A 112,489-nucleotide genomic window follows, 5' to 3' on the forward strand; every position below is an offset into this window, starting at 1 on the left:
GCCAGAACGCCCGGAGACCGGGCCCGGGGTGGGCCGGACGGCAGCCGAGCAGCACGCTGATGAACCAGAGCAGGATCAGGTCGCCGTACCGTTTCGGCGGGGTCGCCTCGGCCACGTCGGCGCCCCTGCGCAGAGCCGTCACCAGGCGCGGTACGTCGTCGGGGTCGTAGGAGGCGGGCAGTGTGACGACGATGTCGCCGGTCGCGGCGGCGATGCCGCAGGCGAGCGCGTTCCCCGCCCCGGTCCGGGTCTGCCGGACCACCCGGGCCGGTCCCGGCGGGATGTCGTCGCCCGGCCCGGCCACGATGATCACCTCGTCGGCCCGGAGGGTTGCCGGCGGGACCGCCCCGACGCTCACCACGCTTACGGACGGTGACTGCGGGCGTCGTCCGGGTCGATTCGGAACTGGCATCAGGAACGGCTCCCCGGTTCGGCGGCGTGCTGCGCCCGAAGCTACCTGCCAGCAACCGTCCGGCACCCTGGCCTATCGGCTGATGCTGATCACCTGCCCGGACCGAACCGGTGGCGCGATCACGCTGCGTATCGAACGAGGAAGGGTAGGGTGATCGCTGTGAAGCACATTGAGGCGATCGTCTTCGATCTGGACGGCGTGATCATCGACACCGAGGAGGTCTGGGAGGAGGTGCGGCGGGAGTACGTGGCCGAGCACGGCCGCGCGTTCCTGCCGGACAGCCAGGACCGGATGATGGGGATGAGCACCGGCGAGTGGTCGGCGCACCTGGCCGACGAGGTGGGTGTCCCGCGGACCGCCGAGCAGGTCGCCGCCGACGTGCTCGGCCGGATGGCCGAGCGATACCGGAAGGATCTGCCGCTGATCGAGGGCTCGGTGGCGACGGTCCGGGCGCTCGGCGAGCGGTACCGGCTGGCCCTGGCCAGCTCGTCGGCGCGGATCCTGATCGACCAGGTGCTCGCCACGGCGGGCCTGACCGGCGCCTTCGAGGTGACCCTGTCCACCGAGGAGGTGCCGCGGGGCAAGCCGGCGCCGGACGTCTATCTGACCGCTGTCGCGAAGCTGGGCCTGACGCCGGAGGTCTGCGCCGCCGTGGAGGACTCCAGCAACGGCCTGCGGTCGGCTGCCGCGGCCGGCCTGACCGTGGTCGCGGTGCCGCACGGCGTCTACCCGCCGGCCCCGGACGCGCTGGCCGGCGCCACGCTGGTGGTGGGTGCGATCACCGAGGTGACACCGGAGGCGATGGCTAACCTGTGAATCAGGTGTGAAAATTCTTCGTTACGGGTAGGACGCGGGCCACATCTGCGGGAGGTGGTCCGTGTCCGGACTCCGGCTCGACGTGCAGTTCGTCGACTATCTGATTCTGGCGATCTATTTCGTCACCGTGCTCGGGGTCGGTTTCGCGGCCCGGCGAGCCATCAAGAGCAGCGCGGACTTCTTTCTGTCCGGGCGCTCGATGCCGGCCTGGGTGACCGGGCTGGCCTTCATCTCCGCCAACCTGGGCGCTCTCGAGATCGTCGGCATGGCCGCGAACGGGGCCCAGTACGGCCTGATGACCCTGCACTACTACTGGATCGGCGCGGTCCCGGCCATGGTGTTCCTCGGCATCGTGATGATGCCGTTCTACTACGGCTCCAAGGTCCGCAGCGTCCCCGAGTTCCTCCGGCTGCGGTTCAACCGGCCGACCCACCTGTTCAACGCGGTCAGTTTCGCGGTGGCGCAGGTGCTGATCGCCGGCGTCAACCTGTACGCCCTCGCCCTCATCCTGCAGGCCCTGCTCGGCTGGCAGCTCTGGACGTCCATCGTGGTCGGCGCGGTGATCGTGCTCTCCTACATCGTCCTGGGCGGCCTGTCCGCGGCGATCTACAACGAGGTGCTGCAGTTCTTCGTGATCGTGGCCGGCCTGCTGCCGATCACGATCATCGGCCTGGTGAAGGTCGGCGGCATCGACGGCCTGTTCGAGAAGGTGCGGCAGAGCCCGCTCGGCGAGGCCGGCCTGCACACCTGGGCGGACACCGGCGGCACCGACAACCCGCTCGGCGCGAGCTGGATCGGCATCGTCTTCGGCCTCGGTTTCGTGCTGTCGTTCGGTTACTGGACGACGAACTTCGCCGAGGTGCAGCGGGCGCTGAGCGCCAAGGACATGAGCGCGGCCCGGCGTACCCCGATCATCGGCGCCTTCCCGAAGCTGCTGATCCCGGCCGTCACGGTGATCCCGGGCCTGATCGCCCTGGTCACCGTGCAGGGGCTGGGTGCTCCGGACGGCGACATGACGTACAACAACGCGATTCCGCTGCTGATGCGCGACCTGCTGCCGAACGGCGTGCTCGGGGTGGCGGTGACCGGTCTGGTGGCGTCGTTCATGGCCGGCATGGCGGCGAACGTCAGCGGTTTCAACACGGTCTTCACCTACGACATCTGGCAGGCGTACGTCCGCAAGGACCGGGACGACGCCTACTACGTGCGGGTGGGCCGGATCGCCACCGTCGCCGGGATCATCGTCGGCATCGGCACCGCGTTCATCGCGGCCGGTTTCGACAACATCATGAATTACATCCAGGCTCTGTTCTCGCTGTTCAACGCGCCGCTGTTCGCCACGTTCATCGTCGGCATGTTCTGGAAGCGGATGTCGGCGTGGGCCGGGTTCTGGTCGCTGTTCCTCGGCTTCCTGGCCGCGTTCGCGCTCTACATCGCCCACCTGACCGAGGTGATCAAGTTCAACTCGGACCTGGAGCAGAGCTTCTGGGGCGCCGGCCTGGCCTTCGTGACGGCGGTCGTGGTGGCCGCGATCATCACCCCGTTCACTCCGGGCAAGAGCGAGGACGAGCTGCGCGGCCTGGTGTACGGCTCGGGCGACGCGCTGGTCGCGGACCGGGTGTGGTGGCGCAACCCGGTGCTGCTCGGCGTGATCGCGGTGGTCCTGGCCTTCCTCCTGTATATCCCCGTCTGGTGAGGAGCTGACTGATGGCGCAGCGCAAACTCGCGCGGCTGTTCGACGTGCGGCGGGTGATCGGCGGGCTGTTCCTGGTGTACGGCCTGATCGTCACCGTGATCGGCTTCTTCGACGACGCGAGCGAACTGGAGAAGGCGCAAGGCGTACGCATCAATCTCTGGATGGGTCTGGGGATGCTCGCCCTCGGCCTGTTGATGCTGCTCTGGCTGCGGTTGAACCCGCCGTCCGAGCCGCCGGAGGAGGACGCTGAGGTCCGGCCGGGTGCGCCTGAGTAGCGATGGTGGTGCCGGGGCCCGGTGAATCGTCAACTCGGGCCCCGGCGCGACCGATGGAGCGGGCATGAACCCCCTTACCGCTCTCAGCGGACTCACCGGCGAGTCCTCCCGCCGCCCGGTCGGCTGGCAGGTGCAACTACGTGTCGACTACGTCGTCAACCAGGTGATGCAGACCCATCGCGGCCGCCCGGAGGACGACATCAAGACGGAGATCCAGGACCAGCTGCGGGTGTACGGCGTGGTGCCGAACAAACGCCAGATCGCGCAGTACGCGTCCGCCATCTCCGCGTTGCCCCCGGGCCGCTGACGGTCCGGAGCGGGGTCGCTGTGGCACCGGCGCCACGGCGACCCTCGCACGCCGTCATGTGACCTAAATGCGTAAAATGCCACCGTTCACCTGATTCGCTCGGTGAATCCGGCCCAAGATGAGGCCGATGCGAGCTCTGGCACGGCCGGTCATGGCCGCGATCTTCACCTGCACAACCCTTCTCGGGTACGCGCCACAACCGGCCCTGGCCGACCGGGCCCTGGGCACGCCGCCCCGGGTCCTGCGCCACGAGGCCGGCACCGGCCCGATCCGCTGGAAGCCCTGCCCCGAGGACGAGAAGGTCCAGTGCGGCACGATGAGCGTCCCGGTCGACTGGACCGTCCCGCTCGGCGAGCACTTCGACCTCTACCTGGCCCGCAGCCCCGCCACCGACCCGAAGGCCCGCATCGGCGCCCTGATGGTGAATCCCGGCGGCCCCGGCGTCTCGGCCCTCAACATGGCCCTCGACCACGAGTTCTTCCACCCCGAGGTGCGCCGCCGGTTCGACATCGTCGGGATCGACCCGCGCGGTGTCGGCCGCAGCGCCCCGATCCTGTGCGATCAGGACCTGGTCGACGCGAAACCGGAACCGCTGATCACCACCGAGGACCAGTTCCGCCGCGCCGGGGAGCACAACCGGCGCCTGGCGAGCGACTGCGCCGGCCGCAGCGGCCCGATCTACGACCACGCGGACACGCTCAGCGTGGTCCGGGACATGGAGGCGGTCCGGATCGCGCTCGGCGAGCCGAGGATCAGTTTCTACGGCGCGTCGTACGGCACCCTGATCGGCCAGCTCTACGCCGAACGCCATCCGGACCGGCTGCGCGCCCTGGTGCTGGACAGCGTGATGGACCACAGCGCCGGGGTGGACGCGTTCCTGACCCAGACCGCGGAGGCGGTGCAGAGCGCGTTCGACCAGTTCGTGGCGTGGTGCGGGCGGGACGCCAGGTGTGTGCTGCGCGGGCGTGACATCAAGGCGATGTGGGCCGAGCTGATGCGGCGGGCGGCGGCCGGGACGCTGATCAGCCCGTACGACCCGCCGGACAAGCTGACCGCCTGGGACCTGATCTCGGCGGCGTTCAGCGCCTTCTACGACCCGCAGTGGTACTCGTTCGCGTACTACCTCAAGGAGGCGTACGACCCGGCCGCCCCGCTGGCCCGGTCGGCCCGGAGACGGGCCGAGGACCTGACCCCGCACAGTTTTCCTGCCGTCATCTGCCAGGACTGGTCGCTGCCGGTCGGCGGCTTCGGCGGGTTCCGCGACAAGCTGCGCGCGATGGCCGCCCGAGCCCCGCAGATGCGCGCCTCCCCGCTCGCGCTGACCGCCGTCTCCGGCTGCCTCGGCCGTCGCGAGGCCCCGGTCAACCCGCAGCGCCCGATCCCGCCCGCGACCGGCCCGGTGCTGCTGGTCAACGCCCGGTACGACCCGGCCACCGCCTACCCCTGGGCGCAGCAGGTGGCCCGCCGGCTCGGGCCGTCCGCCCGGTTGCTGACCTACCAGGGCTGGGGGCACGTCGCCTACACCCACAGCGACTGCGTGAGCGCCGCCGTGGACCGCTACCTCACCGACCTGACCCTGCCCGCGACGGACGCGACCTGCCCGGCGATCGAACCGAAGCCGTTCGGCGTCGGTTGAGAGGTTGTGTCCCTGTCCGATCACCGGTAGGCAGGGATGGACGACCGACTCTGTCCAACCTGGAGGACCGATGCGGCTTCTGCCCGCACTGACAGCGTTGTCCCTCACCGCCCTGGGTGTCGCGGTCGCGTCGCCACCGGCCCAGGCCGGTGGTCACCAGGCCGCGCCCAAGGTGCCGACCGCCACCGGGTACGGCGGCGCCGTCTCCACCGTCGACGCCGACGCCACCGCGATCGGCCTGGAGGTCCTGAAGCGGGGTGGCAACGCGGTGGACGCCGCGGTCGCCGCCGCCGCCGCGATCGGGGTCACCGAGCCGTTCTCGGCCGGGATCGGCGGTGGTGGCTTCTTCGTCTACTACGACGCCCGGTCCCGGACGGTCTCCACCATCGACGGACGGGAGACGGCGCCGGCCGCGGCCACCGAGAAGTACTTCATCGACCCGGCCGACGGGCTGCCGTACGAGTTCAACGAGGCCCGCGTCAGCGGCCTCTCCGCCGGCGTCCCCGGCACGCCCGCCACCTGGGAGAGCGCCCTCAAGCGGTGGGGCACCCGGTCGCTGGGCGCGTCCCTCGAGCCGGCCGCCCGGCTCGCCGAGCGCGGGTTCGTCGTCGACGCCACGTTCCGCCAGCAGATCGCCGACATCGCCGGGGCGTTCGGGCAGTTCGAGTCGACCAAGAAGCTGTACCTGCCGGGCGGGCAGCCGCCGGCGGTCGGGTCGATCCAGCGCAACCCGGACCTCGCGGCCACCTACCGGCTGCTCGGGAGGAAGGGCGCCGGGGCGCTCTACCGCGGGCCGCTCGCCCGGGACATCGTGCGGACGGTGCAGCACCCGCCGCTGGCCGCCGAACCGGCCGGCACGTGGGCGTACCCGATCCGCCCCGGTGTCCTGACCGAGGCCGACCTGGCGGCGTACCGCCTGCGGTTCCCGGCGCCGACCCGCTCCGACTACCGCGGGCTCACCCTCTACGGCATGTCCGCGCCGTCCAGCGGCGGCACCGCGGTCGGCGAGGCGCTGAACATCATCGAGGCCGGGCTGCCGACGTCCGCGACCACCACCGACAAGCTGCACCACTACCTGGAGTCGTCGGCCCTGGCCTTCGCCGACCGGAACCGGTACGTGGGGGCGTACACCGATCAGAAGGTCCTCCAGAAGTTGATCTCGGACCGGTGGGCCGCCCAGCGGGCCTGCCAGATCAGCCGCACCACCGCCCTCACCAAGCCGGTCGCCCCGGGTGACCTCAACGGCTCCGGATGCGCCACCGCCCCCGTCGGCGCGAAGGTCGAGGAGGGCCAGAGCACCAGCAACCTGACCGTCGCCGACCGCTGGGGCAACATCGTCGAGTACACCTTCACCATCGAGGCGACCGGCGGCAACGCGATGGTCGTGCCGGGCCGTGGCTTCCTGCTCAACAACGAGCTGACCGACTTCAACTTCGCGCCGACCCAGGGCGCCGCGCCCGACCCGAACCTGCCCGGCCCGGGCAAGCGGCCGCGCAGCTCGATGTCGCCGACCATCGTTCTCAAGGACGGCAAGCCGTTCCTGGCGCTCGGCTCGCCCGGCGGCGCCAGCATCATCACCACCGTCCTGCAGGTGCTGGTCAACCGGATCGACCTGGGCATGACCCTGCCGCAGGCGATGGCCGCGCCGCGCGCCTCGCAGCGCAACAGCGCCGGCATCCAGGCGGAACCGGCGTTCCGGGCGCTGTACGGGCCGCAGCTCACCGCGCTCGGCCACACCTTCGGCCCCGACGTGGCGGAACTCGGGGCGGCCACCGCCATCGAGTTCACCAGGGGCGGCGGCTTCATCGCCTCCGCCGAGCCGTCCCGCCGGGGCGGCGGCGCGGCAGGCGTGGTGCGCCCGGCCCGCTGAGTACGCGACTCCCCGGTCGATCGGCGACAATGGCCGGATCGACCGGGGAGGACCCATGAGCTATGAGAACCTGCCCCCGCACGAGGGCAACCTGGAGCAGTTCGCGCTGGCCACCCGCCGGGTGATCCGGTTCAGCATCGGCTTCCTGCTGGTCTCGCTGGCAGCGGCGCTGTTCGTGGTGGCCGTGCTGGGCAGCGGCGCCGACCCGGCCACGCCCGGCACCCAGAGCGGTGTCCTGATCGGCATGATGGCGCTCGGCCTGGTCACCTGGGTCTGTGTCATCGGCCTGCTGATCTCCACGATCGTCTGGATCATCAGCGCGCACCGGGTCTCCCCGAGCGGCCCCGGCCTCGCCGGTTACGGCGGCCTCTTCGTCACCCTGCTGCTGATCAGCCTGAGCTACCTCCTGGCGCTGCCCGGGGTGGTCCTGGCCGGGCTGCGCCTGGCCGGCTGGCTGACCCTGATCGCCGGGGTGGTCGCCACCCGCAACCGGGTGCGCCGCGAGACCGGCCGGGCCGACCTCGGCGGCAGCCGCCGGTCGATCATCAACAGCGACGACTGGGACGCCGCCAAGTGGGACCCCGAGGTGCAGCGCGACATCGACCGCCGCGGCCGCCCGACTCCTTAACGCATCTCGAGCGGCAACCGGACCAGCACGGTCGTCCCGGTGTCACCGCCGGTCAGCTCGATGCTGCCGTGATGCCGCTCGACCACCGCCCGGCTCAGCGTCAGGCCCAGGCCGCTGCCCGGCAGGGTCCGGTCGTGACCGCGGGACGTCCGGAAGTGCCCGGTGAACATCTGCTCCCGCTCGGCCCGCGGCACATCGGCGGCCGCGTCCGAGACGGCCAGTTCGGCGGCCCGGCCGGTGCTGCGCAACGACACCCCGACATGCCCGCCGTCCGGGCTGAACCGGACCGCGCTGCCCAGCAGGTTCTCCACGATGTGCCGCAGCCGGTCCCGGTCGCCGGGCACGATCAGCTCGCCCGGCAGGTCGGCGTCGATCACCACCGGGGCGCCGTCGATGGCGGCCCGGGTGCGGTCCACCACGTCCCGGACGACGGCGGCGAGATCCATCGGGGTACGCCGTACGTCCGCGTGCCCCGCGTCCAGCGCCGACAGCTCCAGCAACTCGTTGATGATCTCCCGGAGCTGGTTGGTGTTCCGCTCGATCACCTTGATCAGTCGCGGCCCGTCCCGGACCAGGGTCGCCTCGTCCGCCTCCCGCAACAGCTCGGTGTACGCGCTGATCGACGTGAGCGGGGTCCGCAGCTCGTGCCCGATCAGCGCCAGGTACTCGTTCTTGCTCCGGGTCAGCTGCCGCTGCAGGTCCTCCACCCGGCGGCGCTCCACGAACTGGCCCAGATGCGCGGCGATCCCCGACATCAGCGCGACCAGCTCGTCCTCCGGGTCCTCGATCGAGTCCGCGAAGACGGTCAGCACCCCGATCGTGCCCGTCCCGTCGTGCACCGGGATCGCCAGGGCGGTGTGCAGCCGGTCCGCGGAGGTGCCCGGCGAGATCAGGCTCTGCGGGCGGCCCACGTCCCGGATCCACAGCGGCTTGTCCACCTGCCAGGCCCGGCCGGCCAGGCCCTGCCCGTACGCCAGCCGCTCCGGCACCGGGATCCCGGACGGCCAGCCCGGGGCGCTCCAGCGGGCCGCCGCCCGGATCGTCCCGTCGTCGACCTTCCACAGCTCGGCGTGCACCCAGTCCAGGGTCGCGACCACCGCCTCCAGGACCCGCGGCCCGGCCGCCTCGATGCTCCGCGCCTCGGCGAGGGCCGTCGTCACCGCCAGCTCACAACTGCGGAACCGTTCCGCCCGCCGCTGCCGGGTCACGTCCTGCACCGCCTGCACCGCGCCGACGACCCGGCCGTCCGGCCCGTGGATCGGCTGCGCGTCCATCAGGAAGAACCGGGTCCGCCTGCCGTGATGCGCCGCGATCGGGGTGTCGCGTACCGGCTCGCCCCGCAACGCCCGGAACAGCCCCAGCTCCTGCTCCGGCAACGGCAGCCCGGTCACGTCGGTCAGCCCCGTCACGTCCTGCACCGGCAGGTCGCCCCAGAGCCGGCGCATCCGCTCGTTGACGAACACCACCCGCCCGTCGGCGTCGCACGCGCTCACCCCGTCGTGCAGGCTGTCCAGCACCGCGTCCAGGAACCGGTGCTGCTGCTCCAGCTCGTGCCGGGCCAGCTGCTCGCCGATCAGCAGCGTCGCCACGTCGGCCGCCTCGGCCGCCGCCGCGACCTGGTCCGGCGTCCACTCCCGGGGCCGGTGGTCGTAGGCGCAGCACACCCCGAGCACCAGGCCCATCCGGTCGTGCACCGGCAGCCCCAGATAGGCGCCGCCGTCGCGGCGCAGCACCCCGTCCGGCACCCGGTCGTCGCCGCTCGCGTCGCTGATCAGCAGGGGCAGGCCGGTCCGCATCACGATGCCGCCGAGCGAGTTCTCCAGGCCGGTCTCGGTCACCTCGTCCCAGTCGGCGGCGACACCCCAGCTGCCGTACAGCCGCAGCCGGTCACCCTCGGCGAACTGGATGCAGGCGCTCGGCGCCCCGGTCGCCCGGGCGGTCAGCGCGGCGAGCTGGTCGGCGGAGCCGCTGGTCAGCACCCCGCGGTGCAGGGCCGGCTCGAACAGCTCGGTGGCGGCCGCCGGCAAGCGCGGGTGCTCGTCGACGGCCGTCCCCCCGTAAGGCGCGGCCGCGCGTGCGAATGCCGCGTGTGTCCGTCCGGACCGCCCGGCATCGCCGGGGACATCTCGCCGCATGGCCGACCTCCACCCCTAGCCTAGAGGTGCGAATCGGCTCAAAACGGCAAATCGCCGTGGCTTCAGTCCCGGGCGTACCGCAGATCGGTGATCGGCCGCCCCGCCGCCGCCCCGCGCCGCTCGAACTTCGTCTCCGGCCGCCCGTGCGGCCCGTCCGGCAGCCGCCGCAGCCCCGGGTCCGCATCGAGGGTCTCGGCCATCGCCACCGCGTACTCCGGCCAGTCGGTGGCACAGTGCAGCACCCCGCCGGGCCGCAGCCGCTCGCGCAGCACCGCCACGTTCCCCGGCTGGATCAGCCGCCGCTTGTGATGCCGCGCCTTCGGCCACGGATCCGGGAAGAACACGTGCACCGCGTCCAGGCTCCCCGGCCCGATCCGCTGCACCAGCTGCATGGCGTCCCCGCAGGCCACCCGCACATTGGTGAGCCCCTGCTCGCCGACCAGTGCCAGGAGGTTCCCGATGCCGGGCGTGTGCACCTCGACACCGAGATAGCCCCGGTCCGGGTCCGCCGCCGCCATCGCGGCCGTCGCGTCCCCCATCCCGAACCCGATCTCCAGCACCACCGGCGCGGTCCGCCCGAACAGCGCGTCCAGATCCAGCGGGGTCCGGTCGCCGTCGGTCACGGTCAGCCCGTACCGCGGCCACAGCAGCGCGTGCGCGTCGGCATGGCGGCTGCTCATCCGGCCGCGTCGCGGATGAAAGGTGCGAATGGGCCTGGCGGCGGCGGTCTCGGTCTCAGTCATGGCGGCCCCACGATAGAACCGGAACCCCGCAACAGCGAAATCTTGCGGTACGCCGTCCTTCGAGCGTGTTGAGTACGGGCGCGCATAGCGGCCGAACTCCACACGCTCGCCCTTGCCGGCGTCAGCGGGGAAGAGGCTGCACGCTGGGCTGGGACCCGGACCGGAACGGTGTCCGCTTGCCCGTCGCCAGGCACAGCACCGTCACCCACGAGCCGCCGGCGTTCTGCCCGGTGACGACCGCCCGGTCCGTGCCGGCGTAGGACAGCTCCCGGTCCAGCGCCGTGCCGACGGTCCGCTTCTTCCCGGACGCGACGTCGTACTCGACGAGATGCACCGGCTCGTTCTCCGCCGCCGTCTCACCCTCCTGATAGGCCGTCCAGGACAGCTTCGCCCCGTCCGGCCGCCAGCTCGGCACCACCGCGAACCCGCTGTTCTGCAGGCTTCCGCCCCCGTACGCGGCGACGGTCTTCTCCGCCCCGTCCCGGAGCGTCCCGATGCTCAGACAGGCGTCGTACGTGGACTCGCAGTCCCCACCCCGGAACGCGATCCGGGTGCCGTCCGGCGACCAGGCCACCGCGTCGTCGTACCGGAGCCGTTCGTTCAGCGAGGCCTCGGACCCACCGGCCGGCGCCTCCTCCTCCGGCAGATCCTCACCCCGGCAGTCCCGTGGGAACAGCACCTCGGGCTTCGCCCCGGCCCCCGTCGCCGCGATCCGGTAGACGCCCGGCCCGCCCGTGCACGAGAGGGACGCGAACGCGATCCACTTCCCGTCCGGCGACCACGAGGGCCCCGCCGCGTACCGGGTCCCCAGCTGCCGCCGCCCACTGCCGTCCGCCCCCATGACCCAGAGCCGCCGGTCCTTCAGGAACGCGATCCGCCTGCCGTCCGGCGCCCAGCGCGGCCGGCTGTGCCCACCGCCGCTGGTCAGCTTCTTCTCGCCGGTGCCCTGGTCGACGTACAGCTCCCCGCGCCGCACGTACGCCACCCTGCTCCGCAGCCCCACCGACGCCCCGTCGACCCCACCCGTGGTCGCTCTCTCCACGGCGGCGGCGGGCCCCGCCGCCGGAAGGACCGAACCCCCGGCAGCCAGCGCCACCGCCAGTGCCACGTTTCCCACAACCCGACCGATCGTCATGGCCGAACGCCCCCCGAGGTCCCGCCCCCATCACCTACACCTGGAGTCATCGTCGCAACCGGTTGGCACCTAAGCCGTTCCCACGCCGAGACCCACGGAACTTCCCCTCCCGCTCCGCTCGCTGCCGGCAGGTGAACGTGCGGCCCACGGTGGTTCTCGTCCGGCTGGTCCTCATGGCTGTCTCCCGCCCCCCGAGACAGCCATGAGAGCCAGCCGAGGTCCTCCGCCCGGCTGCCGCCGGCGCCGAGGCCGGCCGGGCCGGTGCTCGGGAAAGCCGCTGCGGCCCCCGGTACCCGGACCTCGCTGCGCTTCCGGGGTTCCGTCAGCGCTGGCCGGACGTCACCGCCGGAGTGGTGGGCTGCCCTGTTGCGGGGCCGGCATTCAGGTACAGCGTGGCGACCGCTCCGAGCAACAGCAGGCCGCCGGCGATCGTCAGGGCGCCGAGCGGTTCGTCGATCAGCAGCACCGCCAGGACGGCCGCGGTCAACGGTTCGAGCAGGGTGACCACCACGGCGACACTGCCGGAGATGCGGCGCAGGCCGGTGTAGAACAGGGCGTACGCCAGCGCGGTGGTGATCGCGCCCGCATAGAACAGCAGGGCGATCGGCGTGAGCCGCGGTGTGAACGCCAGGCCCTCGACCGCGGCGAGCGGCAGGATCGCCACCGCCCCGACCGTGCAGGACAGCGTGGTCAGGATCAGCGGCTCCATGCCCTGGGTGGTGTGCCGGCTCAGCCCGGTGGACGCCGCGTAGACCACGCCCGATCCGATCGCGGCCAGCAGCCCCAGGCCGGCGGCGGTGGTGGCGCCCGGTTCGGCGGTGGCGCCGGCGATCAGCGCCAGACCGGCGATCGCAGCCGCCGAGGCGACGAGCGACGGGGTGCTCGGCCGCCGCCGGGTGTGCAGGGTCTCCCAGGCGCTCAGCAGTACGGGCGCGATCCCGAGACTGACCACGGTGGCGATGCTGACCCCGCCGAGCCGGACCGCCACGAAGTAGAGAGCCTGATAGGCCGCGAGCCCGGCACCCGCCGCGATCACCGCCACCGGCGCGGCCCGGAAGGCCGCAGCGATCCGCCGGCGTGCCGGCAACCCGATGAGCAGCAGAACCACGGCCGCCACCGCGAGCCGGTAGAACCCGATCGCCAGCGCGCCGAGCCCGGTGCGCTCGGCGACGACCTGAACGACGACGCCGGTGGTGCCCCAGAGGACCCCGGTGACGGAAACCTGCAGCAGGCTCAGCCGGGCACCGGCCGACGCCGAGGAGAAGAAGGAGGAAAGGTACGAGGTGAACACGTGCGCTCCGAGTGGAAGTGAGTCGTCGACGACCGGCGACGGAGCGCACGACACGGCCGCCGACCGAACGTCGCTCGATCAGCGCGGCAGCGCTCCGCTCAGGAGCGCGGCGGTGGCAGGACGCCAGGGAACGGACTCACGCCAGGCAGCCTAACGCCAACCCGCCCCAGGACCACGCCGCACCCGGCCCGAAGCGCAGCGGAAAGACGCCCGCCGCCAGTGCCTGCCGCCCGATGGAACGGCGGGTCCCGCAGGAGGGCGAAGCTGTGTGCCTTCGCGGGTAGGGCGGCGTGCAGGGATGGGAGGGCAGAAGACCCTGCGCGGGACAGCGCCGCGCGCCGTGCCCGGGTGAGGGCACGGCGCGCGGTGGGTCAGGCGGCTGGCCTGGCGGTGGCGGCCCACATCGCGGTGAAGGCGGCTGCCTCACCGGCCAGCCAGCTCTCGATGTCGGCGGGGCGGGCGGCCTGGTCGATGCGGTGGGCGACGCCGCGGCGCAGGTCGACCAGGACCGGCTCGGCGTTGGGCAGGATCTGGTCCATGTGGCGGGCCATCAGGTAGAGCATCGCGGTGGTGGCCTCCGGGCTCGGCGGCTCCTCGTCGAAGTGCAGGCGGACGGCCTCCCGGCGCCCGTCGGCGAAGCGCAGGCCGAAGTGCGGGTTGATCTTCACAGCCAGGGGGCCGACCGTGGCGATCGCGTCCCGGGTCTGTGCGAGGTCGACCTGCTCGGGGTCGCCGAGCGAGGCCAGATAGGTGCGGGCGCCGGAACGCAGCGCCTCGTAGAGCGGCTTCCAGCGGTCCTTCACCACGTCGACGACACCGCCGAGGTAGCTGCCGCCGGTGCGGAACGCGATGTCCGCCTTGAGTGCTTTCACCAGCTGGCCGTGCGGGTTGAAGCCGCTCCGCCGCTCCCGCTGCCGCCGGAGCCCGCCGACGAACGTGGCCTTGGCAGGACCGGTGCGGGAGACATACCGGGTGAAGCCCAGCATCGTCGCGTAGGGAGGGATCACGGGCACGGGGGTGGTGGTCGAGATCGTCACGTCGTCTCCTCACTCGCACTGCGGAAATCCGGGCAGGACCGGACCTCCAGGGCCCGAAGATCCGCAGCTCAGGTCCCCTGTTTCGTACATACATTCTAATCGACGGGTACGACATTCCCAACGCGAAAGAGCCCCCGCTCGTCGATGAATGACGACGCCGGGGCGGGCGGCGCGCGGCGGTGGCCAACCTCGTCGGCATGCGTCACACGTACTTCGCCGCTCGTTCCGATGCGGTCGCCGTCGTGGTCCTCGCCTGGCCCGGAGGCCTGCGCCGGCCGCCGACCGAGGCCGATGCCGCCGGACTGCTCTCCGAGCCGATCGAGGGGGTGCGGTTCTCCCAGGAGCTCGGCCACTTCGCCGACCTCCTCCTGGACGCCGGCGCCGATGTCGATCTGGAGGACTGGGAGCACCGCATCGCCGCCACCGCCGATGAGCGGGACGTCATCATCCGGGTGCCGCCGGTCCTGGTCCGGGCCATCGCGGACGCCGGCGTCGGCCACCTGCACAGCCTTGTCCCGGCGTGGGCGGAATTCCGGGACATCGCGGACCCGGACCCGATCCGGCTCCGCGCCTTCGCCACCGGCCTGCATCGCCTCTGCCGGACGGCGACCGAGGCCGAGGGTGGCGTCTACGTGCACGGATGGGCCTGACCCGGCCCGAACGCAGCCGCCACGACGCGAGGCGTGTCACCGGGCCGTCGCGTCGTGGCGGGTGGATCGATCGTGGTGGGGCTAGCTGTCGTCGCGGCTCTGCTCGGCGAGGAAGCGCTCCAGCTCCGCGCCCAGCTCCTCCGCCGTCGGCAGCGGGGTGTCGCTGTCGGCGAGGAGGTTGCCCTGCCGGCCGCGGAGGAACGCGTCGTACTGCGCCTCCAGCGACGTCACCAGCCGAGCCGCCTGCTCGTCGTCGGCGATCTGCTTGTCGACCTCGTCGCGGACCAGTTTCGCCGACTCCCGCAGCGTCCCGGTCGGCAGCGCCAGCCCGGTGATCGTCGACACCGAGTCGAGCAGCACCTCGGCCGCGGACGGGTACCCGGTCTGGGCGAGGTAGTGCGGCACGTGGGCGGCGTACCCCAGCGCGTCCCGCCCGGACTGGCCGAGCCGGAACTCCAGCAGGTTCCCGACGCTGGCCGGCACCTGCACCCGCTGCAGCCAGGACTCGTGCTCGCCGAGCAGCCGCTTGTCGGTGGCGTGTGCGGTGACCCCGACCGGCCGGGTGTGCGGCACGGCCATCGGGATCGCGTTGAGACCGACCGTGACGCTGACGCCGAGTTCGTCGATCAGCGCGGTCACGGCTTTGATGAACCGCTCCCACTGCAGGTCCGGCTCGGGCCCGGCGAGCAGCAGGAACGGGGTGCCGAGCTGGTCCTTGACCAGGTGCAGGGCGAGGACCGGCTCCTCGTAGCTCTCGAAGTGGTCGGCCACGAAGATCATCGGGGGGCGGCGGGAGCGGTAGTCCAGCAGTTGATCGAGGTCGAACGTGGCGATGACCTCGCTCTCCAGGTTGTCCAGCAGATTCTCTCTGGCCAGCTGGATCGCGCTGCCCGCGTCCACGAAACCGGTCAGCGCCTGGATGAGCACCGGGCCGTCCAGAGCCGGCAGGTCACCGGTCACCTCGTAGAGCCCGTGTGGGTCGAGCACGCTGCGAACCTCCCTGTGAAGCGGCGGCCCGCTGACGCGGGCCTCTCCGGCGGTAACAGCCGTCAGGCGGCCTTCATTCCGGCACATTCCCATTTTCCCGTACGGCAGGGGCCTGTGATGCTGCCCACCCCGTACTGCTGAGGGGGGTGCGCGCACCCCGCACAATGGCGTCCAGATCCTTCCCCCGCCCCCCTCGGAGTGATCTTTGACCAAGGAACTCGCAGTAGAGACCTCGACCCCGCCCGGCACGCTGTGGGCCCGGATGAAAGCCGACCCGCAGTACGCCCCCGAGCACCTGGCCCTGGAAGCGGTCCGCCGGCTCGGCCCGGAAGCCGCGGAATGGCACACCCGGATGCGCGCGGAACGCCCCGGCAGCACCCCGGACGAGCTGGCCACGCTCGCCGTCCGGCACTTCACCACGCTGGCCCGGGTCTCCGGCGCGGCAGCCGGCGCGGCGGGACTGCCCGGCGCGGTCCTCGACGTCGGCGTGCTCGCCTGGACCCAGGCCCGGATGGTGCTGCACGTGGCGGCCGCCCACGGCGCCGACCCGGCGGCCGGCGAGCGGGCCACCGACCTGCTGGTGCTGCAGCGGGTGCACCGGGTGGCCGAGACCGCCCGGACCGCGCTCGGCGTCGCCGCCGGGCGGGAACGCGCCAGCCGCATCTTCACCGGCGACTCCGGGCGGCCGCTCGGCGGCGTGCTGTTCCGGCTGAGCTTCAAGCTGGCGCAGATGGCCGGGGTCCGGGCCGCCAAGAAGGTGTTCGCCAAGATGGTGCCGGGCGCCGGCATCGTCCTCGGCACCTGGGCCAACTCGGCGGCCACCAAGGAGCTCGCCAGGCGGGCCCGGGAGCACTACGGGCCGGCGGGGTCCTAAGGTTCGGCGGCGGCGGCCCGAAACACCAGACGTGCTGGGATATCGGAAGGCCGCCGCCCTGACCCTGATCGCGCTGCCGATGCTGCTGGGCGCGTGCTCGTCCTCGTCGGGGCGCACCGGCGAGGACGACGACCGGTCCGGCACGAAGTGGATCGTGGTGTCCGAGGGCAACCCGACCCCGTCACCGTCGGAGACGATGGGCAAGCCCTCGCCGACACCGTCGACCACCTGGCCGCCGCTGCCGACCGGGAACGCCACACCGACGGCGGCGCCCGACCCGACCTGCACCCCGCGCCAGGCTCTGACCGGGATCAACGGCCTGGGTGTGGTGCCGTCCAGCACCAGCGCGGTGGTGACCTGGTACCACCCGGGAGGCGCGGACATCGTCGACTACCGGATCACGGCGATCAGTCAGGACCTGCGGGTCGGCGCGCAGGAGGAGGTCGGCTGGACCCGCAGCGCCCCGGAGAAGTGCGGGGAGGTCAGCGCCACCATCTCCGGGTTGTCGGCCGGGACCCCGTACGTCTTCGTGGTCGACGTCGTGCGGACCCGCAAGGGGATGGACGGCGTCTACGCCACGACGGTCGCCCGGTCCGGCGTGGTCAGCACCACGTAGGGGCCTGCCGGGGACAGTCTCTAAGCTTCCCGGCATGGAGACCATCGTCGACACGGTTGTTCTCGTCGGGATCTCCGTGGTCGGAGCGGCACTCGCCCGGCGGCTCGGGTTCGTGGCGCCTCTCGTGCTGCTCATCGCCGGGCTCGGTCTGTCGTACGTTCCCGGCTTCCCGGAGGCGCACCTCGAGCCCGAGCTCGTGCTGATCGGGATCCTGCCGCCGCTGCTGTACGTGGCCGCCCTGCAGACCTCGGTGCCCGCGTTCCGCCTGGCCCTCCGGCCGATCCTGCTGCTCGCGGTGGGCCTGGTGGTGCTGACCGCGATGGTCGTCGGCCTCCTCGTGCACTGGATGCTGCCCGCGGTGCCGCTGTCGGCGTGTGTGGCGCTCGGCGCGATCGTCGCCCCGCCCGACGCGGTGTCCGCGACCGCGATCGCCCGCCGGGTGGGGCTGCCCCGCCGGGTGGTCACCATCCTGGAGGGCGAGAGCCTGCTGAACGACGCGACCGCCCTGGTCATGGTGCGGGTCGCGGTCGGTGCGCTGGCCGGGAGCGCGATCGGGTTCTGGGACATCAGCGTCCGGGTGGTCACGACGGCGGGCGGTGGGCTGCTGATCGGGCTGGCGTTCGCGGTCGGCGCGGCCTGGCTGCACCGGAAGATCGTGGATCCGCTGCTGGACGACGCGGTGGCGCTGCTCACCCCGTTCGTCGTGGTGGTGGTCGCGGAGAGCCTGCACACCTCCAGCGTGGTGGCCGTGGTCATCGCCGGGCTGTACCTCGGGCACCGCATCCCGTACCTGCTGTCCGCGTCGTCCCGGCTGCAGATGGACGCGGTCTGGCGCCTGGTCAACTTCCTGCTGGAGGGTGTCGTCTTCCTCCTGGTCGGCCTGCAGTTGCGGACGGTGGTCAGCACCATCGAGACCGATCTGGCCACCACCGTGCAGGTCACCGCGGTGGTCTTCGGTGCGTTGCTGCTGATCCGGTTCCTGTGGATGTACCCCGCGACCTACCTGGCCCGGCTCATCCCGCGGATCCGCAACCGGGAGGACCGGCCGCCGGCTGCCGTGCCGACGGTGATCGCCTGGGCCGGCATGCGCGGCGTCGTCACCCTGGCCGCCGCGCAGACCCTGCCGGAGCCCACCGCCGACGGCACCGTCCCGGAGTACCCGCGGGAGCTGTTCGTCTTCGTCGCCTTCGCGGTGATCGTGCTGACCCTGCTGCTGCAGGGCACCACGCTGCCGTGGCTGGCCCGGCGCCTCGGCGTACGGGAGGACACCAGCGCCCAGGACGCCCTGGTCGAGGCCGGGGTGCAGCATCAGGCCGGCCGGGCCGCTCTGGAGGCGCTCGACGCGCACGCCGACGGCGCCCCGCCCGCGGTGGTGGACCGGCTGCGCGGCCTGGTGGAGAGCCGGGGCAACAACGCCTGGGAGCGGCTCGGCAGTCAGGAGCGGGAAACCCCGTCGGCGGCGTACGGTCGTCTCCGCCGGGAGATGATCAAAGCGGAACGGCACGTCTTCAAGATCGCCCGCAACGAGGGGCGGATCCCCGAGGAGGTGCTGACCCGCGCCCAGCGTGAACTCGACCTGGAAGAGTCCCAGCTGCAACGGAGTGAGGACCATTGATCTGCCAGCACCTGAAGGACGCGACCGAGCCGGCGCCGCTGAGCGCCTACGAGGACGGCTGCCGGCAGTGCCACGACATCGGCAACCACAACTGGGTGCACCTGCGCCTCTGCCTGGGCTGCGGGCTGGTCGCCTGCTGTGACTCGTCGCCGGGCCGGCACATGTCGGCCCACCACGCCGCCGAGGGACATCCGGTGATGCGCTCGTTCGAGCCGGGCGAGAGCTGGCGCTGGTGCTACGACGACGAGCAGCTCGGATGAGGACCCTGGTGGTCGGCGCCGGCGCGACCGGCGGCTACTTCGGTGGCCGCCTCGCGCAGGCCGGGCGGGACGTGACCTTCCTGGTCCGGCCCGGCCGCGCCGCGGTGCTCGCCGAACGCGGGCTGCGGATCAAGGCGCCGGACGGCGAGACGGTGCTCGAGCCGCGCACGATCACCGAGGCCGACGGGCCGTACGACGTGGTGCTGATCGCGGTGAAGAGCTATTCGCTGGAGCCGGCGCTGGCCGCCGCGCTGCCCGCGGCCGGCCCGCGGACCGTGGTGATCCCGCTGCTCAACGGCATGCGGCACATCGAGTCGCTGGTCCGGCGGTTCGGCTCGGACCGGGCCTGGGGCGGCGTCTGCATGATCAATGCGACGCTCGACCCGGACGGCGACGTGGTCCAGATGACCGGCCTGCACCGGCTCTCGTTCGGCCCGCTCGGCGGCGACGCCGACGCCGACGCCAGGCTGCTCCCGGTCACCGACACGCTGGCCGGCGCCGGTTTCGACGCCCGGGCCAGCGCCACGATCGTCCAGGAGCTGTGGGACAAGTGGGTGCTGCTGGCAACGCTCGGCGCGGCCACCACACTGATGCGCGCCTCGATCGGGGCGATCAACCGGGCGCCGGGCGGGCCGGACTTCCTGCACGCGCTCGCCGCCGAGGCCACCGCGGTCGCCGAGGCGTCCGGTCACCCGATCCGCGGGAAGGCCGCCGCCATGCTGGAGGCCACCATCGCGACCACCGAGCCGGCCACCTCGTCGATGTACCGCGACCTGATCCAGGGCCTGCCCGTCGAGGCCGACGCGATCGTCGGCGACCTGGTCACCGAGGCGGGGACCCACGGCGTGCCGGTTCCGCTGCTCGCCGCGGCCTACACCGGCCTCTGCGCGTACACCGCCGCCCGCTGAGATCCGGCGGGCGTCAGTCCGTCGGATCGGTGACCGTGACCGAGAACTCGCCCCAGCCGTCGGTCGCCTCGACGCGCAGGTGGACGGGATCGCCCGAGAGATCCTTGCGGGCGTGGAGCACCAGGTGGTCCCAACCGGGCGCCGGGGCGACCGTCTCCACCGCCCACCCGTCGCGCTCGGCGGCCTGCCGGAAGAACGCTGCGGCCTCGGCGGCGTGCTCCTCACCGGCGGTGCTCCGGGTGAAGGCGGGCGGCCGATCGGCCTCGGTGAACCCGTTGACGGTCCGTGAGGCGTTCGCGACCGCCCGGTCCCCGTTGCAGTCGGGACTTGCCTGCTCACCTCGCCAGCCGGCCGGAAGCTGATCGAGCACGGTCTGGGTGACCATCTGTTCGGCCCGATCCCGGCACTTCTCGAGACGATCCTTGAGGCGTTCCTGGTCCCAATAGGCATAACCGAGTCCGCCCGAGACCAGCAGAGTCATCGCGAGCAAGGTGGGAAAGGGCCGGCGCATCCTCGCAAATTAACAAACCGCCGCCATTCCCACCGCCCCGCAACGGGACCGGTCAGGGGCAGGGGCCGCCCGAGTTCGCCGGTTCGGTGATCAAGACCTCGACATGGTCGGCGTCGGAGGTGGAGACGCGCAGGTGGACCGGGTCGCCGTCGAGGTTCTTCGCGGCGCAGAGCAGGGCCGGGTAGCGGGCGGGCGTGGCGTCGACGGTCCAGCCGTCCTGTTCGGCGGCCCGCCGGTAGAAATCGGCTGCCGTGACGGAGGGCTTCTCGGCGCGGTTGACGGTGTACCGGCTCGCCTGGGCCAGCGCGCCCTTGCCGGTGTCCAGGTAGCGGACGGCATGAGCGGAGCCCCGGTCCGCGTCGCATCCGCCGCTGGGCCGGTCGCCCTGCCAGCCGTCCGGTGCGGTGTGGAGCACGGGGAGCGCCGTCAGCTCCGCGGAACGCCGCGTGCAATCCGCCGGGCCCTGCTGTCTCCACCAGGCATAGCCGGATCCGGCCGCGACGATCAGGACGATCGCGAGCAGCGTGGGGTACGGACGGCGCATGCCCCGCAAGCTAACAGCAACGCCGCACCGCCACGACCCCGGTGACGGCGGGACGGTGCTTCCCCCGTACCCCGCAAGGTTGTCACCTGTGGGAGGGGATGCGGGCGAGGACGTGCTCGGCCTCGCGGGAGACGCGGCCGGCGTCGTGGGCGCGGGCGCCGGCGTAGACGGCGGCGGTCCCGGCGGCGATGGCCGGCCAGTTGAAGTCGTCGCGGACCCGGTCGCGGGCGCGCAGGGCCAGCGCGCGGGCGTAGTCGCGGTCGGCGAGGACGCTGCCGACCGCCTCGGCCAGCGCGTACGGGTCGCCGGGCGGGAACGTCACGCCGGTCACGCCGTGGTCGACGATCTCGGCGAGACCGCCGGTGGCCGCGACCGCGACCGGGGTGCCGGCCGCCGACGCCTCCAGGGCCACCATGCCGAACGGCTCGTAGATGCTCGGCACCACGTAGCAGTCGGAGGCGCCCATCAGCGCGGTCAGCTCGTGACCGCCGAGGAAACCGGCGAAGCTCACCTCGGGTGAGCCGGCGGCGAGGGCTTCCAGGTCCGCCCGGTACGGGCCGTCGCCGGCGATCACCACGCGCAGCCCCGGGAACCGGTCCCGCAGCGTGGGCAGGGCCTCGAGCAGGAGCTGTACGCCCTTCTCGTAGACGAGCCGGCCGGCGTAGCTGATCAGCGGGCCGTCCCCGGCGTACCGGGTGCGGGCCGCCGCGACCGCCCGCGGCCGGGCCCGCCAGCGCAGCGTGTCGACACCGTTGTAGACCACGTCGACTCGGTCCGCGGGCGTGGCGAACATCCGGGTGATCTCGCGTTTCATGTAGTCCGAGCAGACGATCACGCGATCCGCCTGGTCGGCGAGCCAGCGTTCGATGTCGTCGATGGTGCGGTTGTGGCCGGCCGGCAGGTGGCCCTGGTGCCGGCCGGACTCGGTGGCGTGGATGGTCGCGACCAGCGGCACGTCCAGGTGGTCGCGCACGGTCATCGCGGTGTGCGCGACCAGCCAGTCGTGGGCGTGCACCACGTCGAAACCGCCGGTCCGGCAGGCGCGCAGCGCGGCCCGGGTCAGCGTGTGGTTGAAGGCGACCGCCCAGGCCAGCAGGTTCCCGCCGGTCACCGGGAAGGCGGGCGGGTCGTCCGGGGCACGGACCACCCGGACGCCCTCGCTGTACTCCTCCAGCAGCGCGCCCGGGGTGTGCCGGGTGACCACGGTGACCTCGTGCCCGGCCCGCGCCAGCGTGGTGGCCAGCGCGTGCACGTGCCGGCCCAGGCCACCCACCAGCAGTGGCGGATACTCCCAGCTCAGCATCAAGATCCGGGTCATCGGTCAGTGCCTCCTCGTGCGCCCCGACGGTGTGTGGAGTTCGGGCGGCATGCGCGGCCGAAATCAACACGCTGGTTCACTCGTAGCGCCGTTTCACCCGCAGCACCTCGGCGACGGCGCGGGCCGAGAACGGCGGGCCGGCCGGCGGGTGCGGGGCGTCGCCGCCGGCGGTCTCGCCGATCGAGCCGAGGCCGGCCTCGCTCAGGTGCGCGTCCAGGCCGGTGAGCAGGCCCTCCACCGGCAGGCCGGCGGCGGCGCAGGCGTCGGCGTACGGGCCGATCAGCCAGGTCCAGACGGTGCCCTGGTGGTGGGCGATGTCCAGGCCGGCGGGCTGGCAGGGCTGGTAGCCGTACTCGGCGGTGGCGAGGGTGCGCAGCCCGAGCGGGGTGAGCAGGGCCTCGCCGGCGGCCCGGACGGCGGTCGCCGGGTGGCCGCGCATCGGCGCGTGCGGCAGCGACCAGGCCAGCAGCTGGTGCGGGCGCAGCGACGGGTCGTCGTGGTGCGCCCCGGCGCCGAGCGGATAGATCGCGGCCGGGCCCTCGACGACGTCGTAGAGCCAGCCCTCGGGCGCCGGGAACCGGGACCGGAACGAGGCGTGCGCCAGGGTGTGCCGGGTCCGCGGCTCGGTGTCGTCCCGGCCGGTCTCGGCGAGCAGGTCGCACATCGCGGCCAAGGCGTTCACCCACAGAGCGTTGATCTCCACGGGCTTGCCGGCCCGCGGCACCTCGGGCTCGCCGGGGGCGGCGGGGGACACCCGCAGCAGGCCGTCGGCCGGGTCGATGGCGAGCGGCCCGGTGCCGCCGAGGTGGTGGCGCAGCAGCCGGCCGAGCGGTGCGGCGAGCCGGGCGGCCAGATCCCCGTCACCGGTGCGGGTGACGTGCCGGTCCACCGCGTGCACCAGCCACAGCGAGGCGTCGAGCGCGTCGTGCCGCAGCCACGGCCCGGCCGGGACGGCCATCGCCCGGGTGGCCGCGCGGGTCCGGGCGATCAGCAGCTCACGGCCCTCGTCGGCGCGGCCGGTGTCGAGGAACAGGCCCTCGTACGCGGCCATCGTGTCGGCCAGGTAGCGGCCGTTGCCCGGATAGCCGGAGACCACGTCGGGACCGTCGGCGGCCTGGACGACGAACCGGTCGGCGGCGAGGGCGAGCGTGGCGGCGTACCCCTCCGCCTTGGCCAGGGTGACCAGCCGGTGAGCGCGCTCGCGCTCCGCGGCGATGACCGCGGACGGCGCCGGCGGCTCCTCGGCGAGGTGGCCCGCCCACGCGGAGATCTCGCAGGTCTCGCCGGGGCCGGTCTGCTGGGAGAAGGTCCCGGCGTGCCACAGGTCCTCGACGGAGTCGGTGCGCACGCCGAGGTGCCAGAGCCCGGCGGGCTGCCAGCCGGGACCGTGCAGCCGGTAGGACCGGTCGATCACCACGCCGCCGGCCACCGGCTCGACGCTGAGCGGGGCGTGCGCGGCGCGGCGGGTGGAGTGCGCGGTCCGCCAGGTGCACATCGCGGCGACGGCGAGGCCGACCGGGCCGGGCGCGGCGACGACCCGGTGCACGACGGCGAGCGACGGGTGGCCGTGGCGCATCGCCAGCTCGCGTTCGACGACCACGTCACCGACTCGCCACCGCCAGCGCGGCAGGCCGTCGGCCAGGGTGAACGTCTCCAGGTGCCGGTGCCCGGCCGGATCGGTGGCGCCGGACTCCCAGCGGTGCGTGTACAGCGGGACCTTGGCGCCGGACGGCAGCGTGAGGGTGAGGTCGAGGGACGCCAGCGCGACATGATCGGAAACCGTCAGCAGGGAGTGCTCGCGGCGGGTGCGCACCAGGCTGACCGTGCCGCCGGCATATCCACCGAGACCGTCCGTCACCAGCCACTCCCGGCCGCCTCCGGCATCGGTGGCGAGGGAACCGCAGACCTGCGGCCCGAAGATGATCTGATCATTCCGCGGCACGGTGCCTCAAATGCTCAATTTTTGGGCGCGCTAAACCCCCGGACGGGGAGATATCAGCGGCTAACCGGACAGTCGGGCCGACGTTAGCAAGGAAGTCCGCGAGAATGACCACTGACGCGGCCGGATGGTTAACCCGTCCCTCCGATGGGCAAGCAACCGCCCGCAGGCCGCGATCCTGGACGGCCGAGGGGTAGGAGCACGACATGCAGGTCTGGCCTGGTCACCGGTACCCGCTGGGCGCCACGTACGACGGGACGGGCACGAACTTCGCGATCTTCTCCGAGGTGGCCGAGGCGGTCGAACTGTGTCTGTTCGACCCGTCCGGCAACGAGCGGAAGGTGCTGTTGCACGAGCAGGACGCGTTCGTCTGGCACGCGTACCTGCCGGGGGTGGAGCCGGGACAGCGGTACGGCTACCGGGTCTACGGCCCGTACGAGCCGCACCGGGGACTGCGGTGCAACCCGCACAAGCTGCTGCTCGACCCGTACGCGCGAGCGGTCGACTCGGACATCGACTGGCACCCCTCGCTGTACGCGTACGACTTCAACAACCCGGATCAGATGTCGGAGCTGGACTCGGGGCCGTACATGCCCAAGGGCGTGGTGGTGAACCCGTACTTCGACTGGGGCAACGACCGCCGGCCGGACATCCCGTACCACCACTCGGTGATCTACGAGACCCATGTGAAGGGCCTCACCCAGCGGCACCCGGAGATCCCGCGGGACATGCGCGGCACGTACTCGGCGATCGGCCACCCGGCGATCATCGAGCACCTGAAGAGCCTCGGCGTGACCGCGGTCGAGCTGATGCCGGTGCACTCGTTCGTGCACGACAACCGGCTGCACGACCTGGGCCTGCGCAACTACTGGGGTTACAACACGCTCAGCTTCTTCGCGCCGTACCACGGCTACTCCGCGATGGGCTCGCTCGGCCAGCAGACCCAGGAGTTCCGGGGCATGGTCAAGGCGCTGCACGCGGCCGGCATGGAGGTCATCCTCGACGTGGTCTACAACCACACCGCCGAGGGCAACCACCTGGGGCCGACGCTGTCGCTGAAGGGCATCGACAACCGGACCTACTACCGTCTGGTGGACGATCAGCCGCAGTTCTACATGGACTACACGGGTACGGGTAACAGCCTGAACGTGCGCAGCCCGCAGAGCCTCCAGCTGATCATGGACTCGCTGCGGTACTGGGTGACCGAGATGCACGTCGACGGCTTCCGGTTCGACCTGGCGTCCACCCTGGCCCGCGAGTTCTACGACGTGGACCGGCTCTCGACCTTCTTCGAGGTGGTGCAGCAGGACCCGATCGTCGGCCAGGTGAAGCTGATCGCCGAGCCGTGGGACGTCGGGCCGGGCGGCTACCAGGTCGGCAACTTCCCGCCGAACTGGACCGAGTGGAACGGCAAGTACCGGGACACGGTCCGCGACTTCTGGCGCGGCGAGCCGGCCACCCTGGCCGAGTTCGCGTCCCGGATCACCGGTTCGGCCGACCTCTACCAGGACGACGGGCGCAAGCCGTTCCACTCGATCAACTTCGTGACGGCGCACGACGGGTTCACGCTCAACGACCTGGTCACGTACAACGACAAGCACAACGAGGCCAACGGCGAGGACAACCGGGACGGCGAGAGCCACAACCGGTCCTGGAACTGCGGCATCGAGGGCCCCGCCAAGGACGAGGGGGTCCTGGCGCTGCGGGCCCGGCAGCGGCGCAACTTCCTGGCCACGCTGATGCTCAGCCAGGGCGTGCCGATGATCTCGCACGGCGACGAGATGGGCCGCAGCCAGCAAGGCAACAACAACGCCTACTGCCAGGACAACGAACTCTCCTGGATCGACTGGGAGAACGCCGACGAGCAGCTGCTCGAGTTCACCCGCAAGCTGACCACGTTCCGGCATCGGCACCAGGTGTTCCAGCGCCGCCGGTTCTTCACCGGCCTGCCGGTCACCGCCCGCGGCGGCGGCGACCCGCTGCCGGACCTGGAGTGGTTCACCCCGGACGGCAGGCAGATGGCCGGCGACGACTGGGGCAACGACTTCGGCCGGGCGGTCGCGCTGTTCGTCAACGGCGAGGGCATCCGGGAGCGCGGCCAGTACGGCCAGCGCCACGTGGACAGCTCGTTCCTGCTGTTCTTCAACGCGCACGACGCGCCGCTCGAATTCACCACTCCTCCCGCCGAGTACGGGGAGAAATGGGAGAAGGTCATCGAAACCGCCGACCCGTCGCCCGATAGCCCGTCCGTCGTCGAGGCCGGACACTCGATCTGGGTGCCGGATCGATCCATCATCGTGCTCGACAGGACGGTGTGATGCGACCGAGCAGTACCTACCGAGTCCAGGTCCGCCCCGAATTCCCGCTGAAGGACACCGCCGCGATCGCCGACTATCTCGCCGATCTCGGGGTGAGCCACCTCTACTCGGCGCCGCTGCTGACCGCGGCGCCCGGCTCCCAGCACGGTTACGACGTGGTGGACCACTCGCAGGTCAGCCCGGCTCTCGGTGGCGCCGAGGGGCTGGCGACGCTGCATCAGGCGCTGAAGTCGGCGAACCTGGGCCTGGTCGTCGACATCGTCCCCAACCATGCCGGGGTGGCGGTGCCGCACACCAACCCGACCTGGTGGGACGTCCTGAAGAACGGGCAGGACTCGGAGTTCGCGGGACACTACGACATCGACTGGTCGCGGGGGAGGGTGCTCCTGCCCGTCCTCGCCGACAGCCCGGACGCGCTGGACGATCTGCGGGTCGAGGACGGCGAGCTGCGGTACTTCGACAAGCGGTACCCGATCGCCGACGGCACCGGCGAGGGCAGCCCGCGCGAGGTGCACGATCGGCAGCACTACGAGCTGGTCAACTGGACCCGCGGCGACACCGAGATCAACTACCGGCGGTTCTTCGCCATCACCGACCTGGCCGGGCTGCGGGTCGAGGACCCGGACGTCTTCGCCGCCACCCACGCCGAGATCCTCCGGTGGTACCGCGAGGGCATCGCGCAGGGCATCCGGGTCGACCACCCGGACGGGCTGCGTGACCCCGGCGCCTACTTCGACCGGCTCCGCGACGCCGCCCCGGACGCCTGGCTGGTGGTCGAGAAGATCCTCGAGCCCGGCGAGACGATGCCCGCCTGGCCGGTCGCCGGCACCACCGGGTACGACGCGATGGCCGAGGTCAACGGCGTCTTCGTGGACCCCGGCACGCAAGCCTTCTTCGACACCCTCGACCACTACCTGACCGGCGGCACCACCTCCTGGCAGGACCTGGTGCACCAGGCCAAGCTCGACGTCGCCACCAAGGTGCTGGCGGCCGAACTCGGGCGGCTCACCCGGCTCGTGCCCGAGATCCCCGGCGCGGACAAGGCGCTCGCCGAACTCGCCGCGTGCTTCCCGGTCTACCGCTCGTACCTGCCGGCCGGCAGCCGGCACCTCGCCGTCGCCCGGTCCGAGGCCGGCCGCCGGCGGCCCCAGCTGATCACCGCGCTGGACCAGGTCACCGGCCGGCTGCGCAACCCCGCCGACGAGCTGGCGATCCGGTTCCAGCAGTTCACCGGCGCGGTGATGGCCAAGGGCGTGGAGGACAACGCGTTCTACCGGTGGACCCGGTTCGTGTCCCGCAACGAGGTCGGCAACGACCCGGCGAAGTTCGGCGTCACCGTCGACGAGTTCCACGACTACGCCGGCCGGCGGGCGGCCGAGTGGCCGGACACCATGACGTCGCTGTCCACCCACGACACCAAGCGCGGCGAGGACGTGCGGGCCCGGCTCGCGGTTCTCTCCGAGGTGCCGGGCGACTGGACCGAGGTGGTGCGCCGGTGGGTCCGGTTCGCTCCGCTGCCGGACCCGGCGCTGGCCCATCTGATCTGGCAGGTCGCGGTCGGCGCGTGGCCGGTCTCGCGGGAGCGGCTTCAGGCGTACGCCCAGAAAGCCGCCCGGGAAGCCGGAACCGGAACGTCCTGGATCAAGCCGGACGAGGGTTTCGAGTCGGCGCTGCGGCAGATGATCGACAAGATCTACGACGACCCGGCCCTGCACCGCGAGGTCGCCGACTTCGCCGCGTCGATCACCCCGCCCGGCTGGTCGAACTCGCTCGGCCAGAAACTCGTGCAGCTCACCATGCCCGGCGTCCCCGACGTCTACCAGGGCACCGAGCTGTGGGACGACTCGCTCGTCGACCCGGACAACCGACGCCCGGTCGACTTCGCCGAGCGTCGCGCGCTGCTCAGCCGCATCGACGACGGCTGGCTGCCCCCGGTCGACGCCACCGGCGCGGCCAAACTGCTGGTCACCAGCCGGATCCTGCGGCTGCGCCGGCAGCGCCCGGAGCTGTTCGCCGGGTACCGCCCGGTCTACGCCGAGGGCCGCTCCTCCGAACACGTGACCGCCTTCGACCGGGGCGGGGTGGTCGCGGTCGCCACCCGCCTGCCGGTGGGATTGTCACGGCACGGCGGTTGGGGGGACACCGCGCTGTCACTCGACGGACACAGTTGGACGGAAGTGTTCACGAACACCGGCTACGGTGGGAATCGTCTGACGGTGGCCGAGCTGCTGCACACCTATCCCGTCGCTCTCCTGGTGAAAGAATGACTCTGTTCTCGGTATGGGCGCCGGAAAAGCCCGTCAAGCTCCGTCTGGGCGACCGGGACTTCGCGATGGAGTCCGGCGAGGACGGATGGTGGCACGTCGACGTCCCCGAGCCGGACGTCCTCGACTACGGTTTCGTCCTGCCCGACCAGGCGAAACCGCTGCCCGACCCGCGGTCGGCCTGGCAGCCGGACGGCGTGCACGGCCTGAGCCGGGTCTACGACCACTCCGCGTTCGCCTGGACCGACCAGGGGTGGACCGGCCGGCAGCTGCCCGGCTCGGTGCTCTACGAGCTGCACATCGGCACGTTCACCCCGCAAGGCACCTTCGACTCCGCGATCGAGCGGCTGGACCACCTTGTCGACCTCGGTGTCGACCTGGTCGAGCTGCTGCCGGTCAACGCGTTCAACGGCACCTACAACTGGGGTTACGACGGGGTCTGCTGGTTCGCCCCGCACGAGGCGTACGGCGGCCCCGACGGCCTGAAACGGTTCGTCGACGCGGCCCACGCCAAGGGCCTCGGCGTGGTGCTCGACGTGGTCTACAACCACTTCGGGCCGAGCGGGGCGTACGCGCCGATGTTCGCGCCCTACCTGAGCGCCGGCAGCAACGCCTGGGGCAGCGCCGTCAACCTGGACGGGCCCGGCTCCGACGAGGTCCGCCGCTACATCGTGGACAGCGTGCTGATGTGGCTGCGCGACTACCACATCGACGGCCTGCGGCTGGACGCCGTGCACGCGCTGCACGACGAGGGCGCCGTCCACCTGCTCGAGCAGATGGCGGCCGAGGTCGAGACGCTCTCCACCCGGTTGCGCCGGCCGCTCTCGCTGATCGCCGAGTCCGACCTGAACGACCCGAAACTGATCACCCCGAGAGAAGCCGGGGGGTACGGGCTGCACGCCCAGTGGGACGACGACGTCCACCACGCCCTGCACACCCTGCTCACCGGGGAACGACAGGGCTACTACGGGGACTTCGGGTCGCTGGACTGTCTGCGTACCGTCCTGGAAGGCGCCTTCTTCCACGCCGGCACCTGGTCGTCGTTCCGCAACCGGCGGCACGGCCGCCCGGTCGACCGGCAGCGCACCCCCGGCCACCGGTTCGTCACCTTCCTGCAGAACCACGACCAGATCGGCAACCGGGCGATCGGCGACCGGCTCACCGCCACCCTCTCGCCCGGCCTGCTCAAGGTCGGCGCCACCCTGCTGCTGACCTCGCCGTTCACCCCGATGCTCTTCATGGGCGAGGAGTGGGCCGCCAGCAGCCCCTGGCAATATTTCACCTCCCACCCCGAGCCCGACCTGGCCGCCGCCGTGCAGAACGGGCGGCGCAAGGAGTTCGCCGCGCACGGCTGGGCCGAGGCCGAGGTGCCCGACCCGCAGGACCCGGCGACCTTCGAGCGGTCCAAGCTGGACTGGTCCGAGCTCGGCAAACCGGGTCACGCCGAGATGCTCGACCTGCACCGCAGGCTGATCAGGCTGCGCCGGGACACGCCCGGACTGAGCGACCCGTGGCTGCACAAGGTCGAGGTGTGGCACGGCGACCAGCACGTGGTGATCCGGCGCGGGCCGACCGTCGTCGCGGCGAACCTCGCCGAGACGCCGCAGACGGTCAGCGTGCGGGCGCTGCCCCGGTCGGTGCTGCTGGCCACCTCACCCGGCGTGATCGTCGAACGGGACCGGCTGGTGCTGCCCCCGGAGAGCGCGGCGGTGGTCTCGGTCCGCTGACCCCGACAGCGTGTGGATTTCGGGCGCGCATAGCGGCCGAAATCCACACGCTGACATGGCGGCCTCGCGCCCGTCCGTCATCATGTGATCCGTGAGCGTGTGGAAGTCGCGGAAGCGGAAGAAAAAGAAGAAGTCCAGCTCCTGCGATCCGGGTTGTGACGCCCTCCCGGATTGTGACTGCGACATCCCGGGATGCGACTGCTTCTCGCTGAGCATGATGATGCGGTTCACGGCGCTGTTCGCCGGCGCCCGCGCGCGGGGATCCTTCGGCGAGCGCGCCGTGACGCGCGCCATCCGTGGTTACCGCGTGGTCTCGCCACGTCTGCCCACCCGATGCCGCTACCAGCCCACCTGCAGCGCTTACGCGCTGCAGGCCATCGACCGGCACGGGCTCGCCGCCGGCTTGCGGCTGACCGCCGGGCGCCTGGCACGATGCCGTCCGGGCGTCCCCTACGGTACGGGGGATCCCGTTCCCTGAGATTGTCGTGCACGATGACCTGTCTGGGGACGGAAGGACAGGTGGATGGGCGATCACGACAACGACGACGAGACGGCATGGCGGCCGGCGCCGCAGCCGGCGTCGTGGCGGTTGCCCCGGCAGCTCGCGCCGGAGCTGATCCGGATGCTGCTGCGCACCCCGCCACCGCCGCCGCCCGGCGCGCCCGAGGCGACCGCCGAGGAGATCGCCTCGGCCAACATCGTCCAGCAGGACGTGATCGAGGAGGTCATCTCCGAGGTCGAGCGGGAGATGGTCGCCGACCGGGAGTACCGGTTCAAGGCCTGGCGGCTGGCCGGGCTGGGGCTGCTCATCGTGCTGACCCTCGCGGTGGCGCTGGGGCGGCTGCTGGTCGGTGGGCCGCCGTCGGTGGCCGAGCTGCGCTCGCAGGCGGGTGTCGACTCGTGGCCGGTGCTGCGGATCGGGGTCAAGGACGACCAGTACGGCACCGCCTATTACGACCCGCGCGAGAAGATGTGGTCGGGCTTCGACATCGACATCGCGTACATGATCGCTGAGGATCTCGGGTTCCGCCGTGACGACGTCCGGTTCTACGGCCTGGAGAGCGAGGACCGGGCCCGGATGCAGGCCGCCGACCCGACCACCGGCGAGCGGGTGCCGGTCCAGCTGGTGATCGCCAGTTACAGCATCACGACGGACCGGAAGAACGCGGGCGTACGGTTCTCCCAGCCCTACCTGTACACCGAGCAGTCGGTGCTCACGCTGAAGGGCCATCGCCCCGTCTCCGCACTGCAGGACCTGGAGAACCAGCGGGTCTGCACCCTCTCCACCTCGACCAGCCAGACCGCGCTGGACAAGGCCAAGGCGAAGGTGACCCAGAAGAACCGGGTCCGGGAGTGCTTCGCCGCGCTGGACAAGGGCGACGTGGAGGCGATCAGCACCGACGCGGCGATCCTGGCCGGCTGGAAGCACGAGTTCCCCGACAAGTACGAGCACTGGGACCTGGGCCTGGAGTCCAACGAGCGGTGGGGCGTCAACGTCGGTGAGAACCCGGCCCTGGAGACGCTCGTCAACCTGACCCTGTACCGCTCCTCCGCCGACCCGGAGGACAGCCGGTGGGAGGAGGCGTTCGAGAACAACCTCCAGGTCGAGGTCGCCGACAACGGGAACACCCCGATCGCCGTCGGGGAACAGCCGCGGGTGGAACGGCCCGAGGTGGGCTTCCTGCCGTGGGAGGACCCGCTCGGATGAGCGACTTCGAGATCCACAGCGGGACGGTGTCCAAGGAACGGCTGCCCCGGCAGCGCTACCGGGCCGAACTCAACTGGCTCCTCGCCGTCCTCCCCGGGTTCCCGCTGCTGCTGCTCGTGCTGCGGCTGTGGTACCTGAGCCGGCAGGACCTGCCGACGATGCTGCTGCTGGTGCAGTACATCAACCCGCTCGGCATGCTCGGCGCGCTGTTCATCACGCTGAGCTGGACCATCCCGGCGGCCATCCTGCTGATCCGGGTGCTCGGCGGGATCGCGCTGGTCAGTGCGCCCGGGCGGACCGCCACGTCGTTCCTCGCGGTGGCCGCGCTGCGAATGCCCGGCTGGGTCGTGGTGATCGCCGTCGGGATCGCGGCCTTCACCTGGCAGCTGCGCATGCTGCCGCTGCTGATGATGCTGGTGGTGGCGATCCTCGGGCTGACCGCGGTGCAGGGCGAACAGGCCGAACCGTGGGTGATGCGGTGGATCACGCTGGGCGTGCCGATCCTGACCGCGATCCTGGTGTGGATCTTCGTGTGGCCGGGAGTGGTCGCCGCGGTCCGGGCCGGGGAGTACGCGACAGCCGTACTCCTGGCAGCTCCTCCGCTCTTCGGCGCCGTTCTCACCGGGCCCGTCCCGGAACGCTGGGCCCGGATCGCCACCCAGTGGCCGGCCGTCGCGGTCGCCTTCGCCCTGCCGTTCATGGTCGGCGTCGCCTTCCTGCGCGCGCCCGTCCTGCCGGACAGCGCCATCGAGGTGGCCGCCGAGGGCGAGGCGGTCACGGTGGTCCGCGGCCAGCTCATCGCCGTCGACGACACCTCCACCACGATGCTGAAGCCCACCGGTGAGGTCATCTTCATCCCCAACGGCCAGGTCAGGTCGAAGACGCTGTGCCCGCAGGCGGACAGCACCCCGCACAGTGGCCTGACGGTCCGCGGCTGGCCCGTCGAGGCCCCGGCGCTGGAGTGGATCGCGCCGACCAGGCCGGTGGCCGAAATCGATCCGAGGTGCCTCGGACGGCCGCTTGACCGGCGTTGAGTGTATTTTCAGCAACGACATGTGCGACATGCCGCCCACCACGTGCAGACAGGCTGGCGCCGACCTGGCAGGCTGCACGCCATGACCTTGCACCTCCGGTGGGCGGCCGTCACCGACCAAGGACACGTCCGGAGCAACAACGAGGACTGTCACTTCGCCGGTGACCAGCTCCTCGTCGTCGCCGACGGCATGGGCGGCATGGCCGCCGGTGATCTGGCCAGCCGGATCGCCATCGAAGCCATGGTCTCGCTCAACGCGTTCATCCCCACCGATCACCAGATGGACGCCCTGCACCGGGCCCTCGAGCTCGCCAACGGCCGGATCGCCGAGCAGGTGGCCGCCGACCCGTCCCTGCAGGGCATGGGCACCACGCTGACGGCGGTGGTCTTCAACGGCGAGCGCGCGGCCATGGCCCACGTCGGCGACTCCCGGGCCTACCTGCTGCGCGCCGGCCGGCTCAACCAGCTCACCAAGGACGACACGTACGTCCAGATGCTCGTCGACCAGGGCCTGATCAAGCCCGAGGAGGCGGCCGCCCACCCTCGGCGCGCCGTCGTCACCCGGGTCCTGCAGGGCGAGCCGGTCACCCCCGCCTACGTCATCGTGGAGCCGCAGCGCGGCGACCGCTGGCTGCTGTGCAGCGACGGTCTCACCGGTGTGGTCGCAGACCCTATCCTCGAGGAAGAACTGCGCACCATCCCCGATCCCAAGTCCTGCGCGGAGCGGCTGATCGATCTCGCCCTGCGCGGCGGCGGGCCGGACAACGTCACGGTGATCGTCGCCGACGTGACCTCCGGGGACTGAGCAGGTATTTTACTCCGGCCGCATCCCGCGCGGCCCGGAACTTGGTGGTGATCACGACGGCGCGACTGCTCGGCACGCTGGCGTTCACCCTGGGTGTGGTCGCCTTCGGCGAACTCGTCCTCGGCACGCCCCGCCTCTTCACCGACACGGCGCAGCTGGCAGCCGGCCTCCTCGCCGCCCTCGTCTGCCTCACCGCGGGACGCGGCCGGGCCGGCATGCCCCGCCGCTGGCGGCTGCTCGCCGGCGGGGGACTGCTCGTCTGGTCGGCGAACCGGCTCTGGTGGGTCGTCCAGGGGACGGCCGGCCTCGACCGGGACCGGTTCACCGACGTGGGCCTCTTCGTCCTGCCCGCCTGCATGCTGCTCGGGCTGCTCGGCGCGGTGCACACCCGGCCCCGTACGGTGCCCACCTCCCCGATGCGCGACCAGATCGCCCTCGTCATCGACAGCGTGCTGATCACCGGGTCGGTGCTCGCCCTCGGCTGGTCGGTGCTGCCGGTCGCGCCCGGGCTGCCGTTCTTCCAGCTGGTCTACCTGGTCGCCGACCTGGTCCTGTTCACCATGGTGCTGCTCCTGCTCACCACCCGCCCGGACTCGCCGGCCGGACGGCGGCCGCTGCGGCTCGTCGGGTCGGCGCTGCTCGCTTTCGGGGTGGCCGACACGGTCCGGCTCCTCGGCGCCGGCCCGCTGTGGCTGGAAGGGCTCGGGCACCTGCTCGGGCCGGCGTTCCTGGCGATGGCGGCGCTCAGCCCGGCCCGGCCGGCGCACTCCTACCCCGCGCCGGATCGTCTGGAGCGCGACTGGTTCCGGTTGCTGCTGCCGTACGGTCCGGTGATCGTGGTCGGGATCGTGCTGGTCGCCCGGACCGCCACCGGAGGCTCGCTGACGCCGTTCGAGGCGTACCTCGGCTGGCTTGGCCTCGCCCTCGTGGTGACCCGCCAGATGATCACCATCGTCGACAACACGGTCCTGTTCGACCGGGTCGCCACCGCCCAGCGGCGGCTGCACCACCAGGCCTACCACGACCCGCTGACCGGGCTGGCGAACCGGGCGCTCTTCCGGGAACGTCTCGTCCTCGCGATCGACGCCCACCAGGAACGCGGCGCCCCGGTCGCGGTGCTCTTCGCCGACCTGGACGACTTCAAGCTGATCAACGACACGTTCGGGCACGCCGTCGGCGACCGGGTGCTGCAGGCGATCGGCGAGCGGATGCGGGCCGGGGTCCGCTCGCAGGACCTGGTGGCGCGGCTCGGCGGCGACGAGTTCGCCATCGTGCTGGACCAGAGCGGGCTGGGGGTTCCGGCGCCACGGCGCCGGGTCCCCTGGCGACGGCGCGACGATGCGGGTGTGCGGCAGCGGCGTTATGTGCTTTCCGCTGCGGGGGTACGGGTCTCCGAAGCGGCCTTCGACGACGCGCCCTCGTCGACCGTTCCTTCACCGGTCGCCTCCTCGCTTGCCGCGGCCTCCTCCGGTTCGTCCGTTCCTTCCGTGGCACCCGCCGTATCGTCCGCCGCTGCTTCTTCCGCAGCCGCCGTTGCCACCGCTGGTTCTTCCTCCGCGGACGGGGCCGGGCCGGTGATGGACGCGGAGTCGTGGGCCGCCGAGGCGGAGGCCATCGGGCAGCGGGTCCTCACCACCCTGCGGGAGCCGTACGTGCTCGACGGCCGCGCCATCACCGTCGGCGTCAGCATCGGCCTGGTCACCGCCGAACCCGGCGACCGTCTCTCCGCCGACATCCTGCTGCGCCGCGCCGACGCCGCCATGTACGCGGTGAAACGCCGCGGCAAGGGCGCCCTGATCCGCTACACCGGCCCGCGCGACTCCGGCCCGCATGCCGACCTGCCGCACCTGCTGGCCGGCGCGCTCTCCGGCGGTTCCCCGGCCGCCGCCGGGTTCGACGTCCACTACCAGCCGATCGTGCGGCTCAGCGACGGCGCGACGGTGGCCGTGGAGGCGCTGGCCCGCTGGACCGATCCGGTGGCCGGCCCGGTGCATCCGGACGTGTTCGTGACGATGGCCGAACGTACCGGCCTGGTCGCCGCGATCGACGACTTCGTCCTCGACCGTGCCTGCGCCGACGCGTTCGCCCTGGAGGCGCTGCACGGCCGCCCCATCGACGTGCACGTCAACGTCTCCGCCGGGCGGCTCGCCGGGCAGAGCCTGGAAGCCGCCGTACGTGCCGCGCTGACCCGGCACCGCCTCCCCGCCGATCGCCTGATCATCGAGATCACCGAGACCCTGCGGATCCCGGACCTGCCGTACGCCGCCGCACTCGTCGAACGCCTGCGCTCCCTCGGCGTACGGGTGGCCCTCGACGACTTCGGCAGCGGCTACAACGCCCTGGCCCAGTTGCACGCCATCCCGGTCGACATCGTCAAACTCGACTCCACCCTGACCGACGTGGATGCCTCCCCGGACCGGGCCGGCGCCCTCTGCCGTTCCGTCCTGCAGATCTGCGCCGAACTCGGCATCACCGTCGTCGCCGAGGGCCTGGAGACCGAGGAACGCGCTCGCGCCATGGCCGCCCTGGGCAGCCCGCTGGGCCAGGGCTACCTGTACGGCGCCCCAGCCCCCTTGCCCCGTCCGTCCCCTGAGCCCTGACCCGTCCGGGCTCGGAAGAAGAGTTCCGACCCCTCCAGGCCCGCGCTCCGAACCTTGCCCCGCTTGTCTGTGGACGGCGGCAGCGGTTCAGCGGGAGCGCGGGTTGACGCGGCGGGTCGGCTCGGCGGTGGTCGGGTCCTCGGGCCAGGGGTGCCGGGGGTAGCGGCCACGCATCTCCGCGCGTACCTGTGGATATCCCTGCCGCCAGAACGACGCGAGGTCCCGGGTGACCGCCACCGGCCGCCCGGCTGGGGACAGCAGGTGCAGCAGCACCGGAACCCGGCCCTCGGCCAGGCGTGGCGCCTCCCGCCAGCCGAACGCCTCCTGAACCTTCACCGCCAGTACCGGCGCCGTCGGATCGCTGTAGTCCACCCGCACCTGCGAACCACTCGGCACCGGCAGTCGCTCCGGAACGACCTCGTCCAGCCGGCCCGCCACCGACCAGGGCATCAGCCGCCGCAGCCCGCTCACCACGTCGATTCTGGCCAGATCGGACCGCCGCCGGGCCGTGCCGAGATCCAGCCACCGTTCGGGGTCCGTCAGCAGCGCGGCGTCGGACACGTCGGGCCAGGGTTCGCCGAGGGCCGCGTGCGCGAACGCCAGCCGAGCGCGCAGTTCCCCGGCGTTGCGGCTCCAGGTGAGCAGGCCCAGCCCTTCGGTACGCAGGCCGGTGACCAGCGCCTCGCGCAGCATCGCCGGGTCCGGGTCGGTCAGCCTGACGGTGGCCAGGGTGATCGCGCCGAGCCGCCGTACCTTACGGGCCACCACGTCGCCGTCGATCCATCCGATCTCGGTGTCCTCGGCGACCAGGGACGCGGCGACCTCGCGGGCGGTGTCCTCATCGAGCGGCGCGGCACTGCGGATCCGGGCCATGGGCGCGCCGGGCGGCCGGTCCGCGCTCGCCACCGCCAGCCACGTCGCACCGGTCAGCGAACTCCCGGCGGGCAGTTCAGCGGCGGTGCCACCGGCCATCAGATAGGTGCGGCCGCCGGGTTCCCGAGCTTTCGCAACCCTTTCGGGGTACGCCAGCCCGACCACCAACCCCGCCGCCAAGTCATCGGTCAGCCACCCGCCTCCACCGCCCGCGCCAGCCGATCGGCCGCCGAGCCCTGCGGCCGTTCGCCTGTTGTCGCGATCTGTGCCGGGCGGTGGGGTGTCTCCGTCGGCGCCGGTGGGATCGGTGGAGCGGCCGGCGGCGTTGGTCAGGCGGCGCACCTCTGCCCGCCACGCCGGATCGTCGCTGTTGCGGGCGGTGCGCCATGCCGTGACCACGTCGGTGGCGTTGTCGCGGGTGTCGTCGAGGGCGGCGACGATCTCGGCGGCCCGGCGCACGCCGAGGACGGTGGCGCCGTCCAGCAGCGCGCGGGCCAGCCGTGGGTGCAGCCCGGCGCCGGCGAGGGCGCGGCCGCGGGGGCTGACCCGGCCGTCCGGGCCGAGGGCGCCGAGATCGTGCAGGGTGGCCGTGGCGACCCGCAGCGCGCCGGCCGGGGGTGGGTCGGGCAGGGCGAGACCGGTTCCGTCGGGGTGACCCCACAGCGCCAGGTCCAGGGCGAACCCGGTCAGGTCGGCGGCTGCGATCTCCGGCTCGGGCTGGGCCGGCAGTCGATCGTGCAGCGCCGGTGACCAGCAGCGGTAGACCCGGCCGGGTGCCTCGCGGCCGGCCCGTCCGGCACGTTGCTCGGCGGAGGAGCGGGAGACCGGCACCGTGGCCAGGGCGCCCAGGCCGCGGGCGTGGTCCATCCGCGGGACCCGGCTGAGGCCGGCGTCGACCACGGCGCGCACCCCGGGAACGGTCAAGCTGCTCTCCGCGACAGCGGTGGCCAGCACCACCCGGCGGCGGGGGCCGGCGCGCAGCGCGGCGTCCTGCGCCGCGCCGGACTGGCGGCCGTGCAACGTGACGACGTCAGTGCCGGCGAGATCCCGGAGGCGGCCGGCGACCGTCTCGATCTCCCGCGCGCCGGGCAGGAAGACCAGTACGTCGCCGTCTCCGTCGGCCAGCGCGCGCCGGACCGTCGCCGCGACATGGTCGAGCAGGCGTGGGTCGACCCGTAGGCCGTGCGGCGGGGTGATCGGGCCGGACGGGGGCGCCCAGTTGATCTCCACCGGGTAGGTCCGGGCGTGCGCGGTGAGCACCGGCGCGGGACGGCCCGCCTCGCCCAGCACCGTGGCGAGCCGGTCGGCGTCGGCGGTGGCGGAGGTGGCCAGCAGGCGCAGGTCGGGTCGCAGCGCCGCGCGGATCTCGACCAGGAAGGCGAGCGCCAGGTCGGAGTCGAGGTGCCGCTCGTGGCACTCGTCGAGGATCACCGTGGTGACCCCGGCCATCTCGGGATCGCTCTGCAGCCGCCGGACCAGCAGACCGGTGGTCACCACCTCGACCACCGTCTCCCGGGAGACCTGCCGCTCGCCACGCACCGCGAAACCGACCCGCTGCCCGGCACGCTCGCCGAGCAGCGCGGCCATGCGGCGGGCCGCGGCCCGGGCCGCGACCCGGCGCGGCTCGGCGACGATCACCCGGCCACGTGGCTCTGCCGTGCTGTCTGGTCCCGCCAGGGCGAGCGGGACCAGCGTGGTCTTGCCGGTGCCGGGCGGCGCCACCAGGACCGCCGCGCCGGTCTCGGCGAGTGTGGCGGCGACCTCGGGCAGCACCGGCCGGACCGGGAGGTCGGGCAGTCGGTCGGCAGGGATCAGCACGCGCCAAGTCTGGCCCATGCCTCTGACACTTTCCGCAGCCATCCACAGCCGCCCCGGAAAGCAGCCATACGGCGAGCGGGTACCGGCGAAGGGGACCGCGCTGTGGAGCGGGGCGGAAAGGCGGGTTGCGGCGGAGTGAGTGCGGTGAAGAACGGGTGAGCGGGAAGGGCTGGTCACTTCTTGATCACGAGCGGGTCGCGGGAGGATCGCAGGGCCCGGGCGGCTGTCGTGGCCGCGTCGTGATGGTCTGGGCAGGTGGCTGCGGTTATCCACAGGCGTACGGCTTCGCCGGTGAATTCGTGGCAGGGTTGCGTGACGTTAATTCTTCGGTCCGGTCGTGCGGGGCGCGGTCCCGGGCTGCTTGACTGATCGGCATCGACGAGGGGGTGACCGATGGGTGCGGTGGAGACCTTCAATGCTCTGCCCGAGGACCGTCTGCGGGCTGAGCTGCTCGCCTGTTGTGCGGCCCCCGCCTGGGGCGCCGCGATCGCCGCCGAGCGGCCCTTTCCGGACCGGGCCGCGCTGCTCGCCGCCGCCGGCGCCGCGAGCCGGGGCCTGTCGTGGGACGACGTGCTGGCCGGCCTGTCGGCGCATCCGCGGATCGGTGAGCGTGCCGCCGGCGACTCCACGGAGGCGGCCTGGTCGCGCACCGAGCAGTCGTCTGCCGCGCGGACCGCGGACGAGACGACCCGGGCCGCGCTGGTCGAGGCGAACAGGGCTTATGAGGAGCGGTTCGGCCACGTCTTCCTGATCTTCGCGAGCGGGCGGTCGCAGGCCGAGATCCTGGCCGCCGCGCGGGAGCGGCTGGGCAACGACGAGGCGGCCGAGCGGGCCGTCGTGACGGATGAGCTGCGCAGGATCGCGCTGCTCCGGCTGGAGCGGGTGCTGGATGCCCTCTGACGACGGCACGACCGCCGCGTTCCGCGCGCGGATCTCCACGCACATCCTGGACACGGTGACCGGCGATCCGGCCCGCGATGTCTACGTCCGCCTGGAACGGCGTGACTCGGACGGCTGGCTGACCGTGGGGGAGGGCCGCACCGACGACGACGGCCGCCTGCGCTTCGAGGTGCCGATGCACGACTGGCAGGCGGGTGGCTACCGGCTCTTCTTCTACGTGGAGCCCTATCTGGGTGGCGACTGCTTCTTCCCGGAGATCACGGTCGCGTTCCACGTCCACGACCCGAATCGTCACTATCACGTGCCGCTGCTGCTCAGCCGGTACGGCTACACCACCTACCGAGGGAGCTGAACCGTTGGGGATCGTGCTCGGACCGAACCGCTACGGCAAGGCGGAGACCCGTCTGGTGCAGGTGCACCGGGGCGGCGAGACGCACGGCCTGGTGGACTTCAACGTCAGCATCGCGCTCTCCGGTGACCTGACCGCGACCCATCTGACCGGCGACAACTCCGGTGTGCTGCCGACCGACACGATGAAGAACACGGTGTACGCGCTGGCCCGGGAGCACGGCGCCGGTGAGCCGGAGGCGTTCGCGCTGCTGCTGGCCCGGCACTTCGTCGCGTCGCAGCCGCAGGTGCACGGGGCGAAGGTGTCGATCGAGTCGGTCGCCTGGGACAGGCTGGGCCCGCACTCGTTCCGGAGACGGGGCGATTTCACCCGTACCACCGTGGTGTCGGTGTCGGAGACCGCAACCCAGGTCGTCTCGGGTGTGTCCGGCCTGGTGTTGCTGAATTCGACGGATTCGGAGTTCCACGGTTTCGTCGAGGACGGTTACACCACGCTGAAACCGGCCACCGACCGGATCCTGGCCACCGCCGTGGACGCCCGCTGGCGGCATCGGGGCGACGACAGCGACTGGGCCGGGTCGTTCCAGGGCTCGCTGGACGCGCTGCTCGAGGCGTTCGTGGGGACCTACAGCTATTCGCTGCAGCAGACCCTGTACGCGATGGGCTCGACGCTGCTGGAGAGGCGCCCGGAGGTGGCCGAGGTGCGGCTGGCCCTGCCGAACAAGCATCACTACCTGGCCGACCTGTCGCCGTTCGGGCTGGACAATCCGAACGAGGTGTTCATCGCCGGCGACCGGCCCTACGGCCTGATCGAGGGCAGTGTGGTTCGTGACGACGCGCCTCCGGCGACCGCGGGGTGGTGGCTGTGATCATCATCGAGAATGCCGCGATTGCGACCGTCGATGCGAACGGCACGGAATTCACCGACGGTCATGTAGTGATCGGGGACGACGGCAGGATCGCTGCGGTCGGACCAGGAAAGTCGGATGAAAGAGGGCAAAAGGTCGACGGCGCAGGCTGCCTGGTCACGCCGGGACTGGTCAACACCCATCACCACCTCTATCAGTGGGCCACCCGCGGACTGGCGCTCGACGAGACGCTGTTCGGCTGGCTGACCACGCTCTACCCGATCTGGGGGCGACTGGACGCCGAGATCGTCGGGGCCGCCGCCGGCGCCGGCCTGGGCTGGCTCGCCCTGTCCGGCTGCACTTTGTCGATGGACCACCACTACGTCTTCCCCCGCGACGGCGGGGATGTCCTGGAGGCCGAGATCGAGGCGGCCCGCCGGCTCGGGCTGCGGTTCCACCCGACCCGCGGCTCGATGGACCTGAGCCGCAAGGACGGTGGCCTGCCGCCGGACAACGTGGTCGAGGAGACCGACGAGGCTCTCGCCGCGACCGAGGCCGCCATCGATCGCTGGCACGACCCGTCGCCGGACGCGATGCTGCAGATCGCGGTGGCGCCGTGCTCGCCGTTCTCGGTCACCACCCGGCTGATGGAGGAGGCGGCGGTCCTGGCCCGGCGCAAGGGCGTGCGGCTGCACACCCACCTGGCCGAGACCGACGACGAGGAGGAGTTCTGCCTCAAGCGGTTCGGGTGCACCCCGGTGGAATACGCGGAACGCGTCGGCTGGCTCGGTGACGACGTCTGGCTGGCCCACGGCGTGCACCTGGACGACGCGGCGATCGCCAGGCTCGGCGCGACCGGGACGGGAGTGGCCCACTGCCCGAGCTCGAACGCCCGCCTCGGCACCGGGCCGGCCCGGGTCCGGGAACTGGTCGACCACGGCGTACCGGTCGGGCTGGGTGTGGACGGGGCCGCGTCGCAGGAGGTGTCGCAGTTGAACGCCGAGCTGCGGCAGGCGCTCTACACCGCGCGTCAGCGCGGCGGCCCGAAGGCGATGGACGCCCGGGAGGCGCTGCGGCTGGGCACCATCGGCGGGGCCCGCTGCCTGGGCCGGCAGGACGACCTCGGCTCGATCGAGGTGGGCAAGCTGGCCGACCTGGTGCTGTGGCGGCTCGACGGGCTGGGTCACGACGGGATCGACGACAAGGTGGCGGCGCTGGTCTTCGGCCCGCCGGCGCCGGTGGAGCTGTCGCTGGTCGGCGGCCGTCCGGTGGTCGAGCGGGGGGAGCTGGTCAACGCCGACGCCGAGACCCTCGCCGCGGAGGCCCGCCGGGCGCACCGGCGATTGTTGGATAACCCATAGCAAGACCACGTGACAGGCGACCATGAGGACCGTGAATAATGCTCGATTACGGTACGGGGGAGTAACCACACTGAGAGGAATCGTCAACGATGACCGAGATCCTGTCCGACGAGGCCGTGGCGTTCGTCGCCGACCTGAACCGGCGATTCCGGCCTCGCCGTAACGAGCTCCTCCAGGCGCGTGCCGCGCGCCGTGCGGAGATCGCCGCCGGCGCCACGCTGGGCTTCCTGGCGGAGACGGCGGACATTCGCGCGGCCGAGTGGTCGGCCCCGCCGGCGCCCGCCGATCTGCGGGACCGGCGGGTGGAGATCACCGGGCCGACCGAGCGGAAGATGACGATCAACGCGCTGAACTCGGGCGCCAAGGTGTGGCTGGCCGACCTCGAGGACGCGAACACCCCGCACTGGTCGAACGTGGTCGACGGGCAGCAGAACCTCTACGACGCGATCCGGCGGACGATCACGCTGGAGACGCCGAAGAAGACGTACGAGCTGAACGGCGGCCCGTACCCGACGATCGTGATGCGCCCGCGTGGCTGGCACCTCGACGAGCGGCACCTGCCGGTGGACGGGGCGCCGGCCGTCGGCGCGCTGGTCGACTTCGGGCTCTACTTCTTCCACAACGCCGTCGAATTGATCAACAGGGGGAGCGGCCCCTACTTCTACCTGCCCAAGATGGAGTCGCACAAAGAGGCGGCCCTCTGGAACGACGTCTTCACGTACGCGCAGGAGGCTCTCGGCATCCCGGTCGGGACCATCCGCGCGACCGTGCTCATCGAGACGATCCCGGCCGCGTTCGAGATGGAGGAGATCTTGCACGCGCTGCGCCCGCACATCTCGGGGCTCAACGCGGGACGCTGGGACTACCTGTTCAGTATCATCAAGTACTTCCGGGACAACCCGAACATGATCCTCCCGGACCGGGCGGCGGTGACGATGACCGCGCCGTTCATGCGGGCCTACACCGAGCTGCTGGTCTCCACCTGCCACAAGCGGGGCGCGTTCGCGATGGGCGGCATGGCCGCGTTCATCCCGAGCCGGCGCGACCCGGCGGTCAACGAGGTCGCCCTGGCCAAGGTCCGCGAGGACAAGGAGCGGGAGGCCGGCGACGGTTTCGACGGTTCCTGGGTGGCCCACCCCGACCTGGTGCCGGTCTGCAAGGAGATCTTCGACCGGGTGCTCGGCGACAAGCCGAACCAGCTCGCCAAGAAGCGGCCGGACGTCGCGGTGGACGCCGCCGACCTGCTGCACGTGGCCGGCACCGGCGGGGCGGTGACCCGGGCGGGGCTGCACAACAACGTCAACGTCGCCCTGCAGTACCTGGAAGCGTGGCTGCGCGGGAACGGCGCGGTCGCCATCCACAACCTGATGGAGGACGCCGCCACCGCGGAGATCTCCCGGTCCCAGGTGTGGCAGTGGATCCACAACGGCGTGAAGCTGGAGGACGGCACCCCGATCACCGCCGAGCTGGTCGGGCGGATTCTGGACGAGGAGCTCGCCACCATCCGGGCGGCGGTCGGTGACGAGGCGTGGACGGCGGGCCGGTACGACGACGCGCGCAAGCTGTTCGAGCGGGTGGCGCTCGCCGACGACTTCGCGGACTTCCTGACCAGCGCGGCGTACGACTCGATCGACTGATCGGCAGGGAGCAGGACGGGCGCGGTCGACGCGCTCGTGGGTAGCCCCGGGGAGATGCCGCCCGCTCGGCATCTCCCCGGGGTGGCTTTCCTACAGAGAAGAGGCAGGATGCGGCTGAGCGAGCAGGACTACCACGAGATCGACGCGAGCCTCGCCGCGCACGACGCCTTCCTGGCGGCCCGCTACCCCGGGGACCGTCCCGGCCGGCAGCCCGTGCACACCGTCTACATCCCCGCCGACCGGCTCGACGGCTTCCGGGACTGGGGCACGATCGCCCTCACCGCGATGGACCGGCACGACTTCCCCTGGCCCGACCCGGCGGTGCGGGCCAAGCTCGCGGCCGAGCCGATCGAGGACCTGCGCGTCGACTTCGAGGACGGCTACGGGGTCCGCGACGACGACCAGGAGGACGCCGCCGTCCGCAAGGCCGTGGCGGTCCTGGCCGGCGGCCCGCGCCCGCCGTTCCTCGGCATCCGGGTCAAGTCTCTCGAGGCCGCCACCCGGCGCCGCTGCCTGCGCACCCTCGATCTGTTCCTGGACACCTACCAGGACCTCGTCACGATCACCCTGCCCAAGGTCAGCGGCCCGGACCAGGTCCGGACGATGGTCACCCTCTGCGAGAAGCTGGAGCTGGCGTACGGGCTGAGCACCGGCGCCCTGACCTTCGAGATCCAGGTCGAGCTGCCGTCCGCCGTGCTCGCCGCCGACGGCTCCGCCACCGTGGCGCGCCTGATCACCGCCGCCGACGGCAGGTGCACCGGGCTGCACTACGGCACCTACGACTACAGCGCGGCCGCCGGTGTCGCCGCCGCGTACCAGTCGATGGAGCACCCGGCCGCCGACCACGCCAAGGCCGTCATGCAGGCCGCCGCCGCCCAGACCGGGGTGCGCCTGTCCGACGGCTCCACCAACATCCTCCCGGTCGGTGACACCGCCGCGGTGCACGCCGCCTGGAAGCTGCACCACCGCCTGGTCCGGCGGTCCCTGGAGCGCGGCTTCTACCAGGGCTGGGACCTGCACCCGGCGCAGTTGCCCACCCGGTACGCGGCGACGTTCGCGTTCTTCCGGGACGGCCGCGACGCCGCGGTGGGGCGGCTCCGGCGGTACCTCGACCGGCAGGACAGCGGGATCGCCGACGAGCCGGCCACCGCCCGGGCGCTGGCCGGTTATCTGCTGCGCGGGCTGGACTGCGGCGCGCTCGGCGACGCGGGGTTCCCGCGCGATCAGCTCACCGCGCTGGCCTGAGCGGGCGGCGGCGATGGGCTATCACACCGAGTTCACCGGGCAGGTGGCGATCGTGCCGCCGCTGAACCCGTACGAGGTCGAATACCTCGACCGGTTCGCCGAGACCCGGCACCTGCACCGTGGGCACGGCCCCTATGTCGTGGACGGGCCCGGGGTCCGGGCGGACGACGTCGTCTCCCCGGAGCGGCCGCCACCGGAGCTGCCCGGCCACTGGTGCCACTGGACGCCGTCGGCGGCCGGTGACGCGGTGCTGTGGAACGGGTGGGAGAAGTTCCGGCATGCCGAGATCTGGCTCGCCCATCTCATCGACACCTTCCTGAAGCCGGGCGCCGCGGTCGCCGCCGAACTGGCCGATCCGGTGCCGGGCCGGTGCTATCCGCCGGTTCTCGAGCACTTCACGTTCGACCACGTGCTGAACGGGGTGATCCACGCGGAGGGGGAGGAGCCCGACGACCTGTGGCGGATCGACGTACGCGACAACGTCGTGCACGTCGTCCATGCCGTCGAGTTCCCCGGCTACGACGAGATCGACCCGCGGGATCCGGCGGAGTGGACGCCGGTGCAGTGGGCGGAGTACGAGGCCCGCGCCCTGCGGAACCACCTCTACGTCGTCGACGGCGGCGAACTCCGCGCGCTCGGACCGGCGCGGGAGCGGGGCTTCGACCCGGTCGGCTAGGGGGTTGCGCGGGTGTGCCTGATTCCATTGACGTCGAACTTTTCCGGGTCGCCGCGAGTACTACCGGGCACATCGCTACCACCTGGGAGGACCTTGTGCGGGACCGATCAGCGGAGCCGATCGCGGCCACCCGTGTCACCACATCGGACGACTCCGGGACGCACCCGGAACACACCTGTGAGCGACCGTCGTGGTCGTGCCGGGCGTGCGGACTGCCATGGCCATGCGTGACGGCGCGGGGCTCGCTGGCGGCCGGCGCCGACCTCGTCATGTTGACCATGTACATGTGGGGGCACCTGGACCGGGCGGTGGCCGACCTGCCGCACGTGGAGCCCGCGGACCTGTTCGAGCGGTTCCTCGGCTGGGCCGGGTCGCTGCCGGTCAGGGCCGGGGCGTTGCCCGGGTGAGCTGCTCGCGGAGCCAGGACGGGTCCGGGTTGACGTGGCCGCGGCCGTTGATCACGACGGTCGGCACGGTCTCGTCACCGCCGGTGATGCCGCGGACGGTGGCGGCGGCGGCCGGGTCGGCCCAGATGTCGACCCAGCGCAGCCGGGCCGCGTCCGATCCGAGGCGGGCCCGCATCTGCAGGCAGAACCGGCAGCCGGGGCGCCAGTAGACGACCGGCCGGCCGTCGTCGGCGGAGGCGCGGGGGAAGATCAGCGGGGACAGCACGTACGCGTACCCCAGGAAGAGGGCCAGCAGCAGCGCGGCGGTGCCGGGCGCGCCGTCGGTGAACCGGACGGCGGCGACGAGCAGACCGCACAGGGCCGCCAGGACAGCGAGACGCCACCGTCGCAACATGGAACCGGAGGCTACTACCCGGCCGCTCGCGTCGATGTGCCGGAGGGCCGGAGAGGACCCGGGGTGAAACAAGCCACGGATAGGGTCGGACCATGGTCGATCTTGTGGTGCGGTCCCGCCGGGTGGTGACGCCGGACGGCGAGCGCCCGGCGGCGGTGCTGGTCGTGGACGGGAAGATCACGGCGGTGCTGCCCTACGGCGCCGAGGCGGCCGCGGGCGAGGACGTCGACCTCGGGGACACGGCGTTGCTGCCGGGGCTGGTGGACACGCATGTGCACGTCAACGAGCCGGGCCGGACCGAGTGGGAGGGTTTCGCCACGGCGACCCGGGCGGCCGCGGCCGGTGGCGTCACCACGATCGTCGACATGCCGCTGAACAGCCTCCCGCCAACCGTGGACACCGCCGCGCTGGCGATCAAGCAGGCGGCAGCGGCCGGGCAGTGTCACGTCGACGTCGGGTTCTGGGGCGGGGCGATCCCCGGCAACGCCGGTGACCTGCCGGGGCTGCACGCGGCCGGCGTCTTCGGTTTCAAGGCGTTCCTGGCCGACTCCGGGGTGCCCGAGTTCCCGCCGGTCGACGCCGGTCAGCTGGCCGAGGCGATGCGCGCGGCGGACGCCCTGTTCGTGATCCACGCCGAGGACCCGGAGCATCTTGCGGAGGCGGCCGGCTCGGCGGCGTACGCCGACTTCCTGGCCTCCCGCCCGCAGGACGCCGAGCACGCCGCGGTCGCCACCGCGATCGCCGTGGCCCGCGCGGCCGGCCGGCGCGTGCACATCCTGCACCTGTCCGCGGCCTCCGCGCTGCCGCTGATCGCCCAGGCCAGGGCGGACGGGGTACGGGTGACCGCCGAGACCTGCCCGCACTATCTGACCCTGTCCGCGGCCGACATCCCGGACGGCGCCACCGAGTTCAAATGCTGCCCGCCGATCCGGGACACGGCGAACGCCGACCGGCTGTGGGAGGCGCTCGCCGACGGCCTGATCACCTGCGTGGTCAGCGACCACTCGCCGTGCACGCCCGACCTGAAACGGCAGGACACCGGTGACTTCGCGGCGGCCTGGGGCGGGATCGCGTCGGTGCAGCTCGGCCTTCCGGTGATCTGGACCGCGGCGGCACGGCGCGGGCATACCCTCGCGGACGTGGTGAAATGGATGGCGCGCCGCCCGGCCGATCTGGTGGGATTGCGGAACAAGGGCCGGATCACGGTGGGCGCCGACGCCGACCTGGTGGCCTTCCAGCCGGACGAGGAGTTCGTCGTCGACGCGCATGCCCTGCACCACCGGAACCCGGTCACGCCGTACGCCGGAAAGCGGTTGCGCGGTGTGGTCGAGCGGACCTGGCTGCGCGGGCGGACCGTGACCGGTGACGACGCCGGCGGCATCTTTCTGTCGAGGGAGAACTGATGGAGTTCAGCGCGCTGCCGGATCTGGCGTCGCGGGCGTTCGGCGGCGGTGTCGTGCACTGCAACGACGAGTTCTTCGCCGCCGCGGACCACCTGGTCCTGCCGGATCCGCCGGGGCACGCGCCGAGGACGTTCGACCACAAGGGACAGGTCTACGACGGCTGGGAGACCCGCCGTCGCCGGTCGCCCGGTCACGACTTCGCGGTGATCCGGCTCGGCGCGCCCGGCATCGTCCACGGCGTCGACATCGACACGGCGTTCTTCACCGGCAACTACCCGCCGTTCGCCTCGGTGGAGGCGGTGGAGCTGCCCGGCTATCCCGGCCCGGACGAGCTGGCCGAGGCGGACTGGGTGGAGATCCTGCCGAGGTCCGAGCTCAAGGGCGACGGCCGCAACCTGTACCCGGTGGAGGACCGCCGCCGGTTCACCCACGTGCGGCTCAACATCTTCCCGGACGGCGGCGTCGCCCGGCTGCGGGTGCACGGCGCGGCGGTGCCCGACCCGGATCTGCTGCCGAAGGTGTTCGACGTGGCCGCCGCCGAGTACGGCGCCACCGTCGTGGACTGCAGCGACATGTTCTACGGCAACCCGGCGCGGATGCTGATGCCCGGCCTGGCCCGCAACATGGGCGACGGCTGGGAGACGTCCCGGCGCCGCGACGACGGCAACGACTGGGTGCTGGTCCGGCTGGCCGCCCCGGCCGTGCTGAGGTTCGCCGACCTGGACACCAGCCACTTCAAGGGCAACGCCCCTGGCTGGGCGACCCTCACCGGCTTCGACGAGCAGGGCGCGTCGTTCGAGCTGCTGCCGCGGGTGGCGCTGCGGCCGGACACCCCGCACCGGTTCCGTCTCGACGACGCGCCGGAGGTGACGCAGGTCCGGCTGGACGTCTTCCCGGACGGCGGCATGGCCCGGCTGCGGCTGCTCGGCAAGGCCGACCGGGCGTTCCTGCGGGCGAGGCTCGGCCGGTGAACCGGACCGTCTCGCTGGTCCTCGTCGACCCGGCGGGGGAGCTGCTCGGCATGCTGCCGCCGTTCACCGTCGCGATGCCGTACTGGCAGGAGGCCACCGACGTGGTGGCCGGGGCCGGGATCGACGTCACCGTGCTGCGGCTGCTGCACGCCGGCCAGGCCGCCCCGCCCGGCGGTCACGTCACCTACCTGGCGATGACCCGGGACCGCCCGGACGGACTGCTCCCGGCCTCGGTGGACCTGGCCGGGCATCCGCTGCGGGCCGCGTACGCCGAACCCGCCGGCGTGGCGGCGTCCCTGGCCTGGGCCGCGGGCGCCCTGGACCGGCTCGGGCTGACCGGGGCCGTCCCCCGGCAGCAGCGCACCTGGAACTTGTCGGCCATCTGGCGGTTCGACGGCCCGGACGGCGCCCCGGTGGCCTGGCTCAAGCAGGTGCCGTCGTTCTTCCGGCACGAGCCGGCCGTGCTGCAGGCCGTCGACAAGGTGTCGCCGGGGCTGGTGCCGTACGTGCTCGCCGCCGGTGACGAGGGCCGGACGCTGCTCGCGCACGTGCCCGGCGAGGACCGGTACGGCGCCGGCCCGGACCTCTGCGCCGCTGTCGTGCACGCGTTGCATCCGGTGCAGCGGCACTTCGCCGGGGAGGTGGGCCGGCTGCGGTCGCTGGGGGTGCCCGGTGACGGGCTGGAACGGCTGCCGGAGATCGCGCGGCCGTTCCTGGACGAGATCGACGGCCTGCCGGAGCTGCTCGCGGACCTGCCGCGCCGTCTCGCCGAGGTGGCCGGCTGCGGCCTGCCGGACACCCTGGTGCACGGCGACCTGCACTCCGGCAACGTCCGTACCGGCGACCAGGGTCTGACCATCGTGGACTGGGGCGACGCGCTGATCGGCAACCCGGCGTACGACATCCTGCGGCTCACCGACGACCCCGCGGTCGTGCGCGCCTGGGCGGACCTGTGGCCGGGCTGCGACGCGCTGCGGGCGGCCGAGCTGCTCCGGCCGGTGGCGCGGTTGCGGTCCGCGGTCTCCTACGCGACCTTCCTGGCGAACATCGAGCCCAGTGAGTGGCCGTACCACGAGAAGGACGTCCCGGAGCGGTTGGCGGCCGCGGTCCGGGCCGCCCGCCGATGACATCGACGGATCGCACCGTAAGGGCCGGGTGTTCCGTACCGTGTCGACTATGGAAGATGCCCGCCGGCGCTACCTCGACCTGATCCGGTCCGACGGCGCCCCGCTGTCCCCGGCGCTGGCCGAGGCGTTCGCCACGGTGCCCCGCGAGGTGTTCGTGGCCGACGGCTTCCATCGCCGCGACGGCCGCCGGGTCCTGCCCGCGGACCCGGAGTACCTGCCCACGGTCTACAGCGACGACGTGCTCGTCACGAAGATGGACGGCGCCGTCCCGGTCAGCTCGTCCAGCCAGCCGTCGCTGATGGCCGCCATGATCGAGGCGCTCGGCGTGCGGCCCGGCATGCGGGTGCTGGAGATCGGCGCGGGCACCGGCTACAACGCCGCGCTTCTCGCCTCGCTCGGCGCGGTGGTGACCACGGTGGACGTTCAGCCGGACGTCGCGGCACGCGCCCGGTCCGCGCTGGCCAGGGCGGGCATTGCGGGGGTACGGGTGGAAGCCGCCGACGGATACACCGGCGGCCCGGCCGAGCGTTACGACCGGATCATCGTGACCGTCGGCGTCGCCGGTGTCTCCCCGCACTGGCTGGACCGGCTCGAACCGGACGGCCGCGCCATCGTCCCCGTCGAGCACGCCGGCGTGCATCCGGTCCTCGACGTGCGCCCGAACCCGCTCGCCGCCCGGGTCGTCTGTTCCGCCGGTTTCATGAGCGCCGCCGGCCCGCTCACCGCCCGGCACCCGCGTAGCCATCCGGAGCCGGCCGCCGCTCTCGGGGACCTCGCCGAGACGTCGCCGGCCCGCTGGCGGCCCCCGCTGAACGCCCAGGCGTACCGCGATCTCTGGTACGCCGCCGGGGTCTGGCACCACCGGGTCAGCCACGCCTCGATCGCCGGCCGGGACCTGAGTTACCTGGCGGTCCTCGACGAGTCGGGCACGTCCGGCGCGGTCGTCCTGGCCGACGGCGCGATCCTCGCCTCCGGCCTGTCCGCCGACCGTTACACGGCGGTCGGCACGGCCCTCGCGGACCGGTGGTGGTCGCTGGGCCGCCCGCCGATGACCGCCTGGCACGTCTCCCTGTCCCTCACCGGCGACCCCGCCACCCCGATCTGGGCCCCCTCCTCCTGGACCCTGGATTGACCCTCTTCCTCCGGCTGGTCGTCAGGGCTGTCTCCGCGCCGCTGCCGGGGGTCGCCCTCAGCCGGCGCGGAGGTAGGTGAGGACGGCGAGGACCCGGCGGTTGGTGTCGTCGGTCGGGGGCAGGCCCAGTTTGGCCAGGATGTTGCCGACGTGCTTGCCGACGGCCGGCTCGCTGATGAACAGGTCCGCCGCGATCGCCGAGTTGGACCGGCCCTCGGCGATCAGGGCGAGCACCTCCCGCTCCCGCCCGGAGAGCCCGGCCAGTGGGTCCTGCGGCCGGCTGATCAGGCGGCGGACCACGTCCGGGTCGACGACGGTGCCGCCGCCGATCACGCTGCGCAGCGCGGCCACGAACTCCGTGATGTCGGCGACCCGGTCCTTGAGCAGATAGCCGACGCCGTCGCCGGTGGCGATCAGATCGGCGGCGTAGTCCTGCTGCACGTACTGGCTGAGCACGACGACGGGCAGGCCGGGGTGGTCGTGGCGCAGGCGGACCGCCGCCCGGAGCCCTTCGTCCTGGAAGGACGGCGGCATCTTGATGTCGGTGATCACCAGCTCCGGCCGGTGCTCCTTCACCGCGGTCATCAGCTCGGCCGCGTCCCCGACCGCGTCCACCACCTCGAACCCGAACCGGACCAGCACCCCCACCAGCCCCTCCCGGAGCAGCACGCCGTCCTCGGCGAGCACCACCCGGGTCACAGCTCGACCCGCAGCAGGGTCGGGCCGCCGGCCGGGCTGGCCAGCAGCAGCCGGCCGCCGGCGGCGCCGATGCGGTCGGCGAGGCCGGTCAGGCCGGTGCCGTGGGCCGGGTCGGCGCCGCCACGGCCGTCGTCCTGGATCTCCAGGACGACGCCGTCGCCGGTGGGGGCCAGCCGGATCGAGGCCGAGCTGGCGCGGGCGTGCTTGGCGACGTTCGTCAACGCCTCGGCGGCCACGAAGTAGGCGGTCGTCTCGATCCGCTCGGGCAGCCGGTCGTGGACGGCGGACGCGTCGACCGACACCGGGACCGGCGAGGTCGCCGCCAGGTCCCGCAGCGCGGCGGGCAGGCCGAGATCGGTCAGGGTCTGCGGGCGGATGCCGTGCACCAGGTCGCGCAGCACCACCATCAGCTCCTTGGCCTGCTGGTGCGCCTGCTTCAGCGGGCCGGCGGCCGGCGAGTCCTCCGGCACGTCCAGCCGGGCCATCCCGAGCTGCAGGGTCAGGCTGGTCAGCCGGTGCTGGGCGCCGTCGTGCAGGTCACGCTCGATCCGGCGGCGTTCGGCCTCGAACGCGTCGGCCAGCCGGGCCCGGGACTGCGCCACCTCGGTGAACCGGTCCCGCAGGCCGTCGCTGTCGCCGAGCAGCCGCCGGGCCAGCGCGTCGTGCGCCGCGGCGATCAGGCCGGCCAGGTAGAGGAAGGCGGGAATCAGGACGATGCCGAGCAGGCAGAGCGGAATCGAGCCGGGCCCGCCGTTGATCACGATGTCGCCCAGCGACCACTGGGAGAGCCCGGGGCTCAGCAGCAGCATCAGTTCCAGGAGGACCAGCAGGCCGCCGGCGAGGTACAGCGGCGGCACCAGCACGGCCAGCAGGAACGCGTAGAGGACGGCCCGCCAGGTGGACTCCTCCCGGTAGCGGGCGGCGACCCGGGCGGCAGTGCCGGTGGCCGTGGCGTGCCGGGGCGCCGCGAGCGGGCGGAGGTCGATCAACCGGAGCCGTTGCCGTTCCAGCGCGGCCAGCGGGAGCGCCACCACCGGCCCGCCGGCGATCAGCAGGACCGTCGTGAGCGCCATCACGACGAAGACGGCGAGGGACGGTTGCCGCCCGTCGCCGATGCTCTGGGCGGCCACCACCCACGGGATGATCAGCAACCAGAAGCAGAACGCGATCGGCGCGGCTATCAGCGCCGTGGCGGTCAGGAACAGGGCCGACCGGTAGGGCCAGGACGACAGCAGATAGCGGCGGTCTCGGAGGGTCTTTCCAACGTGGTCGGTCACCGGGACACGGTAACCAGCGGCGGCGGCCCGTTCCCAGCCATTCAGCTACCGCTTCACAGGTATACCCAGCCATACCTCCGGCGCGCCGGTGATCACCAGGTGCCGGCCCGGCGCTCCCGCCAGGGACGGCCGTCCGGGTCGTAGACCAGGCGATACGCGGGGATCGCCCAGAGTCGCTGGTACCAGGGGAGACGCTCGGTCTCGTGCGGGACCAGGCGGCCCGGCGGCCGGGGCCTACGACGCCCGCCGTCGACCCAGGCTTTCAGCCGATCGGCTGACGAGGTCACCGCCTCGATCGCGGACGCCGGATCGATCAGGTCCGCGTCGTCGCCGTCGGCGCGGTCCAGGTGCTCACGCATCAGCGCCAGCCGCAGTTCGCGGGCGAACCTGCGGGCGCCGTCACCGAGCCCGGCCGGGTCGGCGGGCTCACGCTCGTCCCGGGTCTCGTCGAGGACCGCGCAGGACAGCTCGCTGTCGTGGGTCCACGAGCGACGGTTGAAGTTGTCGCTGCCCACACTGCACCACACGTCGTCGGCCACACACACCTTGGCGTGCACGTAGATCGGCGTGCCCGCGTGGTTCTCCAGGTCGAAGACGTGCACCCGGTCGCCCGCGGCCTGCCGGCACAGCTCGACGGCCTGTTCCCGGCCGACCAGGTTGGGTGGCAGCGCGAACCCGCCGTCCACGTCCGGGCACCGGGGGACGACGGCGATCAGGTGCAGCTCCGGGTTGTCGTGCAGCGTCTCGGCGAACAGCTGGGCGACCTCCTTCGACCACAGGTACTGGTCCTCCAGGTAGATCAGCCGCCGGGCCCGCTTGATCGCCTTGGTGTAGCCGCGGGCCACGCTGCGCTCGCCGAGCTTCGCGAACCCGTACGCCGGGCGCATCGCCGGATAGGTCCGCAGCACCTGGACGGTCTGCGAGCCGCACTCCGGCGGGTCCGGCGGCTGCGGCGGGAGACGGTCCGGCCGCATGTCCTCGTGGCGCAGCATGTCGGTGACGGTCGAGACGGGTCCGTGCTGGTCGAGCGGAGCGGGGTCGGTCCACCGCTCCCGGAACGACAGGTCGAGCGCGCCGACGACCGGGCCGCGCAGAGCCAGCTGGATGTCGTGCCAGGGCGGGTTCGGCCCGTACGCCGAGGACATCCGCACCGCCTGCGGATCGCCGTGGTGATCCGCGTCGTCGCGGCGGCTGTGGCACAGGTCGATGCCACCGGCGAAGGCGATGTCGCGTTCCGGGTGGTTCGGATGCCGCAGCACGACCAGCTTCTGATGGTGTGATCCGCCGCGACGGACCCGCTGGTCGAGCAGCACCTCACCGCCCGATGCCTCGATGTCGTCGCTGAGGGTGCGGTTCTCCTCCTCGCTGTAGGCGAGCTTGTCCATATGGGACCGCCAGAGCAGGCCCTTCACCACGACCCCGCGTTTGGCCGCGTCGGCGAACAGCTCGGCCACCGTCTGCCCGCCGTCGCTGGTCCGCTCGTCCGGGTCGCCGCGCCAGTCGGTGAAGAAGAGGTGGTCGCCGGCCTCCAGCGACTCGACCTCGGCCACCAACCGATCGAAGTAATTCTGCCCGTGAATAAGTGGTTCGACCGTGTTTCCGGTGTTCCATGTGGGTATGGAGGTGTCCGGGTTGCCGCGTTCGGCACTGGTGAGAAGCCATTCCTGCGGCGGCACTGCAGCCCCTTCGAGGTCGACGACGCCCTCACCGTAAGCCTCCTGACCGTCGCCCGCATCCGGAGCGGTCATCCTCGACCCCACGGAGGAACGCACAGATGAGCAGTGAGCCCTTCACCACGACGCCGGTCACCGAATCCGCCGACACTGCTGAGAAGGGCCTGCTCATCGCGGTCCTGATGCTCGTCCTGCTGGGTACCGCCGCGATGCTGATGATGTCCTGACCGACCGCGCGGGGTGGCTCAGCGCTGCGGCGCCGGGCCACCCTCGTTGATCCGATCGAGGAAGGCGAGCCACCGGTCCGCCGGCGGAGCAACAAGCGGACCCGATTGAGGTACGGGCGGAGGCGGCGGAACCTCGGCGAGGGCCGGGCCCGGGGCCATCAGAGTCGCCCAGAGCGCCGCTATCTCCTGTTGGTCGAGGCTCGGGTTGAGCGCGGACGCCATCTGCGCGAAGAACGGGTCGACAGCCCGCGGCGCCTCCGGAGCCGGCGGCGGCGCGAGCACCTGCCCGACCTCAGCCAGTTCCGGCGCTCGATCCTCTGGCGCGGGTGCCGGACCCTCCGTCACGGGCGCCGCCACCTGGGGTGCTTCCGGCGTCGGAATGTCCGGCATCGTCCGTTCCCGCGCCGGTGGAGCGAGCGGCTCCGGGTCCTTCGCCCGAACCGGCGACACGCCTCCGCCCGAGTGCGCCCCACCGCCTCCGCCCGAGTGCGAACCGCCGCCGCCTCCCACATGCGAACCCCCACCTCCGGAGGGCGGCGGGGAGGCGGGCTTGGGCGCCGGCTTCGGTTCGCCGCCACCCGCCGGCTTCTTCGCCGCCGACGGCAGACAGGAGCTGATCACGGTACGGGTCTCGTCGTCCAGCTGCTGCGCCTTCACCCGCAGGTCGCGCAGCTGCGCGGAGTAGTCCCTCGCCCACCCCTTGACCCGCTCCGCCAGCATCGGGTCCGGAAGGCCGGGGCCGGTGTACCGCGCGGTCCCGCTCTGCAGATCGACCGAGATGTTCCGCCCGGCGCACTCGTCGATGATCGCCCCGAGCATCCCCTGCAGCCGCACCACCGAGTCGGCGTGGGTCCGCAGCGCCCCGCTGATCTTCCGGCACGGCTCGTACGCGGCGTTCATCTCGCCGCGCAGCGCCACCGCCTGTTTCTCGGCGTTCGTCCCGGTCGGCCACACCGTCGGCAGGGGCCGCGACTCGGCGGTGAACTCGTCGAGCCGCGCGTCCACCGCCGACGCGATGTTCCCCCAGGCGTCGGCGGCTCTCGTGAACGCACCCGCGTCGGTGTCCCGCAGCACGCGGAGGGTGATGCTCACGATCCGGCCGGCCCGGGCGCCGGCGACGGGGTGGACGACGGCGCCGGGGCGGGCGGGGCGGTTCGCGGGGCATCGGGCGACGGCGTGGGCGTGCCCGCCGGGGACGGGGACATCACCGGGCGCGACCCGGCCGACGGCACCTGGTTGTGGTGCTGCGACGCCAGATCCGCCGCCTGGAAGTCGTTCGCCGAGGCGACCAGGTCGTCACCGAACGCCCGGACCCGCTGGGACACCCCGTTCAGGTGCGCCGACCAGCCGGCCGAGGCCTCGACGAGCGCCGCCCCGGCACCCCAGGTCGCGGCCGTCCCGGCCACCGTGAGACGGCCGAGTTCCTGCTTGACCGAGTCGTCGACGCAGGTCACCGGTGTCGCGATGGCGGTGCCGGTCGTGCGTAGCCCCTCGATGTCGACGTGCAGATGCGGTTGCAACGCCCGGCTCCCCCCGTACGTGGACTGCTGCCCGGAGAGACTAGAGCACCCACGCATCGTCGCGGATGATGTCGACGGCGCCCTTCGGGCCGGTGCCGGTCACCGTGATGCCCTCGCCGCCGATCACCACGTCGGTGTGCACCGCCGACTGGTTGAGGCCGATCGCCTCCCGCTCGGCGGCGGTCTTCTCGAGCCCGCCGGGCACCACGAACGGGAAACTGGCGCCCCACGCGACGTGACAGGCGGCGTTCTCGTCGAAGAGCATGTTGTGGAAGACGATCCCGGCCTTGGCGATCCGGCTCTCCTTGTCCACCAGGGACACCTCGCCGAGGTAACGCGCGCCGGGGTCGGTCGCCAGCTGCGCCTCGACGATGTCGGCGCCGGACTCGGCGGACACCGCGACGATCCGCCCGCCGGAGAACTCCAGCCGCAGGCCGAGGACCAGCCTGCCGTTGAGCACCAGCGGTTTCGTCACCTGGATCACGCCTTCGGCGGTCCGCCGGTCGGGGCTGGTGAAGACCTCCTCGGTCGGGATGTTCGGCAGGTACGCCACACCGGCGGCGTCGACGGTCCCGCCTCCGGTCCAGCGGGAACCGGGGATCAAGCCGACGGTCAGATCGGTGCCACTTCCCACGTACCGCAGCGAAGTGAGCTCCAGCGCGTCGAGCGCGGCCCCGCGCTCCGCAAGCGTCGCCGAACGCCGCCGCCACTCGTCCGCCGGATCGGCGGAGTCCAGGCGCATCGCCGTGCCGACCGCCTCCCACAGCCGCTCGGTGTCCGGCTCGCCGAACACCTGCCGGGCCCAGCCGGGATTGGGCGCGCCCGCCACGGTCCACCGCAACCGGCCCAGCGTCGTCTCGCGCATCAGCCGGGTCTCCTCGGCCGGGAAGGCCGCCGCCTTCACCGGGTCGGCGCCGTCGAGCACGTGCGGATCCGGGTCGCCGAGCAGGGTGATCGTGGCGATGCCCTGCTCGGACCACTCGCGGATGCGCTGCAGCGCCCAGCCCCGGCTGGCGGTCAGCGTCTCCAGGGCGGCGTGGTCGACGGCGGAGCGGCGGATCCGCCCGTCCGACCAGAGCGGCTCCACCCAGGCGGCGCCGGCGGCATAGGCGGCCTCGACCACCGCGCGGGCGATCTCCAGGTGGGCGGTGTCGGTACGCAGGACGACGCCCTGGCCGGGCTGGACGTTGACGCCCGCCCGGACCACGACGTCGGCGAATTCCCGGATCCGATCCATACCGGCCAGGGTAGTCAATCGGTGTGCGGCACGCGGGACGCCGGAATCACCCCGAGGCGGCCCTTCTGGTAGTCCTCGAAGGCCTGCTTCAGCTCGTCGCGGGTGTTCATCACGAACGGGCCGTAGTGCGCGATCGGCTCCCGGATCGGCTGCCCACCCATGATGAACAGGTCCAGCTCGGTCTTCGCCTCCACCCGGATCGCCTCGCCGGGACCGTGGGTGGCGAGCTGGCCCAGCGTGATCGGGCGCATCCCGGTGCCGACCCAGCCGTCGCCGGAGAGCGCGTAGACCAGCGCGTTGTAGTCGGTCTGCCAGGGCAGGTCGAGCCGCGCGCCGGGCTGCAGGGTGACGTGCGCCAGGTTGATCGGGGTGAACGTCGAGCCGGGCCCGCTGTGCCCGGCGACGGTGCCGGCGATCACCCGGATCAGCGCGCCACCGTCCGGAGTGGTCAGCAGGGCCGCCGCCTTGCCCCGGATGTCCTGGTACTTCGGGTCGATCATCTTGGCGGCCCGGGGCAGGTTGACCCACAGCTGCAGCCCGTGGAACAGGCCACCGCTCATCACCAGGTGCTCCGGCGGGGCCTCCAGGTGCAGGATGCCGGAGCCGGCCGTCATCCACTGGGTGTCGCTGTTGCTGATCGAGCCGCCGCCGCCCAGCGAGTCCTGGTGGTCCATGATCCCGTCGATCATGTAGGTCACGGTCTCGAACCCGCGGTGCGGATGCCACGGGGTGCCCTTGGGCTCGCCCGGCCCGTAGTCGACCGAGCCCATCTGGTCCAGGTGGATGAACGGGTCGAGCTCGGTCAGCGGGACCCCGGCGAAGGCCCGGCGCACCGGGAACCCCTCGCCCTCGTATCCCTTCGGCGCGGTGGTGAGCCGCTTGACGTCCCGGAACTCGGTCATGACCGGGTCCAGCTCGGGGAGACGGGGGAGAACGAGGACGTCATCAACGGTGATCGCAGGCATTTCGAGCCCTCCTGACTTCGTTGGCTCGACTCTAGCTACTTCAAATCTGAAATACTAGGGTCGAGCTTCAAATCTGAAGAATGTGATCGGGGTCATCGAGCGTGGGTCACGCTCTCCTGATCTTGGCGAAGACGCGGCCGATGACGGCCAGCTCCTCGTCGTCGAGATGATCGATGAAGCTCCGGCGAACGGTCTCCAGATGGGCCGGCGCCGCGTCCCGCAGCGCGGCCAGGCCGTCCGGGGTGAGCACGGCCTCCTGCCCGCGGCCGTCGTCGGAGCAGCTCTCCTTGCGCACCAGCCCTCGCTTGGTCATGGAGGAGATCTGGTAGGTGATCCGGCTCGGCGACAGCACCAGGCGGCTGGCCAGCTCGCCCATCCGGATCCGCTGCCCCGGCGCCTCGGTGAGCGCGATCAGGACGTGATAGTCGTTCATGCTCAGGCCGGTGGCGGCGCGCAACTCGTCCTCGAGGCGGGTGTGCAGGGCCCACGAGCTCTCGATGAAGGTGCGCCAGTGCGCCAGTTGCGTCGCGGTCAGCGGTTCGGCCATGCCCCGAACCATACTCATTCAAATCTTAAAGACCAATGACTTGCTTAGGGTACGGGTGTGCAGACCCGCCGAGCCGTACCCGCCGACGCCACCGAACTCGTCCGCCTCCGCGCCGTGATGCTGCGGACCGTGGGCGGCAACCAGGACTGGAACGACGACTGGCGTGAACCGGCCCACGCCTCCCTGACCCGCCGCCTCGGCGCCACCGAACCCACCCTCGCCGCGTACGTCGTCGACCGCCCCGGCGAGCCCGGCCTGGCCGCCTGCGCGGCCGGCCTCATCGAGGAACGCCTCGGCAACCCGTTCAACCCCGAGGGCCGCGTCGGTTACCTCTTCAACGTCGTCACCGACGCGGACATGCGCCGCCGCGGGTACTCCCGCGCCTGCGTGGAGGCCCTCCTGCAGTGGTTCCGCGACCAGGGCGTCCGCGCCGCCGACCTGCGGGCCTCGCCCGACGGGGAGCCTCTCTACGCTTCGCTCGGTTTCGTCCGCACCAGCGACCCCGCGATGCGGCTGCGCCTCTGAAACCCCTCCCGGGGTATGCCCGCGTGTGTATTTCGGCCGTCATATGCGCCTGTAATACACACGCGAGTTTCGGCGGCTGGTCGTCAGGGCTGTCTCGCGGACCGTGAGGCAGCCCTGACGACCAGCCGGGGGTGTCAGGTGGTGGGCGCCCTTCAGTCGGCGGGCATCCTTCAGGCGGCGGGCGCCCTTCAGGCGGCGGGCGCCCTTCAGGCGGCGGGCGCCCTTCAGGCGGCGGGGGCCCTTCAGGCGGCGGGCGCCCGGAGGGAGCGGGTGAGGTCGTCGCGGAGCGCGTCGAAGTCGACCCCGCGCTCGGCGAGGATGAGCGCGGCCAGGCCCTGCCCCTCGCGCAGGATGCCCAGAAGGATGTGCTCGGGCGCGATGAAGTTCTGCTTGAGCCGGATGGCCTCCCGCAGCGACAGCTCGAGCGCCTTCTTGTTCCGCGCCGAGAACGGGACGTGCCCGGACGTCGCCGGGGAGAACCGCCCGAGGATGCCCTTCTTCTTCGGCGCCGGGCGGGTCAGCTGAAGGGCGCCGGTGCCGAAGTTCTCCTCGATCGCGGCGCGCACCGCTTCCAGGTCGATGCCGATCGACTTGAGGGCGGCCGCGTCCTCCGCGTCCCGGTCGAGGATCGCCTTCGCCTCGCTCCGGTCCCCGGCGTGCCGGACGATCGCCGCGCGGACGTACTCCCGGTCGACGCCTGCCGCCCGCAGCACCCGGGCGGCCCCGTTGACGACGTGGTGGCCCTCGGACGTGCCCGTCCCGCCCGCCGGCGCGTCGACGGTGACCAGCGCGAGCAGGGTGTGCTCGGTGCCGATCGGCCGGTGGCCGAGCTCGCGGGCCTGCGTCTGGGCCTCGATCACGACGGCGCGGGCAGCCTTGGTGAATCGCTCGAACATCTCAGTCCTCCCGTGGATCCGGCATCGGCAGCAGGCGGGCGTGCTTCTTGTGCACGCCCTGTCGGGTCACCTCGAGCGCGTCGGCGATCTCCTGCCAGGACCAGCCCTTGGCCCGGGCGTTCGCCACCTGCAGCCGCTCCAGCCCTTCGAGCAGTCGTCGCAGCGCCACCACCGCGCGCAACCCGACCCGGGGGTCGGCGCTGCCCGCGGCGGCGGCGAGGTCGGTAGCTTCCGTCATAGCGTCAACCTATGTTGACACATCCAGGCTGTCAACCTCGGTTGACGGAAAGGGTGTGAAAAGGGCCGGCCCTCGGGCCGGCCCTGGAGACTCGGTGCGGTCAGGCGCCGCGGCCGGTCTTCTCCTGCAATTCGTCGATCTTGCGGGAGGCGTCGGCCTTGGTGAGGCCGTCCGGAACCTCTTCGTGCGCCTCGGAGGCGAGGGTGTTCAGGTAGGACTCCTGAGCCCCGGTCGCCGGCTGGTCCCCGGTGGTCCAGTCGTCCGGGTCCTTGATGGTGTTGCCGGCGTTCGTCTGGTCGGCCATGACGGCGTCCTTCCTTCGACATCTCGAACGCCTGTGCCATTACCCGTCCCGGCCCCGTCCATGCCCCCCACCGCGATCATCCCCAGCCGTCGCCCACTCATGTCACCCGCCCGGCGTAACCGTCCGGCGCGACGGCTCACGCCCCGCTCCCACCGCGCCGGCCGTCGCCGAGCCCTGTTTCGCGCACGCCGTAACCGGCGTGCGCGACGGCTCGCGGTCGGCTCGCGGTCGGCTCGCGGTCGTGAGCCGTTGCTGAGGCCTGTTTTGCGGGCGTCTTGACCGGCGTGGGCGACGGCTGGCGATGGGGCCGGAACGCGGAGAGGCCGACCCCGGAGGGTCGGCCTCTTCCACGTACTGAACAGTCTCGGTCAGTCCCAGGCGGGCAGGGTGCCCAGCGAGACGGTCAGCTCGACCGGGTGGTGCACCGGCGCCGCCACCGTGAACCGGGCGCCGAACGGGTCCCGCAGCTCGGCGACGGCGGCCATCCCGAACTCCGACGGCTCGGTGATGACCGCGCCGCCCATCAGCTCGCAGTGGTCCGCTGCCGCCTGGATGTCCTCGACCTGGAACGCGGCACGCCACCAGGCGCCGCGGTATCCGGGGGCGAGACCGGCGACGGCGTCGTGGGCCTGGTTGAGCCACTCGCCCGAGCCGAACTGCTGGTTGAGCAGCCAGCCGAACGCGGAGCCGTAGAAGCGGGCCGCCCCGTCCGGGTCGTCGGTGATCAGTTCCGGCCACGACATCGTGCCCGGTTCGCCGCCGGCCTGTGCGCCGGCGAAGTCGTATCCCTGCCAGAGGCCGATGATCGCGCCGTTCGGGTCGGCGACGATCGCGCGCCGGCCGCCGTGCGCCTCCTCCGGGTGGCTCAGGCAGTGCCCGCCGGAGAGGGCGACCTGTTCGAGCGTCTCCTCGAGGTCGGGTGTGCTCAGGTGGGTGAGCCAGCCGTCCGGCCGGTCGAGCCGGCTGCGGGTGAGTCCGGCCACAGCTCGTCCTCCGAGCTTGAACCGATCACCCGCTGACTCCCAGCCGAACAACTCTCCGTAGAACTGTGCCGCGCGTGCGGGGTCCGCACTCGCCAGTTCCACCCAGCAAGGTGTCAAGGGTGCATAGCCTCTGATCCGCATGAGCCGCTCCATGGTGGACATCCCCAGTTGCCTCGGTACTCTACGGCACTGATAACGCTTCGTCACCACCGACCGGTTCATTGTCCGGTTTAGAACAGAATAAAACTACTCTTTGTAAGCGGCTGAGTGATCCAGGTGACGCATCACCGGCGTCGCCGCTACTCCGTGCAGCACCACGGACACGACGACGACGAACGCCGCCGTCGCCCATACGAGACCCTCGTCGGGGAAATCGGCATGTGTGACTGCATACGCTAGGTAATAGAAGGTGCCGATGCCACGGATACCGAACGTGGCGATCACCCAGTGTTCCGACGTACGTCCCGGAGCCCCGCGCAGCGCCGCGAAGGCCACCAGTGGACGGATCACGAAGATCAGCGTGAGACCGGCCAGGGCGGCCTGCCACGTCAGCGGCGCCAGCAGGCCGCCGACCACCGCGCCGCCGAGGAGCAGCAGCAACAGCACGGTCAGCAGCCGCTCCACCTGCTCGGCGAAATCGTGCAGCACCTGGTGGTACTCATGGGACCGCTCCGCCGCACGGATCGCCCGCGCCGCCACGAACACCGCGAGAAAACCGTAACCCCCGAGGACCTCGACCATGCCGTACGCCAGGAAGGTGGCCGCCAGCGCGAGGAACCCCTCGGAGTGGTGCGCCAGCCGCAACGCGTCCCGTTTGGCCCGGAAGAACAGCTTGCCCAGCAGTTTCCCGATCAGCAGGCCACCGGCGAACCCGATCGCGATCTTGTAGATGACGTCCTCGAGCACCCACGTGCCGAACCATCCGGCGGGGTCGAGCCCGTACGCCGCAATCGCGATCGCCGCGTAGACGAACGGGAACGCCAGCCCGTCGTTCAGCCCCGCCTCGGAGGTGAGCGCGAACCGTACCTCGTCCTCCGAGTCCTCCTCACCGGTCGGCTCGCCCACCTGCACATCCGAGGCCAGCACCGGATCGGTCGGCGCCATCGCCGCGCCCAGCAGCAGCGCCGACGCCGGCACCAGACCGGCCCACCACCAGCCGAGCAGCGCCATCGCCGCGATCGTGACCGGCATCGCGACGATCAGCAGCCGGCCGGTCGAGGCCCAGCGGCGCCGGCCGAACGGACGGTCGATCTTGAGACCGGCGCCCATCAGCGCGACGATCACGCCGACCTCGGTGAGATGCTCGGTCAGTTTCGGGTGGGCCAGCGGATCGGCTTCCGGCAGGCCCAGCGGCAGGCCGAAAACGATCAGGCCCAGCGCCAGGAACGCCATCGGCATCGACAGCGGCCGCCGCTCCAGCACGCGCGGCAGGATGCCGGCCAGCAGCGCGGCGGCGCCGAACAGGGCATACAGCACATCGGACACCGGTATGCCCGCGAGGATCATGCCGGCGCTTTACCCGCCAAGAGCATCTCGAACCACACGGTGGAACCGCGGACCGTCGGGTCGGTGCCCCACGAGTCGCTCAGCTCCTCGATCAGGCCCAGCCCACGGCCCCGGCTGGCCAGGGTGTCCGCGTGCGCCCGGATCACACTGCCCCGGGTGCCGGTGTCGGCGACCGAGACCAGCAGCCGCTCCGCGTTCAGGTCGATCTGCACCTGGGCCGGGGTGCCGGCGTGCAGCAGCGCGTTGGTGGTGAGCTCGCTGGTGCACAGGATCGCCGAACCGATCACCGGCTCCGGCACGCCCCACTCCCGCAGCCGGGTCGTCATCCACTGCCGCACCCGGCTCGGCCCGGTCGGCTCGGCCGCCACCTGCATCGTCGCCGACCGGCTCATCGCCAGGGCGTGCTCGACGGCGAGCACCGCCACGTCGTCGTCGGTGGTGCCCGGCACCGCGGCGGTGGCCAGCGAACACAGGTTGCGCGGGTCGCCGCTGGGCGACGCGGCCGCGGCGGCGACCAGCGCGTCCAGGCCCTCGTTGAGCGACCGGCCGCGCCGCTCCACCACGCCGTCGCTGAACATCAGGATCGTGTCGCCGCGCTCCAGCCGCAGCGTGCCGGTCTGCCAGCGGCCGCCCAGCCCGAGCGGGGCGCCCGGTGGCACCTTGATCAGCTCGGCGGTGGCCGGCTCGCCACTCAGCCCGGACCGGCGCAGCACCGGCGGCGGGTGACCCGCGCTGGCCAGTGTGACCGTGCCGTCGGAGGGGTCGAGGACCCCGTAGACGACGGTCACGAAGATCTCCTCGTTGCGCGACTCCGCGCCCAGCGAGCCGACCAGCCGGTCCAGCCCGGCCAGCACGCTCGGCGGCGACGGGTCGGTCAGCGCCATCGCCCGCAGCGCGGCCCGGACCTGGCCCATCACCGCGGCGGCCCGCACGTCGTGGCCCGCGACGTCGCCGAGGACCATCGCCAGCCGGCCGTCGAGCAGGTGGAACGCGTCGTAGAAGTCGCCGCCGGCCGCGTTGCCGTCGACGCCGACGTCGTAGCGCGCGGCGATGCGGAACGTGTCCAGCTCCGGGAGGTGCTCGGGAAGCATGCTGCGCTGCAGCAACTGCGCGGTGCCGTGCTGGGCCTCGAACCGGCGGGCCCGCTCGGCGGCCTGGGCGACCAGCTCGGCGGCGGCCCGCAGCAGTGCCCGCTCGGCGGGCAGCCAGGTGTGCGCGCGGCGGAACCCCACGGTCAGCGCGCCGCGCAGCGACGGCGTGCGCAGCGGGAGGGCGGCCAGCGCCCGGACCCGGGTCTCGTGCCGGTCGGTGGCGACCGCCCGCAGCGGCTCGCCGTCGGCCACGAACGTCGCCCGCCCGGACTCGGCCGCCGCCACCGCCGGGGCCGCCGGGTCGGCGCTGATCCGCCGCCAGACCGGGGGCAGGCGCTCGTCGGCCTCGTCCAGCATCTCGCCGCGGATCCGGCGGACATAGCGATAGGCCAGCCCTTCGTCCACCAGCAGGACGCAATGATCGAGGTCGAAGGACGCCATCGCGTACGCCAGGACGACGCGCGTGACATCGTCGAGCGTGAGGGCCCCGGCCAGCCGGGCGGTCAGCTCGCCGAGGCTCTGCAGCCGGTGCACCACGTGCGTGGTCTCGGCGGCCACCGTCAGCACGCCCGCCACCGCGCCGCGCGAGGTGCGGATCACCGAATGGCCGCGGGTGTAGAAGGCCGGCTCGGTGCGGCCCGGCGCGAACTGCACCTGGCTCTCCGGCTCGAGGATCGCCCGGCCGCTGCGGAACACCTGCTGGATCACGTCGCCCAGGCCCGGCTGGTCCCACGCCGGTCCGAACGCCCGCGTGGCCGGACGGCCCAGGGCCCCCGGATGCAGCGCGTCCAGCGCCTCGGCGTAGGCGTCGTTGTAGATCACCAGGCAGTCGTCGCCGATGGTGAGCAGCATCGGCACCGGCGAGGCGAGCACCAGCTCGACGGCGGCCCGGACCGCGGGATCCCAGCCGGTGATCGCGCCGAGCGACGTCGCGGACCAGTCGAAGGAGTGCACGAGCGCCGCGCAGCCCATGCTCGGCGGCTGCACCGCGGCCGCCTGCACGGATGGCATGGCGGCCGGGAGCGGAAGCCTCCCCGATCCGAACCCTGCCGACCCGACCATGCGGAAAGCCTATCCCGAGTGGTCCGTTTGTACGATGCCCCACCGGCCGACCGTCCGGTTATTGACCATTCCCTGGTACCGAGGCGCGACGGATGCCGAGAATGTCTCGCGCTTGATATCACTGTGCGTGAGCATGGGGAGTGCTCCCGGTCAGACGGCCGGTCGCCTATAGTCGCCGCCGTGATCGAACCACCGCGCGGCCTCGCAGGAGCCGGACAGATGAGGGAAACGGCCGGTCAGTCGACCTACGGCTGGGCTTTCGGAGAGGTTGCCGCACGGGGGTACGGGTACCCGGATCCGCACCGGCCGGCCCCGCCGTCCGGGCCGTCCCGGCCGCCTCACCACTACCCGGAGTCACCGCATCGGCTGCCCGCGCGACAGCCGTCGATGAATCGCGGTCATATCGAGACAGATCTTCTCGATCATCGGTACGAGGCGCTCGAAGCCTGGTCCGAATCGGCGGAGACGATCACGATGGCGGCGGTCGGGGTGGAGGGGCGTACGGCGTACCTCGCAAGTCCCGGAAGCAGGAGACCGCGACACGCGGCACCACCCGGCGGGCAGCCCTCTCGCGGCATCCGGATCGCGATCCTGATCGCCGCCGGGATCGCGCTGGCAGCCGCCGCCGCGGCAGCGATGGGGGGCGCCGCTGACGAGCCGCCCGGCGTCCGCCCGGTCTCCTTCTCGCTCGCGTTCGATCCGGCGCCGACCGGACGCGCCTGATCGCTTTCCGTCCAATTCGTCTGGTTGTGCACCCGCAGGAACGCGCTTCCGTGACCGCTGTGGCCCAGGAGAATGTCAGGGGCGCGTGGTAGTCCAGAGGTCCGAGCTTCGGCGGGTCCCGCCCGCCGATGCCCCGCGGCATGCAGGAGGACGGATGACCGGAGACGAGCTGAGACAGAGCCTGAGCGAGATGTGGCGGTCGGTGCTGCTGTTCCTGCCATCGGCCCTGGCGTTCCTGGCGATCCTCGTCGCCGGTTACCTGCTGGCCCGCCTGGCCCGCACGGTCACCGCCAAGACCCTGCGCAAGGTCGGCTTCGAGCGGGCGGTCCAGCGCGGCCCCGCCGGCCGGCTGCTCAAACCCGGCGCACCCGGCGCCACCGACGTCTGCGCCCGCCTCGTCTTCTTCGTGGTGCTGCTCTTCACCCTGCAGCTCGCCCTCGGCATCTGGGGGCCGAACCCGGCAGCAGACGTGGTCAACGCCCTCATCGCCTGGCTGCCACAGGTGTTCATCGGCATCGTGATCGTGGTCGTCGCGGCCGCCATCGCCGGCGCCGCCCATGACCTGATCGTGGCCGTGCTGGGCGGCCTCGCCTACGGCAGGGTGCTCGCCAAGGCGGCCGCCGCCGTCATCGTGACACTCGGCGTGATCGCCGGCCTCGACCAGATCGGCATCGCCACCTCGGTCACCCGCCCCCTGCTCATCACGATCCTCGCCACCGTCGCCGGCGTGATCATCGTGGGTGTCGGCGGCGGGCTCGTCCGGCCCATGCAGCAGCGCTGGGAGGGATGGCTCGACCGGGCCGCCACCGAGTCCACGGCGATCCGGGAGCAGGCCCGCGCCTACACCGAGGAACGCGCCCGCCGGGCCGCCGAGGAGGAGGAACGGCTCGCCGAGGAGGCCCGCCGGGCGGAGGAGGAACGGCTCGCCGAGGAGGCCCGCCGGGCCGAGGAAGCCCGGCAGGCGGAAGAAGCACGCCGGGCCGAGGAGGCGCGGCAGGCGGAAGAGGTGCGCCGGGCCGAGGAGGCACGCCGCGCTGAGGAGGCCCGCCGGGCGGAGGAGGCGCGGCAGGCCGAGGTGGCCCGCCAGGCCGAGGAAGCCCGCCGGGAGGAGGAGACACGGCTCGCGGAGGAGACCCGCCGGGCCGAGGAGGCACGCCGGGCGCAGGAGGCCCGGGCCGCGGAGGACGCCCGCCGGGCGGAAGAGGTCCGGCTGGCCGAGGAAGCGCGACTGGCTGAGGAAGCACGGCAGGCGGCCGAGGAACGCCGGGTCCAGGACGCGCGGGCGGAGGTCAACCGGCGTCTCTCGGAAGGACGCCGGGCGTCACGGTCCCCGGACGGGATCGCCGCAACCGGGCCGGGTTCCGCCGAGGCGGCTGGACCTCTCCCGGCCGGGCGGGTGGATGACGCTGAGGACCTGGCGTGGGAGACGCGGTGGGCGGAGGAAGAACGCCGGGCCCGCGAACAGGACGGCGACGAGACGCAGGTCATCGTCACTCCGGTCGACGACGGGCCGAGTTTCGTTCCCGGTTTCGGCGATGATCGACCTGCTCCCTCCGGTGGTGGACGGCCGGCCTTCGTTTCCGGGCCGGATGACGAGCGGACCACCGCATTCCGGGCCGGGCCGGTGGACGACACCGTTCTTCTGCACAGTGGCGCCGAGACCGCTCTGCTCACTCCCGGTGTCCGGCCCGGCTCGCAGCCTGCCGACGGTGAGTCGTCCGTTCCCACCCACCTGCTGGACGACGCGGGCGAGCCGGAGTCCGGTGGGCGCGGGGTCGCGGCCGAGCCGCAGGCCACCGACCGTGACCAGCCCGCGGCCCGTGGGCCAGAGGCTGACGAGCCGACGACGACGATCATCACGGCGGGGGCCGCGGGAGACGACGCGCCGGTCAGCCGAGGGCCGGGCCAGGACACGACAGTGGTGATCGACGAGAGCCCGTCGGCCAAGGCAGCGGACCGGGAAGACGACACGGTGACCGTCATGATCGACGAGAGCGGGAGGGCTGAGGACTCGCCGACCGTGGACGTCGATGAGGCGCGCGCTGCCGCCGACGTCGCAGCGGAGACCGGCGAGAACACGGCTGAGCCCGGAGAACAGGACGATCCGGCCGAGACCGGTGATCAAGGCGGTCTGGCGGCGGACGGCGGGGCTGCGGCGAGTGGCGGCGACGAAGGTGCAAATGGTGGCCGGGAAGCGGGTGGACGGAAGCCGGTGGCCGGTGATGCCGATGGGGAAGGGCGGCCGGGCGACCGCGCGTAGGCCGTGCGAAGGATGGCCGGTGACAGCGGCGCGCGGCCGGTGTTGCGAAGGGCCGGCACCGGTGGTCCGGTGCCGGCCCTGAGGTCGGGGTTCGGTTGCGGGGTGGCCGAAGAGCCCGGCCGGGCCTGCCAGGTCGCGGATCCGTCGAGGTCACGGGTCCGGGACCGGATGGGTCAGGGGGTCAGCGCGGGGCCGGGAGGGAACGGGCCAGCGTGCAGACCGCGAGGAGGCGGCGCAGGACCCAGTCGTTCTCGGACCAGTCGATCGGGCCCTCCGGGGCGGTCCAGCCGTGCTGGAAAGCGGCGTCACGGACACCCTCGGCGTAAGCGGCGAGCAGGATCGCGGTCAGCGGGCGGGTGTCGGCGTTGAGGCTGTCCCGGATACCGGCGGCGTGCTGGTCGACGACCGACATGAGGCCGGGGTTCGTCTCGGCGGCGGCGAGGCCGGAGACCCCGATGGCGGCGGTCAGGTCGGTGAGCGAAGCGTGGGCGGAGCGCTGAGCAGCGCGGGCGGCGGCGTTGCTGAACAGGCCATTCATGAGAAGAACGTTAAGGAGCCACGGGTGACCGACGGGTCCTTCCACGTTGCAGGCCGGTTGAAGTCGCCGGGGCCGGGAAATTGCTCCGAGGTCGGATGGGGAAGCGGGCCATGAGGAGGGCGATCCGGTGACGGCTACAGAGCAGCGGACGGGTGTTGCGGGACGACCGGCCGGGCGGAGCGGCGGGGGAGACAGCGGATCCGGTAGCCGGCCGTGCGAGGACACCGTGGCCGCCCCGGGCGAGCAGACCACCGGCAGCGACATGGCCGCGGAGCGCGACCAGGCTGAGGGTGGCGCGGGCCCGGAGGGACTCCAGGACGGGCCGGATGCCGCGCATCAGGTGCCCGAGGGCCTGGACGACGTGACCGTGGAGGCGCTGGGGAAGCTCAGCGAAGCGCTGGAGACGGTGGAACGGGTGCGGGGGCATCTCTACAGCGCGCACCAGCTGACCGGAACGGCGGACTTCGCGCTGGACGAGGCGGTCTCGCTGTTCATGCAGGCCGGGCACACGGCGATGGCGGAGCGGATCCAGCGGGAGCTGATCGGGCGCAACGTGATCCCGGGGCACTGGACGTTCCAGATCGTCGAGGAGTTCGACGACGGGTACTACGCCGAGTTCCGTGATGTGGAACGAGACGCGCGGGAACGGCTCGCGGGTGGGCGGCGGCACCTGTACGAGGCGCAACTCAAGGAACGCCGCCGTACGCACGGCAGGCGAGGCCACGAGGCCCGGCCGAACGACGCCGGCTGACGGGCGTCCCTCAGGAAGGACTGCCGCTCCGCAGAAAGAACGGTCGTTCCGCGGGAGGTCCGGCAAGCCGTAGAAAGAACGGTCGTTCCGCGGGAGGACTGGCAAGCCGTAGAAAGAACGGTCGTTCCGCGGGAGGACTGGCAAGCCGTAGAAAGAACGGTCGTTCCACGGGAGGACCGGCGTTCCGCAGAAAGAACGGTCGTTCCGCGAGACGGGTCGGCGTTTCGTGAAAAAGGGACCCCGAGGTCCCCGGTGGCGAAGAGGGTGCGAAAGCGTTACTCGGCGTAGTCGACAGCCTCGGGGCGACGGCGCTGGGCGTCGTCGGCGATGATCACCGTGGCGACCAGGAGGGCCACGACGACGGCGAAGAACCAGGAAGCGTCATCGATGAGTGCCGCTGCCAACGGCGCCTGGAAGGCGGCGAGGAGGAAACCCAGCCACGCGAGGCGGCGCTGACGCTCAGAGAGGAAGCCGAGAGATCGCACTCGGACAGTCTGGCTCGATTTGGACGGATCGCCGTCACCCGTTCGGCCGATTCTCCGTTGTCCGATGGTGCCCTCGGACTTGCGTCTCCACCGCTCAATGATCGTGGTCGCCGGGCTTGCGGTCCTGGCTGCCGGGGGACTGGTGGCTCTTGCGCCGGCGTCTGATCCGGTTGCCCCGGTCGCGCCGGCAGCGCTCGCGCCGCGGCCGCCGGAGCGGATGGCGACCGGGCCGCTGCTCGGCCGGAGATCGGCGTGGCTCACTCTCGGTGACGCCGCGAGCCGGGTACGGGTCCGCCTCGCCCCCTTGCCGGGCCAGCTCTACCGGATCAGCACCTCCCCGGACGCCGGTGTCGCCCCGGTGGTGAGCCGGCGTGGCGGCCGGGTGCTGGTGCGGCTGACGGCGACCGGGGACGCCGGGCTCGACGAGGTGCGCATCGTGCTGAACCGCAGTGTCCGATGGGACATCCGGCTGCCCGCGGGCGCCGGTGAGCAGCATCTGAACCTGCGTGACGGCCGGTTGCGGCGGGTCGTCGTGGGGGAGGCGGGGCTGTCCCGGTTGTGGCTGCCGGAGCCGCACGGGACGGTGCCGGTCACGTTCGCCGGTGGGGTCGGCACGGTGTCCGTGTCGGTGCGGGGCCGGGCGCCGGTACGGATCCGGTTCGCGCAGGGCGCCGGGTCGGTGGAGACGCCGTGGACCGCCAACAACGGCACCGCGGCGGGGGCGGTGCTGCGGGAGCCGGGGTTCCGGCAGGCCACGGACCGCTACCTGATCCGTGCCCGGGGCGGGATCGGCACCCTGGTCGTCCACCGGGTGCCGGCGACCGCTGAGGAATGAGGCGTGCGGGTCGAAGCGGTGCGAACCGCCTCAGCCCGCACGGCCGTACCACTCAATGGGGTCCGGTGTGACCCGTGGTCGATGGCCGCTCGCCTGCCGCAACCGCCTGCTCCTGGCCGCTGTCGTTGTCGCTCGGGTCGTTCTGGCCGTCGGTGTCCCAGCTGGCCATGGCCTGGTTGAGCTGATCGAGGGGGAGCTTCTCCTCGTCGCGCCACACACCGTCGTTCTCGCGGGAATCGGTCATACCGGGTGGTTACCCTTTCCGGGAAAGCGGAAACGGCCGCCCGGAGGCAGCCGTTCCACGGACGACGAAAGCTCAGCTTCCGGGCCGGTCCACCTGGCCACGCCAGGCGCCGGTCTCGATCCCGCCGCGGCTCTCGATGAACTCCTTGAACCGGTGCAGGTCGCTCTTGACCCGGCGGTCGATGATGCCGAGCTTGTCACCGGCGGTCTCGACGATGCCCTGCGGGTCGAAGTCCATCTGGACGGTGACCCGGGTGTGGCCGTCGTCGAGCCGGTGGAAGGTGACCACGCCGGCCTGCTTCTCGCCGTCGGTCGCGTGCCATGCCACCCGCTCGTCGGGCAGCTGCTCGGTGATCTCGGCGTCGAACTCGCGCTTGATGCCGGCGATCTCGGTCTTCCAGTGCATGTGGGTGTCGTCGAGCTGACGGATCTCGCTGACCCCCTCCATGAATCTCGGGAAGTCCTCGAACTGGGTCCACTGGTTGTACGCGGTGCGAACCGGGACGTTGACGTCAACGAACTCGGTGACCGTGCTCACGCATCTCTCCCTTCACTCGCTTCCCACACCTGGGCGACGTTCTCGTAGACCTCCCCGTCCGGGAGGGTGGACAGGCGCCGCATCACGTCGTCCGGGGCCTCGAGGGCTCGCGCCGAACGTTCGAGCGCGCCCCGGTCCCCGGGAAACGCGGACAAACCGATGTAGGTGCCGAAACGGCTGAACGCTTCGCCGTGCTCGCTGCCGATGCCGTCCGGGACGTCGCGGCCGTAGCCGCCGGGCGGGGCCTCCGCCAGCCGCGGTGACTCCCGGGCCATCTGCTCGTCGAGGATGGCGCCGTGCTTCGTGCTGACCCGTTCCATGATTCGTTGGGTGCCCGGCGGTAGATGACCTAAACGCCGGGTAGCTTCCCGATGTGGAGACCGTTGACGCGATCGTCGTCGGGGCCGGGCACAACGGTCTCGTGGCGGCGAACATGCTGGTGGATGCAGGGTGGACGGTGCGGGTGCTGGAGGCGACGCCGCATCCGGGCGGGGCGGTGCGCTCGGGTGAGCTGACCGCGCCGGGTTACCTGTCCGACCTGTTCAGTGCTTTCTACCCCCTGGGGTACGCCTCCCCGGTGCTGCGATCCCTGCAGCTGAACCTGGAGTGGGCGCATTCCCCGGACGTGTTCACGCACCTGCTCCCGGACGGCCGTGCCGCCACCGTGAGCCGGGACGTGGACCGGACCGCCGCGTCGATGGAGCAGTTCGCGCCCGGCGACGGCGACCGCTGGCGCACCTGTTACGAGGAGTGGCGGTCGGTGTCGGCGCCGATGCTGGACACCCTGTTCACCCCGTTCCCGCCGGTCCGCGGCGGGCTGGGCCTGGTCCGGCGGCTGAAACTGACCGGGGCGTTGCGGCTGGCCCGGCGCCTGGTGCTGTCGGTGCGGGAGCTCGGCTCGGAGCTGTTCGACGGCGAGGGCGCGGCGCTCGCGCTGGCCGGCTGCGCCCTGCACACCGACCTGTCGCCGGAGGAGGCGGGCGGCGGCGTGTACGGCTGGCTGCTGGCCATGCTCGGGCAGGAGGTCGGCTGGCCGGCCCCGGTCGGCGGGGCGGGGGAGATCACCGCCGCGCTGGTCCGCCGGTTCGAGGCCGCGGGCGGGGAGATCGTGTACGAGGCGCCGGTGAGCCGGGTCCTGGTCGCCCGCGGACAGGCCGTCGGCGCCCGGACGGCGGACGGCAGGGACTGGCGGGCCCGGCGCGCGGTGATCGCCGACGTGCCCGCGCCCACCCTGTTCCTGGACCTGGTCGGCGGGCGGTGGCTGCCGCCGCGGATGACCGAGGACCTGGCGCACTTCCGCTGGGACGGGGCGACCGTGAAGGTGGACTGGGCGCTCGGCACCCGGGTGCCGTGGACCAACCCGGTGGCCGGCGGTTCCGGGACGGTGCATCTGGGCGCCGACCTGAACGGGCTGACCCGCTACGCCGCGCATCTGGCCACCGACGAGGTGCCGCCGGACCCGTTCCTGCTGCTCGGGCAGATGACGACGGCGGATCCGAGCCGGTCGCCGGCGGGGACGGAGTCGATGTGGGCGTACACCCACCTGCCGCACCGCACGACGTGGCACGCCGACGAGATCGCCGAGCACGTGGAGCGGATGGAGGCGGTCGTCGAGGCGCACGCGCCCGGGTTCCGGGACAACGTGCTGGCCCGGCATGTGTTCGCGCCGGGTGACATGGAGCGGGAGAACCCGTCGCTGGTCGGCGGGGCGCTCGGCGGGGGCACCGCGGCCGCGTACCAGCAGCTGTTCCTCCGGCCGATCCCGGGCCTGGGCCGGCCGGACACCCCGGTCGACCGCCTCTACCTGGGCAGCGCCTCCGCGCATCCGGGCGGCGGCGTGCACGGCGCGCCGGGCGCGAACGCGGCCCGGGCCGCCCTGGCCCGGGACCGCGGCCTCACCGGCGGCCTGTACCGGGCCGTGATCGACGGGGCGAACCGGGCGATCTACCGCTGACGTTCCGCGATGTCGGCGAGCCGCCGCAGCGTCTCCACGTTGCGGCGGTGCATCACCAGGTCGTTGAGCTTGTTCTGCACCCAGGCCAGCGGCCCGTCGCTGAACGTCTCCTCGATCACCACGCGGGTGGCGCCGCCGGCGAGCGGCGTCAGGGAGATGTCGACGTCGGCCTCGCCGAGCGGCCACAGCCCGGCCTTGAGCCGCAGCCGCTCGCCGGGGGCGCAGGCGACCACCGTCGACGAGTCGTGCAGCGACAGCGGCCACGGGCCGGCCTTGTGATGGAGTTTCGCGCCGGGCGCCGGCCAGGCCGGGTCGACGTCGCGGATGTGTACGGTGCCGACCACCCAGTCGCTGTACGTCCAGCCGTCGGCGAGGACGGAGAAGACCCGGTCGGGGGGTGCCTGGACGTTTCTCGCCACGATTGCCACGTGAACCGGTTTACCCTGCTCAAGCGTCCTGTAACGAGCCATCCATGTTTACGGTTCCGGCGGTGGGGCATTGGTCGGCGCGTACCCCCACCACGGCCCGCTGGAGGAGACCCCGTGCGCATTGCGATGATCTCCGAACCCGACGCCCACGTCGACGACCTTTCGGCGGCGCTGGCCGAGCAGGGCCACGACGTGCGCGTCTACACCCGCCGCGAGGACCCGGACGTCCCCGAGGTCGTCATCACCCCGAGTGGGGTGCACGTCGTGCACGTCGTCGCCGGTCCGGTCCGGCCCGTCCCGTCCGACCTGCTGCTGCCGCACATGGGCGAGTTCGCCCGGGTGCTCGGCGAACAGTGGCGCGACGGCTGGGCGCCGGACGTGGTGCACGCCCACTTCTGGACCAGCGGCCTGGCCGCGGTCACCGCCGCCAAGCAGATCGACATCCCGGTCGTGCAGTCGTTCCACGAGCTGGGTTTCGCCGACGGCGAGGCGATCGCGCCGGGCCCGTCCCGCGCCGGCTACGAGCGCGCGCTGGGCCGGGCCGTCGACCGGGTGGTCGCCCAGACCCAGGACGAGCTGCAGGGCCTGGTCCGGATCGGGGTTCCCCGGTCCCGGCTGACGGTGGTGCCGTCCGGCGTCGACAGCGACCGCTTCACCCCGGACGGGCCGTCGGCCGAACGGGACCCGGAACGGCCCCGCATCCTGTCGGTCGGCCGCCTCGTCGAGCGCAAGGGGTTCAGCGACGTCATCCAGGCGATGCGGTACGTCCCCGGCGCCGAGGTGGTGGTCGTCGGCGGCCCGTCGCCCGAGCAACTGCCGGCCGACCCGGGCGCCCGGCTGCTGCGGTCGATGGCCGAGCAGTTCCAGGTCGCCGACCGGTTCAAGCTGGTCGGCTCGGTGGCGTACCGGGACCTGCCCAGCTGGTACCGGTCGGCGGACGTGCTGATCGCGTCCCCGTGGGAGGAGCAGTCCGCGCTGGAGGCGATGGCCTGCGGCGTGCCGGTGGTCGGGGCGGCCGAGGGCACGCTCACCGAGACCGTGGTCGACGGCCTCACCGGGGACCTGGTGCCGGCCCGGGACCCGCGGGCGCTCGGCGGGGCGCTGCGCCGGCTGATCAACGACAAGGTGCGGCGGTTCACGTACGCGACCGCGGCGCTGGACCGGGCCCGCCAGGCGTACTCGTGGAAGCGGGTGGCGTCGCAGATCGGCTCGGTCTACACCACGCTGCGGCGCAGCCCGGTGACCGCCGAGGAGACGACGGTGTAGGACTCCATCCACCGATCGGTGGATGGAGAGCGTCGCCTGCTGTTCGATTCGGGCGCCGGGGCCGCCGGGCGACGCTGTGTGCATGACAGTCATCGAAGTCAAGAACCTGGCGAAACGGTACGGCGAGACCGTCGCCGTACGGGACGTCTCCTTCACCGTCGAACCCGGTGAGATCTTCGGCATCCTGGGCCCGAACGGCGCCGGCAAGACCACCACCGTCGAGTGCATCTCCGGGCTGCGTACCCCCGACGCCGGCAGCATCACCGTTCTCGGGCACCGGGCCGGTGACAAGGCGCTCCGCACCGCGGTCGGCGTCCAGCTGCAGGAGAGCGAGCTCCAGGAGAAGCTGACCGTCCGCGAGGCGCTGGAGCTGTACAGCTCGTTCTACCCGAACCCGGCCGACTGGCGCGCCCTCGTCGACGACCTGGGCCTGACGGCCAAGCTGAAGACCCGGTACGGCAAGCTCTCCGGCGGCCAGAAACAGCGCCTCTCCATCGCGCTCGCGCTGCTCGGCAACCCGGAGATCGCCATCCTGGACGAGCTGACCACCGGCCTCGACCCGCAGGCCCGTCGCGACACCTGGGATCTGATCTCCGGCATCCGCGACCGTGGGGTCACGCTGCTGCTGGTCACCCACTTCATGGAGGAGGCCGAGCGCCTCTGCGACCGGATCGCGGTGATCGACAAGGGTGAGGTCGTCGCCCTCGACACCCCGGCCGGCCTGGTCCAGCGCGCCGGCGACGAGCAGCGGATCCGGTTCCGCCCGTCGGCGGACTTCGCCGACGAGCTGCTCACCACACTGCCCGAGGTGCGCGAGCTGCGCCGGCAGGGGCCTCGGATCGAGATCGTCGGCTCCGGCAACCTGCTGCACGCCGTCATCTCGGTGCTCGCCCGCGACGGCATCGTCGCCGCCGAGCTCACCTTGGAACAGGCCAGCCTCGATGACGCCTTCGTCCACCTGACCCGCGGGGAGTGACCACCATGTCCGTCTTTCTCAAGCTGACCCTGAGCGAACTCAAGATCACTCTCCGGGAGCCGGTCTACCTCTTCTTCACCCTGCTCTTCCCGGTCCTGCTGATCGCCATCCTCGGCAACGTGCCGTCGATGCAGGAGACCCCGCCGGAACTCGGCGGGCTCCGGGTGATCGACATCTACGCCGGGCTGGCGCTCGGCCTCGCCATCGGCATCATCGGCCTCCAGGGCCTGCCGTCGGTGCTCGCCACCTACCGGGAACGCGGCATCCTGCGCCGCCTCGCCACCACACCGGTACGCCCCGGGCTGCTCCTCGCCGCGCAACTGGCGATGAACCTGCTCACCGTGCTGGTGTCCGCCGTCCTGGTGTACACCGTGGCCAACCTGGCGTTCGACGTGCCGATCCCGGAGTCGCCGCTGCTGCTTCTGGGCGCCATCCTGCTCAACTGCTCCGGGGCGTTCGCGGTGGGCCTGCTCCTGGCCGCGGTGGCGCCGTCCGGCAAGACCGCCAACGCGATCGGCACCTTCCTGTTCTTCCCGCTGATGTTCCTGGCCGGGCTGTGGGCGCCGCGCGAGCTGATGCCCGAGGTGCTGCGCCGGATCGGCGACTTCACCCCGTTCGCGGCCGGGCAGGACCTGATGACCGACGCCCTCACGGGACAGTCGCCGGCTCTGCTCTCGATTACCGTTCTCCTGGGATATCTGGCGATCTGCGGGGCCGCCGCGGTGAAGTTCTTCCGCTGGGAGTGACGATGAGGCAGCCGACGGGTGGTTACGACTGGGACCTCTGGCGCCCCCTCCTGACGTACGGAACCCTGGCCAGCGCCCTGCTCCTGGTGGTCGTCGCCCGTGACGTCGAGGAACTGCCCCGGCAGGACCTGCCGACCGTCCTCGCCGTCACCGCGTTGGCCGCCCTCTGGATGGCCTGGTGGATCGACCTGCACCCGGCCTGGGCCGACAGCCGGCCCCTGATGCTGATCTTCCTGGCCGGCTGGCTCGCCATCGGCCTGCTCCTGGTGTTCTGCAGCCCGCTCTTCGGCATCTTCACCTGGACCGGCTACATCTTCGTCGGCTATGCGATGCCCGGCCTGTGGCAGCTCGCCGGCGTGGTCCCGGTCGCCGCGATCAACGCCCTGTCCCAGGTCGGCGGCCCGCGGACCTACGCCGACGACGACGGGCCGGTCATCTACGTGACGGTCCTGATGGCCAACCTGCTGATCGCCGGGATCATGACCTACGTGAGCGTCCGCGAGGACCAGAGGTCGCGGAGCCGCGAGAACCGCATCGACGCCCTCGGCGAGGCCAACGCGAAACTCGCCGCCGCCCTCCAGGAGAACGCCGGACTGCACGCCCAGCTCGTGGTCCAGGCGCACGAGGCCGGTGTCCTCAACGAACGGCAGCGGATGGCCGGGGAGATCCACGACGTCCTCGCGCAGGGGCTCACCGGCATCGTCACCCAGCTGGAGGCCGCCGAGTCGCATCCGGTGGAACGCGACCGGCACCTGGCCGCCGCGAAACGGCTGGCCCGGGAGAGCCTCGCCGAGGCCCGCCGGTCCGTGCAGGCGCTGCGCCCGCAACAGCTCGATGCGGCCCGCCTGCCGGAGGCCCTGGACGAGGTGGTCCGCGGCTGGGCCGGCCTGCACGAGGTGCGCGCCGACCTGACCGTCACCGGGGCGGCGCGGCCGATGCTCCCGGAGATCGAGACGACGCTGCTGCGGACCGCCCAGGAGGCGCTGGCGAACGTCGCCAAGCACGCCGCGGCCGGTAGGGTCGGGCTCACCCTGTCCTACATGGAGGACGTGATCACCCTGGACGTCCGGGACGACGGGACCGGCTTCGACCTCGCCGCGCCACGGGAGGTCACCGAGCAGGGCGGGTACGGCCTGCAGGGGATGCGGGAACGCCTCGCCCGGATCGCCGGGACCCTCGAGGTGGAGTCGGAACCGGGCGCCGGCACCGCGATCTCCGCGTGCGTGCCCGCCATCGCGATAGGGGGACCAGCATGATCAGGATCGTCATCGTCGACGATCATCCGGTGGTCCGTGACGGCCTGCGCGGCATGTTCGACGGCGACGACAGGTTCACCGTCCTCGGCGAGGCCGGCGACGGCCGGGAAGCCCTCGCCGTCACCGAGGCGGTCACCCCCGACGTGATCCTGATGGACCTGCGCATGCCCGTCATGGACGGCGTCAGCACCATCCGCGAGCTGCGGTCCCGCGGCAGCGCGGCCCGGGTCCTGGTGCTGACCACCTACGACACCGACAGTGACGTGCTGCCCGCGATCAAGGCCGGCGCCACCGGGTACCTCCTCAAGGACACCCCGCGCGAGGACCTGTTCCGGGCCGTCCTGGCCGCGCACCGCGGCGAGTCGGTCCTCTCCCCGGCGATCGCCGGCCGGCTGATGGGGCAGCTCCGGTCCCCGGCGAAGGAGCCGCTGAGCCACCGCGAGATCGAGGTGCTGACCCTGATCGCCCGCGGCTGCACCAACCGGGAGACCGCCGGCCGCCTGTTCATCAGCGAGGCGACGGTCAAGACGCATCTGCTGCACGCGTACGCCAAACTCGGCGTCCGGGACCGCGCCTCAGCCGTCGCCACCGCCATCGAGCAGGGCCTGATCCGCCGCGACTAACCCTTCCTCCGGGGCGCGCCGCGATAGGTGCCGAAGGACCACAGGTTCCCCTCCGGATCGCGGGCCATGAAGTCGCGGGACCCGTAGTCGGTGTCGATCGGCTCCCGCACGATCTCGGCCCCGGCGGCGACCGCACGCGCGTGCAGGGCGTCGATGTCGTCGGCGACCACGTAGGCACCGAAGACCCCGGGTGGCAGCTTCCACGGGTTGCCCGGGTCGTCACGGACCGATCCGAGCATGATGCCGCCGCCCAGCGGCCAGGACAGTTCGCAGTGCCGGACGATGTCGCCGTCGCCGTGGACGGCGGTCTCCTCGAAACCGAACGCGTCGACGAGGAACCGGATCAGGGCGCGGGCGTCCTTCGCGCTCAGCGTGGGCCACACCTGCGGCGCGGGCGTCTGGATGTCAGTCATGAAGTCCATCGTCGTCGCCGGCCGCCGCGACGGCTTGGACGAAACCGAACTCGTCGGCCAGCCATCGGGACGGGGAGCAGCCGGCGAACGCCTGGAAGTCGCGGACCAGGTGCGACTGGTCGGTGTACCCGTACGCGGCGGCCACGTCGGCGAGCCGCCCGCCGGGCCGGATCGCCCGGCGGGCACGGTCGAACCGGGCCACCCGGGCGGCCTCCTTCGGCCGCAGCCCGACCTCGGCACGAAACCGGTTGGTCAGATGACGGCCGCTCCACCCGATCCGGTCCGCGACCGCGCCGACCGGCTGCCCCCGGGTCAGCAACCGGAACGCCTGCCCGATCAGGTCCGGGGCAGGCGGCGGCGCGTTCCGCACGCGGCGGCCCAGCATCCGGTCGAGCACGGCGAAACGCCCCGCCCAGTCGGGCGCCGCGGACAGCCGCTCCCGGACCTCGGCGACGAACCGGTCACCGAGAACCGCCGTCGCGTCCACGTCGAGGTTGGCGAGCTCGCCGGCGGGCAACCCGAACAGGGCCCGGCAGCCGAGCGGATGCACCGCGAGCTGCACCCCCGACTGACTGCCGTCGTGGGTGATCAGCGCCGGCGCCACGTGCAGCCCGCCGACCAGCGCGCCGAACCGGCCGGGCGCCTGCCGCGGGTCCGGGTGGGCGGCGACGACCAGCGGCTCGTCCAGCGTGAAGATCAGCGTCAGGTGGGGCGACGGCAGGCCCCGGTGCACGGCGGGAACCAGGCCGCGCTGCCGGTACCCGGCGTAGGACGCGAGGTACCGCCGCAACCCGGGAGCGGGCGCCGCCGCCGCGTACTCGTCCATGCCCTCAGTCTGCCCGGAAACCGGGGTGCGAGGATCGGGACATGGCACATGCGGTGGTGATCGGCGCCGGAATCGGTGGGCTGGCGGCGGCGGTGGCGCTCCAGCGGCGCGGCTGGGAGGTGACCGTCTGCGAGCGGGCGTCCAGTCTGGAGCCGGTCGGGGCCGGTCTCGCGGTCGCCCCGAACGCGCTGCGGGTCCTCGACGCGCTCGGCGTCGGCGAGCGGATCCGGAAGCTGGCGGCGTTGCAGGGCGCGGCCGGCATCCGGCGGCCGGACGGCGGATGGATCACCCGGACCGACGCGTCGAAGGCCGCCGAACGGTACGGCGAGCCGGTCATCATCGTGCACCGGGCCACCCTGGTGGACGCGCTCATCGAAGGTCTGGCGCCGGGCACGCTGCGGCTCGGCCTGCCGGCCGGCGACGTCGACGCGGAGACCGGGACGGTGGCCACGGCGGCCGGCCCGCTTGCGGGCGACCTGGTGGTCGCGGCCGACGGCTTGCATTCAGCGGTACGGTCCGCGCTGTTCCCGGCGCATCCCGGACCCGTCTACACCGGAGTGACGAGCTGGCGGATCGTCGTCCCGCACCCGGGCGTGACCGTGGTCCCGTCCGAGACGTGGGGCGCCGGCCGGGTCTTCGGCACCGCCGTGCTCGGCGACGGCCGGGTCTACTGTTACGCCACCGCGCCCGCCCCAGCCGGTGGCCGCGCCGACGACGAGAAGGCCGAGATGCTGCGCCTCTTCGGCGGCTGGCACGAGCCGATCCCGGCCCTGATCGGCGCCGCGACCGAGGTGGTCCGCACCGACATCCGCTGCCTGGACGAGCCGCTCCCGCTGTACCACGCCGGGAAGGTCGCGCTGATCGGCGACGCGGCCCACGCGATGACCCCGAACCTGGGCCAGGGCGCCTGCCAGGCCCTGGAGGACGCGCTGGTGCTGGCCCGGCACGCGGACGACCTCGCCGCGTACTCCGCCGCACGCGTGCCCCGTACCACCGCCGTGGCCCGCGCGTCCCGCCGCATCGCCCGGATGTCCGGGCTGAACAACCCGCTCACCGAACGCCTCCGCAACACCGCCATGTCCCTCGGCGGCCGCCTCGGCCCCGACCTCGTACTCCGCCAGATGGACCCCATCCTGGGCTGGCGTCCACCCGCCTGAGCCCCGGCCGGCCCGGAGAACCAGCCGGGGTCCGGGGTCAGCGGGCGAGAGCCTTGGCGAGGTCGTCGCGGAACGTACGCTCGCTCTCCGTGACGGTCTCGCCGCCGATGCCGAGCAGGCCCCCGCTGGAGGCAGCGCCCACCACCTCGTCGGCGATCTCCACCAGCCAGTGCTTGTAGGTCTCGGCGTCGGCCGGCGAGGCCTTCGCCGCCAGCAGCGCCGACACCTCGGCGGCCCGGCCCACCACGTCCGCGGCGTACCCGGCCGGGTCACTGGGCTGGATCACCGGCGCCTCCTCACCGATCTCCGGGTCCCCGGCCTCCGCCACCGCCGTCCTGGCGATCGCCGCGACCAGCGGGCTCGCCGACGCGCGGGCGTCCGAGATCCGGTTCAGCCCGGCCTCGCTCTCGGCCCGGGTCTTGCGGGCGCTGTCGGGGGAGGCGGCGCTCGCCGCGGTGAGCACCGACTGCGGCAGCCCGGTCAGCAGTCCCCACTCGGCATCGGTGAATCCCAGTTCGGCGTAGAGCGGTTGATCCGTCACTCGGCTGTCCTTCCATTCGTTGGCGACAGCATTCTTACCTACCCCTTCGGGCCGCCGTTGCATCCTGTGACGATCATTCCCGTGTCCGCGGCCCGGTCAGCAATCGCGAGCCGTCGCTCACGCCGGTCTCACCGTGCGGGTGACGGGCGTGGGCGACGGCGGGGGGACACCGGGGGGCACGGGGCGCGGTGTGGCCCGTACCCGCAAGCGGTCTTAAGGTCTCGCCTCGTAGACGATGTTGAAGGGGGTTTCCGCGACCCGGCGGAAACGGGTGAACCCGGCGTCGGCGGTCAGGCGGTGGATCGGCTCCTCACCGGCCTGGGCGCCGAGGGAGTACCCGCCCTCCTGGGAGAGCGCGCTCGGCACGCAGAGGAACGCCGAGAACGCGTAGTAGACACGGCCGACCGGGTTGAGGTTGTCGGCGACCGACGAGCCGGCCGCCGGTTCCACGATCATCCAGGTGCCGTCCGGGGTGAGCCGGGACCGCACGTGCCGGGCCGCACCCAGCGGATCGCCCATGTCGTGCAGCGCATCGAACGTGGTGACGAGGTCGTACGGGCCACCGCTGAACGCCTGCGCGCCCGCCGCCTCGAAACTGACCCGCCCGTCCAGCCCGGCGTCGGAGGCCCGCTTGCGCGCCTGCTCGACGGACCCGGCGTGGTGGTCGGAGCCGGTGAAGACCGACGACGGGTACGCCTGCGCCATCAGCACCGTCGACGCGCCGTGACCGCAACCCACGTCCGCCACCCGCGCCCCGGCCCGCAACCGCTCCTCGGCCCCGTCCAGCGCCGGCAGCCATGCGGCGATCAGGTTGGCGCTGTATCCGGGCCGGAAGAACCGCTCACACCCGGTGAACACCTCCTCGTCGTGCTCGCCCCAGGCCACCCCCTCACCGGTCCGGAACGCCGCGGTGATCCGGGGCGCCGCCTTGAGCGCGCCGAGCGCCAGCTGGAACGCCCCGGGCGCGAAGATCGGGCCGTCCGGGTCGGCGAGCGCGAACGCCTGCTCGGGGGTGAGCGAGTAGCGGCCGGTCGCCGGGTCGTACTCGACGTAGCCGCCGGCGGCCTGACCACGCAGCCACTCCTCGACGTAGCGGGCCGCCGTCCCGGTCCGTTCCGCCAGCTCCTCGGGCAGGGCCGGCGCTGTCGCGAGGGCCCGGTAGAGGCCCAGCCGGTCACCGACGACGATGCCCCCGGCCGCCATCGTCGCGCCCAGGTCGCCGACGAACTTGTGCACGAACTCCATCAGTTTCGCTTCGTTGACTGTCATGACCTCCGTTGTAGACACGACGCGACCGGGGGTAATCCGTGTCGGCTACCTGGCTCGGCGCCCGGCGGTACCGAGACCGGCGCCTAGACTGCCCGGCATGGGGCGGGCGCTGCTCGAACGGGAGCGCGAGCTGAGTGAGCTGGGCGCGGCCGCCCGGCGGGCGCTGGACGGTCACGGCTCGGTCGTCCTGGTCACCGGCGAGGCCGGGATCGGCAAGTCCACTCTGGTCGAGGCGCTGCGTTCGGTGCTGCCGGCGGAGGGCCGGCTGCTCGTCGGCTACTGCGACGACCTGGCCACCCCGCGCGTGCTGGGGCCGCTGCGGGACCTGGTCGGCAAGGTCGGCGCCGGGCTGACCGAAGCGCTCGGCTCCGGCGACCGGGCCCGGGTGTTCGAGGCGTTCCGGGCCGAGCTGGACTGGCCGGGCCACCCGACCGTGCTGGTCGTCGAGGATCTGCACTGGGCCGACGAGGCGACCCTGGACGTGCTGCGGTTCCTGGTCCGCCGGATCGCCGCGCTGCCGGTCGTGATGGTCGGCACCTACCGGGACGAGGAGATCGGCGCCGACCATCCGCTGCGGGGCCTGCTCGGGCTGACCGCGGCCACCCCGATCCGCCGGCTGCCGCTGGCCCGGCTGTCCCCGGGCGCCGTGCACCACCTGATCGGGGACCGCGGCCTGGACCCGGCCGAGGTCTTCACGGTCACCTCCGGCAACCCGTTCTTCGTCACCGAGGTCCTCGGCGCCGGGCACATCGACGGCGTCCCGGCCACCGTCACCGAGGCGGTGCACGCCCGCCTGCAGAGCCTCGGCCGGCCGTGCCGGGACGCGCTCGGACTGCTCGCCGTCGTCCCGTCCGCGGTGGAACGCTGGCTGGTCGACGCGATCGTGCCGGGCGGCCTGGACACCATCGCCCCGGCCGAGCAGCGCGGCATGCTCACCGTCACCCCGTCCCGGGTGTCGTTCCGGCACGAGCTGATGCGCCGGGCGGTGGACGCGTCGCTGCCGGTGTCCCGGCGGATCGCCGCGAACCGGGCGGTGCTGACCGCGCTGCTCGACCGCGGCGGCGCCGACCTGTCCCGGCTGATGCACCACGCCGCCGAGGCCGGGGACCCGGGCGTGATCATCCGGCACGGCCCGGCCGCCGCGAAGGAGGCGGTCGCCGCCGGGTCACACCGGGAGGCGGCAGCCCATTACCGGCTCGTCCTGGAACACCGGGCGGCGTTCCCGCCGGAGGAGCGGGCCGGTCTGCTGGAGGCGTACGCCGAGGAGTGCTACATGCTCGGCCTCGCCGAACCCGCCGTCGCCGCCCAGCGGGACGCCGTCGCCCTGCGCCGCACCCGCCCCGGCCGGGCCGCTCTCGGGCTGGCGCTGCGCCGCCTCTCCCGCCTCCACTGGTACCGGGGCGACCGCCGGCCCGCTCTCGACACCGCCACCGAGGCCATCGACGTGCTGGAACACGCCGGCGACGACGCGGCGCTCGCCTTCGGGCTCAGCAACCGGGCACAACTGGACGCGCTCGGCGGCCAGGCCCGCCCGGCCGTCGAGGTGGGGGAGCGCGCGATTAGGCTGGCCCGCGCGGCCGGCGCCACCGGGGTGCTGGCGCACGCGCTCAACAACGTCGGGTACGCCCTCTGGGACCTCGGCGACCCCCGCGGCCGGGAACTCCTCGAGGAGAGCCTCGCCATCGCGGTCGCCGCGGGGGAGGACGACCACGCCTGCCGTGCCTACACCAACATCGCCTGGCACCTGATCGAGGACCTGCGGCTGCGCGAGGCCGGGGAACTGCTGGACGACGGGATGGCGTTCGCCGAACGTACCGAGGTGCTGGGCTTCCTGCGCTACCTGCACATCACCCGCTCGACGGTGTTCCTGCACCTCAGCGAATGGGCGGAAGCGGAACGGCACGCCCGCTGGGAGGAGGGCGCGCCGGCCATGATGCGACCGACGGCGCTGGTCGTGCGCGGTCTGGTCCGGGTCCGCCGCGGCCTGCCCGGCGGCGAGGAGTTCATCGAGGAGGCGTGGCGGATCGGCTGCGGCATCGGCGAGGCGCAGCGGGTCGGCCCGGCCGGCGCGGCGATGGCCGAGGCCGCCTGGCTGCGCGGCGACACCACGGCCGCTGCCCGGCTGACGCCGGTCTTCCGGCGCGTTCTCGCCGCCGAGGGCGAGCGCCGGCTGGGTGCGTTCAGTTACTGGTTGCATCGGCTCGGGGCCGACATCCCGATCCTTTCGCTGTACGGGCCACTCCCGGCCGGCGACACGAAAGAGGCCGCCACGCGCTGGCGGCTGGCCGGAAACCGTTACGAACACGCCCTCGCCCTGAGCCACAGCCCCGACCCGGCCGACCTGCTGGAGTCCGTCCGCGTCCTGGACGCCCTGGACGCCGCCCCACTGGCCCGGCACGTCCGCGCCCGCCTGCGCGAACTCGGCGTGCCCCGGATCCCGCGCGGCCCCGCACCCACCACCCGCGAGCACCCGGCCGGCCTGACCGGGCGCCAGGCCGAGGTGCTGCGCCTGCTCGCCGACGGCCTGAGCAACGCCGAGATCGCCACCCGCCTGGTCCTGTCGGTCCGCACCGTCGACACCCACGTCGCCGCGGTGATGGCGAAACTGGGTGCCCGTACCCGCCGGGACGCCGTCACCCGCGCCCACACCCTCGGCCTCCTCCCCACCTGAGCCCGCCGCCCTTCCCGCCTCCCCACCCGCCTGCGAGAATGATCGTCGTGCGAGAGGTGGTCGACGGGGTCTTCGAACTCCGCCTGGGTTATGTCAACGTGCACGTGGTCGTCACCGACGACGGCGTGGTCCTGATCGACACCGGGCTGCCCGGCCGCTCCCCGCTGATCGAACGCGGTCTGAAGCGCATCGACCGCACCCTCGGCGAGGTGACCTCGATCCTGGTCACCCACCACCACGCCGACCATGTCGGAAGCCTCGCCGAACTGCGGAAACGTACCGGCGCCCGGGTGATCGCGCACGCCGCCGAGGTGCCGTGGATCGCCGGCCACATCCCGCCCGCCCCGCCCGCCGGCCGTCTCGGCAAGCTCGCCGCCCGCCTGGTCGGCACCGTCGAGACCACCAAGGTCGACCAGCTGATCACCACCGACGGCGCCGAGCCGCTGCCCGGTTTCACCGCCCTGCACACCCCGGGCCACACCCGCGGCCACGTGTCCTACCTGCTGGACCGCGCCAACGGCATCCTCTTCGCCGGCGACGCCGCCGCCAGCCGCCGCGGCAGGGTCACCGGGCCGCCGCACATGTTCACCGCCGACCCGTCCCGCGCCGGCCAGAGCCTGGCCCGCCTCGCCGACCTGGAGTTCGACCACGCCGTCTTCGGCCACGGCCGCGCCGTCTCCGGCCTGGCCGTCGAAGCCTTCCGCAAAGCCGTCGCCGGCTGACCCACCCCGCTCAGTCCAGGTGGGCGGTCACTTGCCCTTGCTGATGAAATCGGGATGGCCGGCCAGGAACGACTGCAGCCGGTCGTCGCGGACCGCCTGGAAGAAGGCGCCGGCCTCGGGCAGCAGGCGCTCGCCCCGGTAGCCGCCGTCGTTGATGCCCTCGGCCGGCAGCCGCACCGTGACCATGTCGTCGACGTTCAGTTTCCTCAGCTCGATGGCCCACTCCACGATGGAGTGGTCGCCGCCGGAGAAGGTGAGGGAGTCGCCTGCCGCGTCCATGACGTCCAGCAGCTTGGCCGGGTTGGTGATCACGTCCCGGCTCGTCGCCTGCTTCGCCATCGCCTTGATGAACTGCTGCTGGTGCCGCTGCCGGTCGTAGTCGTCCATCGGGGTGCCGGCGTTGCCGTACCGCTGGCGGACGTAGTCGAGGGCCTCCCACGCCTCCAGGTGCACCGGCTTGTCGCTCTTGGGGTAGAAGCGCTGCGGGCCGATGTACGGCCGGGAGCAGTTGTGGTGCGTCTGGCAGCCGGCCTTGCGGTCGCGAGGGCTGCCGTCCGGCTTGAGATGCTCGGACTTCACGTCCATGTCGATGACCATCTCGACGCCGCCCATCGCCTCGACGATCTTCTTGAAGCCGCCGAAGTTGACGATCGCCGCGGCGTCGAACTTCTTGATCCCGGTGACGTTGCTCACCGTCTTGGACAGCAGCTGGAAACCCTGGACCGCGCTGTACTTGTTGTCGCCCAGCCGGCTGCCCAGCGACATCGCGGCGTTGATCTTCTCGGTCTGTGCCCGGGTCTGGGACTTGTCGAAGGCCGGGATCTCCACCCGCAGGTCTCGCGGCATCGAGAAGAGGTAGGCGGTGTGCCGGTCCGCCGGGATGTGCGCCACGATGATCGAGTCGGCCAGCGGCGGGGTCTGGTCGTCCCGCGGGTCGATGCCGACCATCAGCAGGTTCAGCGGGCCGTCGATGTCCGGGTCCGGCTCGGCAGCCGCCGCCGCGTTGCCGTTGATGTCGATGTCCTCGAGGAGCCGGTTGTCGGTGACCGCGTCGGTGTACCTGCTGACCAGCGCGTGACCGGCCACCACCGTGCCGATGCCGGCCAGCAGCAGCACCACCCCGAAGGCTATGCACAGCCGAGCCCACAACGGTGGTCGGCGTTTCCCGGTCGTGGCCACCCTGTTCTCCATCCCCCGTACGCCGGTGACGATCGCATGCTGGCACAGCCGTGCCACACGCGGTCACTCCTCGATCGAACGATACTGTCCACAGCGGAATCCGTCCCGTCGGCGGATTCGGGCGTATCGCCGCTTCGCCGCATTTCACGGCTGTGATGACCGCCGATGTCCTGTCGCGTCGGATTGTTCGGGGAAGTAATCAGGCCGCGGCGAGCAGGTTCTGTTCGACCACGACCGGCACGGACAGCGTCTTGTACCCGACCGAGTCGAAGAGAACGGTCATCCGGTCCTCCTCGTAGTTCATCACCATGCCGGTGCCCCACTCGCCGTGCCGGACCTGGCTGTGCACCGGGAAGGGGCCCTCCGGCTCGGCGGCGGCGATCTCCTGGGCGGTGCCGTCGGCGCAGTTGTCGCAGTGGCCGCACGGCTTCTTCAGGTCCTCGCCGAAGTAGGCCAGCAGCGTCTCGGTGCGGCACTGCCGGGACTGGGCGAACACCCGCATCATGTCGGTGCGGGATTTGACGACGGCCTGCTGGCGTTCGTACTCCGCAAGGGCGGCGGCAGCCGCGTCGGCCGGAAGCGGCGCGCGAGCCGGAACCGTCAGCTTGTTGCGCGCGCCGGTCCGGACCGCGCCCACCTGCTCCAGCAGATTCAGATACTGGCCGAGCTTGCGCGGCCCGAGCCCGGTGGTCTTCTGCAGAGCCGTCTTGGAGACCGGCCCCTTGTGCAGCTCGCCGGCCAGATTCTGGAGCTCCTCCTCGGACGGCGAACCGCCCTGGAAGAACCGCTGGATGGCCTCGTCCTCGGAGCGCCAGAGCAGCAGCGCGCGGGCCGGCTCCCCGTCCCGGCCGGCACGGCCGATCTCCTGGAAGTAGCTGTCCGGGGAGTCGGGCAGGGCGACGTGGGCGACCCAGCGGATGTTGGGTTTGTCGATGCCCATGCCGAACGCCGACGTCGCCACCATGATGTCGACCTTGTCGTCGCTGAACGCCAGATGCCGTTCCTCGCGCAGGCCGGCGGCCATGCCACCGTGGTAGTACGAGGCCGGGTAGCCGGCGTCGGTGAGACGTTCCGCGAGCTCCTCGGCGGCGCGGCGGGTGGCGACGTAGATGATGCCGGGCCGCCGTTCCTCGTCCAGCATCGTGGTGAGCTTGCGCCACCGGTAGTTGTCGTCCGGGCAGTACGCCACCTCGAGGAACAGGTTGCGCCGGTCCAGCCCGGACACGTGGATCTCGGGCTTGTCCAGCCGTAGCCGGGCGATGATGTCCTCGCGGACCGGTGGCGACGCGGTGGCGGTCAGCGCCAGCACCGGCGGCCGGCCGAGCTGCTTGATCATCTCGCCGAGCGCGAGATAGTCGGGGCGGAAGTCGTGGCCCCACGCAGAGATGCAGTGCGCCTCGTCGACGGCGACCAGGCCGGGTTCGAGGTCGCGCACCTCGGCCAGCCGGTCCGGGTCGCTGAGCTGCTCCGGCGTGATGAAGAGGAACTCCGCCTCGCCGGCCCGGATCGCCGCGATCGCCTCGCGCTGCTGGGCGGGGGTTTCGGCGGAGCTGACCCGTACCGCCCGGGTCTTGGGATCGTCGCGCTCGTTGAGGGCCGCGATCTGGTCCTGCTGGAGGGCGAGCAGCGGCGAGATCACCACCGTGGGGCCGGGCAGCAGCACCGCCGGGATCTGGTAGATCGCCGATTTGCCGGCGCCGGTCGGCAGGACGACCAGGGCGTCCTTGCGGCGGAGTACGGCACGCATCGGCTTGAACTGGCCGGGGCGCAGCGAGTCCCAGCCGAAGTGCTGGCGGGCGACCCGGCGCAGGCGCGGGCCGTAGACGGGCAGCTTCATCAGAGTTTCGGCAGGATCTCGCGGGCGTACAGGTCGAAGAGGCCCTGGTAGTGCGGGCCGGTGTTGGCGACGTAGATCTCGTCGAAGCCGGCGTCCGCGTACTTCCGGATCATCTCGAGGTGCTTCTCCGGGTCGTTGCCGCAGACGAAGCTCTCCGCGATCATGTCCTGGGTGACCAACTGGGACGCCTGCTCGAAGTGCTTGGGCGTCGGCAGCACCTGGGACAGCTCGCCGGGGACACCGGCGTTCGGCCATCTCTCGTACGCGATCCGCGCACCCTCCTCGGCGGAGTCCGCGAACGCGGCCTTGAAACCACCCTGCGCGACCTTGCTCCCGCCGCCGGCCTGGCGGAACTGATCGACCATCTCGCCGTCCGGCATGACGCTGACGAAGCCGTCGCCGATCCGCCCGGCCACCTCGATCGCCTTCGGCCCGAAACCGGACACCAGGATCTCCACCGGCTTCTCCGGCAGCGTGTAGATCCGGGCGTTCTCCACGGTGTAGTGCTTGCCGTGGTGCGAGTAGTTCCCGCCCTGCCACAGGCCCCGGATGATCTCGATGGCCTCCTCCAGCATCTCCAGCCGGACATCGAGCTCGGGCCACGCGTCACCGAAGATGTGCTCGTTGAGCGCCTCGCCGGTGCCGACGCCGAGCCGGAACCGGCCGCCGGTGAGGACCGCGCTGGTCGCGGCGGCCTGGGCGATCACGGCCGGGTGGATGCGTACGGTCGGGCAGGTCACCGCGGTGGTGATCGGCAGCGCCGTCACCTGGCTGATCGCGCCGATCATCGACCAGACGAACGCGCTCTGCCCCTGCGCGTCCACCCAGGGGTGGTAGTGGTCGGAGATCCACAGCCCGGCGAACCCGGCCCGCTCCGCGCCCTTGGCCTGCTCGAGGAGCTCGGCCGGCGAGTACTCCTCGCTGGAGAGGAAATATCCGATACGCATGGCCGCCCCGGTACCCCTATTTGCCTCCGAACATGCGGCGGATCGCCCAGATCAGGAACAGCACGGCGAGCGCCACGCCGAGCAGGCGGACGGCGTGGACCTCGGACCAGTCGATCTCGGTCCAGTCCATGTCAGCCGCCAGAGTGGGAGTGAGCACGTGCACATCCTAACGAGGTATTCACCGGCAGCTAATAGAAAGGTTTGTTGACTAATCGCGCCGAGGGGTGTGACCATAGGTCGCCGCAAGGGCGACACACGGGAGGTACGGGGGCTCATGTCCGATCACGGCGCATTGCCGGAACTGGCCGCTGCGGTGCTGCAACCGGGCTTCGTCGGCACCACGGCCCCGGACTGGGTCCGCCGGTGGCTCGGTGCCGGGCTCGGCGGGGTCGCCCTCTTCGCCCGCAACGTGGAATCACCCGCACAGGTGGCCGCGCTGACCGCCCGACTGCGGGCCGAGAACCCCGATGTGATCGTGGCCATCGACGAGGAGGCCGGTGACGTCACCCGGTTCGAGTCGCGGCACGGCAGCTCCCGGCCCGGCAACCTGGCCCTCGGCGCCATCGACGACCCCGAACTCACCGAGGCCGTCGCCCGGGACCTGGGCCGCGAACTCGCCGACGCCGGCATCACCCTCGACTACGCCCCCGACGCCGACGTCAACAACAACCCCGCCAACCCGGTCATCGGGGTACGGGCATTCGGCGCCGAACCACAACTCGTCGCCCGGCACACCTCCGCCTTCATCCGCGGTCTCCAGGAGTCCGGGGTGGCCGGCTGCGCCAAGCACTTCCCCGGTCACGGCGACACCGCCGTCGACTCGCACCACGACGTGCCGGTGATCGACCGCCGCCGGGCCGACCTGGAAGCCTGCGAACTCGTCCCGTTCCGGGCAGCCATCGCGGCCGGCGCCAAAGCGCTGATGACCGGCCATCTGCTCGTCCCCGTCTACGACCCGAACCTGCCGGCCACCCTGAGCCCGCGGATCCTCAACGGTCTGCTCCGCCAGGAGTTCGGCTACGACGGCGTGATCGTCACCGACGCCATCGAGATGCAGGGCGTACGCCGCCGGTTCGGCATCGAGGGCGCCACCGTCCGCGCACTGGCCGCCGGCGCCGACGCCATCTGCGTGGGCGGCGAACACGCCGACGAGCACACCGCGATCCGCCTGCGGGACGCCATCGTCGCCGCGGTCCGGTCCGGCGAGCTCCCCGAGGAGCGGTTGCGCGACGCCGTACGCCGCGTCCGTGACCTGGCCGCCTGGACCACCCGCACCCAGATCGCCACCGGCGCCCGGGCCGTCGCCGACGCCGCGGCCGCCACCGAGGTCGCCGTCCTCGGCTCCACCCTCGGCTTCGCCGCCGCCCGCCGGGCCGTGAAGGTCACCGTCACCGACGACGCCCCCACCCTGCCCATCACCGGGGCGCCGCACGTCGTCGAGTTCGCCCCGCCCCGCAACATCGCCATCGGCCACGAGACCCCGTGGGGCGTCGGCGAACCACTGGCCACCCTGCTGCCCGGCACCACCAGCGTCCGATTCTCCGCCGACGACCTGGAATCCCTCGCCGACCCGGCCGCACCGGTCCTCGCGGGCGTGGGGGAGCGGCCGCTGGTGCTGGTCGTCCGGGACATCCACCGGCACCCCTGGATCGAACGGACCCTGCAGTCGGTCCTCGGCATCCGCCCGGACGCGATCGTGGTCGAGATGGGCATCCCGGTCACCGTCGCCGGCGGCGTCCACATCGCGACACACGGGGCGACGCGGGCACTGGGCCGCGCCGCCGCCGAACTGATCGCCGGCGTGACAGTCCCGGAGCCGGCCCCTCAGCCGATCGCCGCCTGAACACGGTCATACCGCCTGTTTTCGGGCAGGCTTTCTGACCTCGGCCAGGCCTGCTGTCCGAGCAGCTTTCGCCGCTCGGACGGCAGGGGGGCCGTCGTGTGGTCTGCGGGCCTCTAGGCGTAGATGGTTCTTGCCAGGCGGTGTGGGGTGCGGTTTGGCGCGTCAGTCGGGCGTGTTGGCTGATGCGGTGGGCTTGCCAGGCGGTGTGGGCGTGGGGTGCGGTTTGTCGCGCCAGTCGGGCGTGTTAGTTCTTGGGGTGGGTTAGCCAGGCGGTGTGGGCGTGGGGTGCGGTTTGTCGCGCCTACCGGTATTGGCGGTTCGCGCGGTGGGTTTGCCAGCCAGCCTCGGCGCGGAAGCGGTGGATGGCCCCGAAACGGTTGGCTTCGCATCGCGGTGAGGTCACCCGCACAAGATCTACTACTCGGCCGATCTTGGTCGTTTGGTGCCGGAAATGAGTCTTCTTCTTCTGGGGTGCAGGACGGCGAGTGGTCAAGCCTCGTCCGGGCGCTGCTGTCACGACTAGGGCTGGGGCTCCCCGGGCCAGTTCCCGATCTTGTGGACCTGACGCCGGAGTCGAGCGCGCACGATCGAATTCCTGCTCCTTCTTGTGCACTGAGCTGCGGAAATCCGGCACTTCGCGCCCAAGATTGCGAACCTGATTGATCTTGGGCGGGAGGTGCCGGACCGCATCGCACAAGAACGTCGGCCGCGCGTCGATCTTGAGTGTCAAGGGTGCGTGCGGACTCACCCGCTCGAGGCCTGGCGGATACGGACCTGAGTAACCGAGAAGAAGACTCAAATCCGGATGTAAATGACCAAGATTGACCGAGATCCGGATCTTGGGTATTTGACGCTGGGTTTATTGGATACAAACCGGGCGCAGTGTGGGTAGCCGTAGCCCATGCACTCTTCGCCACCGACGACAGTGACCCTCTGCCTGCCGTGAGGGACGCTGCCATGCGGGAGCGGCTGCCGCGCTGCCTGGGAAGCAACACAGTGAGCCCGGCCTGCCGTGAGGGGCGCTGCCATGCGGGAGCGGCTGCCGCGCTGCCGGGGGAGTAACGCCATGACCCCAGCCCACCGCGAGAAGCGTTGCGTGCCGGGACCTGCACGGCGCTCCCGAACCCCGCAGTGAAAGGCGCTGCATCCGCCCAGGGAATGCGACGCGGTGACCACGGCCGGCCCCGGCGAGCGATGCCCTCAGCGGGCCACCACGTCCTCGTATTCTGTGTGTTCCCTGATGAAGTGGGCGAAGAACGGGCACGACGGAACCACCCGATCACCCCGGGTTCGGATCTGGTCGAGGACCTGCCGGGCCAGCTCGCCGGCCAGGCCACGTCCGCGCAGCTCAGGGGCGGTTTCGGTGTGCAGGATCTGGACGGCGCCGTCGCGCAGCCGATAGGTCGCGAGCGCGCCCACCCGACCGTCCACGGACAGTTCGAAGCGATGTTCGGCGGTGTTGTCCCGGACCGGGTAGTCAGTCACGCTCACAGCTTATGTTTGCTTTCACCCCGTACCGTGAGAAGGGTGTTGATCTCGAAGCCTCCGCGCCGCCTCGCCGCCGCTCTCGTCTCCGCCGCTCTCGGCCTGACGCTGCTCACCGGGTGTGGTGACGACGTCAGCTGTGGGCTCGACCAGTGCACCGTGACGATTCAGCGGGAGACGAACGCCAGCGTGAACGTCCTCGGTGTGGAGGCGAAATTCGTCTCCGCCGACGAGAACACGGTGACGCTCGATGTCGCCGGCGAGCAGATCCAGATCACCAAGGGGCAGCAGGCCGTCGATGTGGCCGGTCTGCAGGTGAGTCTGTCGAGCGTGACGCCCGATGCCATCCAGGTGGAAGTGTCCCGCTGAGGGCGCGAGTTTGACGATCGACGCTCCTGGTGACATTGGGGGGCATGACCTCCGCTGCCTCGAACGTCAAACACACCGCGTCACGGGCCGCCGACAGCAAGCCCCTGGAGCTCCTGGCCCGGGGCGGCTTCATCGGTTACGGCATCATCCACCTCCTCTTCGCCTGGATCGCGCTGCAGGTGGCCTTCGGCACCGGCTCCGGACAGTCCAGTGACCAGTCCGGGGCCCTGCAGGCCATCGCGCAGCAGTCGTTCGGCAAGACTCTTCTGATCATCATCGCCGTCGGCCTGGCCGCCATGGCGATCTGGCAGGCGTTCGAGGCCGCGATCGGCGAGAGCGGCCCGCGGGACCGCACCGCGACGGCCGAGCGGGTGCTCTCCGGCGTCCGTGCCGTCCTGTACGGCTACCTCGCCTTCATGGCCGTCAAGATCGTGCAGGGTTCGAACGCCTCGATGGGCGACAGCTACGAGAGCAAGACGTCCGGCCTGCTGGCCTCGAGCGGCGGCCGGTGGCTGGTCGGCCTGATCGGCCTGGTGGTGATCGGCGTCGGCGTCGGGATGACGTACTACGGCTGGAAGCGCAAGTTCACCCGGCACCTGAACACGCAGCAGATGCCGGCCGGCACCCGCCAGCCGATCATCAAGCTGGGCGTGGCCGGCTACATGGCCAAGGGTGTCGCGTACACGATCGCCGGTGTCCTGGTCGTCACCGCCGCCGTCACCTACGACCCGGACAAGGCCCGTGGCCTGGACGCGGCCCTGAAGACGCTGGCCGGTTACTCCTGGGGTGTCTGGCTGCTGGCCCTGATCGCCGCCGGCATCGCCGCCTTCGGCGTCTACTGCGTCGCGCAGGCCCGATACCGCAAGATCTGACACTGGACCCGCGGCGGCGGCGGATGTGAGCTATCTCTGACATCCGCCGCCACCGGTGTGCCCGGGCGCACGCAGGGGGAAGCCTGTGAGGCGTGGGAGGTAACACAATGTCCAACGTCATGTCCGCCGTCGTCGCCGTGGCCGGAGCGGCCGTGGTGGCGATCGTGTTCGTCGAGCTGGTGCATTGGCTGGTCAAGCGGCTCGGCCGGAGATCGGCCCTGGCCGCCGACCTGGCCCGTACCATGCACCGGCCGTTCCTGGCCACCGTCACCCTGGTCGCCGTGCAGCAGGCGGTGCGGATCTGGGCCGGTGACTTCCCCGGCCGTTCCGGGGTGGTGCACGCGCTGGTGCTGCTCTGCATAGCCGCGGGGGCGTGGCTGGTCGGCGCGACCCTGCTGGTGCTGGAGGACATGGCGCTGGCGAAGTGGCGTACCGACGTCCCGGACAACCTGCGCCGCCGGCGGATCAAGACGCAGGTGGTGATGCTGCGCCGGGTGACGGTGGCCGCCATCGTGGTGCTGACCGTCGGCGTCATGCTGATGACCTTTCCGGACATCCGGGCGCTCGGCGCCAGCGTTCTCGCCTCGGCCGGTCTGATCAGCGTGGTGGCGGCTCTGGCCGCGCAGAGCACGCTGGGCAACATGTTCGCCGGGATCCAGCTCGCCTTCAGCGACGCGATAAGGGTCGACGACGTGGTCGTGGTGGAGCAGGAGTGGGGGCGGATCGAGGAGATCACCCTGACGTACGTGGTGGTGCAGATCTGGGACGACCGGCGGCTGATCCTGCCGACCTCGTACTTCACCGGAAAGCCGTTCCAGAACTGGACCCGCACCGCGTCGGCGGTGCTCGGCACGGCCGAGATCGATGTGGACTGGGCGACCCCGGTGGAGCCGGTGCGGGCCGAGTTGCAGCGGATCTGCGACAGCACCGACCTGTGGAACGGCAAGGTCTGCGTCCTGCAGGTCACCGAGGCCATCGACGGCCGGCTGCGGCTGCGGGCGCTGGTCAGCGCGAACGACGCGGCGGCCCTGTGGGACCTGCGGTGCCTGGTACGGGAACACCTGGTCGCCTGGATCTGGGAGCACCAGCGCAGCGCGGTGCCGAAGGTCCGTGCCGAGGTCGGGCAGGCCGTCTCGCTGCCGGTGCAGCCGGGCGGCCAGCACGGGCACAGCCGCCATCCGGACCTGGACGCGGACTCCGACGCGGCGCGGGTCTTCAGCGGCGGACTGGACGGTGACGCCCGTGGGGTGGTCTTCGGCGGTCCGGTGCCGGTTGCGTCGGACCGGAAGGATTGAGCGAGCTCTGATCAGGGCATACCCCGTGCACATGGAAAGGAGGACATGATGGCCGATGTCTTGAACGGCGCTCCTGCCCGGCCACTCTCCGAGCAGTCCACTGCTGAACTGGTGCAGCGCGCGAGCGAGCAGCTCGGCCGTCTGGTCCGTGACGAGCTCACTCTCGCCAAGGCCGAGCTCGCCGAGAAGGGCAAGCGCGCCGGGATCGGTGCGGGACTGTTCGGTGGCGCGGGTGTGTTCGGGCTCTACGGCCTGGGTGTGGCGATCGTGACGATCGTCGTCGCCCTCGACCTGGTCCTGCCGCTCTGGCTCGCGGCGCTGATCGTCACGGTGGTGCTCTTCGCTGTCGCGGGGGTGCTGGCGCTGCTGGGCAAGAAGCAGGTGAACAAGGCCGTCCCGCCGGAGCCGTCGGCCGCGATCGCGAGCGTGAAGGCCGATGTCGACGAAGTGAAGCACGCGGTCAAGGAGCGTAGCCGGGCATGAGCGACAAGAACGGGAACAACGGGAACACCGGGAACGACGCGAAGCCGGATCTGACCGAGCTGCGGGCGGACATCCGGCAGACCCGGGCCGAGCTGGGTGAGACGGTGCAGATGCTGGCCGCGCGCGCGGACGTCAAGGCCCGCGCCCGTGAGCAGGTCGAGGAGACGAAGCAGCGGGTGCTGACCCGGGCGGCGACGATGACCGGGCGGGTGCGGGAGGCGGCGCTGGGCGCCTCCGAGCATGTGCGCGAGACGCCGCCGCGTGAGCTGGCGCACGAGGCCGGTTCACGGGTACGGGCGAATCCGTTCCCGGTCCTGCTGGCCGTCGCGGGTGTGGCGGCCGTGGCGGGGCTCATCCTGATCATGCGCGGGAGGCGTTGATGGCGGGCAAACTGTCGAAGGTCGCCCTGAAGCCGGTGAATGTGGCACTCGGCTTCGCGGCCGGCACGATCGCGGGTTTCCTGTTCAAAGAGGCATGGAAGGTCGTCTCCGGCGACGACGACGCTCCGGACGCCGGTGACCCGGATCGTGGGTGGGGCGAGATCCTGACCGCCGCCGCGATCCAGGGCGCGATCTTCGCGGTGGTGAAGGCCGCGGTGCACCGTGGCGGCGCCATCACCACGCAGAAACTCACGGGAACCTGGCCTGACTAGATCATCCAGGGCATAGACGAGGGTCTTGCCGGTCCTCCGCTTCGAACACCTCGAAGCGGGGGACCTTTTCCATATCGGTCACCCATTATTGGATTCCTTCGAGGGGCAGCTTTACGGGCTGATTTTCGGGTACAGTGTGGCCAGTTTTTGCGTACGTGGTTCGCTGCTTCCGGTCGACCCACGCGACGCCAGCCCCACCCGGGAGGGTCGGAAGGCGTCACGAGGGCCGGGCGGAGGGGACGTCCTCTGAAAGGCCGCCTCGCGGTACCGCTGCTCGAAAACGGTCATCGGCCCCGCGCTGCCGCGGTTGGGCGGGCCGGCATTTTCAGAAGGAGAGTTCAGCATGGCGCAAGGAACCGTGAAGTGGTTCAACGCAGACAAGGGCTTCGGCTTCATCACCGTCGACGGCGGGGGTGCTGACGTGTTCGTCCACTTCTCGGCCATCCAGACGAGCGGCTACCGCACTCTGGAGGAGAACCAGCGGGTGGAGTTCGAGATCGCCCAGGGCCAGAAGGGCCCGCAGGCGGAGCAGGTTCGCCCGCTCTGAGACCTTATCTAAGCCGGTCGTGAGACCGGTTCGCCGACCGCCTGGCGGAGGTCGGCCCGACCGTGGCCCCGCAGCCTCATCGAGGATGCGGGGCCTCTTTCGTCCGGCTATCGGCCGGCGGAGCGCCGGCGCATCCCCACCACGATCAGCGCCAGGCCGGCGATGATCAGGAGGCCGCCGAGCACGGCCCACACGGTCCGGCCGCTCATCAGGCTGTCGCCGATGAAGTCCAGACCCTGCAGTGTCCACACCCCGCCGAGAACCAGAGCCAGCAGGCCGAGAGACATGGTGAGCCAGCCTCTCAACCGCGGCGGCTCCGTTTCATTGTTCACCATTTGCCGTGTACCTGCGGGCGAATCAACTCATCGTAGACCGCGGTGATCATTTCGTGGCTTTCCGGCGAGAGCGGCGCGAGGCCGGCGGCGGCCACGTTGGCTCGCGCCTGCTCCGGATTGCGCGCCCCGGGGATCACCACGGTGACGGCCGGCTGGTCGATGATCCAGCGGAGCGCGAACTGCGCCATCGTGGCCTCGGCCGGGACCAGCGGGCGCAGCCGGCGGACGGCCTCCAGGCCGATCTGGAAGTCCACTCCGGAGAACGTCTCGCCGACGTCGAAGGCATCGCCGTTGCGGTTGTAGTTGCGGTGGTCGTCGGCGGCGAACGTGGTGTTCTCGTCGTACCGCCCGGAGAGCAGGCCGCTGGCGAGCGGGACCCGGGCGATGATGCCGACCCCGGCCTCGGCGGCGGCCGGCAGCACCTTCTCGAGGGGCTTGAGCCGGAACGCGTTCAGGATGATCTGGACGCTGGCCACGCCGGGGCGGGCGATCGCGGTGAGCGCCTCGTCGACCCGCTCGACGCTCACCCCGTACGCCGCGATCCGCTTCTCGGCGACCAGGGTGTCGAGCGCGTCGAAGACCTCGTCGCTGCCGTACACCGGGGTGGGCGGGCAGTGCAGCTGCACCAGGTCGAGGGTGTCGACGCCGAGGTTGGCGCGGGAGCGGTCGGTCCAGGCCCGGAAGTTGTCCAGGTGATAGTTCGCCGGCTCCTGCGGCAGCCGGCGGCCCATCTTGGTGAACACGGTCAGGCCGGGACGGTCCTTGATGAACGAGCCGATGATCTGCTCGCTGCGGCCGTCGCCGTACACGTCGGCGGTGTCGATGAAGGTGACGCCCGCGTCCACGGCGGCCTGCAGGGTCGCGTGCGCGTCGGCCTCGCTGACGTCACCCCAGTCGGCGCCGAGCTGCCAGGCGCCGAGACCGACCACTCCGACGCTGCGTCCCAGCTTCCGAAAGCTTCGATTTTCCACATCGTGACACTACCGCCCGGCTGATAGCTTGAAACAAGACGAACGTACGGTTTGGAGGGCGCATGTGGGATCCCGCTGTCTACCGCCGGTTCGGGGCCGAACGCTCCCGGCCCTTCTTCGATCTCGTCCGGCAGATCGGCGCCGGCAGCCCACGGACCGTGGTCGACCTCGGCTGCGGTCCCGGTGAACTGACCCGGACCCTCGCCGAGCGCTGGCCCGCCGCGAGGATCACCGGGATCGACTCGTCGCCGGAGATGATCGCGAAGGCCACCGCCGATCCCGGGCCGGTCGAGTTCCGGCTCGGCGACATCGCGGACTGGGAGCCGTCGCCGGACGTGGACGTGGTCGTCACCAACGCCGCGCTGCAGTGGGTCGACGGGCACCCGGAGATGCTGGCCCGCTGGGTCGCCGCGCTGCCCGCCGGCGCCTGGCTCGCGATGCAGGTCCCCGGCAACTTCGGCAGCCCGGCCCATCAGGCGGTGCGGGAGCTGGCCGGGCTCGAGGGCGACCCGGTCCTCGACGCGGCGGGCTATGCGGAGCTGCTCACCGGGGCGGGTGCGTCGGTGGACGCGTGGGAGACCACCTACCTGCATCTTCTGCCCGTGCAGGCGGAGCACCCGGTGCTGCGCTGGCTGGAGGGGACCACGCTCCGGCCGATCCGGGCGGCCCTCGCCGAGGACGAGTGGACGGCGTTCCGGGCCGCGCTGGCGGCTCGGATCGCCGCGGACTATCCGGAGCGGCACGGCCTCGTGGCCTACCCCTTCCGCCGTATCTTCGTGGTGGCCCACACCCCCCCGACAGCGTGTGGAGTTCGGCCGTCCATGACGCCCGAACTCCACACGCTGTCGGGACGTCAGGAGGACATCTTGAGTGACTTGACCGCGTTCATCGCCGGCCTGCCCAAGGCCGAGCTGCACGTCCACCACGTCGGCTCGGCGTCGCCGCGGATCGTGGCCGAACTGGCCGCCCGGCACGAGGGCAGCTCGCCGGTGCCGGCCGACCCGGCGCTGCTGGCGAAGTATTTCGAGTTCCGGGACTTCGCGCACTTCATCGAGGTCTATCTGAGCGTGGTCGACCTGATCCGCGACGACGAGGACGTGCGGCTGCTCACCTACGAGATCGGGCGGGAGCTGGGCCGGCAGCACGTGCGGTACGCGGAACTCACCGTCACGCCGTACTCCAGTGTCCGCCGCGGCATCCCCGCGAAGGCGTTCTGCGAGGCGATCGAGGACGCCCGGGCCGCCGCCGCCCGGGACTTCGGCGTCGAGCTGCGCTGGTGCTTCGACATCCCGGGGGAGGCCGGGCTGGCCGCGGCCGAGGAGACGCTGCGGATCGCTCTCGGCGAGCGGCCCGAAGGCCTGATCAGTTTCGGACTTGGCGGGCCGGAGATCGGGGTGCCACGGCCGCAGTTCAAGCCGTACTTCGACCAGGCGCGCGCGGCCGGGCTGCACAGCGTCCCGCACGCCGGCGAGACCACCGGGCCGGAGACCGTCTGGGACGCCCTGCGCGAGCTGGGCGCCGAGCGGATCGGCCACGGCATCGCCGCCGCCGAGGACGAGCGGCTGATGGCGCACCTCGCCGAGCACGGCATCCCCCTGGAGGTGTGCCCCACCTCCAACCTGCGCACCCGGGCCGTCGCCGACCTCGACCAGCACCCGATCGCCACCCTGGTGGCCGCCGGGGTGCCGGTCAGCGTCAACTCCGACGACCCGCCGATGTTCGGCACCACCCTGGAGCAGGAGTACGCGGTCGCCGCCCGCCTGCTGGACCTGGACGCCGCCGGGGTCGCCGAGCTGGCCCGCGCCGCCGTCCGGCACAGCTTCCACACCGGCGCCGGGAAGGCGGCCCTGATCGCCGAGATCGACGCCTACACCACGGCTCAGGGGTAGAGCGGGTCCTGCCAGCACGCGACCATCGTCACGGTGCCGATGGTCAGGATGGTCAGCCAGCGCACCAGCCGCCGTCCGTTGAACCGGGCCGGACCCTCGTCCGGCTCGGTCTCCGGCCTTCTCAGCAGATCAGGCATTCGCTTCTCCTCCGTCAAGGGGTGACGCGGCCTCAGTCGGGGACCGCCGTCCAGCTCTGGTGCCGCTGCTCGGTGTCCTCCTGCAGGACCAGGACGCGATTCGTGCCGAAACGCTGGGCGCCGACCCCGATCACCAGGTCACCGGTGGCGGCGCGGATGGTGAAGCCGTACGCCGAGGCCCGCAGCGTCCACCGGCCCGCCGGGCCGGACGTGCAGTCGCCCTGCACCAGCGGGGCGCCGGAGACCGCGGCTCCGCCGAGCGGCACCGCACACCGGTTGCTCGCCTTCGAGACCAGCGTGTATGTGCCGTCCTCGGCCGGCACCAGCTGCCACTGCTGCTGGGTGCCGCCCTCGTCGTTGCCGAGGGTGACCGGGGTGCCGTCGGTGGAGCGGGCCGCGTACAGGTCGGCCGCGCCGCCGGTCAGCGAGTTGGTCAGCACGAACCACGAGTTCTGCACCGGGCGAGCGGCCGGGGCGGTCTGCGCGGTCGCCTTCGCGAGGTAGCCAAGCTTGCGGTTCCGGATCTCCACCAGGTACTTCGCGTCCGGTCGCAGGCCGATCAGGCGGGCCCGGGTGGACCGGGTGCTGGCCACCGGCTCGCCGTCGACCGAGACCTCGTAGTCGGCGTCGTTGCTGGCCGCGCTCCAGTTCAGCCGGACCGACCCGCTGGTCGGCTCGCGGATCTCCAGCACCGCCTGCACGCCGTCGTTGGTGACGCCGGGCGGGGCGGCCGGGACCGCGCCCTCCTCCTGGTCGCCGGTGCCGGGCGGGGCGGTGGCCGAGGCCCTGGCCGACGGCGCGGCCTGGTGCGCGACCGGCGCGACGTCGATCTGCGGGACGGCCGGGGTGGTGCTCGGGTCCGGCGCCGGGACGGCCGAGCCGCTGGCACTGGGCGAGACGCTGGCGCTCGGCTCCGGGGAGGCCGGGTCGCTCGGGCTGGGGGTCGGGCTGGTCGGCGCCGGGACCGGGGTGGACGGCCCGGCCGACGGCGGGGCCGACGACGGGGCCTTGCTGGGCACCGCAGCGCCCGGCACGTCCGGGATGTCGTCGCCGCCGTCGCTGCGCAGCAGGAACTCGCTGAGCGCGACGTTCCAGTGCTTGTCCAGGTAGCTGCCCTGCTCCGGGTTGGTGCTGAAGTAGTCGTCGTGACCGCAGTCGAGGCGGATCGCGTTCTTCTTCGGGCACACGCTCTTCATCGGTTTGCCGGTCCGGTCCGGGGCGCACAGGAGGTCGTACCCGTCCAGGCAGCTGCCCGCGCCGGTGGCGTTCGGGGAGTCGGTGAGGACCGCGCCGAGGGTGTGGGTGAGCTGGTGTGCGGCGACCGTGGCGCTCCAGCAGCCGGCGTCGACCCGGGCGTACGACGGGCCGCCGTTGTTGCGGTTGCCCCGGCCCGCCCGGGTGTCGTTGACGTAGGTGGAGATGCCGCAGTACAGGTTCGTGTCGGCGAACATCAGGTACTTGCGGTCGGTCCGGTTGTAGCCGAGGCTGCGCAGCGCGTCGACGGTCGCCGCGAACGAGCGCAGCGACCCGTTCGGCAGCTGCACCTCGACCACGTCGGCCCGGCACTCGGGCGTGGTCACGTACCGGATGTGCCGGGAGCCACCGGTCTCGCCCGCGCTGGCGTCGTAGATCTGGTCGACCCCGGCGGCCCAGGTACGGAACGAGTTGAGGAACTTCGTGTACCGGCTCGCCGACGTCCCCTCGTGCAGGTACAGCAGCTGCACCCGCTTGCCGGTCCGTCCGTCGCCGGCACACGCCACGTCGTCCGGCCCGAGGATGAAGTCGGCCTGGCCGGGCGCCGCGTCCGGGACCAGCGCCGGGGCGTCCGCGGTGATCGCGCTGCCGCCCTCGTCCCGGGCGATCTCGGCGTCGCCGGGCACGCCGCCCTTCTCCCGCCGGACCACCGGCACCGCGTTGCTGCCGGCCGTCACCGGGGCCACGTCGCGGCGTACCGCGAGGCCGTCCGGCGCCGCGTCCGGGCCGTGCGTGCACGTCTCGTCGAACAGCTGGTACGCCCCGGAGCAGACCGAATCGGACGAGGCCAGCCGCAACCCGCTGTAGACCAGCCCCTGCTCGGGGGCGTCGGCCGGGACCGCGGACAGGGCGAGGTCGTCACGGGCCGGCCCGGCGCCGATCACGCTGGGGCCGAGCACGCCGCCGACGCCGAGCAGGGTCAGGCCCAGGGCTACCGGAAGAAGCCGGAAGGTCGCGGAGCGTGTCCGGAGTTGATTCCGTCTGCTCGCCGCGCGACGCCGTCCTGGCGGCGTCCCGCGGAACGTCGGCCTGCGATGCGCGGACACGGCGTCTCCTCGTCGAGCTGGGTGGCGGTGGGAGGGACCCATGGGGTGGCCGCCTCCCACCGCGCGGTGGCTTACCGGGTCGCGGCGATGGGGACGCGCTGCGGATGGCGATCCGGGAAGCCGGATGGGATCGAAGGGAACCATGCCAGCCCTGCGCCGCGAAAGGAACGTTCTTAAAAAACTTATAAGCCGGGGCTGTTCCGAACGGGGGACGGCGCTCATTCCGGCCCCCGTTGCCAGCGTCGCCGTTGGGGGTCCCGGTCGCGGGTCAGCCGGCCCCGGCCGACGAGGCCGAACCGGCTCGGCTGCTTCGGGGTGGCGTCCGCGTCGGCCAGCAGCATCACCACGCTGGCCCCGCCCATGGCGGCCCGGTCGATGCTGACCGAGCCCCCGGTGGCCTGGGCCGCCCGGCGGGCGATGTCCAGGCCGAGACCGGTCGAGCCCTGCTGGCTCTGGCCGCGGCGCAGCGCCTGCTCGGGGTCCGGGATGCCCGGCCCGGCGTCGTCGATGCGCAGCGCCACCCAGCCGTCCCGGCGGGACAGCGCCACCTCGAAGGCGGTGCCCTGCGGGGTGTACCGGAAGACGTTGCCGAGCACCGCGTCCAGCGCGGCGGCCAGCTCGGCCCGGGCCACCGGCACCGGGATCCGCAGGTGCGCGCCGACCACGCGGTACTGCCGGTCCTGGTCGCCGGCGAGCGCCGACCAGAAGCGCATCCGTTCCCGGACCACCTCGCTGGCGTCGCAGAGCCCTTCCTCGGGCTCGGCGGCGACCCGGTCGGCGACCGCCTGCCGGGTGGTGTTGATCAACTGGTTGACCTCGTCCTCCAGGGTGGCGATGGCCTGCCTGATGCGCCGGATGCCACGACGGCGGTCCACCTCGGCCTCGGTGAGGTCGATGATCTGGGTGTCGTCGGGGTCGAGCGCCTCGGCGTCCAGCCGCAGCGCGGTCAGCGGGGTCCGCAGCCGGTGCGACAGGTCGGCGACGAGCTCCCGCTCGTCGGTCCGGGAGGTTACCAAGCGGTCGGCCATCCGGTTGAAGGCGTAGCCGGCCTCGGCCAGCTCGCGCGGCCCGGACGGGTGCACGCGGACGCCCAGGTCGCCGTCACCGACCGCGAGCGCGGCGTCGACCAGGTTGCGGGCCGACGCCACGGCGTTGCGGGCCAGCCGGTCCACCGCCACCACCGCGCCGCCGACCAGGAACACGGCCAGGCCGAGCAGCAGCCACCAGTCCCGGGCGGTGTTGTGGGTGAGGTCGGAGCCCGGCACGAACACCTCGACCACGAAGGTGCGGTTGCCGACGGTGACCGGGTGGAGCCGCACAGCGCCGCCGTCGACGTCCTCGACGCTCGGCGCCGGCGCGGTCGCGGCCCGGTCGATCAGCTCGGCGCTCGCCCGGCCGCCGGTGGCCGGGGCGATGCCCGGGGTGTGCACGACGGGGGAGCCGCCGGCCGCCTTGATCGCGGCGGTGACCCCCTTCTCGCCGGCGCTGCCGCTGAGGGCGCCCGCCACCGTGGCGGTGCGCTCGGCGGCGGTGGCCAGGGCGGCTTCCCGATGGTCGTTGCGCAGGCTCCAGCCGAGCGGGACGAGGAAGACCAGCGAGGCGATCGCCGTGGTGGCGGCGGTCGTGTACGCCAGCCGCAACCTCAGTCCGGCGCCACCAACCGGAATCCGACCCCCCGCACGGTGCGCAGGTAGCGGGGCTTCGCCGCGGACTCGCCCAGTTTCCGGCGGAGCCAGTACAGATGCACGTCGATGGTCTGGTCCTCGCCGACCGATGGCTGTCGCCATACCTCCTCCAGCAGCTCACGACGGGAAACCACCCGGCCCGGACGGGCGGCGAGGTAGGCCAGCAGGTCGAACTCCTTGCGGGTCAGCGCCAGCGGCTGATCACCGAGGGTGGCGCTCCGCTCGCCGACGTCCACCCGCAGGTCGCCCACCTCGTGGACGGCGGGCTGCGCGGCACGGCTGGCCCGCCCCACCCGCCGCAGCACGGTGGCGATCCGGGCGTCCAGGTGGGCGCCGGTGAACGGTTTGACCATGTAGTCGTCGGCACCGGCACGCAGCAGCCGCACGACGGTCTGTTCGTCGTCACGCGCGGTAGCGATGATGATCGGCACGTCGGTGATCCCGCGCAGCATGCGCAGGGCGTCCGACCCGTCCAGGTCGGGCAGACCGAGGTCGAGCACGACGAGGTCGGGCGTCTCCGCGGCGACCCGCCGGAGAGCCTCCAGGGCGGTGCCGACGGCGTGCACGGCGTGCCCCCGGTCGGCGAGCGATCGGAGCATGGCGCCGCGCACGACATGATCGTCTTCGACGAGCAACACCGTGGCCATGCGAAGACCGTAGCGTCCCGGGAGGGCTGGAACCTAAAGGGTGATCCAGCGAGAGCCTTTAATGACACTGAGTGATGGAATACGATCCGAAGTACCGATGTCTTTCACACTCTTCCCCGGTACGCGACGCGCCCTGGCCATGGACAGCCTCGCCGGCCTGAGTGTCGGCGACGCCCTCGGCGCCCAGTACTTCGTGCCCGGCAACAAACCCGCGGACCTGCTCGAAGCCCGGCTCCCCGGTCCGCCGTGGGACTGGACCGACGACACCGAACAGGCCTGCTGCCTGGTGGCCGTCCTCGCCGAGGGTGACTTCGACCGCGACGCGTTCGCCGAGCTCCTCGCCCGCCGGTTCGAGCCCTACCGGGGCTACGGCCCGGGCGCGGTGGTGATGTTGCGGCAGATCCGCGAGGGCCTGCCGTGGCCGATCGCCGCGGCGGCGGCGTTCGGCGGTCAGGGCTCCTGCGGCAACGGAGCGGCGATGCGGGCGGCGCCGCTGGGCGCCTGGCATGCGGATTCCCTGCCCCATGCGGCGATTGCGGGGGTACGCGCGGCAGAGGTCACCCACGCCCACCCGGAAGGGATCGCCGGCGGGGTGGCCGTGACCGTGGCCGCCGCGGTGGCCGCCGCCGCCCGGCTCAACGGGCACCGCCCGGACCCGGGCCGGTTGCTGCGGGCCACCGCCGGGCACACGCCGCCCGGAGTCGTGCACGACGGCCTGCTGGAGGCCGCCGCGCTGAGCCGGGCCACCGTCGCGGAGGCGGCGTACCGGCTGGGTTCGGGCGCGCAGGCGACCGCGCAGGACACCGTCGCGTTCGCGCTGTGGGTGGCCGACAGGTTCCTGGACGACTTCCCGGCGGCGGTGGCCGCGTGCGTGGCCGCCGGCGGGGACGTGGACACCACCGCGGCGATCGCCGGGGGAGTGGTGGCCGCGTACACCGGCATCGACGGCATCCCACCGGCCTGGCTCGCCGCCCGCGAACCGCTCCCCGCCTGGCTTCCCGCGTGTTGATTCGCGGCGCGATAGTCGGCTGAAGTCAACACGCGGGGTGGGGGCTTTGTGTGTGTCGAGTTGGGGCGCGATAGGCGGCGAAAGTCAACACGCTTGTCGTAGCGCCGGGCGAAAGCGGCGGTGGACCGGCGGATAGCATCAGGACGCTTGCTCACCGTCTGAATGGAGAACACCGTGTCTGCACCCCGTACACCCGCTGTGGCCGACCCACTAGTCGTCCCGGCCGGGACTACGGCGGCCGACGCGGTGGCCGCCGCCGGGCTCCCGGCGAACGGGCCGAAGGCGATCGTGGTGGTCCGTGAGGCCGACGGCCGGCTGCGGGACCTGACCTGGTCGCCCGCCGCCGACACCGAGGTCACCCCGGTCGCGATCGACACCCCGGACGGCCTCGACGTGCTGCGCCACTCGACGGCGCACGTGCTCGCGCAGGCCGTGCAGGACGTCTTCCCGGAGGCGAAGCTGGGCATCGGCCCGCCGATCCGGGACGGGTTCTACTACGACTTCGACGTGGAGAAGCCGTTCCAGCCGGAGGACCTGACGAAGCTCGAGAAGCGGATGCAGGAGATCGTCAAGGCCGGGCAGACGTTCCGCCGCCGGGAGTACGGCTCGCTCGACGAGGCGAAGGCCGAGCTGGCGAAGGAGCCGTTCAAGCTCGAGCTGGTCGACATCAAGGGCGACGTGGACGAGGAGGCCGCCGCGGTCGGCGCGGGCGAGCTGACCCACTACGACAACGTCGACAAGGACGGCAACCGGGTGTGGGGCGACCTGTGCCGCGGCCCGCACCTGCCGTCGACCCGGCTGATCCCGGCGTTCAAGCTGATGCGGTCGGCCGCCGCGTACTGGCGTGGCTCGGAGAAGAACCCGCAGCTCCAGCGGGTCTACGGCACGGCGTGGCCGTCACGGGACGAGCTCAAGGCGTACCTCAACCGCCTTGCTGAAGCCGAAAGGCGGGACCACCGCAAGCTGGGCACCGAGCTGGATCTCTTCTCCTTCCCCGATGAGATCGGGTCGGGTCTGGTGGTGTTCCACCCGAAGGGCGGCGTGATCAAGCGCGAGATGGAGGACTACGTCCGCGCCCGCCACATCGAGGAGGGCTTCCAGTACGTGGGAAGCCCGCACATCTCCAAGGAGAACCTCTTCCACACCTCGGGACACCTGCCCTACTACAAGGACACGATGTTCCCCCCGATGGAGCTGGAGGGGGCGAACTACTACCTCAAGGCGATGAACTGCCCGATGCACAACCTGATCTTCAGGTCGCGCGGGCGGTCCTACCGTGAGCTGCCGATGCGCCTGTTCGAGTTCGGCACGGTCTACCGCTACGAGAAGTCCGGCGTGGTGCACGGCCTGACCCGGGTGCGCGGCCTGACCCAGGACGACTCGCACTCCTACGTCACCGCCGAGCAGGCGCCGGGCGAGATCAAGCACCTGCTGAACTTCGTCCGGTCGCTGCTCGACGACTTCGGCCTGGACGACTACTACCTGGAGCTGTCGACCCGGGACCCGAACAGCGACAAGTTCATCGGTACGGACGAGCAGTGGGAGACCGCGACCGGCGTGCTGGAGGCCGTGGCGAAGGAGTCCGGCCTGGAACTGGTGCTCGACCCGGGCGGCGCGGCGTTCTACGGCCCGAAGATCAGCGTGCAGGCCAAGGACGCGATCGGCCGGACCTGGCAGATGTCGACCATTCAGTACGACTTCAACATGCCGGCCCGGTTCGGCCTGGAGTACCAGGCGGCCGACGGCACCCGGCAGGAGCCGGTGATGATCCACTCGGCGAAGTTCGGGTCGATCGAGCGGTTCTTCGGCGTGCTGGTCGAGCACTACGCGGGCGCGTTCCCGGCCTGGCTGGCGCCGGTGCAGGTGGTCGGCATCCCGATCCGCGACGACCACGCCGACTATCTGGCCGAGTTCGTGGCGAAACTGAAGAAGGAGGGCATCCGGGCCGAGGTGGACTACTCCACCGACCGGATGCAGAAGAAGATCCGCACCGCGCAGCAGCAGAAGATCCCGTTCATGGCGATCGCCGGTGACGACGACGTCAACGGCGGCACCGTGTCGTTCCGCTACCGGGACGGCTCGCAGCGCAACGGCGTCACCATCGACGAGGCCGTCGCGCACGTCGTCGAGATCGTCCGCTCGCGCACCAACACCGGACCGTCCGCCGCCTGACCCGCGCCGCCCCGCACGGCCTGCCGGCGTCACGTCGGCGGGCGGTGCGCGGCCGCTGTCACATGCGCCGGTTTCCGGAGAACGAAACGTCCGCCGGCTCCGCCTAGGATGTGGGGCGTGGACGAGCGGGAGCGGGCCGGCGATCCGGACGGGCTGGAGCGGCTGTGGACGCCGCACCGGATGACCTACATCTCCGGGGAGGATCGGCCGGAAGGCGGGTACGAGAAGCCCGGCGGCTGCCCGTTCTGCCTGGCGCCGGGCCGCCCCGAGGCGGAGACCCTGGTGGTGGCGCGGGGTGAGCTGGTGTTCGCGGTGCTCAACCTGTACCCGTACAACCCCGGTCACCTGATGGTCTGCCCGTACCGGCACGTCGCCGACTACACCGACCTGACCGAGGCGGAGACGATCGAGGTGGCCGCGTTCACCCGGACCGCGATGCGGGTGATCCGGGCGACCGGCAGCCCGCACGGTTTCAACCTGGGGATGAACCAGGGCGCGGTGGCCGGCGCGGGCATCGCCGCCCACCTGCATCAGCACATCGTCCCCCGGTGGGGCGGCGACGCGAACTTCATGCAGGTGGTCGGCTGGACGAAGGTGCTGCCGCAGTTGCTCTACGACACCCGTGACCTGCTGATCAAGGCCTGGCCGTCAGCCGCGGGATAGCGCCCGCACCCCGGCGACGATGTCCTCGGCGGACGGCGCGTTCGCCGGGTCGGTGAGCCACTGGGTGACCACGCCCGACATCAGCGCCATCTGTGCGGCCCCGACGGTCCGCACCGTGACGTCGTCCAGCGCGTCCTCCGGCGTGCCGGTGACCAGCGCCGCCATCGCCTTGCGGCCCTCGTGCACGCCGCCGGCCATCTGGGCGCGCAGCTCCGGGTTGTGCTGGCTCTGGATCATCGCCTCGACGCTGGCCAGCCAGAGCGGGCGGTCGGCCTGGATCGACCGGACCACCCGCCGCCAGAAGTTCAGCATCGGGTCGGCGCCGTCCGCCGGGTCCTCCGCCGCCATCGCCTGGCCGATGGCGGCGCCCCAGTCCTCCATGGCGCTCAGCATCGCCGCGGTGAGCAGCGCCTTCGTCGAGCCGTAGTGGTAGCCGATCGAGGCCAGGTTGGTCCCGGACAGGGCGACGATGTCCCGCGCCGTGATATTCGCGTACCCCTTCTCGTAGATCGCTTTCTTCGCGCCGACCAGCAGATCTTCCCGGTGCCCCATGCCGCGCATCCTAACTTCTATACAAGCGTATAAGACGTATGTATAGTTCGGCGTATGACGAAGCGCGAGGTCCTGATCTCAGGTGCGGGTGTGGCGGGTCCGGCTCTGGCCTTCTGGCTGACCCGGGCGGGGCATCGGGTGACCGTCGTCGAGCGGGCTCCCTCCCTGCGCGCCGGCGGCTACAAGGTCGACGTGCGGGGCGCGGCGACGACCGTCCTGCAGAAGATGGGGCTGCACGAGGTGGCCCGGGCGCACGACACCGGGATGCGCACCACGACCTACGTGAGCCGGCCGGGCAAGACCATCGCCTCGCTGCCGGCCGGTCTGCTGATGGGCCGCCGCGGCGACGACCTGGAGATCATGCGCGGCGACCTCGGCCGGATCCTGTTCGACGCCACCAGCGACGACACCTCCTACCGGTTCGGCGACGCGATCGCGAGCCTGGTGGACCGGCCGGACGGGGTGGAGGTGACCTTCGAGAGCGGTGACACCGGCCGGTTCGACGTCGTGGTCGGCGCCGACGGCCTGCACTCGGTCACCCGGCGGCACGCGTTCGGCGAGGTCGCGCCGCGGCACCTGGGCGCCTACATCTCGATCTTCTCGGCGCCCAACGTGCTCGGCATCGACCGCGAGGAGGTCAACTACGCCGAGCCCGGCAAGCTGACCTTCGCCTACTCGCTCGGCGCCGACCGGCCGGCCCAGATCGGGTTCGTCTTCGCGTCACCCGAGCTGAGCCACGACCGCCGGGACGTGGCGGCCCAGAAACAGGTCGTCCGGGACGCGATGGCCGGCCTCGGCTGGCGCACCCGCGACTTCGCCGACGCCCTCGCAGCCGCGCCCGACTTCTACTT

General features: G+C 72.0%; 110 protein-coding genes and 1 pseudogene (2 of these 111 only partly in view). 62 read left to right on the forward strand and 49 right to left on the reverse strand.

Annotated features, from left to right (window positions below):
• Positions 1-361, reverse strand: partial view of a glycosyltransferase family 2 protein gene (locus tag ACZ3II_RS24130; protein ID WP_465519979.1) — the start only. 656 nt of this gene lie to the left of the window's left edge; 361 of the gene's 1,017 nt are visible here — the first part of the coding sequence; its start codon is at positions 359-361; its stop codon lies off the left edge, out of view.
• Between the two features lie 210 nt (positions 362-571).
• On the opposite strand from ACZ3II_RS24130, the gene ACZ3II_RS24135 reads away from it, so the two are divergent.
• The 7 genes from ACZ3II_RS24135 (at position 572) to ACZ3II_RS24165 (ending at position 7,640) form a co-directional block, all read left to right on the forward strand.
• Positions 572-1,228 (forward strand): HAD family hydrolase, encoded by a 657-nt coding sequence (locus ACZ3II_RS24135; RefSeq protein WP_465519980.1) that lies wholly within the window; start codon positions 572-574, stop codon positions 1,226-1,228.
• A 61-nt stretch (positions 1,229-1,289) separates the two neighbouring features.
• On the forward strand, positions 1,290-2,924 hold the full coding sequence (locus tag ACZ3II_RS24140) for a sodium:solute symporter family protein (protein WP_465519981.1): 1,635 nt from the start codon (positions 1,290-1,292) through the stop codon (positions 2,922-2,924).
• Positions 2,925-2,935: 11 nt separating this feature from the next.
• Positions 2,936-3,199, forward strand: coding sequence for a hypothetical protein (locus ACZ3II_RS24145; protein ID WP_465519982.1), 264 nt, complete (start codon positions 2,936-2,938; stop codon positions 3,197-3,199).
• A gap of 64 nt (positions 3,200-3,263) precedes the next feature.
• Positions 3,264-3,506 carry a hypothetical protein gene (locus ACZ3II_RS24150; RefSeq protein WP_465519983.1) on the forward strand — a complete coding sequence of 81 codons (243 nt, stop codon included), beginning with the start codon at positions 3,264-3,266 and terminating at the stop codon, positions 3,504-3,506.
• 127 nt (positions 3,507-3,633) lie between these two features.
• A complete protein-coding gene (locus ACZ3II_RS24155; RefSeq protein WP_465519984.1) occupies positions 3,634-5,142 on the forward strand; it encodes an alpha/beta hydrolase in 1,509 nt (502 codons plus the stop codon).
• Between the two features lie 70 nt (positions 5,143-5,212).
• Complete coding sequence (gene ggt, locus ACZ3II_RS24160; protein ID WP_465519985.1) at positions 5,213-7,012, forward strand: gamma-glutamyltransferase; 1,800 nt, start codon at positions 5,213-5,215, stop codon at positions 7,010-7,012.
• 55 nt (positions 7,013-7,067) lie between these two features.
• Positions 7,068-7,640 carry a hypothetical protein gene (locus ACZ3II_RS24165; RefSeq protein WP_465519986.1) on the forward strand — a complete coding sequence of 191 codons (573 nt, stop codon included), beginning with the start codon at positions 7,068-7,070 and terminating at the stop codon, positions 7,638-7,640.
• Here the strand turns inward: ACZ3II_RS24165 and ACZ3II_RS24170 are convergent.
• From ACZ3II_RS24170 to ACZ3II_RS24190, 5 genes are all read right to left on the reverse strand, one after another.
• Positions 7,637-9,667 (reverse strand): sensor histidine kinase, encoded by a 2,031-nt coding sequence (locus tag ACZ3II_RS24170; RefSeq protein ID WP_465519987.1) that lies wholly within the window; start codon positions 9,665-9,667, stop codon positions 7,637-7,639. The genes ACZ3II_RS24165 and ACZ3II_RS24170 overlap by 4 nt on opposite strands.
• 170 nt (positions 9,668-9,837) lie before the next feature.
• Positions 9,838-10,518, reverse strand: a complete 681-nt coding sequence (trmB, locus tag ACZ3II_RS24175) for a tRNA (guanosine(46)-N7)-methyltransferase TrmB (RefSeq protein WP_465519988.1) — start codon at positions 10,516-10,518, stop codon at positions 9,838-9,840.
• Between the two features lie 121 nt (positions 10,519-10,639).
• Positions 10,640-11,626 carry a hypothetical protein gene (locus ACZ3II_RS24180; protein WP_465519989.1) on the reverse strand — a complete coding sequence of 329 codons (987 nt, stop codon included), beginning with the start codon at positions 11,624-11,626 and terminating at the stop codon, positions 10,640-10,642.
• Between the two features lie 349 nt (positions 11,627-11,975).
• Complete coding sequence (locus ACZ3II_RS24185) at positions 11,976-12,944, reverse strand: DMT family transporter (RefSeq protein WP_465519990.1); 969 nt, start codon at positions 12,942-12,944, stop codon at positions 11,976-11,978.
• Between the two features lie 371 nt (positions 12,945-13,315).
• The gene (locus tag ACZ3II_RS24190) at positions 13,316-13,930 is read right to left on the reverse strand and encodes a hypothetical protein (RefSeq protein ID WP_465520262.1); all 615 of its coding nucleotides are present in this window, start codon (positions 13,928-13,930) and stop codon (positions 13,316-13,318) included.
• Positions 13,931-14,178: 248 nt separating this feature from the next.
• Here ACZ3II_RS24190 and ACZ3II_RS24195 point away from each other — a divergent pair, with 248 nt between their 5' ends.
• Positions 14,179-14,631, forward strand: coding sequence for a hypothetical protein (locus ACZ3II_RS24195; protein ID WP_465519991.1), 453 nt, complete (start codon positions 14,179-14,181; stop codon positions 14,629-14,631).
• Between the two features lie 81 nt (positions 14,632-14,712).
• On the opposite strand, the gene ACZ3II_RS24200 is transcribed toward ACZ3II_RS24195, so the two are convergent.
• Complete coding sequence (locus tag ACZ3II_RS24200) at positions 14,713-15,618, reverse strand: proteasome assembly chaperone family protein (RefSeq protein ID WP_465519992.1); 906 nt, start codon at positions 15,616-15,618, stop codon at positions 14,713-14,715.
• Positions 15,619-15,880: 262 nt separating this feature from the next.
• On the opposite strand from ACZ3II_RS24200, the gene ACZ3II_RS24205 reads away from it, so the two are divergent.
• Genes ACZ3II_RS24205 through ACZ3II_RS24225 form a run of 5 tightly spaced genes read left to right on the forward strand, consistent with a single transcriptional unit; the run spans position 15,881 to position 19,891 of the window.
• On the forward strand, positions 15,881-16,492 hold the full coding sequence (locus tag ACZ3II_RS24205) for an EcsC family protein (RefSeq protein WP_465520263.1): 612 nt from the start codon (positions 15,881-15,883) through the stop codon (positions 16,490-16,492).
• A gap of 31 nt (positions 16,493-16,523) precedes the next feature.
• Positions 16,524-17,108 carry a fibronectin type III domain-containing protein gene (locus ACZ3II_RS24210; protein WP_465519993.1) on the forward strand — a complete coding sequence of 195 codons (585 nt, stop codon included), beginning with the start codon at positions 16,524-16,526 and terminating at the stop codon, positions 17,106-17,108.
• A 34-nt stretch (positions 17,109-17,142) separates the two neighbouring features.
• On the forward strand, positions 17,143-18,723 hold the full coding sequence (locus ACZ3II_RS24215) for a Na+/H+ antiporter (RefSeq protein ID WP_465519994.1): 1,581 nt from the start codon (positions 17,143-17,145) through the stop codon (positions 18,721-18,723).
• Positions 18,720-18,983 (forward strand): UBP-type zinc finger domain-containing protein, encoded by a 264-nt coding sequence (locus ACZ3II_RS24220; RefSeq protein ID WP_465519995.1) that lies wholly within the window; start codon positions 18,720-18,722, stop codon positions 18,981-18,983. Before ACZ3II_RS24215 ends, ACZ3II_RS24220 begins: the two co-directional genes overlap by 4 nt.
• Positions 18,980-19,891 carry a ketopantoate reductase family protein gene (locus ACZ3II_RS24225; protein WP_465519996.1) on the forward strand — a complete coding sequence of 304 codons (912 nt, stop codon included), beginning with the start codon at positions 18,980-18,982 and terminating at the stop codon, positions 19,889-19,891. Before ACZ3II_RS24220 ends, ACZ3II_RS24225 begins: the two co-directional genes overlap by 4 nt.
• Before the next feature lie 13 nt (positions 19,892-19,904).
• Here ACZ3II_RS24225 and ACZ3II_RS24230 read toward each other — a convergent pair whose 3' ends face one another.
• The 4 genes from ACZ3II_RS24230 to ACZ3II_RS24245 form a co-directional block, all read right to left on the reverse strand.
• Positions 19,905-20,372, reverse strand: a complete 468-nt coding sequence (locus ACZ3II_RS24230; protein ID WP_465519997.1) for a hypothetical protein — start codon at positions 20,370-20,372, stop codon at positions 19,905-19,907.
• Positions 20,373-20,454: 82 nt separating this feature from the next.
• Positions 20,455-20,946, reverse strand: a complete 492-nt coding sequence (locus tag ACZ3II_RS24235; protein WP_465519998.1) for a hypothetical protein — start codon at positions 20,944-20,946, stop codon at positions 20,455-20,457.
• Between the two features lie 82 nt (positions 20,947-21,028).
• The gene (locus tag ACZ3II_RS24240) at positions 21,029-22,264 is read right to left on the reverse strand and encodes a glycosyltransferase family 4 protein (protein WP_465519999.1); all 1,236 of its coding nucleotides are present in this window, start codon (positions 22,262-22,264) and stop codon (positions 21,029-21,031) included.
• Positions 22,265-22,340: 76 nt separating this feature from the next.
• Positions 22,341-24,206 carry an amylo-alpha-1,6-glucosidase gene (locus ACZ3II_RS24245; RefSeq protein ID WP_465520000.1) on the reverse strand — a complete coding sequence of 622 codons (1,866 nt, stop codon included), beginning with the start codon at positions 24,204-24,206 and terminating at the stop codon, positions 22,341-22,343.
• Between the two features lie 203 nt (positions 24,207-24,409).
• Between ACZ3II_RS24245 and glgX the strand changes: the two genes are divergently transcribed.
• The 8 genes from glgX (at position 24,410) to ACZ3II_RS24285 (ending at position 36,658) form a co-directional block, all read left to right on the forward strand.
• Complete coding sequence (glgX, locus tag ACZ3II_RS24250) at positions 24,410-26,521, forward strand: glycogen debranching protein GlgX (RefSeq protein WP_465520001.1); 2,112 nt, start codon at positions 24,410-24,412, stop codon at positions 26,519-26,521.
• Positions 26,521-28,788, forward strand: coding sequence for a malto-oligosyltrehalose synthase (gene treY, locus ACZ3II_RS24255; protein ID WP_465520002.1), 2,268 nt, complete (start codon positions 26,521-26,523; stop codon positions 28,786-28,788). The genes glgX and treY overlap by 1 nt, the downstream gene beginning before the upstream one ends.
• Positions 28,785-30,512, forward strand: a complete 1,728-nt coding sequence (treZ, locus tag ACZ3II_RS24260) for a malto-oligosyltrehalose trehalohydrolase (RefSeq protein WP_465520003.1) — start codon at positions 28,785-28,787, stop codon at positions 30,510-30,512. The genes treY and treZ overlap by 4 nt, the downstream gene beginning before the upstream one ends.
• A gap of 220 nt (positions 30,513-30,732) precedes the next feature.
• A complete protein-coding gene (gene yidD / locus ACZ3II_RS24265; RefSeq protein WP_465520264.1) occupies positions 30,733-30,990 on the forward strand; it encodes a membrane protein insertion efficiency factor YidD in 258 nt (85 codons plus the stop codon).
• Between the two features lie 45 nt (positions 30,991-31,035).
• Complete coding sequence (locus tag ACZ3II_RS24270) at positions 31,036-32,220, forward strand: transporter substrate-binding domain-containing protein (RefSeq protein WP_465520004.1); 1,185 nt, start codon at positions 31,036-31,038, stop codon at positions 32,218-32,220.
• Positions 32,217-33,254, forward strand: coding sequence for a hypothetical protein (locus ACZ3II_RS24275; protein WP_465520005.1), 1,038 nt, complete (start codon positions 32,217-32,219; stop codon positions 33,252-33,254). Before ACZ3II_RS24270 ends, ACZ3II_RS24275 begins: the two co-directional genes overlap by 4 nt.
• Positions 33,255-33,335: 81 nt before the next feature.
• A complete protein-coding gene (locus tag ACZ3II_RS24280) occupies positions 33,336-34,058 on the forward strand; it encodes a PP2C family protein-serine/threonine phosphatase (RefSeq protein WP_465520006.1) in 723 nt (240 codons plus the stop codon).
• A 47-nt stretch (positions 34,059-34,105) separates the two neighbouring features.
• Positions 34,106-36,658: a putative bifunctional diguanylate cyclase/phosphodiesterase gene (locus ACZ3II_RS24285; protein WP_465520007.1), complete on the forward strand. Its 2,553-nt coding sequence runs from the start codon at positions 34,106-34,108 to the stop codon at positions 36,656-36,658.
• A gap of 87 nt (positions 36,659-36,745) precedes the next feature.
• Here the strand turns inward: ACZ3II_RS24285 and hrpB are convergent, their stop codons facing one another.
• Positions 36,746-39,367 (reverse strand): ATP-dependent helicase HrpB, encoded by a 2,622-nt coding sequence (gene hrpB / locus ACZ3II_RS24290; protein ID WP_465520008.1) that lies wholly within the window; start codon positions 39,365-39,367, stop codon positions 36,746-36,748.
• A gap of 375 nt (positions 39,368-39,742) precedes the next feature.
• Between hrpB and uraD the strand changes: the two genes are divergently transcribed.
• From uraD to ACZ3II_RS24330, 8 genes are all read left to right on the forward strand, one after another.
• Entirely contained in the window at positions 39,743-40,249 is a 507-nt protein-coding gene (gene uraD, locus ACZ3II_RS24295; RefSeq protein WP_465520009.1) for a 2-oxo-4-hydroxy-4-carboxy-5-ureidoimidazoline decarboxylase, read from the forward strand.
• A complete protein-coding gene (uraH, locus tag ACZ3II_RS24300) occupies positions 40,239-40,601 on the forward strand; it encodes a hydroxyisourate hydrolase (protein ID WP_465520010.1) in 363 nt (120 codons plus the stop codon). Before uraD ends, uraH begins: the two co-directional genes overlap by 11 nt.
• A 13-nt stretch (positions 40,602-40,614) precedes the next feature.
• Positions 40,615-41,466, forward strand: a complete 852-nt coding sequence (gene pucL, locus ACZ3II_RS24305) for a factor-independent urate hydroxylase (protein WP_465520265.1) — start codon at positions 40,615-40,617, stop codon at positions 41,464-41,466.
• Positions 41,463-42,806 carry an 8-oxoguanine deaminase gene (locus ACZ3II_RS24310; protein ID WP_465520011.1) on the forward strand — a complete coding sequence of 448 codons (1,344 nt, stop codon included), beginning with the start codon at positions 41,463-41,465 and terminating at the stop codon, positions 42,804-42,806. The genes pucL and ACZ3II_RS24310 overlap by 4 nt, the downstream gene beginning before the upstream one ends.
• 89 nt (positions 42,807-42,895) lie before the next feature.
• Positions 42,896-44,443, forward strand: a complete 1,548-nt coding sequence (aceB, locus tag ACZ3II_RS24315) for a malate synthase A (protein WP_465520012.1) — start codon at positions 42,896-42,898, stop codon at positions 44,441-44,443.
• A gap of 108 nt (positions 44,444-44,551) precedes the next feature.
• Entirely contained in the window at positions 44,552-45,688 is a 1,137-nt protein-coding gene (locus ACZ3II_RS24320; protein ID WP_465520013.1) for a DUF6986 family protein, read from the forward strand.
• A gap of 13 nt (positions 45,689-45,701) precedes the next feature.
• On the forward strand, positions 45,702-46,364 hold the full coding sequence (locus ACZ3II_RS24325) for a hypothetical protein (RefSeq protein ID WP_465520014.1): 663 nt from the start codon (positions 45,702-45,704) through the stop codon (positions 46,362-46,364).
• Between the two features lie 227 nt (positions 46,365-46,591).
• Entirely contained in the window at positions 46,592-46,771 is a 180-nt protein-coding gene (locus tag ACZ3II_RS24330) for a hypothetical protein (RefSeq protein WP_465520015.1), read from the forward strand.
• On the opposite strand, the gene ACZ3II_RS24335 is transcribed toward ACZ3II_RS24330, so the two are convergent.
• A complete protein-coding gene (locus ACZ3II_RS24335; RefSeq protein WP_465520016.1) occupies positions 46,746-47,165 on the reverse strand; it encodes a glutaredoxin family protein in 420 nt (139 codons plus the stop codon). The genes ACZ3II_RS24330 and ACZ3II_RS24335 overlap by 26 nt on opposite strands.
• Before the next feature lie 92 nt (positions 47,166-47,257).
• Between ACZ3II_RS24335 and allB the strand changes: the two genes are divergently transcribed.
• From allB to ACZ3II_RS24355, 4 genes are read left to right on the forward strand one after another with little or no spacing between them, the layout of a single operon-like run.
• Positions 47,258-48,568, forward strand: coding sequence for an allantoinase AllB (allB, locus tag ACZ3II_RS24340; RefSeq protein WP_465520017.1), 1,311 nt, complete (start codon positions 47,258-47,260; stop codon positions 48,566-48,568).
• Positions 48,568-49,539: an allantoicase gene (gene alc, locus ACZ3II_RS24345; RefSeq protein ID WP_465520018.1), complete on the forward strand. Its 972-nt coding sequence runs from the start codon at positions 48,568-48,570 to the stop codon at positions 49,537-49,539. Before allB ends, alc begins: the two co-directional genes overlap by 1 nt.
• The gene (locus ACZ3II_RS24350; RefSeq protein ID WP_465520019.1) at positions 49,536-50,666 is read left to right on the forward strand and encodes a phosphotransferase family protein; all 1,131 of its coding nucleotides are present in this window, start codon (positions 49,536-49,538) and stop codon (positions 50,664-50,666) included. The genes alc and ACZ3II_RS24350 overlap by 4 nt, the downstream gene beginning before the upstream one ends.
• 49 nt (positions 50,667-50,715) lie before the next feature.
• The gene (locus ACZ3II_RS24355; RefSeq protein ID WP_465520020.1) at positions 50,716-51,798 is read left to right on the forward strand and encodes a protein-L-isoaspartate O-methyltransferase family protein; all 1,083 of its coding nucleotides are present in this window, start codon (positions 50,716-50,718) and stop codon (positions 51,796-51,798) included.
• 57 nt (positions 51,799-51,855) lie between these two features.
• Here ACZ3II_RS24355 and ACZ3II_RS24360 read toward each other — a convergent pair whose 3' ends face one another.
• The 3 genes from ACZ3II_RS24360 to ACZ3II_RS24370 all read right to left on the reverse strand — a co-directional run bounded on the left by ACZ3II_RS24360 (position 51,856) and on the right by ACZ3II_RS24370 (position 55,450).
• Positions 51,856-52,497 carry a response regulator gene (locus tag ACZ3II_RS24360; protein ID WP_465520021.1) on the reverse strand — a complete coding sequence of 214 codons (642 nt, stop codon included), beginning with the start codon at positions 52,495-52,497 and terminating at the stop codon, positions 51,856-51,858.
• On the reverse strand, positions 52,494-53,774 hold the full coding sequence (locus ACZ3II_RS24365) for a sensor histidine kinase (protein ID WP_465520022.1): 1,281 nt from the start codon (positions 53,772-53,774) through the stop codon (positions 52,494-52,496). The genes ACZ3II_RS24360 and ACZ3II_RS24365 overlap by 4 nt, the downstream gene beginning before the upstream one ends.
• 92 nt (positions 53,775-53,866) lie before the next feature.
• Positions 53,867-55,450, reverse strand: a complete 1,584-nt coding sequence (locus ACZ3II_RS24370) for a phospholipase D family protein (protein ID WP_465520266.1) — start codon at positions 55,448-55,450, stop codon at positions 53,867-53,869.
• A 98-nt stretch (positions 55,451-55,548) separates the two neighbouring features.
• Between ACZ3II_RS24370 and ACZ3II_RS24375 the strand changes: the two genes are divergently transcribed.
• Positions 55,549-55,674, forward strand: coding sequence for a hypothetical protein (locus tag ACZ3II_RS24375; RefSeq protein ID WP_465520023.1), 126 nt, complete (start codon positions 55,549-55,551; stop codon positions 55,672-55,674).
• Positions 55,675-55,692: 18 nt separating this feature from the next.
• Here ACZ3II_RS24375 and ACZ3II_RS24380 read toward each other — a convergent pair whose 3' ends face one another.
• From ACZ3II_RS24380 to ACZ3II_RS24400, 5 genes are all read right to left on the reverse strand, one after another.
• Positions 55,693-56,766, reverse strand: a complete 1,074-nt coding sequence (locus tag ACZ3II_RS24380) for a hypothetical protein (RefSeq protein ID WP_465520024.1) — start codon at positions 56,764-56,766, stop codon at positions 55,693-55,695.
• Entirely contained in the window at positions 56,763-57,194 is a 432-nt protein-coding gene (locus ACZ3II_RS24385) for a hypothetical protein (protein WP_465520025.1), read from the reverse strand. The genes ACZ3II_RS24380 and ACZ3II_RS24385 overlap by 4 nt, the downstream gene beginning before the upstream one ends.
• A 40-nt stretch (positions 57,195-57,234) precedes the next feature.
• Positions 57,235-58,431: an aminopeptidase gene (locus tag ACZ3II_RS24390; protein WP_465520026.1), complete on the reverse strand. Its 1,197-nt coding sequence runs from the start codon at positions 58,429-58,431 to the stop codon at positions 57,235-57,237.
• A gap of 14 nt (positions 58,432-58,445) precedes the next feature.
• Positions 58,446-59,396 carry a pirin family protein gene (locus ACZ3II_RS24395; RefSeq protein ID WP_465520027.1) on the reverse strand — a complete coding sequence of 317 codons (951 nt, stop codon included), beginning with the start codon at positions 59,394-59,396 and terminating at the stop codon, positions 58,446-58,448.
• Between the two features lie 106 nt (positions 59,397-59,502).
• Complete coding sequence (locus ACZ3II_RS24400) at positions 59,503-59,943, reverse strand: MarR family winged helix-turn-helix transcriptional regulator (protein ID WP_465520028.1); 441 nt, start codon at positions 59,941-59,943, stop codon at positions 59,503-59,505.
• 57 nt (positions 59,944-60,000) lie between these two features.
• Here ACZ3II_RS24400 and ACZ3II_RS24405 point away from each other — a divergent pair, with 57 nt between their 5' ends.
• Positions 60,001-60,468, forward strand: coding sequence for a GNAT family N-acetyltransferase (locus ACZ3II_RS24405; RefSeq protein WP_465520029.1), 468 nt, complete (start codon positions 60,001-60,003; stop codon positions 60,466-60,468).
• 242 nt (positions 60,469-60,710) lie between these two features.
• On the opposite strand, the gene ACZ3II_RS24410 is transcribed toward ACZ3II_RS24405, so the two are convergent.
• From ACZ3II_RS24410 to ACZ3II_RS24435, 6 genes are all read right to left on the reverse strand, one after another.
• On the reverse strand, positions 60,711-61,364 hold the full coding sequence (locus ACZ3II_RS24410) for a Clp protease N-terminal domain-containing protein (protein ID WP_465520030.1): 654 nt from the start codon (positions 61,362-61,364) through the stop codon (positions 60,711-60,713).
• 1 nt (position 61,365) lies between these two features.
• Complete coding sequence (locus ACZ3II_RS24415) at positions 61,366-61,602, reverse strand: helix-turn-helix domain-containing protein (RefSeq protein ID WP_465520031.1); 237 nt, start codon at positions 61,600-61,602, stop codon at positions 61,366-61,368.
• A gap of 100 nt (positions 61,603-61,702) precedes the next feature.
• Positions 61,703-61,906, reverse strand: a complete 204-nt coding sequence (locus tag ACZ3II_RS24420) for a DUF3072 domain-containing protein (RefSeq protein ID WP_465520032.1) — start codon at positions 61,904-61,906, stop codon at positions 61,703-61,705.
• Positions 61,907-62,274: 368 nt separating this feature from the next.
• The gene (locus ACZ3II_RS24425; RefSeq protein ID WP_465520033.1) at positions 62,275-63,051 is read right to left on the reverse strand and encodes a VOC family protein; all 777 of its coding nucleotides are present in this window, start codon (positions 63,049-63,051) and stop codon (positions 62,275-62,277) included.
• 84 nt (positions 63,052-63,135) lie between these two features.
• On the reverse strand, positions 63,136-64,374 hold the full coding sequence (locus tag ACZ3II_RS24430) for a cation:proton antiporter (RefSeq protein ID WP_465520034.1): 1,239 nt from the start codon (positions 64,372-64,374) through the stop codon (positions 63,136-63,138).
• A 17-nt stretch (positions 64,375-64,391) separates the two neighbouring features.
• Positions 64,392-66,497 (reverse strand): ATP-binding SpoIIE family protein phosphatase, encoded by a 2,106-nt coding sequence (locus tag ACZ3II_RS24435; protein WP_465520035.1) that lies wholly within the window; start codon positions 66,495-66,497, stop codon positions 64,392-64,394.
• Positions 66,498-66,935: 438 nt separating this feature from the next.
• On the opposite strand from ACZ3II_RS24435, the gene ACZ3II_RS24440 reads away from it, so the two are divergent.
• Positions 66,936-67,271 (forward strand): hypothetical protein, encoded by a 336-nt coding sequence (locus tag ACZ3II_RS24440; protein ID WP_465520036.1) that lies wholly within the window; start codon positions 66,936-66,938, stop codon positions 67,269-67,271.
• A gap of 154 nt (positions 67,272-67,425) precedes the next feature.
• The gene (locus ACZ3II_RS24445) at positions 67,426-69,531 is read left to right on the forward strand and encodes a membrane protein (RefSeq protein WP_465520037.1); all 2,106 of its coding nucleotides are present in this window, start codon (positions 67,426-67,428) and stop codon (positions 69,529-69,531) included.
• A 181-nt stretch (positions 69,532-69,712) separates the two neighbouring features.
• Here ACZ3II_RS24445 and ACZ3II_RS24450 read toward each other — a convergent pair whose 3' ends face one another.
• On the reverse strand, positions 69,713-70,069 hold the full coding sequence (locus ACZ3II_RS24450; RefSeq protein ID WP_465520038.1) for a DUF6401 family natural product biosynthesis protein: 357 nt from the start codon (positions 70,067-70,069) through the stop codon (positions 69,713-69,715).
• A gap of 262 nt (positions 70,070-70,331) precedes the next feature.
• On the opposite strand from ACZ3II_RS24450, the gene ACZ3II_RS24455 reads away from it, so the two are divergent.
• A complete protein-coding gene (locus ACZ3II_RS24455) occupies positions 70,332-70,820 on the forward strand; it encodes a hypothetical protein (protein WP_465520267.1) in 489 nt (162 codons plus the stop codon).
• A 275-nt stretch (positions 70,821-71,095) separates the two neighbouring features.
• Here the strand turns inward: ACZ3II_RS24455 and ACZ3II_RS24460 are convergent, their stop codons facing one another.
• Positions 71,096-71,305 (reverse strand): hypothetical protein, encoded by a 210-nt coding sequence (locus ACZ3II_RS24460; protein ID WP_465520039.1) that lies wholly within the window; start codon positions 71,303-71,305, stop codon positions 71,096-71,098.
• 97 nt (positions 71,306-71,402) lie between these two features.
• On the opposite strand from ACZ3II_RS24460, the gene ACZ3II_RS24465 reads away from it, so the two are divergent.
• The gene (locus ACZ3II_RS24465; RefSeq protein ID WP_465520040.1) at positions 71,403-72,140 is read left to right on the forward strand and encodes a hypothetical protein; all 738 of its coding nucleotides are present in this window, start codon (positions 71,403-71,405) and stop codon (positions 72,138-72,140) included.
• 52 nt (positions 72,141-72,192) lie between these two features.
• Here the strand turns inward: ACZ3II_RS24465 and ACZ3II_RS24470 are convergent, their stop codons facing one another.
• The 3 genes from ACZ3II_RS24470 to ACZ3II_RS24480 form a co-directional block, all read right to left on the reverse strand.
• The gene (locus ACZ3II_RS24470; protein ID WP_465520041.1) at positions 72,193-72,384 is read right to left on the reverse strand and encodes a hypothetical protein; all 192 of its coding nucleotides are present in this window, start codon (positions 72,382-72,384) and stop codon (positions 72,193-72,195) included.
• Between the two features lie 72 nt (positions 72,385-72,456).
• Positions 72,457-72,921, reverse strand: coding sequence for an SRPBCC family protein (locus tag ACZ3II_RS24475; RefSeq protein ID WP_465520042.1), 465 nt, complete (start codon positions 72,919-72,921; stop codon positions 72,457-72,459).
• On the reverse strand, positions 72,918-73,241 hold the full coding sequence (locus ACZ3II_RS24480; protein ID WP_465520043.1) for a DUF2795 domain-containing protein: 324 nt from the start codon (positions 73,239-73,241) through the stop codon (positions 72,918-72,920). Before ACZ3II_RS24480 ends, ACZ3II_RS24475 begins: the two co-directional genes overlap by 4 nt.
• Before the next feature lie 53 nt (positions 73,242-73,294).
• Between ACZ3II_RS24480 and ACZ3II_RS24485 the strand changes: the two genes are divergently transcribed.
• Positions 73,295-74,875 carry a phytoene desaturase family protein gene (locus ACZ3II_RS24485; RefSeq protein WP_465520044.1) on the forward strand — a complete coding sequence of 527 codons (1,581 nt, stop codon included), beginning with the start codon at positions 73,295-73,297 and terminating at the stop codon, positions 74,873-74,875.
• Here the strand turns inward: ACZ3II_RS24485 and ACZ3II_RS24490 are convergent.
• Positions 74,866-75,294: an SRPBCC family protein gene (locus tag ACZ3II_RS24490; RefSeq protein WP_465520045.1), complete on the reverse strand. Its 429-nt coding sequence runs from the start codon at positions 75,292-75,294 to the stop codon at positions 74,866-74,868. The genes ACZ3II_RS24485 and ACZ3II_RS24490 overlap by 10 nt on opposite strands.
• A 123-nt stretch (positions 75,295-75,417) precedes the next feature.
• On the opposite strand from ACZ3II_RS24490, the gene ACZ3II_RS24495 reads away from it, so the two are divergent.
• The 5 genes from ACZ3II_RS24495 to ACZ3II_RS24515 all read left to right on the forward strand — a co-directional run bounded on the left by ACZ3II_RS24495 (position 75,418) and on the right by ACZ3II_RS24515 (position 80,170).
• Positions 75,418-76,569 (forward strand): glycosyltransferase, encoded by a 1,152-nt coding sequence (locus tag ACZ3II_RS24495; protein ID WP_465520046.1) that lies wholly within the window; start codon positions 75,418-75,420, stop codon positions 76,567-76,569.
• Between the two features lie 82 nt (positions 76,570-76,651).
• Positions 76,652-77,545 (forward strand): ABC transporter ATP-binding protein, encoded by an 894-nt coding sequence (locus ACZ3II_RS24500; RefSeq protein WP_465520047.1) that lies wholly within the window; start codon positions 76,652-76,654, stop codon positions 77,543-77,545.
• A 5-nt stretch (positions 77,546-77,550) separates the two neighbouring features.
• Positions 77,551-78,291: an ABC transporter permease gene (locus ACZ3II_RS24505; protein ID WP_465520048.1), complete on the forward strand. Its 741-nt coding sequence runs from the start codon at positions 77,551-77,553 to the stop codon at positions 78,289-78,291.
• A gap of 2 nt (positions 78,292-78,293) precedes the next feature.
• On the forward strand, positions 78,294-79,547 hold the full coding sequence (locus ACZ3II_RS24510; protein WP_465520049.1) for a sensor histidine kinase: 1,254 nt from the start codon (positions 78,294-78,296) through the stop codon (positions 79,545-79,547).
• Complete coding sequence (locus ACZ3II_RS24515; protein WP_465520050.1) at positions 79,544-80,170, forward strand: response regulator; 627 nt, start codon at positions 79,544-79,546, stop codon at positions 80,168-80,170. Before ACZ3II_RS24510 ends, ACZ3II_RS24515 begins: the two co-directional genes overlap by 4 nt.
• Here the strand turns inward: ACZ3II_RS24515 and ACZ3II_RS24520 are convergent.
• Positions 80,167-80,583, reverse strand: a complete 417-nt coding sequence (locus tag ACZ3II_RS24520; protein WP_465520051.1) for a VOC family protein — start codon at positions 80,581-80,583, stop codon at positions 80,167-80,169. The two genes, ACZ3II_RS24515 and ACZ3II_RS24520, sit on opposite strands and share 4 nt — an antisense overlap.
• Positions 80,576-81,409: an AraC family transcriptional regulator gene (locus tag ACZ3II_RS24525; protein WP_465520052.1), complete on the reverse strand. Its 834-nt coding sequence runs from the start codon at positions 81,407-81,409 to the stop codon at positions 80,576-80,578. The genes ACZ3II_RS24520 and ACZ3II_RS24525 overlap by 8 nt, the downstream gene beginning before the upstream one ends.
• Positions 81,410-81,450: 41 nt before the next feature.
• Here ACZ3II_RS24525 and ACZ3II_RS24530 point away from each other — a divergent pair, with 41 nt between their 5' ends.
• Positions 81,451-82,566 carry an FAD-dependent monooxygenase gene (locus ACZ3II_RS24530; RefSeq protein ID WP_465520053.1) on the forward strand — a complete coding sequence of 372 codons (1,116 nt, stop codon included), beginning with the start codon at positions 81,451-81,453 and terminating at the stop codon, positions 82,564-82,566.
• Between the two features lie 37 nt (positions 82,567-82,603).
• On the opposite strand, the gene ACZ3II_RS24535 is transcribed toward ACZ3II_RS24530, so the two are convergent.
• Together ACZ3II_RS24535 and ACZ3II_RS24540 are read right to left on the reverse strand one after the other, a co-directional pair.
• Positions 82,604-83,107 carry a hypothetical protein gene (locus ACZ3II_RS24535; RefSeq protein ID WP_465520054.1) on the reverse strand — a complete coding sequence of 168 codons (504 nt, stop codon included), beginning with the start codon at positions 83,105-83,107 and terminating at the stop codon, positions 82,604-82,606.
• Between the two features lie 213 nt (positions 83,108-83,320).
• On the reverse strand, positions 83,321-84,376 hold the full coding sequence (locus tag ACZ3II_RS24540; protein ID WP_465520055.1) for a class I SAM-dependent methyltransferase: 1,056 nt from the start codon (positions 84,374-84,376) through the stop codon (positions 83,321-83,323).
• A 97-nt stretch (positions 84,377-84,473) separates the two neighbouring features.
• Between ACZ3II_RS24540 and ACZ3II_RS24545 the strand changes: the two genes are divergently transcribed.
• Both ACZ3II_RS24545 and ACZ3II_RS24550 read left to right on the forward strand, forming a co-directional pair.
• Positions 84,474-87,047: an ATP-binding protein gene (locus tag ACZ3II_RS24545; protein ID WP_465520056.1), complete on the forward strand. Its 2,574-nt coding sequence runs from the start codon at positions 84,474-84,476 to the stop codon at positions 87,045-87,047.
• Positions 87,048-87,094: 47 nt separating this feature from the next.
• Positions 87,095-87,769, forward strand: a complete 675-nt coding sequence (locus ACZ3II_RS24550; RefSeq protein WP_465520057.1) for an MBL fold metallo-hydrolase — start codon at positions 87,095-87,097, stop codon at positions 87,767-87,769.
• A gap of 27 nt (positions 87,770-87,796) precedes the next feature.
• On the opposite strand, the gene ACZ3II_RS24555 is transcribed toward ACZ3II_RS24550, so the two are convergent.
• The 4 genes from ACZ3II_RS24555 to ACZ3II_RS24570 all read right to left on the reverse strand — a co-directional run bounded on the left by ACZ3II_RS24555 (position 87,797) and on the right by ACZ3II_RS24570 (position 91,889).
• Positions 87,797-88,960 carry an LCP family protein gene (locus ACZ3II_RS24555; protein WP_465520268.1) on the reverse strand — a complete coding sequence of 388 codons (1,164 nt, stop codon included), beginning with the start codon at positions 88,958-88,960 and terminating at the stop codon, positions 87,797-87,799.
• Between the two features lie 187 nt (positions 88,961-89,147).
• Complete coding sequence (locus ACZ3II_RS24560; protein WP_465520058.1) at positions 89,148-90,785, reverse strand: RecQ family ATP-dependent DNA helicase; 1,638 nt, start codon at positions 90,783-90,785, stop codon at positions 89,148-89,150.
• The gene (locus ACZ3II_RS24565; RefSeq protein WP_465520059.1) at positions 90,785-91,732 is read right to left on the reverse strand and encodes a TIGR03557 family F420-dependent LLM class oxidoreductase; all 948 of its coding nucleotides are present in this window, start codon (positions 91,730-91,732) and stop codon (positions 90,785-90,787) included. Before ACZ3II_RS24565 ends, ACZ3II_RS24560 begins: the two co-directional genes overlap by 1 nt.
• Positions 91,733-91,748: 16 nt before the next feature.
• Positions 91,749-91,889 (reverse strand): hypothetical protein, encoded by a 141-nt coding sequence (locus ACZ3II_RS24570; RefSeq protein WP_465520060.1) that lies wholly within the window; start codon positions 91,887-91,889, stop codon positions 91,749-91,751.
• A gap of 117 nt (positions 91,890-92,006) precedes the next feature.
• On the opposite strand from ACZ3II_RS24570, the gene ACZ3II_RS24575 reads away from it, so the two are divergent.
• Positions 92,007-93,575: a glycoside hydrolase family 3 protein gene (locus tag ACZ3II_RS24575; protein WP_465520061.1), complete on the forward strand. Its 1,569-nt coding sequence runs from the start codon at positions 92,007-92,009 to the stop codon at positions 93,573-93,575.
• A gap of 1,200 nt (positions 93,576-94,775) precedes the next feature.
• Here ACZ3II_RS24575 and ACZ3II_RS24580 read toward each other — a convergent pair.
• Positions 94,776-95,060, reverse strand: a complete 285-nt coding sequence (locus ACZ3II_RS24580) for a GNAT family N-acetyltransferase (RefSeq protein WP_465520062.1) — start codon at positions 95,058-95,060, stop codon at positions 94,776-94,778.
• A 42-nt stretch (positions 95,061-95,102) separates the two neighbouring features.
• Here ACZ3II_RS24580 and ACZ3II_RS24585 point away from each other — a divergent pair, with 42 nt between their 5' ends.
• The 7 genes from ACZ3II_RS24585 (at position 95,103) to ACZ3II_RS24615 (ending at position 99,278) form a co-directional block, all read left to right on the forward strand.
• The gene (locus tag ACZ3II_RS24585) at positions 95,103-95,429 is read left to right on the forward strand and encodes a hypothetical protein (protein ID WP_465520063.1); all 327 of its coding nucleotides are present in this window, start codon (positions 95,103-95,105) and stop codon (positions 95,427-95,429) included.
• 44 nt (positions 95,430-95,473) lie between these two features.
• Entirely contained in the window at positions 95,474-96,301 is an 828-nt protein-coding gene (locus tag ACZ3II_RS24590) for a DUF1206 domain-containing protein (RefSeq protein WP_465520064.1), read from the forward strand.
• 107 nt (positions 96,302-96,408) lie between these two features.
• Positions 96,409-97,596 carry a mechanosensitive ion channel family protein gene (locus tag ACZ3II_RS24595; protein WP_465520065.1) on the forward strand — a complete coding sequence of 396 codons (1,188 nt, stop codon included), beginning with the start codon at positions 96,409-96,411 and terminating at the stop codon, positions 97,594-97,596.
• Between the two features lie 48 nt (positions 97,597-97,644).
• Positions 97,645-98,079, forward strand: a complete 435-nt coding sequence (locus tag ACZ3II_RS24600) for a phage holin family protein (RefSeq protein WP_465520066.1) — start codon at positions 97,645-97,647, stop codon at positions 98,077-98,079.
• On the forward strand, positions 98,076-98,459 hold the full coding sequence (locus ACZ3II_RS24605; protein ID WP_465520067.1) for a DUF3618 domain-containing protein: 384 nt from the start codon (positions 98,076-98,078) through the stop codon (positions 98,457-98,459). Before ACZ3II_RS24600 ends, ACZ3II_RS24605 begins: the two co-directional genes overlap by 4 nt.
• Entirely contained in the window at positions 98,459-98,731 is a 273-nt protein-coding gene (locus ACZ3II_RS24610) for a DUF4235 domain-containing protein (protein WP_465520068.1), read from the forward strand. Before ACZ3II_RS24605 ends, ACZ3II_RS24610 begins: the two co-directional genes overlap by 1 nt.
• Before the next feature lie 343 nt (positions 98,732-99,074).
• Entirely contained in the window at positions 99,075-99,278 is a 204-nt protein-coding gene (locus ACZ3II_RS24615) for a cold-shock protein (protein ID WP_011905669.1), read from the forward strand.
• A gap of 107 nt (positions 99,279-99,385) precedes the next feature.
• Here the strand turns inward: ACZ3II_RS24615 and ACZ3II_RS24620 are convergent, their stop codons facing one another.
• Together ACZ3II_RS24620 and ACZ3II_RS24625 are read right to left on the reverse strand one after the other, a co-directional pair.
• Positions 99,386-99,565, reverse strand: a complete 180-nt coding sequence (locus ACZ3II_RS24620; protein WP_465520069.1) for a hypothetical protein — start codon at positions 99,563-99,565, stop codon at positions 99,386-99,388.
• Positions 99,566-99,606: 41 nt separating this feature from the next.
• The gene (locus ACZ3II_RS24625; RefSeq protein ID WP_465520070.1) at positions 99,607-100,584 is read right to left on the reverse strand and encodes an aldo/keto reductase; all 978 of its coding nucleotides are present in this window, start codon (positions 100,582-100,584) and stop codon (positions 99,607-99,609) included.
• A 62-nt stretch (positions 100,585-100,646) separates the two neighbouring features.
• On the opposite strand from ACZ3II_RS24625, the pseudogene ACZ3II_RS24630 reads away from it, so the two are divergent.
• Together ACZ3II_RS24630 and ACZ3II_RS24635 are read left to right on the forward strand one after the other, a co-directional pair.
• Positions 100,647-101,375: pseudogene (locus ACZ3II_RS24630) on the forward strand (methyltransferase domain-containing protein); the annotation flags it as partial.
• A gap of 75 nt (positions 101,376-101,450) precedes the next feature.
• Positions 101,451-102,473: an adenosine deaminase gene (locus tag ACZ3II_RS24635; protein WP_465520269.1), complete on the forward strand. Its 1,023-nt coding sequence runs from the start codon at positions 101,451-101,453 to the stop codon at positions 102,471-102,473.
• Here the strand turns inward: ACZ3II_RS24635 and ACZ3II_RS24640 are convergent.
• The 4 genes from ACZ3II_RS24640 to ACZ3II_RS24655 form a co-directional block, all read right to left on the reverse strand.
• Positions 102,464-102,610 carry a hypothetical protein gene (locus tag ACZ3II_RS24640; protein ID WP_465520071.1) on the reverse strand — a complete coding sequence of 49 codons (147 nt, stop codon included), beginning with the start codon at positions 102,608-102,610 and terminating at the stop codon, positions 102,464-102,466. The two genes, ACZ3II_RS24635 and ACZ3II_RS24640, sit on opposite strands and share 10 nt — an antisense overlap.
• Before the next feature lie 32 nt (positions 102,611-102,642).
• On the reverse strand, positions 102,643-104,763 hold the full coding sequence (locus ACZ3II_RS24645; protein WP_465520072.1) for an RICIN domain-containing protein: 2,121 nt from the start codon (positions 104,761-104,763) through the stop codon (positions 102,643-102,645).
• A gap of 365 nt (positions 104,764-105,128) precedes the next feature.
• A complete protein-coding gene (locus ACZ3II_RS24650) occupies positions 105,129-106,550 on the reverse strand; it encodes a HAMP domain-containing sensor histidine kinase (RefSeq protein ID WP_465520073.1) in 1,422 nt (473 codons plus the stop codon).
• A gap of 2 nt (positions 106,551-106,552) precedes the next feature.
• Positions 106,553-107,242 carry a response regulator transcription factor gene (locus ACZ3II_RS24655; protein WP_189333280.1) on the reverse strand — a complete coding sequence of 230 codons (690 nt, stop codon included), beginning with the start codon at positions 107,240-107,242 and terminating at the stop codon, positions 106,553-106,555.
• 97 nt (positions 107,243-107,339) lie between these two features.
• Here ACZ3II_RS24655 and ACZ3II_RS24660 point away from each other — a divergent pair, with 97 nt between their 5' ends.
• From ACZ3II_RS24660 to ACZ3II_RS24670, 3 genes are all read left to right on the forward strand, one after another.
• Entirely contained in the window at positions 107,340-108,251 is a 912-nt protein-coding gene (locus ACZ3II_RS24660; protein ID WP_465520074.1) for an ADP-ribosylglycohydrolase family protein, read from the forward strand.
• Between the two features lie 174 nt (positions 108,252-108,425).
• Positions 108,426-110,423, forward strand: a complete 1,998-nt coding sequence (thrS, locus tag ACZ3II_RS24665; protein ID WP_465520075.1) for a threonine--tRNA ligase — start codon at positions 108,426-108,428, stop codon at positions 110,421-110,423.
• A 180-nt stretch (positions 110,424-110,603) separates the two neighbouring features.
• Positions 110,604-111,086, forward strand: a complete 483-nt coding sequence (locus ACZ3II_RS24670) for an HIT family protein (protein ID WP_465520270.1) — start codon at positions 110,604-110,606, stop codon at positions 111,084-111,086.
• On the opposite strand, the gene ACZ3II_RS24675 is transcribed toward ACZ3II_RS24670, so the two are convergent.
• Positions 111,072-111,638, reverse strand: coding sequence for a TetR/AcrR family transcriptional regulator (locus tag ACZ3II_RS24675; RefSeq protein ID WP_465520076.1), 567 nt, complete (start codon positions 111,636-111,638; stop codon positions 111,072-111,074). The two genes, ACZ3II_RS24670 and ACZ3II_RS24675, sit on opposite strands and share 15 nt — an antisense overlap.
• A gap of 54 nt (positions 111,639-111,692) precedes the next feature.
• Here ACZ3II_RS24675 and ACZ3II_RS24680 point away from each other — a divergent pair, with 54 nt between their 5' ends.
• A protein-coding gene (locus ACZ3II_RS24680) for an FAD-dependent monooxygenase (RefSeq protein WP_465520077.1) crosses the window boundary here: on the forward strand, positions 111,693-112,489 show its 5' portion. 388 nt of this gene lie beyond the right edge of the window; only the first 797 of its 1,185 coding nucleotides appear in the window; the start codon lies at positions 111,693-111,695; its stop codon lies off the right edge, out of view.

It is taken from the genome of Actinoplanes sp. NPDC019969 (assembly GCF_055562375.1).

Bases quoted from the DNA above. Each gene is read 5' to 3' on its own strand.
- ACZ3II_RS24145 (WP_465519982.1), top strand. From the start codon at position 2,936: ATGGCGCAGCGCAAACTCGCGCGGCTGTTCGACGTGCGGCGGGTGATC.
- ACZ3II_RS24150 (WP_465519983.1), top strand. From the start codon at position 3,264: ATGAACCCCCTTACCGCTCTCAGCGGACTCACCGGCGAGTCCTCCCGC.
- ACZ3II_RS24155 (WP_465519984.1), top strand. From the start codon at position 3,634: ATGCGAGCTCTGGCACGGCCGGTCATGGCCGCGATCTTCACCTGCACA.
- ggt (WP_465519985.1), top strand. From the start codon at position 5,213: ATGCGGCTTCTGCCCGCACTGACAGCGTTGTCCCTCACCGCCCTGGGT.
- ACZ3II_RS24165 (WP_465519986.1), top strand. From the start codon at position 7,068: ATGAGCTATGAGAACCTGCCCCCGCACGAGGGCAACCTGGAGCAGTTC.
- trmB (WP_465519988.1), bottom strand. From the start codon at position 10,518: ATGACTGAGACCGAGACCGCCGCCGCCAGGCCCATTCGCACCTTTCAT.
- ACZ3II_RS24190 (WP_465520262.1), bottom strand. From the start codon at position 13,930: ATGCTGGGCTTCACCCGGTATGTCTCCCGCACCGGTCCTGCCAAGGCC.
- ACZ3II_RS24195 (WP_465519991.1), top strand. From the start codon at position 14,179: ATGCGTCACACGTACTTCGCCGCTCGTTCCGATGCGGTCGCCGTCGTG.
- ACZ3II_RS24205 (WP_465520263.1), top strand. From the start codon at position 15,881: ATGAAAGCCGACCCGCAGTACGCCCCCGAGCACCTGGCCCTGGAAGCG.
- ACZ3II_RS24215 (WP_465519994.1), top strand. From the start codon at position 17,143: ATGGAGACCATCGTCGACACGGTTGTTCTCGTCGGGATCTCCGTGGTC.
- ACZ3II_RS24225 (WP_465519996.1), top strand. From the start codon at position 18,980: ATGAGGACCCTGGTGGTCGGCGCCGGCGCGACCGGCGGCTACTTCGGT.
- ACZ3II_RS24230 (WP_465519997.1), bottom strand. From the start codon at position 20,372: ATGACTCTGCTGGTCTCGGGCGGACTCGGTTATGCCTATTGGGACCAG.
- ACZ3II_RS24235 (WP_465519998.1), bottom strand. From the start codon at position 20,946: ATGCGCCGTCCGTACCCCACGCTGCTCGCGATCGTCCTGATCGTCGCG.
- ACZ3II_RS24240 (WP_465519999.1), bottom strand. From the start codon at position 22,264: ATGACCCGGATCTTGATGCTGAGCTGGGAGTATCCGCCACTGCTGGTG.
- glgX (WP_465520001.1), top strand. From the start codon at position 24,410: ATGCAGGTCTGGCCTGGTCACCGGTACCCGCTGGGCGCCACGTACGAC.
- treY (WP_465520002.1), top strand. From the start codon at position 26,521: ATGCGACCGAGCAGTACCTACCGAGTCCAGGTCCGCCCCGAATTCCCG.
- treZ (WP_465520003.1), top strand. From the start codon at position 28,785: ATGACTCTGTTCTCGGTATGGGCGCCGGAAAAGCCCGTCAAGCTCCGT.
- yidD (WP_465520264.1), top strand. From the start codon at position 30,733: ATGCGGTTCACGGCGCTGTTCGCCGGCGCCCGCGCGCGGGGATCCTTC.
- ACZ3II_RS24270 (WP_465520004.1), top strand. From the start codon at position 31,036: ATGGGCGATCACGACAACGACGACGAGACGGCATGGCGGCCGGCGCCG.
- ACZ3II_RS24275 (WP_465520005.1), top strand. From the start codon at position 32,217: ATGAGCGACTTCGAGATCCACAGCGGGACGGTGTCCAAGGAACGGCTG.
- ACZ3II_RS24280 (WP_465520006.1), top strand. From the start codon at position 33,336: ATGACCTTGCACCTCCGGTGGGCGGCCGTCACCGACCAAGGACACGTC.
- hrpB (WP_465520008.1), bottom strand. From the start codon at position 39,367: ATGGGCCAGACTTGGCGCGTGCTGATCCCTGCCGACCGACTGCCCGAC.
- uraD (WP_465520009.1), top strand. From the start codon at position 39,743: ATGGGTGCGGTGGAGACCTTCAATGCTCTGCCCGAGGACCGTCTGCGG.
- uraH (WP_465520010.1), top strand. From the start codon at position 40,239: ATGCCCTCTGACGACGGCACGACCGCCGCGTTCCGCGCGCGGATCTCC.
- aceB (WP_465520012.1), top strand. From the start codon at position 42,896: ATGACCGAGATCCTGTCCGACGAGGCCGTGGCGTTCGTCGCCGACCTG.
- ACZ3II_RS24320 (WP_465520013.1), top strand. From the start codon at position 44,552: ATGCGGCTGAGCGAGCAGGACTACCACGAGATCGACGCGAGCCTCGCC.
- ACZ3II_RS24325 (WP_465520014.1), top strand. From the start codon at position 45,702: ATGGGCTATCACACCGAGTTCACCGGGCAGGTGGCGATCGTGCCGCCG.
- ACZ3II_RS24335 (WP_465520016.1), bottom strand. From the start codon at position 47,165: ATGTTGCGACGGTGGCGTCTCGCTGTCCTGGCGGCCCTGTGCGGTCTG.
- allB (WP_465520017.1), top strand. From the start codon at position 47,258: ATGGTCGATCTTGTGGTGCGGTCCCGCCGGGTGGTGACGCCGGACGGC.
- alc (WP_465520018.1), top strand. From the start codon at position 48,568: ATGGAGTTCAGCGCGCTGCCGGATCTGGCGTCGCGGGCGTTCGGCGGC.
- ACZ3II_RS24355 (WP_465520020.1), top strand. From the start codon at position 50,716: ATGGAAGATGCCCGCCGGCGCTACCTCGACCTGATCCGGTCCGACGGC.
- ACZ3II_RS24375 (WP_465520023.1), top strand. From the start codon at position 55,549: ATGAGCAGTGAGCCCTTCACCACGACGCCGGTCACCGAATCCGCCGAC.
- ACZ3II_RS24390 (WP_465520026.1), bottom strand. From the start codon at position 58,431: ATGGATCGGATCCGGGAATTCGCCGACGTCGTGGTCCGGGCGGGCGTC.
- ACZ3II_RS24395 (WP_465520027.1), bottom strand. From the start codon at position 59,396: ATGCCTGCGATCACCGTTGATGACGTCCTCGTTCTCCCCCGTCTCCCC.
- ACZ3II_RS24400 (WP_465520028.1), bottom strand. From the start codon at position 59,943: ATGGCCGAACCGCTGACCGCGACGCAACTGGCGCACTGGCGCACCTTC.
- ACZ3II_RS24410 (WP_465520030.1), bottom strand. From the start codon at position 61,364: ATGTTCGAGCGATTCACCAAGGCTGCCCGCGCCGTCGTGATCGAGGCC.
- ACZ3II_RS24415 (WP_465520031.1), bottom strand. From the start codon at position 61,602: ATGACGGAAGCTACCGACCTCGCCGCCGCCGCGGGCAGCGCCGACCCC.
- ACZ3II_RS24420 (WP_465520032.1), bottom strand. From the start codon at position 61,906: ATGGCCGACCAGACGAACGCCGGCAACACCATCAAGGACCCGGACGAC.
- ACZ3II_RS24425 (WP_465520033.1), bottom strand. From the start codon at position 63,051: ATGTCCACCATGGAGCGGCTCATGCGGATCAGAGGCTATGCACCCTTG.
- ACZ3II_RS24435 (WP_465520035.1), bottom strand. From the start codon at position 66,497: ATGCCATCCGTGCAGGCGGCCGCGGTGCAGCCGCCGAGCATGGGCTGC.
- ACZ3II_RS24440 (WP_465520036.1), top strand. From the start codon at position 66,936: ATGAATCGCGGTCATATCGAGACAGATCTTCTCGATCATCGGTACGAG.
- ACZ3II_RS24445 (WP_465520037.1), top strand. From the start codon at position 67,426: ATGACCGGAGACGAGCTGAGACAGAGCCTGAGCGAGATGTGGCGGTCG.
- ACZ3II_RS24450 (WP_465520038.1), bottom strand. From the start codon at position 70,069: ATGAATGGCCTGTTCAGCAACGCCGCCGCCCGCGCTGCTCAGCGCTCC.
- ACZ3II_RS24455 (WP_465520267.1), top strand. From the start codon at position 70,332: ATGGCCGCGGAGCGCGACCAGGCTGAGGGTGGCGCGGGCCCGGAGGGA.
- ACZ3II_RS24465 (WP_465520040.1), top strand. From the start codon at position 71,403: ATGATCGTGGTCGCCGGGCTTGCGGTCCTGGCTGCCGGGGGACTGGTG.
- ACZ3II_RS24470 (WP_465520041.1), bottom strand. From the start codon at position 72,384: ATGACCGATTCCCGCGAGAACGACGGTGTGTGGCGCGACGAGGAGAAG.
- ACZ3II_RS24480 (WP_465520043.1), bottom strand. From the start codon at position 73,241: ATGGAACGGGTCAGCACGAAGCACGGCGCCATCCTCGACGAGCAGATG.
- ACZ3II_RS24500 (WP_465520047.1), top strand. From the start codon at position 76,652: ATGACAGTCATCGAAGTCAAGAACCTGGCGAAACGGTACGGCGAGACC.
- ACZ3II_RS24505 (WP_465520048.1), top strand. From the start codon at position 77,551: ATGTCCGTCTTTCTCAAGCTGACCCTGAGCGAACTCAAGATCACTCTC.
- ACZ3II_RS24510 (WP_465520049.1), top strand. From the start codon at position 78,294: ATGAGGCAGCCGACGGGTGGTTACGACTGGGACCTCTGGCGCCCCCTC.
- ACZ3II_RS24515 (WP_465520050.1), top strand. From the start codon at position 79,544: ATGATCAGGATCGTCATCGTCGACGATCATCCGGTGGTCCGTGACGGC.
- ACZ3II_RS24520 (WP_465520051.1), bottom strand. From the start codon at position 80,583: ATGACTGACATCCAGACGCCCGCGCCGCAGGTGTGGCCCACGCTGAGC.
- ACZ3II_RS24525 (WP_465520052.1), bottom strand. From the start codon at position 81,409: ATGGACGAGTACGCGGCGGCGGCGCCCGCTCCCGGGTTGCGGCGGTAC.
- ACZ3II_RS24530 (WP_465520053.1), top strand. From the start codon at position 81,451: ATGGCACATGCGGTGGTGATCGGCGCCGGAATCGGTGGGCTGGCGGCG.
- ACZ3II_RS24540 (WP_465520055.1), bottom strand. From the start codon at position 84,376: ATGACAGTCAACGAAGCGAAACTGATGGAGTTCGTGCACAAGTTCGTC.
- ACZ3II_RS24545 (WP_465520056.1), top strand. From the start codon at position 84,474: ATGGGGCGGGCGCTGCTCGAACGGGAGCGCGAGCTGAGTGAGCTGGGC.
- ACZ3II_RS24555 (WP_465520268.1), bottom strand. From the start codon at position 88,960: ATGGAGAACAGGGTGGCCACGACCGGGAAACGCCGACCACCGTTGTGG.
- ACZ3II_RS24560 (WP_465520058.1), bottom strand. From the start codon at position 90,785: ATGAAGCTGCCCGTCTACGGCCCGCGCCTGCGCCGGGTCGCCCGCCAG.
- ACZ3II_RS24565 (WP_465520059.1), bottom strand. From the start codon at position 91,732: ATGCGTATCGGATATTTCCTCTCCAGCGAGGAGTACTCGCCGGCCGAG.
- ACZ3II_RS24575 (WP_465520061.1), top strand. From the start codon at position 92,007: ATGTCCGATCACGGCGCATTGCCGGAACTGGCCGCTGCGGTGCTGCAA.
- ACZ3II_RS24590 (WP_465520064.1), top strand. From the start codon at position 95,474: ATGACCTCCGCTGCCTCGAACGTCAAACACACCGCGTCACGGGCCGCC.
- ACZ3II_RS24595 (WP_465520065.1), top strand. From the start codon at position 96,409: ATGTCCAACGTCATGTCCGCCGTCGTCGCCGTGGCCGGAGCGGCCGTG.
- ACZ3II_RS24600 (WP_465520066.1), top strand. From the start codon at position 97,645: ATGGCCGATGTCTTGAACGGCGCTCCTGCCCGGCCACTCTCCGAGCAG.
- ACZ3II_RS24605 (WP_465520067.1), top strand. From the start codon at position 98,076: ATGAGCGACAAGAACGGGAACAACGGGAACACCGGGAACGACGCGAAG.
- ACZ3II_RS24610 (WP_465520068.1), top strand. From the start codon at position 98,459: ATGGCGGGCAAACTGTCGAAGGTCGCCCTGAAGCCGGTGAATGTGGCA.
- ACZ3II_RS24615 (WP_011905669.1), top strand. From the start codon at position 99,075: ATGGCGCAAGGAACCGTGAAGTGGTTCAACGCAGACAAGGGCTTCGGC.
- ACZ3II_RS24620 (WP_465520069.1), bottom strand. From the start codon at position 99,565: ATGTCTCTCGGCCTGCTGGCTCTGGTTCTCGGCGGGGTGTGGACACTG.
- ACZ3II_RS24640 (WP_465520071.1), bottom strand. From the start codon at position 102,610: ATGCCTGATCTGCTGAGAAGGCCGGAGACCGAGCCGGACGAGGGTCCG.
- ACZ3II_RS24655 (WP_189333280.1), bottom strand. From the start codon at position 107,242: ATGGCCACGGTGTTGCTCGTCGAAGACGATCATGTCGTGCGCGGCGCC.
- ACZ3II_RS24660 (WP_465520074.1), top strand. From the start codon at position 107,340: ATGTCTTTCACACTCTTCCCCGGTACGCGACGCGCCCTGGCCATGGAC.
- ACZ3II_RS24670 (WP_465520270.1), top strand. From the start codon at position 110,604: ATGACCTACATCTCCGGGGAGGATCGGCCGGAAGGCGGGTACGAGAAG.
- ACZ3II_RS24675 (WP_465520076.1), bottom strand. From the start codon at position 111,638: ATGGGGCACCGGGAAGATCTGCTGGTCGGCGCGAAGAAAGCGATCTAC.